The organism is Pseudomonas sp. MYb13 (assembly GCF_002980075.1).
GTDB classification, from domain to species: Bacteria; Pseudomonadota; Gammaproteobacteria; order Pseudomonadales; family Pseudomonadaceae; genus Aquipseudomonas; species Aquipseudomonas lurida.
Window position 1 is genome coordinate 57,672 of the sequence record NZ_PCQI01000011.1, and the last position, 113,237, is coordinate 170,908.

The 113,237-nt window shown below is 61.7% G+C and carries 98 protein-coding genes and 2 riboswitches (2 of these 100 cut by a window edge); of the genes, 44 read left to right on the top strand and 54 right to left on the bottom strand.

Annotation, left to right across the window (positions count from 1 at the left end):
• Positions 1–1,702 carry the end of an NEL-type E3 ubiquitin ligase domain-containing protein gene (locus CQ002_RS28620; RefSeq protein ID WP_234010426.1) on the top strand. 2,579 nt of this gene lie to the left of the window's left edge, so 1,702 of the gene's 4,281 nt are visible here — the last part of the coding sequence; the start codon falls outside the window, past its left edge; the stop codon is at positions 1,700–1,702.
• 4 nt (positions 1,703–1,706) lie between these two features.
• Here the strand turns inward: CQ002_RS28620 and metH are convergent, their stop codons facing one another.
• The gene (gene metH / locus CQ002_RS19255) at positions 1,707–5,417 is read right to left on the bottom strand and encodes a methionine synthase (RefSeq protein ID WP_105162068.1); all 3,711 of its coding nucleotides are present in this window, start codon (positions 5,415–5,417) and stop codon (positions 1,707–1,709) included.
• A 166-nt stretch (positions 5,418–5,583) separates the two neighbouring features.
• On the opposite strand from metH, the gene CQ002_RS19260 reads away from it, so the two are divergent.
• Both CQ002_RS19260 and nfuA read left to right on the top strand, forming a co-directional pair.
• Positions 5,584–7,875, top strand: a complete 2,292-nt coding sequence (locus CQ002_RS19260; protein WP_034104565.1) for a fatty acid cis/trans isomerase — start codon at positions 5,584–5,586, stop codon at positions 7,873–7,875.
• Positions 7,876–8,603: 728 nt separating this feature from the next.
• Positions 8,604–9,188: a Fe-S biogenesis protein NfuA gene (gene nfuA / locus CQ002_RS19270; RefSeq protein ID WP_003173594.1), complete on the top strand. Its 585-nt coding sequence runs from the start codon at positions 8,604–8,606 to the stop codon at positions 9,186–9,188.
• Positions 9,189–9,432: 244 nt separating this feature from the next.
• Here the strand turns inward: nfuA and cobM are convergent, their stop codons facing one another.
• The 4 genes from cobM to CQ002_RS19290 form a co-directional block, all read right to left on the bottom strand.
• Positions 9,433–10,182, bottom strand: coding sequence for a precorrin-4 C(11)-methyltransferase (gene cobM, locus CQ002_RS19275; RefSeq protein WP_034104569.1), 750 nt, complete (start codon positions 10,180–10,182; stop codon positions 9,433–9,435).
• Positions 10,183–10,251: 69 nt separating this feature from the next.
• Positions 10,252–10,644 (bottom strand): cobalamin biosynthesis protein, encoded by a 393-nt coding sequence (locus tag CQ002_RS19280; RefSeq protein ID WP_034104572.1) that lies wholly within the window; start codon positions 10,642–10,644, stop codon positions 10,252–10,254.
• Positions 10,641–11,345 (bottom strand): CbtA family protein, encoded by a 705-nt coding sequence (locus CQ002_RS19285; RefSeq protein ID WP_105162069.1) that lies wholly within the window; start codon positions 11,343–11,345, stop codon positions 10,641–10,643. The genes CQ002_RS19280 and CQ002_RS19285 overlap by 4 nt, the downstream gene beginning before the upstream one ends.
• An 11-nt stretch (positions 11,346–11,356) precedes the next feature.
• Positions 11,357–11,545, bottom strand: a complete 189-nt coding sequence (locus CQ002_RS19290; RefSeq protein WP_034104576.1) for a CbtB-domain containing protein — start codon at positions 11,543–11,545, stop codon at positions 11,357–11,359.
• Between the two features lie 95 nt (positions 11,546–11,640).
• A riboswitch (cobalamin riboswitch) is annotated at positions 11,641–11,848 on the bottom strand.
• Between the two features lie 126 nt (positions 11,849–11,974).
• A riboswitch (cobalamin riboswitch) is annotated at positions 11,975–12,174 on the top strand.
• A gap of 92 nt (positions 12,175–12,266) precedes the next feature.
• Between CQ002_RS19290 and cobW the strand changes: the two genes are divergently transcribed.
• Genes cobW through CQ002_RS19310 form a run of 4 tightly spaced genes read left to right on the top strand, consistent with a single transcriptional unit; the run spans position 12,267 to position 18,747 of the window.
• The gene (gene cobW, locus CQ002_RS19295; RefSeq protein WP_034104578.1) at positions 12,267–13,328 is read left to right on the top strand and encodes a cobalamin biosynthesis protein CobW; all 1,062 of its coding nucleotides are present in this window, start codon (positions 12,267–12,269) and stop codon (positions 13,326–13,328) included.
• A gap of 3 nt (positions 13,329–13,331) precedes the next feature.
• On the top strand, positions 13,332–17,093 hold the full coding sequence (gene cobN / locus CQ002_RS19300; protein ID WP_105162070.1) for a cobaltochelatase subunit CobN: 3,762 nt from the start codon (positions 13,332–13,334) through the stop codon (positions 17,091–17,093).
• A complete protein-coding gene (locus CQ002_RS19305; protein ID WP_105162071.1) occupies positions 17,093–18,091 on the top strand; it encodes an ATP-binding protein in 999 nt (332 codons plus the stop codon). Before cobN ends, CQ002_RS19305 begins: the two co-directional genes overlap by 1 nt.
• 53 nt (positions 18,092–18,144) lie before the next feature.
• Complete coding sequence (locus CQ002_RS19310; protein WP_105163120.1) at positions 18,145–18,747, top strand: VWA domain-containing protein; 603 nt, start codon at positions 18,145–18,147, stop codon at positions 18,745–18,747.
• A gap of 112 nt (positions 18,748–18,859) precedes the next feature.
• On the opposite strand, the gene CQ002_RS19315 is transcribed toward CQ002_RS19310, so the two are convergent.
• Positions 18,860–19,807 carry a DUF1853 family protein gene (locus CQ002_RS19315; RefSeq protein WP_105162072.1) on the bottom strand — a complete coding sequence of 316 codons (948 nt, stop codon included), beginning with the start codon at positions 19,805–19,807 and terminating at the stop codon, positions 18,860–18,862.
• Positions 19,808–19,952: 145 nt separating this feature from the next.
• Here CQ002_RS19315 and CQ002_RS19320 point away from each other — a divergent pair, with 145 nt between their 5' ends.
• The 8 genes from CQ002_RS19320 to pepN are packed head-to-tail and all read left to right on the top strand — an operon-like array spanning position 19,953 to position 28,420.
• Complete coding sequence (locus tag CQ002_RS19320; RefSeq protein ID WP_003217892.1) at positions 19,953–20,843, top strand: NAD(+) kinase; 891 nt, start codon at positions 19,953–19,955, stop codon at positions 20,841–20,843.
• Positions 20,840–21,814 carry a metallophosphoesterase gene (locus tag CQ002_RS19325; protein ID WP_177431175.1) on the top strand — a complete coding sequence of 325 codons (975 nt, stop codon included), beginning with the start codon at positions 20,840–20,842 and terminating at the stop codon, positions 21,812–21,814. The genes CQ002_RS19320 and CQ002_RS19325 overlap by 4 nt, the downstream gene beginning before the upstream one ends.
• Before the next feature lie 38 nt (positions 21,815–21,852).
• Positions 21,853–23,202: an ATP-binding protein gene (locus CQ002_RS19330; RefSeq protein ID WP_105162074.1), complete on the top strand. Its 1,350-nt coding sequence runs from the start codon at positions 21,853–21,855 to the stop codon at positions 23,200–23,202.
• Positions 23,202–23,687, top strand: a complete 486-nt coding sequence (locus tag CQ002_RS19335) for a hypothetical protein (RefSeq protein WP_098466368.1) — start codon at positions 23,202–23,204, stop codon at positions 23,685–23,687. The genes CQ002_RS19330 and CQ002_RS19335 overlap by 1 nt, the downstream gene beginning before the upstream one ends.
• Positions 23,687–24,610 (top strand): lipopolysaccharide assembly protein LapB, encoded by a 924-nt coding sequence (locus CQ002_RS19340; RefSeq protein ID WP_034104595.1) that lies wholly within the window; start codon positions 23,687–23,689, stop codon positions 24,608–24,610. The genes CQ002_RS19335 and CQ002_RS19340 overlap by 1 nt, the downstream gene beginning before the upstream one ends.
• A gap of 51 nt (positions 24,611–24,661) precedes the next feature.
• On the top strand, positions 24,662–24,922 hold the full coding sequence (locus tag CQ002_RS19345) for a YeaC family protein (protein ID WP_016972751.1): 261 nt from the start codon (positions 24,662–24,664) through the stop codon (positions 24,920–24,922).
• A complete protein-coding gene (locus CQ002_RS19350) occupies positions 24,919–25,749 on the top strand; it encodes a DUF2797 domain-containing protein (RefSeq protein WP_034104598.1) in 831 nt (276 codons plus the stop codon). Before CQ002_RS19345 ends, CQ002_RS19350 begins: the two co-directional genes overlap by 4 nt.
• Before the next feature lie 13 nt (positions 25,750–25,762).
• Positions 25,763–28,420: an aminopeptidase N gene (pepN, locus tag CQ002_RS19355; protein ID WP_105162075.1), complete on the top strand. Its 2,658-nt coding sequence runs from the start codon at positions 25,763–25,765 to the stop codon at positions 28,418–28,420.
• A gap of 54 nt (positions 28,421–28,474) precedes the next feature.
• Here pepN and CQ002_RS19360 read toward each other — a convergent pair whose 3' ends face one another.
• Complete coding sequence (locus tag CQ002_RS19360) at positions 28,475–29,521, bottom strand: aldo/keto reductase (RefSeq protein WP_105162076.1); 1,047 nt, start codon at positions 29,519–29,521, stop codon at positions 28,475–28,477.
• A 160-nt stretch (positions 29,522–29,681) separates the two neighbouring features.
• Here CQ002_RS19360 and CQ002_RS19365 point away from each other — a divergent pair, with 160 nt between their 5' ends.
• From CQ002_RS19365 to CQ002_RS19380, 4 genes are all read left to right on the top strand, one after another.
• Complete coding sequence (locus tag CQ002_RS19365; protein ID WP_105162077.1) at positions 29,682–30,398, top strand: YafY family protein; 717 nt, start codon at positions 29,682–29,684, stop codon at positions 30,396–30,398.
• A gap of 52 nt (positions 30,399–30,450) precedes the next feature.
• Positions 30,451–30,786 carry a nuclear transport factor 2 family protein gene (locus CQ002_RS19370; RefSeq protein ID WP_034104606.1) on the top strand — a complete coding sequence of 112 codons (336 nt, stop codon included), beginning with the start codon at positions 30,451–30,453 and terminating at the stop codon, positions 30,784–30,786.
• 15 nt (positions 30,787–30,801) lie between these two features.
• Positions 30,802–31,905, top strand: coding sequence for a cell division protein ZapE (gene zapE, locus CQ002_RS19375; protein WP_105162078.1), 1,104 nt, complete (start codon positions 30,802–30,804; stop codon positions 31,903–31,905).
• Between the two features lie 173 nt (positions 31,906–32,078).
• A complete protein-coding gene (locus tag CQ002_RS19380; protein ID WP_034104610.1) occupies positions 32,079–32,570 on the top strand; it encodes a GNAT family N-acetyltransferase in 492 nt (163 codons plus the stop codon).
• A gap of 110 nt (positions 32,571–32,680) precedes the next feature.
• Here the strand turns inward: CQ002_RS19380 and CQ002_RS19385 are convergent, their stop codons facing one another.
• The 4 genes from CQ002_RS19385 to CQ002_RS28250 all read right to left on the bottom strand — a co-directional run bounded on the left by CQ002_RS19385 (position 32,681) and on the right by CQ002_RS28250 (position 37,477).
• Positions 32,681–32,902, bottom strand: coding sequence for a hypothetical protein (locus tag CQ002_RS19385; protein WP_034104612.1), 222 nt, complete (start codon positions 32,900–32,902; stop codon positions 32,681–32,683).
• Between the two features lie 144 nt (positions 32,903–33,046).
• Entirely contained in the window at positions 33,047–35,275 is a 2,229-nt protein-coding gene (locus CQ002_RS19390) for a TonB-dependent siderophore receptor (RefSeq protein ID WP_069023374.1), read from the bottom strand.
• 112 nt (positions 35,276–35,387) lie between these two features.
• Positions 35,388–37,136, bottom strand: a complete 1,749-nt coding sequence (locus CQ002_RS19395; protein ID WP_105162079.1) for a phosphoethanolamine transferase CptA — start codon at positions 37,134–37,136, stop codon at positions 35,388–35,390.
• A gap of 161 nt (positions 37,137–37,297) precedes the next feature.
• Positions 37,298–37,477, bottom strand: a complete 180-nt coding sequence (locus CQ002_RS28250) for a DUF6026 family protein (protein ID WP_141537479.1) — start codon at positions 37,475–37,477, stop codon at positions 37,298–37,300.
• 270 nt (positions 37,478–37,747) lie between these two features.
• Here CQ002_RS28250 and gnd point away from each other — a divergent pair, with 270 nt between their 5' ends.
• Genes gnd through CQ002_RS19410 form a run of 3 tightly spaced genes read left to right on the top strand, consistent with a single transcriptional unit; the run spans position 37,748 to position 41,072 of the window.
• Positions 37,748–38,731 (top strand): phosphogluconate dehydrogenase (NAD(+)-dependent, decarboxylating), encoded by a 984-nt coding sequence (gene gnd / locus CQ002_RS19400; RefSeq protein ID WP_034104618.1) that lies wholly within the window; start codon positions 37,748–37,750, stop codon positions 38,729–38,731.
• Positions 38,728–40,251, top strand: a complete 1,524-nt coding sequence (zwf, locus tag CQ002_RS19405; RefSeq protein ID WP_034104620.1) for a glucose-6-phosphate dehydrogenase — start codon at positions 38,728–38,730, stop codon at positions 40,249–40,251. Before gnd ends, zwf begins: the two co-directional genes overlap by 4 nt.
• Positions 40,248–41,072 carry a Cof-type HAD-IIB family hydrolase gene (locus tag CQ002_RS19410; RefSeq protein ID WP_034104622.1) on the top strand — a complete coding sequence of 275 codons (825 nt, stop codon included), beginning with the start codon at positions 40,248–40,250 and terminating at the stop codon, positions 41,070–41,072. Before zwf ends, CQ002_RS19410 begins: the two co-directional genes overlap by 4 nt.
• 66 nt (positions 41,073–41,138) lie before the next feature.
• Here the strand turns inward: CQ002_RS19410 and CQ002_RS19415 are convergent, their stop codons facing one another.
• Positions 41,139–41,399, bottom strand: coding sequence for a hypothetical protein (locus tag CQ002_RS19415; RefSeq protein ID WP_034104624.1), 261 nt, complete (start codon positions 41,397–41,399; stop codon positions 41,139–41,141).
• Between the two features lie 342 nt (positions 41,400–41,741).
• Between CQ002_RS19415 and CQ002_RS19420 the strand changes: the two genes are divergently transcribed.
• Positions 41,742–43,067, top strand: a complete 1,326-nt coding sequence (locus CQ002_RS19420; RefSeq protein WP_069023369.1) for a sigma-54 dependent transcriptional regulator — start codon at positions 41,742–41,744, stop codon at positions 43,065–43,067.
• A gap of 107 nt (positions 43,068–43,174) precedes the next feature.
• Here the strand turns inward: CQ002_RS19420 and CQ002_RS19425 are convergent, their stop codons facing one another.
• From CQ002_RS19425 to CQ002_RS19455, 7 genes are all read right to left on the bottom strand, one after another.
• Positions 43,175–44,473, bottom strand: a complete 1,299-nt coding sequence (locus CQ002_RS19425; protein ID WP_034104628.1) for an autotransporter outer membrane beta-barrel domain-containing protein — start codon at positions 44,471–44,473, stop codon at positions 43,175–43,177.
• A gap of 49 nt (positions 44,474–44,522) precedes the next feature.
• A complete protein-coding gene (locus tag CQ002_RS19430) occupies positions 44,523–45,269 on the bottom strand; it encodes a hypothetical protein (protein ID WP_034104630.1) in 747 nt (248 codons plus the stop codon).
• Positions 45,270–45,311: 42 nt separating this feature from the next.
• Positions 45,312–45,992 (bottom strand): C39 family peptidase, encoded by a 681-nt coding sequence (locus tag CQ002_RS19435; RefSeq protein WP_034104632.1) that lies wholly within the window; start codon positions 45,990–45,992, stop codon positions 45,312–45,314.
• A gap of 61 nt (positions 45,993–46,053) precedes the next feature.
• The gene (locus CQ002_RS19440) at positions 46,054–46,797 is read right to left on the bottom strand and encodes a hypothetical protein (RefSeq protein WP_105162080.1); all 744 of its coding nucleotides are present in this window, start codon (positions 46,795–46,797) and stop codon (positions 46,054–46,056) included.
• 67 nt (positions 46,798–46,864) lie between these two features.
• Complete coding sequence (locus CQ002_RS19445) at positions 46,865–47,416, bottom strand: hypothetical protein (protein WP_034104636.1); 552 nt, start codon at positions 47,414–47,416, stop codon at positions 46,865–46,867.
• Positions 47,416–47,865: a hypothetical protein gene (locus CQ002_RS19450; protein ID WP_034104638.1), complete on the bottom strand. Its 450-nt coding sequence runs from the start codon at positions 47,863–47,865 to the stop codon at positions 47,416–47,418. The genes CQ002_RS19445 and CQ002_RS19450 overlap by 1 nt, the downstream gene beginning before the upstream one ends.
• Before the next feature lie 329 nt (positions 47,866–48,194).
• A complete protein-coding gene (locus CQ002_RS19455; protein WP_105162081.1) occupies positions 48,195–49,190 on the bottom strand; it encodes a FecR family protein in 996 nt (331 codons plus the stop codon).
• 153 nt (positions 49,191–49,343) lie between these two features.
• On the opposite strand from CQ002_RS19455, the gene CQ002_RS19460 reads away from it, so the two are divergent.
• Positions 49,344–49,613 (top strand): PepSY domain-containing protein, encoded by a 270-nt coding sequence (locus CQ002_RS19460; protein WP_034104642.1) that lies wholly within the window; start codon positions 49,344–49,346, stop codon positions 49,611–49,613.
• Positions 49,614–49,634: 21 nt separating this feature from the next.
• Here CQ002_RS19460 and CQ002_RS19465 read toward each other — a convergent pair whose 3' ends face one another.
• The gene (locus CQ002_RS19465) at positions 49,635–49,823 is read right to left on the bottom strand and encodes a hypothetical protein (RefSeq protein WP_105162082.1); all 189 of its coding nucleotides are present in this window, start codon (positions 49,821–49,823) and stop codon (positions 49,635–49,637) included.
• A 178-nt stretch (positions 49,824–50,001) separates the two neighbouring features.
• On the opposite strand from CQ002_RS19465, the gene CQ002_RS19470 reads away from it, so the two are divergent.
• Positions 50,002–51,039: an Ldh family oxidoreductase gene (locus tag CQ002_RS19470; RefSeq protein WP_034104646.1), complete on the top strand. Its 1,038-nt coding sequence runs from the start codon at positions 50,002–50,004 to the stop codon at positions 51,037–51,039.
• A gap of 37 nt (positions 51,040–51,076) precedes the next feature.
• Here the strand turns inward: CQ002_RS19470 and CQ002_RS19475 are convergent, their stop codons facing one another.
• Positions 51,077–51,406 carry a YqjD family protein gene (locus CQ002_RS19475; protein ID WP_034104648.1) on the bottom strand — a complete coding sequence of 110 codons (330 nt, stop codon included), beginning with the start codon at positions 51,404–51,406 and terminating at the stop codon, positions 51,077–51,079.
• Between the two features lie 163 nt (positions 51,407–51,569).
• Here CQ002_RS19475 and CQ002_RS19480 point away from each other — a divergent pair, with 163 nt between their 5' ends.
• Positions 51,570–51,824 (top strand): hypothetical protein, encoded by a 255-nt coding sequence (locus CQ002_RS19480; protein ID WP_003190904.1) that lies wholly within the window; start codon positions 51,570–51,572, stop codon positions 51,822–51,824.
• Here the strand turns inward: CQ002_RS19480 and CQ002_RS19485 are convergent.
• On the bottom strand, positions 51,817–52,710 hold the full coding sequence (locus tag CQ002_RS19485; RefSeq protein ID WP_105163121.1) for a LysR family transcriptional regulator: 894 nt from the start codon (positions 52,708–52,710) through the stop codon (positions 51,817–51,819). The genes CQ002_RS19480 and CQ002_RS19485 overlap by 8 nt on opposite strands.
• Before the next feature lie 153 nt (positions 52,711–52,863).
• Here CQ002_RS19485 and CQ002_RS19490 point away from each other — a divergent pair, with 153 nt between their 5' ends.
• The gene (locus CQ002_RS19490; protein ID WP_105162083.1) at positions 52,864–53,790 is read left to right on the top strand and encodes a carbon-nitrogen hydrolase family protein; all 927 of its coding nucleotides are present in this window, start codon (positions 52,864–52,866) and stop codon (positions 53,788–53,790) included.
• Between the two features lie 63 nt (positions 53,791–53,853).
• Here the strand turns inward: CQ002_RS19490 and CQ002_RS19495 are convergent, their stop codons facing one another.
• Positions 53,854–54,315 carry an LEA type 2 family protein gene (locus CQ002_RS19495; RefSeq protein ID WP_033900377.1) on the bottom strand — a complete coding sequence of 154 codons (462 nt, stop codon included), beginning with the start codon at positions 54,313–54,315 and terminating at the stop codon, positions 53,854–53,856.
• Positions 54,316–54,327: 12 nt separating this feature from the next.
• Complete coding sequence (locus CQ002_RS19500) at positions 54,328–55,755, bottom strand: nucleobase:cation symporter-2 family protein (RefSeq protein ID WP_034104654.1); 1,428 nt, start codon at positions 55,753–55,755, stop codon at positions 54,328–54,330.
• A gap of 233 nt (positions 55,756–55,988) precedes the next feature.
• Here CQ002_RS19500 and CQ002_RS19505 point away from each other — a divergent pair, with 233 nt between their 5' ends.
• Entirely contained in the window at positions 55,989–57,614 is a 1,626-nt protein-coding gene (locus CQ002_RS19505; protein WP_034104656.1) for a methyl-accepting chemotaxis protein, read from the top strand.
• A gap of 129 nt (positions 57,615–57,743) precedes the next feature.
• On the opposite strand, the gene CQ002_RS19510 is transcribed toward CQ002_RS19505, so the two are convergent.
• From CQ002_RS19510 to CQ002_RS19555, 10 genes are all read right to left on the bottom strand, one after another.
• Positions 57,744–58,721 (bottom strand): D-glycerate dehydrogenase, encoded by a 978-nt coding sequence (locus CQ002_RS19510; protein WP_105162084.1) that lies wholly within the window; start codon positions 58,719–58,721, stop codon positions 57,744–57,746.
• The gene (locus tag CQ002_RS19515) at positions 58,718–60,010 is read right to left on the bottom strand and encodes an MFS transporter (protein ID WP_034104660.1); all 1,293 of its coding nucleotides are present in this window, start codon (positions 60,008–60,010) and stop codon (positions 58,718–58,720) included. Before CQ002_RS19515 ends, CQ002_RS19510 begins: the two co-directional genes overlap by 4 nt.
• A 45-nt stretch (positions 60,011–60,055) precedes the next feature.
• Positions 60,056–60,997 carry a sugar kinase gene (locus CQ002_RS19520; protein ID WP_034104662.1) on the bottom strand — a complete coding sequence of 314 codons (942 nt, stop codon included), beginning with the start codon at positions 60,995–60,997 and terminating at the stop codon, positions 60,056–60,058.
• Positions 60,990–61,772, bottom strand: coding sequence for a sugar phosphate isomerase/epimerase (locus CQ002_RS19525; protein WP_034104664.1), 783 nt, complete (start codon positions 61,770–61,772; stop codon positions 60,990–60,992). Before CQ002_RS19525 ends, CQ002_RS19520 begins: the two co-directional genes overlap by 8 nt.
• 71 nt (positions 61,773–61,843) lie before the next feature.
• On the bottom strand, positions 61,844–62,857 hold the full coding sequence (locus CQ002_RS19530; protein ID WP_105163122.1) for a LacI family DNA-binding transcriptional regulator: 1,014 nt from the start codon (positions 62,855–62,857) through the stop codon (positions 61,844–61,846).
• 108 nt (positions 62,858–62,965) lie between these two features.
• Complete coding sequence (locus CQ002_RS19535) at positions 62,966–63,565, bottom strand: LysE family translocator (RefSeq protein WP_105162085.1); 600 nt, start codon at positions 63,563–63,565, stop codon at positions 62,966–62,968.
• A 54-nt stretch (positions 63,566–63,619) separates the two neighbouring features.
• Positions 63,620–64,459, bottom strand: a complete 840-nt coding sequence (locus tag CQ002_RS19540; RefSeq protein ID WP_105162086.1) for an AraC family transcriptional regulator — start codon at positions 64,457–64,459, stop codon at positions 63,620–63,622.
• A gap of 73 nt (positions 64,460–64,532) precedes the next feature.
• The gene (locus tag CQ002_RS19545; protein ID WP_034104673.1) at positions 64,533–65,174 is read right to left on the bottom strand and encodes a DUF1345 domain-containing protein; all 642 of its coding nucleotides are present in this window, start codon (positions 65,172–65,174) and stop codon (positions 64,533–64,535) included.
• Between the two features lie 142 nt (positions 65,175–65,316).
• Positions 65,317–68,415: an efflux RND transporter permease subunit gene (locus CQ002_RS19550; protein ID WP_105162087.1), complete on the bottom strand. Its 3,099-nt coding sequence runs from the start codon at positions 68,413–68,415 to the stop codon at positions 65,317–65,319.
• Between the two features lie 18 nt (positions 68,416–68,433).
• Positions 68,434–69,591 carry an efflux RND transporter periplasmic adaptor subunit gene (locus CQ002_RS19555; protein WP_105162088.1) on the bottom strand — a complete coding sequence of 386 codons (1,158 nt, stop codon included), beginning with the start codon at positions 69,589–69,591 and terminating at the stop codon, positions 68,434–68,436.
• 220 nt (positions 69,592–69,811) lie between these two features.
• Here CQ002_RS19555 and CQ002_RS19560 point away from each other — a divergent pair, with 220 nt between their 5' ends.
• Positions 69,812–70,513 carry a response regulator transcription factor gene (locus CQ002_RS19560; RefSeq protein ID WP_034104679.1) on the top strand — a complete coding sequence of 234 codons (702 nt, stop codon included), beginning with the start codon at positions 69,812–69,814 and terminating at the stop codon, positions 70,511–70,513.
• Between the two features lie 3 nt (positions 70,514–70,516).
• Positions 70,517–71,818, top strand: coding sequence for an ATP-binding protein (locus CQ002_RS19565; protein WP_105162089.1), 1,302 nt, complete (start codon positions 70,517–70,519; stop codon positions 71,816–71,818).
• Here CQ002_RS19565 and CQ002_RS19570 read toward each other — a convergent pair whose 3' ends face one another.
• From CQ002_RS19570 to CQ002_RS19580, 3 genes are all read right to left on the bottom strand, one after another.
• A complete protein-coding gene (locus tag CQ002_RS19570) occupies positions 71,819–72,487 on the bottom strand; it encodes an anti-sigma factor domain-containing protein (protein ID WP_034104683.1) in 669 nt (222 codons plus the stop codon).
• On the bottom strand, positions 72,484–72,999 hold the full coding sequence (locus CQ002_RS19575) for a sigma-70 family RNA polymerase sigma factor (RefSeq protein ID WP_034104685.1): 516 nt from the start codon (positions 72,997–72,999) through the stop codon (positions 72,484–72,486). The genes CQ002_RS19570 and CQ002_RS19575 overlap by 4 nt, the downstream gene beginning before the upstream one ends.
• A 66-nt stretch (positions 73,000–73,065) precedes the next feature.
• On the bottom strand, positions 73,066–73,587 hold the full coding sequence (locus CQ002_RS19580; RefSeq protein ID WP_034104687.1) for a DUF3455 domain-containing protein: 522 nt from the start codon (positions 73,585–73,587) through the stop codon (positions 73,066–73,068).
• Positions 73,588–73,726: 139 nt separating this feature from the next.
• Between CQ002_RS19580 and CQ002_RS19585 the strand changes: the two genes are divergently transcribed.
• Together CQ002_RS19585 and CQ002_RS19590 are read left to right on the top strand one after the other, a co-directional pair.
• Positions 73,727–74,497 carry a class I SAM-dependent methyltransferase gene (locus CQ002_RS19585; RefSeq protein ID WP_034104689.1) on the top strand — a complete coding sequence of 257 codons (771 nt, stop codon included), beginning with the start codon at positions 73,727–73,729 and terminating at the stop codon, positions 74,495–74,497.
• Between the two features lie 91 nt (positions 74,498–74,588).
• Positions 74,589–75,374 (top strand): sulfite exporter TauE/SafE family protein, encoded by a 786-nt coding sequence (locus CQ002_RS19590; protein WP_034104691.1) that lies wholly within the window; start codon positions 74,589–74,591, stop codon positions 75,372–75,374.
• Positions 75,375–75,828: 454 nt separating this feature from the next.
• Here CQ002_RS19590 and CQ002_RS19595 read toward each other — a convergent pair whose 3' ends face one another.
• Positions 75,829–77,070 carry an acyl-CoA dehydrogenase family protein gene (locus CQ002_RS19595; RefSeq protein WP_105162090.1) on the bottom strand — a complete coding sequence of 414 codons (1,242 nt, stop codon included), beginning with the start codon at positions 77,068–77,070 and terminating at the stop codon, positions 75,829–75,831.
• A 254-nt stretch (positions 77,071–77,324) separates the two neighbouring features.
• On the opposite strand from CQ002_RS19595, the gene sfnG reads away from it, so the two are divergent.
• Positions 77,325–78,410, top strand: coding sequence for a dimethylsulfone monooxygenase SfnG (gene sfnG, locus CQ002_RS19600; protein ID WP_069023315.1), 1,086 nt, complete (start codon positions 77,325–77,327; stop codon positions 78,408–78,410).
• Here the strand turns inward: sfnG and CQ002_RS19605 are convergent.
• Positions 78,394–79,494 carry a GNAT family N-acetyltransferase/peptidase C39 family protein gene (locus CQ002_RS19605; RefSeq protein WP_034104698.1) on the bottom strand — a complete coding sequence of 367 codons (1,101 nt, stop codon included), beginning with the start codon at positions 79,492–79,494 and terminating at the stop codon, positions 78,394–78,396. The genes sfnG and CQ002_RS19605 overlap by 17 nt on opposite strands.
• A 94-nt stretch (positions 79,495–79,588) precedes the next feature.
• Here CQ002_RS19605 and CQ002_RS19610 point away from each other — a divergent pair, with 94 nt between their 5' ends.
• Both CQ002_RS19610 and CQ002_RS19615 read left to right on the top strand, forming a co-directional pair.
• Positions 79,589–81,175 carry a RimK family protein gene (locus tag CQ002_RS19610; protein WP_105162091.1) on the top strand — a complete coding sequence of 529 codons (1,587 nt, stop codon included), beginning with the start codon at positions 79,589–79,591 and terminating at the stop codon, positions 81,173–81,175.
• Positions 81,176–81,182: 7 nt separating this feature from the next.
• Positions 81,183–82,109 (top strand): magnesium transporter CorA family protein, encoded by a 927-nt coding sequence (locus CQ002_RS19615; RefSeq protein WP_034104703.1) that lies wholly within the window; start codon positions 81,183–81,185, stop codon positions 82,107–82,109.
• 522 nt (positions 82,110–82,631) lie between these two features.
• Here CQ002_RS19615 and map read toward each other — a convergent pair.
• A complete protein-coding gene (map, locus tag CQ002_RS19620) occupies positions 82,632–83,381 on the bottom strand; it encodes a type I methionyl aminopeptidase (RefSeq protein ID WP_034104705.1) in 750 nt (249 codons plus the stop codon).
• Positions 83,381–83,581, bottom strand: a complete 201-nt coding sequence (locus CQ002_RS19625; RefSeq protein ID WP_003190946.1) for a ParD-like family protein — start codon at positions 83,579–83,581, stop codon at positions 83,381–83,383. The genes map and CQ002_RS19625 overlap by 1 nt, the downstream gene beginning before the upstream one ends.
• A gap of 273 nt (positions 83,582–83,854) precedes the next feature.
• Here CQ002_RS19625 and ilvA point away from each other — a divergent pair, with 273 nt between their 5' ends.
• A complete protein-coding gene (gene ilvA / locus CQ002_RS19630) occupies positions 83,855–84,889 on the top strand; it encodes a threonine ammonia-lyase, biosynthetic (RefSeq protein ID WP_080758270.1) in 1,035 nt (344 codons plus the stop codon).
• 222 nt (positions 84,890–85,111) lie between these two features.
• Entirely contained in the window at positions 85,112–85,381 is a 270-nt protein-coding gene (locus CQ002_RS19635) for a DUF1652 domain-containing protein (RefSeq protein WP_034104707.1), read from the top strand.
• Here the strand turns inward: CQ002_RS19635 and CQ002_RS19640 are convergent.
• The 11 genes from CQ002_RS19640 to CQ002_RS19695 all read right to left on the bottom strand — a co-directional run bounded on the left by CQ002_RS19640 (position 85,378) and on the right by CQ002_RS19695 (position 97,225).
• Positions 85,378–85,776, bottom strand: a complete 399-nt coding sequence (locus tag CQ002_RS19640; RefSeq protein ID WP_034104709.1) for a hypothetical protein — start codon at positions 85,774–85,776, stop codon at positions 85,378–85,380. The two genes, CQ002_RS19635 and CQ002_RS19640, sit on opposite strands and share 4 nt — an antisense overlap.
• A gap of 78 nt (positions 85,777–85,854) precedes the next feature.
• Positions 85,855–86,124 carry a DUF2790 domain-containing protein gene (locus CQ002_RS19645; protein ID WP_034104711.1) on the bottom strand — a complete coding sequence of 90 codons (270 nt, stop codon included), beginning with the start codon at positions 86,122–86,124 and terminating at the stop codon, positions 85,855–85,857.
• 87 nt (positions 86,125–86,211) lie between these two features.
• Positions 86,212–87,150 (bottom strand): carbohydrate kinase, encoded by a 939-nt coding sequence (locus CQ002_RS19650; RefSeq protein WP_034104713.1) that lies wholly within the window; start codon positions 87,148–87,150, stop codon positions 86,212–86,214.
• Positions 87,151–87,162: 12 nt separating this feature from the next.
• Entirely contained in the window at positions 87,163–88,644 is a 1,482-nt protein-coding gene (xylB, locus tag CQ002_RS19655) for a xylulokinase (RefSeq protein ID WP_069023296.1), read from the bottom strand.
• A 131-nt stretch (positions 88,645–88,775) separates the two neighbouring features.
• The gene (locus CQ002_RS19660) at positions 88,776–90,257 is read right to left on the bottom strand and encodes a mannitol dehydrogenase family protein (protein ID WP_105162092.1); all 1,482 of its coding nucleotides are present in this window, start codon (positions 90,255–90,257) and stop codon (positions 88,776–88,778) included.
• A 16-nt stretch (positions 90,258–90,273) separates the two neighbouring features.
• Positions 90,274–91,377, bottom strand: coding sequence for an ABC transporter ATP-binding protein (locus CQ002_RS19665; RefSeq protein WP_034104718.1), 1,104 nt, complete (start codon positions 91,375–91,377; stop codon positions 90,274–90,276).
• Positions 91,378–91,416: 39 nt separating this feature from the next.
• On the bottom strand, positions 91,417–92,247 hold the full coding sequence (locus CQ002_RS19670; RefSeq protein WP_012723930.1) for a carbohydrate ABC transporter permease: 831 nt from the start codon (positions 92,245–92,247) through the stop codon (positions 91,417–91,419).
• A gap of 10 nt (positions 92,248–92,257) precedes the next feature.
• Positions 92,258–93,148: a carbohydrate ABC transporter permease gene (locus CQ002_RS19675; protein WP_034104722.1), complete on the bottom strand. Its 891-nt coding sequence runs from the start codon at positions 93,146–93,148 to the stop codon at positions 92,258–92,260.
• 166 nt (positions 93,149–93,314) lie between these two features.
• Positions 93,315–94,598 (bottom strand): sugar ABC transporter substrate-binding protein, encoded by a 1,284-nt coding sequence (locus tag CQ002_RS19685; protein WP_371919465.1) that lies wholly within the window; start codon positions 94,596–94,598, stop codon positions 93,315–93,317.
• A 359-nt stretch (positions 94,599–94,957) separates the two neighbouring features.
• Positions 94,958–95,863 (bottom strand): AraC family transcriptional regulator, encoded by a 906-nt coding sequence (locus tag CQ002_RS19690; protein WP_034104726.1) that lies wholly within the window; start codon positions 95,861–95,863, stop codon positions 94,958–94,960.
• 72 nt (positions 95,864–95,935) lie between these two features.
• Entirely contained in the window at positions 95,936–97,225 is a 1,290-nt protein-coding gene (locus tag CQ002_RS19695) for a glycosyltransferase (RefSeq protein ID WP_105162093.1), read from the bottom strand.
• Positions 97,226–97,383: 158 nt separating this feature from the next.
• Here CQ002_RS19695 and tpx point away from each other — a divergent pair, with 158 nt between their 5' ends.
• From tpx to CQ002_RS19730, 7 genes are all read left to right on the top strand, one after another.
• Positions 97,384–97,884 (top strand): thiol peroxidase, encoded by a 501-nt coding sequence (tpx, locus tag CQ002_RS19700; protein WP_034104730.1) that lies wholly within the window; start codon positions 97,384–97,386, stop codon positions 97,882–97,884.
• A gap of 231 nt (positions 97,885–98,115) precedes the next feature.
• The gene (locus CQ002_RS19705) at positions 98,116–99,420 is read left to right on the top strand and encodes an MdtA/MuxA family multidrug efflux RND transporter periplasmic adaptor subunit (protein WP_034104732.1); all 1,305 of its coding nucleotides are present in this window, start codon (positions 98,116–98,118) and stop codon (positions 99,418–99,420) included.
• Positions 99,417–102,518: an MdtB/MuxB family multidrug efflux RND transporter permease subunit gene (locus CQ002_RS19710; RefSeq protein ID WP_105162094.1), complete on the top strand. Its 3,102-nt coding sequence runs from the start codon at positions 99,417–99,419 to the stop codon at positions 102,516–102,518. The genes CQ002_RS19705 and CQ002_RS19710 overlap by 4 nt, the downstream gene beginning before the upstream one ends.
• The gene (locus tag CQ002_RS19715) at positions 102,515–105,622 is read left to right on the top strand and encodes an efflux RND transporter permease subunit (protein WP_069023286.1); all 3,108 of its coding nucleotides are present in this window, start codon (positions 102,515–102,517) and stop codon (positions 105,620–105,622) included. Before CQ002_RS19710 ends, CQ002_RS19715 begins: the two co-directional genes overlap by 4 nt.
• Positions 105,619–107,088: an efflux transporter outer membrane subunit gene (locus CQ002_RS19720; RefSeq protein WP_034104738.1), complete on the top strand. Its 1,470-nt coding sequence runs from the start codon at positions 105,619–105,621 to the stop codon at positions 107,086–107,088. The genes CQ002_RS19715 and CQ002_RS19720 overlap by 4 nt, the downstream gene beginning before the upstream one ends.
• A gap of 280 nt (positions 107,089–107,368) precedes the next feature.
• Positions 107,369–109,465, top strand: a complete 2,097-nt coding sequence (locus tag CQ002_RS19725; protein WP_105162095.1) for a bifunctional diguanylate cyclase/phosphodiesterase — start codon at positions 107,369–107,371, stop codon at positions 109,463–109,465.
• Positions 109,466–109,519: 54 nt separating this feature from the next.
• Positions 109,520–110,266, top strand: coding sequence for an SDR family oxidoreductase (locus CQ002_RS19730; protein ID WP_105162096.1), 747 nt, complete (start codon positions 109,520–109,522; stop codon positions 110,264–110,266).
• Positions 110,267–110,296: 30 nt separating this feature from the next.
• Here CQ002_RS19730 and mapR read toward each other — a convergent pair whose 3' ends face one another.
• Together mapR and ccoG are read right to left on the bottom strand one after the other, a co-directional pair.
• On the bottom strand, positions 110,297–111,706 hold the full coding sequence (mapR, locus tag CQ002_RS19735; RefSeq protein WP_098467668.1) for a GntR family transcriptional regulator MpaR: 1,410 nt from the start codon (positions 111,704–111,706) through the stop codon (positions 110,297–110,299).
• Positions 111,707–111,866: 160 nt separating this feature from the next.
• A protein-coding gene (gene ccoG / locus CQ002_RS19740) for a cytochrome c oxidase accessory protein CcoG (RefSeq protein ID WP_105162097.1) crosses the window boundary here: on the bottom strand, positions 111,867–113,237 show its 3' portion. It continues 39 nt past the right edge of the window; only the last 1,371 of its 1,410 coding nucleotides appear in the window; its start codon lies off the right edge, out of view; the stop codon is at positions 111,867–111,869.

Here is a 113,237-nt window from a genome sequence, read left to right on the forward strand (position 1 = left end):
ACAGCACACCCAGATGATCGAGCGCTTGAATGCCTGGATCGATGTGCCCGCCGTGCGTCATCGTAACGAGTGGGTGAATGCGACCGATCGCCGACGCGCTTCTGACCGCCTGCTGAGCTGCTGGCGAGAGACGCTGCGTGATGTGCGAGGGGGCGACAGCGCGGCAAATGACTATGCCATTGATTTGAGCGGCCTGGTCCTCGGCGACCTGCCGGCGCTGCCGGTCACCTTCAACCATGTCCGGGCGCTGGACCTTGGCGGTGTTCGGCTCACGACCGCTTCGGAGGGGTTCCTGCGCGCCTTTCCCCGGCTCAACCGCCTGATACTCAACGGTAATCGCTTGGGCACATTACCCGAGGCCGTCACCCAAATGGCCGACCTGACTCAGCTGGGCCTCAATGGCAACGCGCTGACGGCCAACGAACCGTTGCAGCGCCAACTGCAGGCTTTGACGCGCCTGCAAGTGCTGGACCTGGGCGCGAATGAGCTGGAGACGTTTGACCTCGCCGGTCTTGACCACCTGCAAAGCCTGGACTTGAGCCATAACCAGTTGCTCTTATGGCCGGTCGGTGCCCTGGAGGCGCCCGCGCTGACAAGCCTCGACCTGAGGAGCAACTACCCGATCGCCGATATTCCGCCAACTGCCTTTGAGCCGCGGCATGCCGCGTTGATGGCGGGCACCAACCTGTCGGGGAACCTGCTGCGGGAGGATGAACTCATCCGGTTGCGCGAGTATCAGCGCGAAACCGGGCGTGGGCTGGGCTTTACCGCCGAAGAGATTGACAATGACCTCGCAGGCTACGGGACCGAGTCCGACGATGATCGTCCCGACGTTCACCCTGAACTGGAGCCGGCGCAGGTGCAAAAGGCCCGCTGGTTCGAAGGCGTACCCCTCGACTCGGAAAAACATGCGATATGGGACACGGTGATCGCCCGCGACAGCACCGGTGACTTCGCGAACATACTGGCGCAACTGCGCAACACCCGAGACTTCGAACTGGATCGCGCCGACCTGGCCGGGCGAGTCTGGGAGGTGCTGTCGGCGGCCTATGGCGATGAAGCCCTGAGCGAGCGGTTGATGGCTATCGCGCGTGCCTCGAGGCATTCGGTGACCTGTGGCGATGGCCGGAGCCTGTTGTTCAACGCGCTGGAGATCGAGGTCTATGAGTTCAACGCACTGCGCGCCATCGACCCTACCGACAAGGGCCGCGCCCTGCTGAACCTGTCCAGGGGATTGTTCCGCCTGGGCCAGTTGGAGGAGGTCGCCAGGGTACGTATCCGTGATAACCCCCGCACGGATCCGGCGGAAATCCGGCTGGCGTATCGCCTCGGCCTGGCCCGGCGCCTGGCATTGCCCAGGCAGCCCAGAAGCATGCTCTACGCCAGCGTTTCAGGGGTGGAGCCAGCGGATCTCGAGGCGGCCTATACGACGATCATGGCGCGCGAGCAGACGCCGCTATTCATTGAGCAACTGGTGGGGCGCGCTTACTGGGTGGATTATCTGCAAGAGCAATACCCGGACGCGTTCGCGAAGCTTCAGCAAGGGCTGGCGGACAAGGCCTCGGCGCTGGAGGATCAGTACCCCGACATGAGTTCGGAGTATCTCCAGCGCATGGAGGCGTTGCAGAAGGCCCACGCTACTGAGCCGCAAGCGTTGATCAGCCAGCTGTCAGCGCGGGAAATTGCCGCGCTGGCCAGCTAGTCGGTCAGTTGTCGTACCCCAGGTTCGGCGCCAGCCAGCGCTCGGTCACGCTCAGGTCCTGGCTTTTGCGCGCGGTGTAGCTAGTGACCTGGTCCTTGTCGACCTTGCCCACGGCAAAGTACTGCGCCTGCGGGTGGGCGAAGTACCAGCCACTGACGGCCGCTGCCGGGAACATCGCGTAATGTTCGGTGAGGAACACGCCGCTGCGGCCCGCATGCATTTCGCGGGCTTCAGGGTCGAGCAGTTGGAACAGCTGGGCTTTCTCGGTGTGATCCGGGCAGGCCGGGTAACCGGGGGCAGGGCGGATGCCGCTGTATTGCTCCTTGATCAGCGCTTCGTTATCCAGTTGCTCGTCCTTGGCATAACCCCAGTGTTCCTTGCGCACTTGTTGGTGCAGCCACTCGGCGCAGGCCTCGGCCAAGCGGTCGGCCAGGGCCTTGACCATGATCGAGTTGTAGTCGTCGCCCGCGTCCTGATAGGCCTTGGCGACTTCTTCGGCACCGATGCCGGCGGTGGTGATAAAGCCACCGATGTAGTCGGTCACGCCGCTGTCCTTGGGCGCGACGAAGTCGGCCAGGGAGAAGTTCGGCTTGCCGTCGGTCTTGATGATCTGCTGGCGCAGGTGGTGCAGCCGGGCAATCGGCTGGCCATCGTCGCCGTAGACTTCCAGGTCATCGTCCTGCACCTGGTTGGTCGGCCAGAAACCGAATACGGCACGGGCGCTGATGAGTTTTTCATCGATCAGCTTCTTGAGCATTTCCTGGGCATCGGCGTAGAGCGCGGTGGCGGCTTCACCGACCACTTCGTCTTCGAGGATGCGCGGGAACTTGCCGGCCAGGTCCCAGGAGATAAAGAACGGCGTCCAGTCGATGTACTCGGCCAGCACCTTGAGGTCGATATTGTCCAGCACCTTGGCACCGGTAAAGGTCGGGACCACCGGGGTGTAGGTGCTCCAGTCGAACTGCGGCTTCTTGGCGATGGCGGCCGGGTAGCTCAGGCGTTCGGTGCGGGCGCTGCGGTTGGAGGTGCGTTCACGCACGTCGATGTATTCCAGGCGGGTCTTCTCGACGAAGCCGGCCTTGAGCTCCTTGGACAGCAACTGCGTGGCCACGCCCACGGCGCGGGAGGCGTCGGTGACGTAGATCACCGCATCGTTGCTGTACTTGGGCTCGATCTTCACCGCCGTGTGCGCCTTGGACGTGGTGGCGCCACCGATCATCAGCGGCAGGTGAAAGTCCTGGCGTTGCATCTCGCGGGCGACGTGCACCATCTCGTCCAGGGACGGCGTGATCAGGCCGGACAGGCCGATGATGTCGCACTTTTGTTCCTTGGCCACCTGCAGGATCTTCTCGGCCGGCACCATCACGCCCAGGTCGACGATGTCATAGCCGTTGCAACCCAGTACCACGCCGACGATGTTCTTGCCGATGTCGTGCACGTCGCCCTTCACCGTGGCCATCAGGATCTTGCCCTTGGCTTCCGGCTTATCGCCCTTTTCCAGTTCGATGAATGGGATCAAATGGGCCACGGCCTGTTTCATCACGCGGGCGGACTTGACCACCTGGGGCAGGAACATTTTGCCGGCGCCGAACAGGTCTCCGACGATGTTCATGCCGGACATCAGCGGGCCCTCGATCACTTCGATCGGGCGCGCGAATGACAACCGCGATTCCTCGGTGTCTTCGACAATGTGGGTGGTGATGCCCTTGACCAGCGCGTGCTCCAGGCGCTTATTGACGTCCCAGCCGCGCCACTCCTCGGTCTCGGCTTCCTTGACGCTGCCGTCGCCCTTGTATTTGTCGGCAATGGCCAGCAGGGCGTCGGTGCCTTCGGGCGTGCGGTTGAGCACCACGTCTTCCACGGCATCGCGCAGCTCGGCCGGGATCTGGTCGTAGATCTCCAGTTGACCGGCGTTGACGATACCCATGCTCAGGCCGTTGCGAATCGCATACAGCAGGAACACCGAGTGGATCGCCTCGCGCACCGGGTTGTTGCCACGGAACGAGAACGACACGTTGGACACGCCGCCGGAGGTCAGCGCATACGGCAGTTCATCGCGGATATAGGCGCAGGCGTTGATGAAGTCGACCGCGTAGTTGTTGTGCTCCTCGATACCGGTGGCGACCGCGAAGATGTTCGGGTCGAAGATGATGTCTTCTGGAGGAAACCCGACTTCATTCACCAGGATGTCGTAGGAGCGTTTGCAGATTTCTTTCTTGCGCGCCTCAGTGTCGGCCTGGCCGGCTTCGTCGAACGCCATCACCACCACCGCGGCGCCATAGCGCTTGCACAGCTTGGCGTGGTGAATGAACTGCTCGACACCTTCCTTCATGCTGATGGAGTTGACGATGCCCTTGCCCTGGATGCACTTGAGGCCGGCCTCGATCACTTCCCACTTGGAGGAGTCGATCATGATCGGCACGCGGGAGATGTCCGGCTCGCCGGCAATCAGATTGAGGAAGGTCACCATGGCCTTCTTCGAATCGAGCATGCCCTCGTCCATGTTGATGTCGATCACCTGGGCGCCGGCTTCCACCTGCTGCAGGGCGACTTCGAGGGCTTCGGTGTAGTTGTCTTCACGGATCAGGCGGGCGAAACGCGCGGAACCGGTGATGTTGGTGCGTTCGCCGACGTTGACGAACAACGAGCTGCGATCAATGGTGAACGGCTCCAGGCCCGACAGGCGGCAAGCCTTGGGAATGTCCGGGATCTGGCGCGGCGCATAGCCGGCCACGGCCTTGGCGATGGCTTCAATGTGGCCCGGGGTGGTGCCGCAGCAGCCGCCGACGATGTTGAGGAAGCCGCTCTGGGCGAATTCTTCAATGACCTTGGCGGTTTCCGACGGCAGTTCGTCGTACTCGCCGAATTCGTTGGGCAGGCCGGCGTTGGGGTGCGCGGAAACGTGGGTGTTGGCCTTGTTCGACAACTCTTCCAGGTACGGACGCAGTTCGCTGGCGCCCAGGGCGCAGTTCAAACCTACCGAAATCGGCTTGGCGTGGGCCACGGAGTTCCAGAACGCTTCGGTGGTCTGGCCCGACAACGTGCGGCCGGAAGCGTCGGTGATGGTGCCGGAGATCATGATCGGCAGTTCGATATCCAGTTCTTCGAACACGCCTTGCACGGCGAAGATCGCGGCCTTGGCGTTGAGGGTGTCGAAGATGGTCTCGATCAGGATCAGGTCGGCGCCGCCCTCGATCAGGCCCTTGGTGGCCTCGGTGTAGTTTTCCACCAGCTCATCGAAGGTCACGTTGCGGTAGCCGGGGTTGTTCACGTCAGGCGACAGCGAGCAGGTCCGGCTGGTCGGGCCGAGCACGCCAGCGACGAAGCGTGGCTTGGCGGGGTTCTCCAGGGTCTTGGCGTCGGCGATCTTGCGCGCCAGGCGTGCGCCTTCTACGTTCAGCTCGTAGGCCAGTTCTTCCATGCCGTAGTCGGCCATGGAAATGCGCGTGGCGTTGAACGTGTTGGTTTCGAGGATATCGGCACCGGCATCCAGGTAGGCTTTTTCGATGCCGCCGATCACGTCCGGACGGGTGATCACCAGCAGGTCGTTGTTACCCTTGACGTCGCTTGGCCAGTCGGCGAAGCGTTTGCCACGGTAGTCGTGCTCTTCCAGTTTGTAGCTCTGGATCATCGTGCCCATACCGCCGTCGAGGATCAGGATACGTTCCTTGAGGGCTTGATGAAGGGCTTGCAGACGAACGCTACGATCGGACATGGGACTACTCTGGTCAGGCATTACGGAGGGCGTGAATCATAGCAAACCTGTGCCGATTTAGAGCATGTGCAGGTTTTGCATGAATATCGTTCATGTTGTAGAGGGGGGTGGCCCGGTAGAATCGCGGGAAATTTTCCAGCGCACGCATTGAATCGGGACCGGATACATGTCACTTCGCCTCATCACCAGCGCCGTCCTGGCACTGGTCGCCTGCATTGCACAGGCCGACGGACCCGCCCCGGCGATTTCGTATACCCGCGACATCCAACCCATTTTCACCGAGAAATGCGTGGCCTGCCACGCCTGCTACGACTCCGCTTGCCAGCTCAACCTGGGCAGTGCCGAAGGCGCGGCGCGCGGTGCGAGCAAAGTGCCTGTCTATGATGGCGAACGCAGCCAGGCCACGCCGACCACCCGCTTGTTCTATGACGCCTTTGGCAAGCAAGCCTGGCAGCAGAAGGGCTTCTACTCGGTGCTGGACGCCCAGGGCAGCCAGGCCGCCTTGATGGCGCGCATGCTGGAACTGGGCCATAACGCACCACTGCAACCCAACGCCAAGTTGCCGGATGACATCGTGCTGGGCCTGAACCGCGAAAATATGTGCGCCATGCCCGGCGAGTTCAATGCCTACGCGGGTGCCCATCCCAGGGAAGGCATGCCACTGGCTGTTACGGGCTTGACCGACCAGCAATACCAGACCCTGCAACGTTGGCTCGCCTCTGGCGCCCCGATTGATGAACAAGGCCTGGCGCCAAGTGCCAAGGAGGCCTTGCAAGTCCAACAGTGGGAGAACCTGTTCAATCAACCCGGCGCCCGCGAAAGCCTGGTGGCGCGCTGGTTGTTCGAGCATTTGTACCTTGCGCACATTTACTTCGAGAACGGCGAGCCAGGGCATTTCTTCCAGTGGGTGCGTTCGCGCACGCCGAGTGGGCAGCCGATCGATCTGATCGCCACGCGCCGCCCCAATGATGACCCCGGCACCCAGGTGTATTACCGCCTGTGGCCGGTGCAGGGCGTGATCGTGCATAAAACCCACATCACGTACCCGTTCAGTGCCGCAAAGATGGCGCGTATCAAGGCGCTGTTCTACGCCGGTAACTGGCAGGTCAATGCGTTGCCGGGCTACGGCCCTGGACGGCGCGCCAACCCCTTCGACACCTTCGAAGCCATCCCGGCCAAGGCGCGTTACCAGTTCATGCTGGATAACGCCGAATACTTCGTACGCACCTTTATTCGCGGGCCGGTCTGCCGTGGGCAGATCGCCACGGACGTGATCCGCGACAACTTCTGGGCCCTGTTCCAGGACCCTGACCACGACCTGTACATCACCGATGCGCGCTATCGCGGCCAGGCCACACCCTTGTTGGCCATGCCCGGGCAGAACGATGACGTCGGCAGTGTGCTCAGCCTGTGGCTGGCGTATCGCGACAAACGCAACGAATACGAGGCCCTGCGCCGCGACAGCTACGCCGACCTGCCTCCGCCGAGTTGGTCGAGCCTGTGGGCGGGCAATGACAATGCCTTGTTGAGCATCTTCCGCCATTTCGACAGCGCCTCGGTGACCAAAGGCTTGATCGGCGAAGTACCGCAGACGATGTGGCTGTTCGACTACCCGTTGCTGGAGCGCACGTATTACCAGTTGGCGGTGAATTTCGATGTGTTCGGCAATGTGTCGCACCAGGCCCAGACCCGGCTGTACTTCGACCTGATCCGCAACGGCGCCGAGCAGAACTTCCTGCGCCTGATGCCTGCCGATTCCCGCGATGGCTACATGGACGACTGGTACCAGAACAGCGGCAAGCTCAAGCTGTGGCTGGACTATGAGGCGATTGATGATGACAAGCCGACGGGCCTGCACCTGAGCGAGAACGATCCGAAGCGCGACTTTGCCAGCCAGTTGCTCAGTCGTTACGGCGATTTGAACGCCAGCCCGGATCCGATCAACCGCTGCAGCGGCGCCTATTGCTCTCGAGACGCAATAGACCCGGCCTTGCAGGAGGCGGAGCAGGCGCTCAGCCGTCTGACTTCACGCCCGGCGGCCGGGCTCAAGGTCATCGATCAACTGCCTGAAGCCACGATGTTGCGAATCGAAACGGCCGGCGGTCAGCGTGTGGTCTACAGCATGGTGCGTAACCGTGCCCACAGTAATGTGGCGTTTTTGCTGGGGGAGGCTTATCGCTACCAGCCGGGTTTGGATACGGTGACGATTTATCCCGGCGTGCTGAGCAGCTATCCGAACTTCATGTTCAATATTCCGGCGCTTGAAGTGCCTGAGTTTGTTGCGCAGATGGAGCAGGCTCACGATGCCAAACGCTTCGAGAAAATTGTTGATCGGTGGGGGGTGCGACGCAGTCATCCGCTGTTTTGGCAGTATTTCCATGACTTGTCGCAGTACATTCGTGAGACCACGCCGGTGGAAGAAGGGGTGTTGGACATGAATCGGTATGAGAATTTGTGAGGGGATGTGTGGGGGCCGGGGCATACCTGCTTTTCTGTAGGCGCTGGCTTGCCTGCGATGCAGGCGACTCGGTACAGCAGGCACAGCCAGTGGATGCCATCGCAGGCAAGCCAGCTCCCACATTTGACCGAGATCGCCGCTCAGTAACAGGTTGGTTTTGAGGCCGCCGCGCTTGGCTGGGAGATTAAGCCTATACCTGCTTTTCTGTGGGAGCTGGCTTGCCTGCGATGCAGGCGACTCGGTACATCAGGCACAGCCAGTGGATGCCATCGCAGGCAAGCCAGCTCCCACATTTGACCGAGATCGCCGCTAAGTAACAGGTTGGTTTTGAGGCCGCCGCGCTTGGCTGGGAGATTAAGCCTATGCCTGCTTTTCTGTAGGCGCTGGCTTGCCCGCGATGCAGGCGACTCGGTACATCAGGCACAGCCAGTGGATGCCATCGCAGGCAAGCCAGCTCCCACATTTGACCGAGTTCGGCAGTAAGAAACCGGTCGGTTTTACGGCCACCGCGCTCCTGCTTTTGATTTTGATCTTGGGCACACCGAGTCTAGGCGAGGTGCCGAGTGTTGGGGCAAGCGCCCTTTGGTGACTTTGGGAATACCCGCCATCACCCAAATAACGGATATGTACACCCCCTCCCAGAAATGCCTATCCCGACAAAAACACTAGGACTTTGTACCTGCGTAATATTTTGGCGTAAACTGCCGGCAAGCCTGTGAGGAGTTTCCATGACTGCCATAACCATTACCGACGCCGCCCACGATTACCTGGCTGACCTGCTGTCCAAGCAGAACACCCCAGGAATCGGCATCCGCGTCTTTATCACCCAGCCCGGCACTCAATACGCCGAGACGTGCATTGCCTACTGCAAGCCTGGGGAAGAGAAGCCTGAAGACACCGCCCTGGGGCTGAAAAGCTTCACCGCGTACATCGATGCCTTCAGCGAAGCCTTCCTCGACGACGCGGTGGTCGACTACGCCACCGACCGTATGGGCGGCCAGTTGACCATCAAGGCGCCGAACGCCAAGGTGCCCAACGTCAATGCCGACAGCCCGGTCAACGAGCGCATCAACTATTACCTGCAAACCGAGATCAACCCTGGGCTCGCCAGCCACGGTGGCCAGGTCAGCCTGATCGACGTGGTCGAGGACGGCATCGCGGTGCTCAAGTTCGGCGGTGGCTGCCAAGGCTGCGGCCAGGCGGACGTGACCCTGCGTGAAGGCATTGAGCGCACCCTGCTCGAGCGTATCCCGGAGCTCAAGGGCGTACGTGACGTGACCGACCACACGCAGAAAGAAAACGCCTACTACTGAGTAAGGCGTTCACTGCGATCAGAAAAAACGGCGCCCCGTGAGCGTCGTTTTTTTATGCTTATAATTCAGTGGCTTGCGCTATTTATCTGACGTTTAGCGTTAACTGTAGGCGTTGGCTGTTCAGCGATTGCAGTGTGCCGACTGCCGAACTGATCACACGATGCAAATATCACCGGAAAGTCAGTCCGTTTAGTGAGCTTTATCCAATATAAATCAGGATGTTATGCGTTCTTTGTGAGGTTGTTTATGACGGCCGATAAAGGTGTGCATGCCCGGCCCGGTACAGCGAAGACTCACTGAAACTGTCACTCGCCAATACCCGGCCCACCACGATCAGCGCGGTGCGCCGAAACCCTTTCGCGGTGACCTTGTCGGCAATATCACTGAGCGTGCCCACCACCCAGTCCTGATCCGGCCAGGTCGCCCGGTGCACCACGGCAATCGGGCAATCCGCGCCATAGTGCGGCAGCAATTCGGCGACGATCTTGTCCAGGTGGTTGACCCCCAGGTGAATCGCCATGGTCGTGCCATGCCGTGCCAGGCTGTCGAAGTCTTCACCGGCTGGCATGCTGGTTTTGTCGGCGTAGCGCGTCAGGATCACACTTTGGGCGATGTCGGGCAGGGTCAGTTCCGCTTCCAGCAGCGCAGCGCAAGCGGCGACTGCGGTGACGCCGGGGATGATCTGGAACGGGATGCCCAGCTCGCGCAAATGGCGGATCTGTTCGCCAATCGCGCCATACAGGCTTGGGTCACCGGAGTGTACGCGGGCCACATCCTGGCCATTTGCATGGGCAGCCTTGATCAGGTCGATGATTTGTTCCAAGTGCAGTTCGGCGCTGTTGACCACGTTCTCCGCTTGATGGCCTTCCAGCACCGCCGCAGGCACCAACGAGCCGGCATAGATGATCACCGGGCAACTGCGGATTAGCCGCTGGCCTTTGACGGTGATCAATTCCGGGTCGCCGGGGCCTGCGCCGATGAAGTAGACGGTCATGGAAAATCCTGGTGGAAAACGGGCGAGCATGAAGGATGCTCATGATCGGAAGAGGCGATTATCAGATTTTTACCCGGCGCATGCCAATGCAAAGGTGGCCTGGGCAGTCTTTTTACGGGTGATCAGCAAGCGGGCAGGGGCGTTGCCGAGCTGTTCCGCCAAGGCCAGGGCGGCGCTTTCGGCGATGCCATAACAGCCGGTATGGGCAAACACAACATCCGACTTGTGGCTCAGGCGGAGTTCAAAAACCGCCAACTGCTCGGCGCTGAAGCACTGCAACGGCAGTTCCAGCGCTTTGGCCAGTGCCAGGAGGCCTGGTTCATTCTGTTTGCGGTCGATAGTGGCCAGCGCGGTGATGCTGTCGCGCTCGATACCGCCCTCGGCGAGGGCGCTATCAAACAAGGCCAGCAGGGCGTGAAGATCACACCCTTGCTGGCACCCCAGGCCGACCACTCGTGTCATGCCGAGTATTGATCGTCGCGGTTGCGGCGGAACAACCAGGCGCTGATCAGGCCCAGGGCCAGCCAGAATGCGACGTTGGTCAGTTGCGAAGCGATTTTGAACTGCGCTTCCAGGGCTTGCGGTGCCAGCATCGAATGCACCTCTGGCTGCGGCGCGCCGATCACGTGCGGTACCGCGATAATCGCCACGCCGAGCACTTTGAGCAGCCAGTTGCGACCAAACACGATCAGTGCGATACCGGCGGCGGTAGACGCGGCGGTGCCGATCCACCAGGTCTGGCGCAGCGCCAGGTCGGCGGCGGCGGTGCCCGGCAACTCAGGCGGCAGGCCCAGGGTAGGTGCCAGCACGAACGTCGCATAACCGGCCAGGCCCCAGAGCAGGCCCTGGGCCGTGCGGGTCGGTGCGCGCAGGGTATAGAGGCCGGCCAGCATCAGCGCAAAACCGACGGCGACCACCAGGTTGCCACCTGTGGTGGACAGGACGCGCTGCCAGCCATTTTCCGGCTCCCAGTCTTCGGCATCGTGGGTGTGGGCGGCAGCACCTTCGGCATGTTGATGGGCCGCTTCAGTGGCGGCCGGGGCGTTTTCATAGGTTTCCGCCTGCAGTATCAGCGGGGCGACCCAGAAGCTTTGCAGCAAGGTCAGCAGCAGGGCGGCCAGCAGGCCGGTGAAACCGGCGGTTTGCGCAATACGCTTGATCATGTCGGCAGGTCTCAGTGGCACGGGAACGCGGCGCTGTGGCGGGTATCGTGGGCGGCGTTGTGCACCGCCTCGATGTGCGAGAAACCGGCGAAATACACCAGGCACGCACCCAGGATCGACGCGCCGATGGCGGCGGTCAGGCGTTGGCCCAGGGTAGCGGAGCTGCTGGTGGTGTGTGAGGTGCTGCTGATGATCGACATGGCGCGTCCCTTCTGGGTGTCAGGGTGAAACGAGCGCATGAAAACCCCGCGAGCCAGGCACGCAGGGTTCTGAACAGCGCCCGCCCACCGCGGGTTTGTTATCTGAATTTTCGGGCCGGTCTCCGGGCTTGCGAGGGGGCTCCTGGGGAGTCCTGAAAGCGTCGCCTTCCCATGCATTTGCACAGTGGCCGTGACACTTCGCTCGCTTACCGTTGCGGGGGCAGCACCGGACTGGTCATATCGCTATGACGCACCGGTTTCCCGTTTCACCCTGTGAAGGGCACCCGAAACAAGATGTGTAGGAGAGCATGGGCGCAGGATGGGAGTCAATTGAGTTGTTGGGTGCCTATCCGTTACCTGAATATCGGATAGGTACACGAGCGAGCCCAGCCAAGCCCAACCCATCATTGACCATCCCCCAAGCACTGCGTAGCCTTGCACCCTCGAGGTTCTTCAGCCCAGGCCGAAGCTAAGAAGGGAACGCGGTCCAAGCCGCGGCTGCCCCCGCAACTGTAAAGGGTTTATCTGACTGCCACGCCACTGCCATCCGGCGGGAAGGCGCAGCCAGCGCCGGTCGCAAGACCCGCATGCCCCAAGCCAGGAGACCTGCCTCGTAACCGATTTTCCAATTCAACCGGGCGGGGTGATCCGGTGACGAAATCCGCTGCTGCGCGCCGTCGCAGGGCCTATCGTCCCGTATGCCCGCCCCCAAGGGCATCCGATGAAAACACTGGCCAAACTTCCCGTCACCATCGTTACCGGCTTCCTCGGTTCGGGCAAAACCACCTTGTTGCGCCACATGCTCGACAACGCGCAGGGCCGCCGCATTGCGGTCATCGTCAATGAGTTCGGCGAGTTGGGCATCGACGGTGAGATCCTCAAGCAGTGCTCCATCGGTTGCACCGAAGAAGAGGCCAACGGCCGCGTGTACGAACTGGCCAACGGCTGCCTGTGCTGCACGGTGCAAGAAGAGTTTTTCCCGGTGATGCGCGAATTGGTCGCCCGTCGTGGTGACCTCGACCATATCCTCATCGAAACCTCCGGCCTGGCCCTGCCAAAACCGTTGGTACAAGCCTTTCAATGGCCAGAAATCCGCAGCGCCTGCACGGTTGACGCGGTGATCACCGTGGTCGACAGCCCGGCCGTGGCCGCTGGCACCTTCGCCGCATTCCCGGACCAGGTCGATGCCCAGCGCAAACTCGACCCGAACCTGGACCACGAATCGCCACTGCATGAGCTGTTCGCTGACCAGTTGGCCAGCGCCGACCTGGTGATCCTCAACAAGACCGACCTGATCAGCGCCGAAGACCTGGCCCGCGTGCGCCTGGAAGTCGCCGAAGAACTGCCACCCGCGGTGAAGATCGTCGAAGCCAGCAGCGGTCGCTTGCCGTTGGACGTGCTGATTGGCGTGGGTGCCGGCTCCGAAGAACATATCGACGGCCGCCACAGCCATCACGATCATCACCACGAGGGTGAAGACGACCACGACCACGATGCGTTTGACTCGATCTCCATCGACCTGCCACAAGCTGACGAAGCGCTGCTGCTCGAGGCCCTGACGCAACTGGTGGTGCAACACGGCATCCTGCGCGTCAAAGGTTTCGCTGCTATCCCGAACAAGCCGATGCGCCTGCTGATCCAGGGCGTGGGCACGCGTTTCGACAAGCATTTCGACCGTGCCTGGGGCGCCGACGAAGCGCGCGTCACGCGCTTGGTGCTGATCGGCCAGGAGCTCGATGCGGCGGGCCTTGAAGCGCAATTGCGCGCCGCGCTCAGCGTCTAACCCATGCACCTGCTCAGGACCCAGCCCGGTGGTTTCGTCTCGGACGACAACATTGCCGACCTCGGCCAGACCCCCGCTGAACTGGTGATCCTGTGCAGTGGTGATTCGAGCCTGGCGCTGCTGGCCGAAGCGGCCCAGCAGCTGCCCGACGACTACCCCAGTTTTCGCCTGGCCAACCCGATGCAGGTGCAGAACCATGCCTCCGTCGACCTGTACGTCGATGAAGTGCTGCGCCACGCCAAGGTCATCCTGATCTCGCTGCATGGCGGCATCGGTTACTGGCGCTACGGCATCGAGCGCCTGGTGGAACTGGCCGAGCGCGGCGTGCAGTTGATTCTGGTGCCGGGGGATGACCGACCGGACCCGGAGCTCAGTGGCCTGAGCACCGTTGGCGTACAAGCGCGTGATCGCCTCTGGCACTTCCTGCGCCAGGGCGGCCTGGCGAATGCGCTGAATTTCTATCGCTGCCTGGCCAGTGGTTACCTGGGCCGGGACTACGCCTGGGAAGCGCCACAAACCCTGCCGCGCACGGCGATTTATCACCCGCATCACGCCAGTGCATGCCTGCATGATTGGCAGGCCGACTGGAACGCGGACTGGCCGGTGGCGGCGGTGCTGTTCTATCGCTCCCATTTGCAGGCGGCCAATACCGGGTTTATCGATGTGTTCTGCCAGCGCTTGCAGGCTGCGGGCCTTAACCCGTTGCCCATGGCGGTGGCCAGTTTGAAAGAGCCCGGCTGCCTGGCGGTGGTCGAGGACTTGCTGGATGAGGTAGGCGCGGCGGTGATCCTCAACACCACAGGCTTTGCCCAATCCAGCCCCGAAGCGCCGCATTTACGCCCGTTTCGCCGCAATATCCCGGTGATCCAGGCCATTTGCGCCCAAGACAACCAGCCCGGCTGGGAGGCCAGTGAGCAGGGGCTCGGCCCGCGTGACCTGGCGATGCATATCGCCTTGCCCGAACTGGACGGGCGCATCATCAGCCGGCCGATCAGTTTCAAGGACCTGGCCTGGCGCAGTGAGCGCAGCCAGTCGGACGTGGTCTGCTACCGCGCCGCGCCCGAGCGCATGGATTTTGTCGCGCAGCTAGCGCGGCGTTGGGTCGAGTTGGCGCGAGTGCCCGCTGCGGACAAGCGCATTGCGCTGATCCTTGCCAACTACCCAACCCGCGACGGCCGTATCGGCAACGGCGTTGGCCTGGACACGCCCGCGGCGGCGCTGAATATCCTGCGGGCCTTGCAGGCCGAAGGCTATCCGCTGCCGGACAGCTTGCCCGAGAGCGGCACGGCGCTGATCCACGCTTTACTCGGCGGCGTCACCAACGACCTGGACGGTCTCGACCTGCGCCCGTGCCATCAAAGCCTGGCGCTGGAAAACTACGAGGCGATGTTCAAGCGCTTGCCCGAGGCCAACCGCCAGGCCGTGCTGGAACGCTGGGGCGCGCCGCACAACGACCCGATGTTCCGCGACGGTCGCCTGATGATCGCCGGCCTGCGCCTGGGCCTGACCTTTGTCGGCATCCAGCCGGCACGCGGTTATCAGGTGGATGCCAGCGCGGTGTACCACGACCCAGACCTGGTTCCGCCTCATGCTTACCTGGCGTTTTACTTCTGGTTGCGCCACACCTACGGTGCCCATGGCGTGATCCATGTGGGCAAGCACGGCAATCTGGAATGGTTGCCGGGCAAGGGCGTGGGGCTGTCGGAAAACTGCTGGCCCGACGCGCTGCTGGGGCCGCTGCCGAACATCTACCCGTTTATCGTCAACGACCCGGGCGAGGGCGCCCAAGCCAAGCGGCGCACCCAGGCAGTGATCATCGACCACCTGATGCCACCGCTGACCCGTGCCGAAACCTATGGCCCGCTGCGTGATCTGGAGCTGCTCGCGGACGAGTATTACGAAGCGCAGCTGCTGGATCCGCGCCGCGCCCTGGAGCTGCAGAAAGACATTCTCAAACTGGTGCGTGAAACCCGCATCGACCAGGAGCTCGAGCTGCAAAGCGATACAGAGGCGGCGGTGTGGCTGCCGCGCCTGGACACCTACCTGTGCGACTTGAAGGAGTCGCAGATTCGCGACGGCCTGCATATCTTCGGCGAGTCGCCGGAGGGGCGCTTGCGTATCGATACCTTGCTGGCCTTGCTGCGCATTCCGCGTGGCGACGGCCGTGGCCCGCAGTCGAGTTTACTGCGGGTGCTGGCCAAGGCGTTCGAGCTGGGCTTCGACCCGCTGGACTGCGCCCTGGCCGAACCCTGGACCGGGCGCCGGCCGCTGGTGTTGCAGACGATCGACGGCCAGTTGTGGCGCACCGCCGGCGATACCCGCGAGCGCCTCGAACTGTACGCGGCGCGCTTGATCGAGCAGGCGCTGGAAGGGCCGCTTGAACAGTTGGAAGCGCCTGGCTGGGAGGATGTGAAGGCGGTCATCGAAAGCCTGCGTATCGTGGTTGCGCCACGCCTGGACGCCTGCGGCCCGGCGGAAATGCGTGGGTTGCTGGACGCCTTGAACGGCCGTTTCGTGCCCGCGGGCCCCAGTGGTGCGCCGAGTCGCGGGCGCCTGGATGTGCTGCCGACCGGGCGCAACTTTTTCACCGTCGACGTACGCAACCTGCCCACCACCACCGCCTGGCGCATCGGCTTCCAGTCGGCCAACCTGATTCTCGAGCGGCACCTGCAGGACCATGGCGACCACCTGCGCCAGCTCGGTCTGTCGGTATGGGGCACTGCCACCATGCGCACCGGCGGTGATGATATCGCCCAGGCCATGGCACTGATGGGCGTGCGCCCGGTGTGGGCGACGGGCAGCCAGCGCGTGGATGACTTTGAAATCCTGCCGATCAGCCTGCTGGATCGTCCGCGCGTTGACGTGACGCTGCGGGTGTCCGGCTTTTTCCGTGATGCCTTCGCCAACCTGATCCGCCTGTTCGATGCGGCGGTGCAGGCTGTCGCCGCGCTGGACGAGCCGGACGATATGAACCCGCTGGCCGCCAAGGTGCGCAGCGAGCGCGAAGCGTTGCGCAACTCCGGCCTGGACGAAGAGGCCGCTGCGAAACAGGCCGGCTGGCGCATCTTTGGTGCCAAGCCCGGCGCCTATGGTGCGGGAGTGCAGGGTGCGGTCGACGGGCGCCTGTGGCAAAGCCGCGAAGACCTCGCCGAGGTCTACCTGAACTGGGGCGGCTATGCCTATGGCGGCTCCGACGAAGGCACTGCCGCCCGCGCGCAATTCGCCCAGCGCTTGAGCCAGGTGCAGGCAGTGTTGCAGAACCAGGACAACCGCGAGCACGACCTGCTCGATTCCAATGATTACTACCAGTTCCAGGGCGGCATGCTCGCCGCTGTGGAAACCCTGAGCGGCGACAAGGCTGCCAGCTATCATGGCGACCATAGCCAGCCGGACCTGCCGAAGATCCGTACCCTGAAGGAAGAGCTGAACCGGGTGATCCGTTCCCGCGCCGCCAACCCCAAGTGGATTGAGGGCGTGAAGCGCCATGGCTATAAAGGTGCGTTCGAGATGGCGGCGACCGTGGACAATCTGTTCGCCTTCGATGCCACCACCGCACTGATTGACGATCACCAATACGCGCTGTTGGCCGACGCCTATCTGCTCGACCCTGACACGCGGGCCTTCGTGCAACAACACAACCCCGATGCGCTGCGCGACATGACCGAACGCATGCTCGAAGCCCAGCAGCGTGGCATGTGGCAGGAGCCCGGAGCGTACCGCGAAGCGTTGGAAAACCTGTTGCTGGATATAGAAGAAGACAGCTGATGACTGATACCCCCCATTTCCCGCTGTCCGCCGTGGTCGGCGCCGACGACCTGAAACTGGCGCTGTGCCTGACCGCCATCGACCCAAAGATCGGCGGTGTGCTGATTGAAGGCCCGCGTGGCATGGCCAAGTCGACCTTGGCGCGTGGCTTGGCGGACCTGCTGGCCAGTGGTCAATTCGTGACCTTGCCGTTGGGTGCCACCGAAGAGCGCCTGGTCGGCACGCTGGACCTGGACGCCGCATTGGGTGAAGGTCGCGCGCAATTCTCGCCCGGCGTATTGGCCAAGGCTGACGGCGGCGTGCTGTACGTCGACGAAGTCAACCTGCTGCCCGATCACCTGGTGGACCTGCTGCTGGACGTGGCTGCCAGCGGCACCAACCTGATCGAGCGCGACGGCATTTCCCATCGGCATTCGGCGCGCTTTGTGCTGATCGGCACCATGAACCCGGAGGAGGGCGAGTTGCGTCCGCAACTGCTCGATCGCTTTGGTTTCAACGTGGCACTGAGCGGGCAGACCCTGCCGGCCGAGCGTGGGCAGATCATCCGTCGCCGCCTGGATTTCGACAGCGACCCCGTCGAGTTCTGCGCGCAATGGGCCGAGCAGCAGGCTGCATTGCGTGAACGCTGCACCCAGGCGCGGGCGCGGCTCGACGGTATCGAACTGGATGACCAGGCGCTCGCCCAGATCACCGAGCGCTGCTTTGGCGCCGGTGTCGATGGCCTGCGCGCGGACTTGGTTTGGCTGCGGGGCGCCAGGGCCCATGCCGCTTGGCGGGGGGGCAGCGCCATTGCCGAGGAAGATATCGAGGCGGTGGCCGAATTTGCCCTGCGTCATCGCCGTCAGGAGCAAGCACCGCCCGCCAGCCCGCCGAGCGAAGGGCAGTCGCCTAAACCCTCCGACACATCGCCCGGCCAGGGCCAGTGGGGCGATATGCCCGCTCCAGCCTTGCCCACGGGCGCACGCCGGGACGTGCCCACCTGGCCAAAAAAGCCCTAGGCATCCGCCCCCGGCCTGACACGGGGGCGGATGCCCGCCCCAGGCCGGGGCGACTGGACCACGGCAGGCACGGCAGGGCGCGCAGCGCGAAGCAGGGCACGGTCAACTGGACGGGCACCTTGCTGGGTGGCCGGCCACAGTCGCTCGAAGACTTGCGCTACCACCTGCGCAGTCGTACGGCCCATGAACTGTGGCTGGTGATTGTTGATGCATCGGCGTCCACTCGACGGCATCGAGCGCTCACCGACGCCAAGGGCCTGTTGGGCCAGGTGTTTGATGATGCCTATCGGCAACGGGCGCGCATGGCCTTGCTGACCGCCAGCGGACAATCGCCCAAGTGGCAGGTGCAGGGGCTCAAGGCCTCGAAAAGCCTGGCGAGCTGGCTGGAGCAGCTGGGCGCGGGCGGTGGCACGCCCTTGCTGGCGGCGCTGACCGAGGCCGGGCATTGGCTGGTGGCGCGGCGCAAGCGTTATCCGGCTGAGCAGCAGCGGCTGCTGGTGATTACCGACGGGCGACTCAAGGCTATTAGCGGTCTGCCGCTGCTGGCGTGTCCGGGGTTGCTGGTGGATATCGAGCGCGGGCCGATCCGGTTGGGGCGGGCTCGGGAATTGGCGGCGGGGTTGCAGCTGGATTATCGCCATATCGATAAGTTGTAGCGCCTGGGCGGTCGTTTTCGCAGGCAAGCCAGCTCCCACATTTGATAGGTGACGCAGGCAAAATGTGGGCGCTGGCTTGCCTGCGATGAGGCCTTCATACGCCGCCAGGCTCTCAGCCAGCGCCTGGTACATTCGGCCAGAGATCGGCCACCAGAAACAACCGCTCAGCTTCCTCCCAATCCTCGCCCACCGGCACCAACCGCACCAGCAACTGCGCTGGTGCCATCGGATCCAGCTCGGCCAGCCAGCCCTGCATCCGCGCTTCCTCCCACACTTCGTCTGCCGTGTAGTGCGCCGGTGCCAGCCACGCATGCCGGGGGAGGGGCTGCCAGCGACCGGGCGCGCTGGCGTTGACGAATCCGTGCCAATCACGCTGATGCAGCCAGCGCCCACGCAAATGCTGCGGATGGGCGCCAATGGGCGCCTGGGCTTGGCCGGGCCAGGGATACAGCAGATAGCCACCCAGCCACAAGTGCGCATCGAAGTGCTGGATATCCAGCGCCGCCAGCGCTTCACGGCTCTCAGCCCGCGCGGATATCGGCAGTTGATGCTGGGCCAGGTGGGCCAGCTTGCGGTCCAGCCGGTCATGGCAGCCCGGCCCCAGCCATTGCGCCGTGTCCTGGCCGTCACCGTCCTGCGGCCCTAGATAAAGTTTGATCGCCAACTCCAGGTGATGCACGCCATCGCGGTCGCGCAGGAGCATGTCGAGCTCGCCAAGGGTATGCCCTGCGCGGCGGATTGGCAGGTTGGCCGCCAGCAGTTCCACGCCCGGCGCGTGCTGCACCGCGAACTGCCACAAGCGTTCGTAATACAGGCCCAGGCGCCGGGTGCGGGACAGGCTCAGCCATTGCTGCAAGGGGCTGCTGTCCTGGTCGAGTTGGCGCAGCCAGCGTTCCAGCCGATGCGGCGCCTGCACCCACTCGCTGCCAGCCAGCGGGTGACGCTGTGGCCACGGCGTCTGCGCGAGCATCGGCGGGGCGAGCATCACCCACGCCAGGTCGCGCACTTCGGGGTGGCGCAGCTGGCGGGGCAGGTTGTGCAGATCCGGGAACACAGTCATGGTCCGAGCATAGCCTTTTCAGTGTCGCGCGGGTGGATGAGAACCCTTGTCATCAAGTCTTCACGGCGACAAAGGATTTTGCCTGGGACGGCCTTTCGCCCATAATCGTTCTTTTTTGCCACACCCCAAATCCCGCAGGAGCCCCATGGAGCAATTTCGCAATATCGGCATTATCGGTCGCCTGGGCAGTACCCAGGTGCTGGACACCGTCCGCCGGCTGAAAAAGTTCCTGCTGGAACGCCACCTGCATGTGATCCTCGAAGACACTATCGCTGAAATCCTGCCGGGCCACGGCCTGCAAACGTCGTCGCGCAAGATGCTCGGTGAAGTCTGCGACATGGTTATCGTGGTCGGCGGCGACGGCAGCCTGCTCGGCGCCGCGCGCGCACTGGCGCGGCATAACGTGCCGGTGCTGGGGATCAACCGGGGCAGCCTGGGTTTCCTCACCGATATCCGCCCGGATGAGCTCGAAGTCGAAGTGGCCAAGGTGCTCGACGGCCATTACCTGGTGGAAAACCGCTTCCTGCTGCAAGCCGAAGTGCGCCGCCATGGCGAAGCCATTGGCCAGGGCGACGCCCTCAATGACGTGGTGCTGCACCCTGGCAAGTCCACGCGGATGATCGAGTTCGAGCTGTATATAGACGGCCAGTTCGTGTGCAGCCAGAAGGCCGACGGCCTGATCGTCGCCACGCCCACCGGCTCCACGGCCTATGCGCTGTCGGCGGGAGGCCCGATCATGCATCCCAAGCTGGATGCCATTGTGATCGTGCCGATGTATCCCCATATGTTGTCGAGCAGGCCCATCGTGGTCGACGGCAACAGCGAGCTGAAAATCGTGGTGTCCAAAGACATGCAGATCTACCCACAGGTGTCCTGTGACGGTCAGAACCATTTCACCTGCGCCCCCGGTGACACCATCACCGTGAGCAAGAAGGCACAGAAGTTGCGGTTGATCCACCCGCTGGACCACAACTACTACGAAGTGTGCCGCACCAAGCTGGGCTGGGGCAGCCGCTTGGGGGGTGGAGGCGACTGATGCTCGATCCCGCGCGTAGCTACGACCTGATTGGTGACGTGCACGGTTGCGCCCATACCCTTGAGCACTTGCTCGACCTGTTGGGCTACCACAAGCAGGGCGGCACCTGGCGTCATCCGTCGCGCATGGCGGTGTTTCTCGGCGATATCATCGACCGTGGCCCGCGTATCCGCGAGGCGTTGCATATCGTCCACGACATGGCCGAGGCCGGCCAGGCGCTGTGCATCATGGGCAACCACGAGTTCAATGCCCTGGGCTGGACCACACCGGCACCGCCGGGCAGTGGCAAGCAGTTTGTGCGCGAGCACAACCCACGGCATGCGCGGTTGATCCACGAAACCCTGACCCAGTTCGAACACCACCCGGCCGATTGGCACGACTTCCTCGGCTGGTTCTATGACATGCCGCTGTTTGTCGATGCCGGGCGCTTCCGCGTGGTGCATGCGTGCTGGGACGACGGCTTTATCCAGCCGCTGCGCGCGACCTTCCCGGACGGCTGCATCGACCAGCACTTCCTGCAGGCTGCAGCCGTGCCGGGCAGTTTTGCCTGCAACGCGTTCGACCGCCTGCTGCGTGGCACCGACATGCGCCTGCCGGATGGTCTCACGCTGACCGGTGGCGATGGCCTGACGCGTTCGTTCTTTCGCACCAAGTTCTGGGAAGACGACCCGAAAACCTACGGCGACATCGTGTTCCAGCCCGATGCCTTGCCCGAGCCGGTGGCGTGCACGCCGTTGTCGTCCACCGAAAAGAATTCCCTGTTGCGCTACGGCGTCGACGAACCGTTGTTGTTCGTCGGGCACTACTGGCGCAGCGGCAAACCGGCGCCGATCCGCCCGAACCTGGCCTGCCTGGACTACAGCGCGGTGCTGTACGGCAAGCTGGTGGCGTACCGCCTGGACCAGGAAACCCGCCTCGACCCGCGCAAGTTCGTGTGGGTCGATGTCGAGCGGCCGGAGGTGCTGACATGAGCCCCTGCGCGCTGCACATGCACTGTTGAGGAACCTCCATGGATGATTCGACGTTCGACCAACTGGAGGCTGCGCTGGCCGCTGCCCCCGGTAACGTCGCACTGCTGACCGTATTGCTGGGCGCCAGCCTCGAGCGTGGCGAACACGCGCGCGGGCTGAAGCTGTTGCCCGCCGACCTAGAGCAATGGCCAGACGCCCCAGCGCTGAAGCGGGCGGCGGCGCAACTGCTGCTCGCCGATGGCCAGGCGCACAAGGCACTGCCTTTGATCGAGGGTGAAGACCCTGCCGCGCGCCTGCTCAAGGCCCGTGTCCTGGCGGCACTGGAGCGCCTCAAGGAAGCCCAGGTGGAATACCGCGCGGCGGTGGACGCCAACCCGGCGCTGGAAGACATGGTGTTGTGGCGCCGCCTGAATGTGTCGGTGGTGGACTTTCCTGGCGCCGAGGGCCGCCCGCGCCTGCGCGTGATCTCCAATGACGACACCGACCAGAGCGAAGTCGTGCGCCTGCTGGTGCCGGAAAACGAAACCCTGACCTTCGATGACATCGGCGGCCTGGATGAGCTGAAAAAGACCATCCACAAAAAGATCATCTTGCCGTACCAGAAGCCGGGCCTGTTCCAGCGCTTTCGCAAGAAGGTCGGCGGCGGCGTGCTGCTGTACGGCCCGCCGGGTTGCGGCAAGACCATGCTGGCCCGCGCGACGGCGGGGGAGTGCAAGGCGACGTTTTTCAATGTGGCGATCTCCGACGTACTGGATATGTACATCGGCGAGTCCGAGCGCAAGTTGCATGCGCTGTTCGAGCAGGCGCGGGCCCAGGCGCCGGCGGTGATGTTTTTTGACGAAGTCGAGGCACTGGGTGGCAAGCGCGCCAATACCCGCGAGTCGACGTCGTCCAAGCTGGTCAGCCAGTTCCTCTCCGAGATGGATGGTTTTACCAATGACAACCACGGCGTGCTGATCCTCGCCGCGACCAACGTACCCTGGTCGGTGGACTCGGCGTTCCGTCGTCCCGGCCGGTTTGACCGCGTGTTGTTTGTACCGCCACCGGATCGCCCGGCGCGCGAGGCGATGCTCAAGGCAATGATGAAAGGCCGCCCGATGGCCGACGACATCGACTTTGCCTTCCTGGCCAAGAACACCTCGGGCTTCTCCGGTGCCGATCTCAGCGAGTTGGTGGAAACTGCCGCCGATGAAGCCATTGAAGCCTCCATCGACACTGGCGCCGAGCAGTCGATTTGCGACCGGCATTTCAAGCAAGCCTTGAAAGAGGTGCGCGCCACCACCCTGGAATGGCTGACCACGGCGCGCAATTACGCGCGTTATGCCAACGAAGGCAACCAGTACGATGAAGTGCTGGCCTTCCTCGACAAACACGGGAAGGGTCGCTGATGGCGCAGTACGGTGGTTATCGCATCGAAGATGAGCCGCGCCCGGGCGCCTTGGCCAAATGGGCGGTATCGCCGTTCTGGCCGCTGCTGGGCCTGATGCTGGGCGGCGCTTGGCTGGGCTTGCCGTGGTTTGTGTTCAACGCCATCGCCGTCGGTAGCCCGACGCGGGTGCGCGAGTGGGTACTGGCCGGCGTTGCGCTGGTGGGCAGTATCGTGATCGGTTTTGTGCTGCTGCAACTGGTGGGCGCGGGGTATCTGCAGACCCAGGCACAAATCCAGTATGCCTTGCTGGTGCTGGTGGTGTGGAAACTCACCCTGGGCTACCTGCTGTATATGCAGCAAAACGCGACCATCGAGATTTACCAGTACTACGGCGGCGAGCTGAGCCGCTTTGGTCTTCCGTTGGCGTTGATTGGTGGCTTCGTGCTCAAAGGCATGGTCGTCAAATGGCTGCCGTACACCCTGTGGTATCTGGTGGTGAGCTGATGAATACCGACTATCTGCTGCAACTGGCCTACCAGCGCCTGCAGGCTGGCCATAATGACGGCGCCATCGACGCACTGCGCCAACTGCTGGCCAGCGATCCGCATTCGGCCGAAGCCCATGCCCTGCTGGCGATCTGCTTGATGAACATGCGCCGCGTGCATGCCGCCAAGCGCGAGGTGCAGTTGGCCCTGGCGGCCGATGCGCAACTGCCACTGTCCCACTATGCTGCCGCACAAGTGGCGATTGCCCTGCGCAAGTTCAAGTTGGCTCAGGAGCACGTGACCCAGTTGTTGGACATGGAACCGCTGAACCCGGCGTATTACCGTTGCCAGGCCGAGTTGTACGAGCTCACCGGTCGCCTCGCGCAGAGCCGCGAGCCGTTGGAAAAAGCCTTGCAACTGGGCCCCGACGACCCTGCCAACCTAGTGGCCATGGCGCAGTTTCACCGCGCCAGCAGCCACTGGGACCAGGCGTATCAGTTCGCGCGCCAGGCGTTGCAGGCGGACCCATCAAATGCAGCAGCGGTGGTGGTGCTCGGCCACCTGTTGCTGCGCGAAGGCGATATCAATGGCGCCCGCGACCACGCGATCTGGGCCTTGCAAGAGAACGCCACCAACGTTGCGGCCCTGCACTTGCTCACGGCCGTCAAGGCGCGCAGCAATGTATTCCTCGGCACATGGTGGCGCTTCAATAGCTGGATGAACGAGCGCGGCGCCACCCGCGCCATCATCCTGCTTCTGTGCATGTTTGTGGTCTACCGTGTAGTGGTTATTACGTTGACGGACCAGGGCTATCCGCAAGTGGCCGAGATGGTCAACTGGCTGTGGCTGGCATTTGCCGCCTACACCTTCGCGGCGCCGCAGATCTTCCGGCGGTTGCTGGACAAAGAGCTTGTACAGGTCAAGCTCTCCAAGGAATTCTGACGGGCCGGGCCCCGTCACCCACGTACTCGCTGAACCTCAGAGGTTGTTCACATGTCATCTTTTGCTGAAATGATCGAAAACATCACCCCGGACATCTACGAGAGCCTCAAGCTTGCCGTGGAAATCGGCAAGTGGTCCGATGGCCGCAAGCTCACTGCCGAACAGCGCGAGCTGTCGCTGCAAGCGGTGATCGCCTGGGAAATCCAGAACCTGCCGGAAGACCAGCGCACCGGCTACATGGGCCCGCAGGAGTGCGCGTCGAAATCGGCACCGGTACCGAACATCCTGTTCAAGTCGGATGCGATCCATTGATTGAAATTGGTCGCGGTGCAGTCAGCAAAATGTCGGCGCAACTCGGTGAGCCGACCGTTCAATACGCGTTTCGCTTAGGAGACGCCGAGGTGCCGGTCAATCCAATGATCGGCACTCACGTGCGCCTGGAGTACCTCGGTGCCATTCATTGCAGCCATTGCGGCCGCAAGACCAAGACCAGCTTCAGCCAGGGGTATTGCTACCCGTGCATGACCAAGCTGGCCCAGTGTGACCTGTGCATCATGAGCCCCGAGCGTTGCCATTACGACGCCGGCACCTGCCGCGATCCAGGCTGGGGCGAAACATTCTGCATGACCGACCACGTGGTGTACCTGGCGAATTCGTCCGGGATCAAGGTCGGCATCACCCGCGCTACCCAGTTGCCGACGCGCTGGCTGGACCAGGGCGCGAGCCAGGCGCTGCCGATCATGCGCGTGGCGACCCGCCAGCAATCTGGTTTCGTCGAAGACCTGTTTCGCAGCCAGGTGGCCGACAAGACCAATTGGCGCGCGTTGCTCAAGGGCGACGCCCAGTCCGTCGACCTCAAGCAGGTACGTGACGCGTTGTTCGCCTCTTGCGCCGAAGGCCTGGTAAGTCTGCAGGAACGCTTTGGCTTGCAGGCCATCCAAACGATTGCCGACATTGAACCGATCGAAATCCGCTATCCAGTCGAGCAGTACCCGACCAAGATCGTCAGCTTCAACCTGGACAAGAACCCGATTGCCGAAGGCACGCTGCTGGGGATCAAAGGCCAATACCTGATCTTCGACACCGGCGTTATCAATATTCGTAAGTACACGGCCTACCAGCTCGCCGTGCATCAGTAGAAGGATGCCACCCATGCGCACCGAACAACCGAAGATGATTTACCTGAAGGACTATCAGGCGCCGGACTACCTGATCGAAGAGACGCACCTGACCTTCGAGTTGTTCGAGGACCACAGCCTGGTCCACGCGCAACTGGTGATGCGCCGCAACCCTGAGCGCGGTGCCGGTTTGCCGCCGTTGGTGCTGGACGGCCAGCAATTGGAGCTGTTGAGTGTCAACCTGGCCGACCAGGAACTGACGGCCGATGATTATCAACTGACCGATAGTCACTTGACGGTGCATCCGCAGAGCGAGACTTTTACCCTTGATACCACGGTAAAAATCCACCCGGAAACCAACACGGCCCTCGAAGGCCTGTACAAGTCCGGCAGCATGTTCTGCACGCAATGCGAGGCCGAGGGCTTCCGCAAGATCACCTATTACCTCGACCGCCCGGACGTGATGAGCACCTTCACCACCACGGTGATCGCCGAGCAACACCGCTACCCGATCCTGCTGTCCAACGGCAACCCGATCGCCAGCGGCCCCGGCGAAGACGGCCGTCACTGGGCAACCTGGGAAGACCCGTTCAAGAAGCCGGCGTACCTGTTTGCCCTGGTAGCCGGTGACCTGTGGTGTGTCGAAGATACCTTCACCACCCTGACGGACCGCACCGTGGCGTTGCGCATCTACGTCGAACCGGAAAACATCGACAAGTGCCAGCACGCCATGACCAGCCTGAAGAAATCCATGCGCTGGGATGAAGAAACCTACGGCCGCGAGTACGACCTCGACATCTTCATGATCGTCGCGGTGAATGATTTCAACATGGGCGCCATGGAAAACAAGGGCCTTAACATCTTCAACTCCAGCGCCGTGCTGGCCCGCGCCGAAACCGCTACGGATGCTGCGCACCAGCGGGTCGAGGCGATTGTTGCCCACGAATATTTCCACAACTGGTCGGGCAACCGCGTGACCTGCCGCGACTGGTTCCAGCTGTCGCTCAAGGAAGGCTTCACAGTGTTCCGGGATTCGGGCTTCTCTGCCGACATGAACTCGGCCACGGTCAAGCGCATCCAGGACGTGGCGTACCTGCGTACCCACCAGTTCGCCGAAGACGCCGGCCCCATGGCCCACGCCGTGCGCCCGGACAGCTTTATCGAGATTTCCAACTTCTACACCCTGACCGTGTATGAAAAGGGTTCGGAAGTGGTCGGCATGATCCACACCTTGCTTGGTGCCGAAGGCTTTCGCAAAGGCAGCGACCTGTACTTCGAGCGCCATGACGGCCAGGCCGTGACCTGCGATGACTTCATCAAGGCCATGGAAGACGCCAACGGCGCCGACCTGACCCAGTTCAAGCGCTGGTACAGCCAGGCCGGTACACCGCGCCTGGCGGTGAGCGAGTCCTACGATGCCGCGGCCAAGACCTACAGCCTGACCTTCCGCCAGAGCTGCCCGGAAACCCCGGACAAGGTGGAAAAATTGCCGTTCGTGATCCCGGTGGAAATGGGCTTGCTGGACGGGAAGGGCGCCGGTATCGCCTTGCGCCTGGCCGGTGAAGCGGCTGCTGGCGCCACGTCGCGCGTGATCTCGGTGACCGAGGCCGAGCAGACCTTCACCTTCGTGGATATCCCGGAGCAGCCTTTGCCTTCGCTGCTGCGCGGTTTCTCGGCGCCGGTGAAGCTGAGCTTCCCCTACAGCCGCGATCAATTAATGTTCCTGATGCAGCATGACAGCGACGGCTTCAATCGTTGGGATGCCGGCCAGCAATTGTCGGTGCAGGTGTTGCAGGAACTGATCGCTCAGCACCAGCAGGGCCAGGCGTTGCACATGGATCAACGCTTGATCACCGCGCTGCGCAGTGTGTTGAGCGACGAAAGCCTGGACCAGGCAATGGTTGCCGAAATGCTGTCGTTGCCAGGTGAGGCCTACCTGACCGAAATCAGTGATGTGGCGGATGTCGAGGCTATCCATGCTGCCCGCGAGTTTGCGCGCAAGCAGTTGGCGGATAACTTGCACGAAGCACTGTGGCTGCGTTACCAGGCCAATCGCGAACTGTCCAAGCAAACGCCTTACGTGGCGGCCGCCGAGCACTTTGCCCGGCGCGCGTTGCAGAACATCGCGCTGTCGTACCTGATGCTCAGCGGCAAGCCGGAAGTACTGGCGGCGACGATCGAACAGTTCGACACCAGCGACAACATGACTGAGCGCCTCACCGCGCTGGCGGTGCTGGTGAACTCGCCATTCGAAGCGGAGAAGGCGCAGGCATTGGCGGTGTTCGCCGAGAACTTCAAAGACAACCCGTTGGTCATGGACCAGTGGTTCAGCGTGCAGGCCGGCAGCGTATTGCCGGGCGGACTGGAGCGGGTCAAGGCGTTGATGGAGCACCCGGCGTTCACCCTCAAGAACCCGAACAAGGTGCGTGCATTGATCGGCGCATTTGCCGGGCAGAACCTGATCAACTTCCATGCCGCCGATGGCTCTGGCTATCGCTTCCTGGCGGATCTGGTGCTCCAGTTGAATGGCTTCAACCCGCAGATTGCCTCGCGCCAACTGGCGCCGCTGACCCGCTGGCGTAAATACGACAGCGCGCGCCAAGCGCTGATGAAAGCGGAGCTGGAGCGCATTCTGGCGTCTGGCGAGCTGTCGAGCGATGTGTTCGAGGTGGTCAGCAAGAGCCTGGCTTAAGCTGTATCGTTGAATGCAAAAAACGGCCTGTTCACCAGGCCGTTTTTTTTCGCCTCAGATAACCGGCGGGCGAGGGGCGTGCGGTCCGTTATCGATGGGAAAACGCTCCGCGATGATCCCATGCGGCACGCCCAGCGGTATGGCACTGGCGGTGTCGAGGCGGGTGACTTGCTCGGCCGACAGTTGCACCTCCAGGGCACCGAAGGTGCTGTCCAGCTGCGCACGGGTGCGTGAGCCCAGGATCGGGATCAGTGCCGTGGTGGAGCGGCGCGCTTTTTCCCGCAGCCAGGCGATGGCGACGTGGGTGGGTGTGGCGCCGACTTCACCGGCCACGGCCAGCAGTGTATCGAGCACTGCGGTTTCGCGGGCGCTGTGTTCGGCGTGCACCAGGATCCCGAGTTTGTTGGCACGGTTATCGTCCTGGGTGTTGCGGTATTTGCCGGTCAGGAAGCCACCGCCCAGAGGCGACCACAGCGTGGCGGCAAGGCCCAGCGCTTCGGCCATCGGCAGCAGCTCGCGGTCGGCGGTGCGCTCGACCAGGCTGTATTCCACCTGGATACCGATGATGGGCGCAAAGCTGCGCACTTCAGCCAGCAGGTCGGCACGGGCAATGCGCCAGGCGGGGAAGTTGGAGAGGCCGGCGTAGTGGATCTTGCCGGCGCGCACCAGGTCGTCGAGGCCGCGCAGGATCTCTTCCATGGGCGTGACGTTGTCGCTCATGTGTGCCCAGAGCAGGTCGATGCGATCAGTGTTCAAGCGCTTGAGGCTTTCTTCCACCGAGCGGACCAGGTTCTTGCGGTTGTTGCCGAGCCTGATCGTACCTTCATCGGACGGTTGGGTGCGCAGGGTGTACTTGGTGGCCACCACCAGGTTGTCGCGCTCGGAGGCGATGAATTCACCCAGCAGCTTTTCGGCCTGGCCGAACTGGTAGCCGTTGGCGGTATCGAGGAAATTCCCGCCGGCCTCCAGGTAACCGTCGAAGATCTGCTTGGCTTCATCGCGCTCGGCGCCATGGCCCCAGCCCGTACCGAAGTTGCCGGTGCCCAAGGCCAATTCGGATACCAGCAAACCGCTGCGGCGGCCAAAGACTTTATTGCGCATACAAGGACTCCTGAGGCAGTGGGTTTATTAAATGTTTAGCAACATGTATTTAATATGATGCTGGCAATGTATTTGGTCAAGCGGCTTTTTTGCTGCTGACGTTTTCTGACAGGGGCCTCTGCTAAGCTGCGGCACGTTTCCTCTTTCGGCAGGCATTCCCGTGTCGCGTACCACCCGTCTACTGACTTTGCTCCAGACCCTGCGGGGCAAGAAACGTCCGGTGACCGCCGCCGTGCTGGCGGCGCAGTTGGAGGTGTCCGAGCGCACGCTGTACCGCGATATCGCCGAACTGACCGCTTTGGGCGCACCTATTTTTGGCGAGGCGGGCGTAGGGTATGTGCTGCGCAGTGGCCTGTTCCTGCCGCCATTGATGCTGAACGCCGAGGAAACCGAAGCGATCGTGCTCGGCTTGCGTTATGTGGACCAGCGCGGTGATGACGTGCTCAGCCGCGCCGCCGCCAATGCCCTGGCCAAGGTCGCCGACGTGCTCGACCCGGCCGCCCAGGAAGCCTTGCGCAACCCGACGGTATTGCCCGGACCGCCAGGGTTTGGCTACCCGGAAAACCGCGTCCCGCTCAAAGTGTTTCGCGAGGCCATTGGCAACCAGGCCAAGTTGCATATCGATTACGCAGACGCCAGCCAGACCCAGAGCCAGCGCTTGATCTGGCCACTGGCCCTGGGGTTTCTGAATGAGGTGCGGGTGATCGTGGCTTGGTGTGAGTTGCGTGGTGCCTATCGCACCTTCCGCACCGACCGCGTGGCGAGTGCCGAAGCGTCCGGTGGACGTTACCCAGGCCGCCGCAGTGACTGGCTGAGGGCCTGGCGCAAGCTGCTGGAGGCGAATGAATCTGGACCCTTTACTCCTGACAAAAACTGACACACCTGTGGCTTAGCATGGCGCTACAAATCACCAAGAAAGGAGCTGTGCCATGTCTATCCCCGAGTTGGCGCCGGCCATCGTGGCCTATATCACGGCCGCCAATACCCGTGACACCTCGGCTATCGCCCAGTGCTTTGCCGAAGATGCCAATGTGTTCGATGAGGGCCAGCACCAGATCGGCGCAGCGGCCATTGCGCGCTGGATGGAAGACACCGGGCGTCGCTACCAGCCGCGGGTCGAAGTGCTCAAGGTGCAACACCGTACCGGCAAGGTGCTGGTCAGCAACATCGTGTCCGGCAATTTCCCGGGCAGTCCCTTGGAGCTGCGCTACACCTTTCGCTTGAACGAGCAGGGCAAGATTTCACGCCTGGATATTTCCCTGTAGTTCATACTGACGGGCATGACTTTCGACTCGCCCCTCGCTGCTTACCAACACGCTATCGCTCAACAGGGTTTCGTTGCCGACGACGCCCAGCGCCGTGCGGTGGACGCCCTGCAAGCCTGCCATGAAGCCCTGCACCAGGGCCATGCGCTAATCACCGGCGTGTACCTGTGGGGGCCGGTGGGGCGTGGCAAGACCTGGCTGATGGATCAGTTCTACCAGAGCCTGCGGGTGCCTGCGCGACGCCAGCATTTTCATCACTTCATGGGGTGGGTGCATCAGCGCCTGTTCCAACTGACCGGCATCCACGACCCTTTGCAGGCCCTGGCCCGGGAACTCAGCCAGGAAGTGCGCGTTCTGTGCTTCGATGAGCTGTTCGTCAGTGACATCGGTGACGCGATCATCCTTGGGCGTTTGTTCCAAGTGATGTTCGAGGAAGGCGTGGTGATGGTCTGCACCTCCAACCAACCGCCTGACCAGTTGTACGTCGAGGGCTTCAACCGCGAGCGTTTTTTGCCGGGGATCGCGGCGATAAAGCAGCATATGCGCGTGGTTGCGGTGGATGGGGGTGAGGACCACCGGCTGCATCCGGGTGTGGGTATCCAGCGCTACTGGGTCAACCAGCCGGAGGCGCTGTCCGAGGTGTTCAAGCAATTGGCCGAAGGCCAGCCAACCAGCAGTGGGCCGATTGCCGTGGGGCATCGTTCCATTGTCGCCGTGCGGTCCAGTGCCACCGTGCTCTGGTGCCGTTACGCCGCGCTGTGCGAGCAACCCCTGGCGGCGATGGATTTCATGCTGCTGTGTGATCGCTTCAAGGCGATTTTGCTCGCAGAAGTACCCTGCCTCAGTGCGCAAAAACGCCCAGGCCGAATCGCCCGCGGCACTGAGGACGGCGCGCAGCGGGTAGTGGCCGGTGACCGCGAATTGCCGGCATTGTCGGTACACGATGACAGCGTGCGTCGTTTTATTGCCCTGGTCGACGAGTGCTACGACCGGAAGGTGCCGTTATTCATCGAGGCCCAAGTGCCGCTGGAACAACTTTATACCGAAGGCTATCTGGAATTTCCCTTCCGCAGGACCCTCAGCCGCCTGAAAGAAATGCAGTTGCAGCGTTTCGGCTAAGGCCTGTGCGAAAAAAATCCAGAATCGTCTGGTTGTGCTTTTTCGACGGCTCAGCCTTCGCGTTTTCATGCGCATTTTTGTAGTTAATCTCCTTCATCTGGCGCCTGCTCCACGCTTACAATCGTGCCCCTCTCAGGGAACCGATTCCCTTTTAGTCGTGATCGAGGATGGAAATGGACACCCCGGATATCCTGGTGCTGCAAGCCAGCTACACCAACCCCGTGCATGCCGAAGCAATTGGCCGCGTGCTCAACCATTACGCGGAAGACCCGATGGGGGGCGGTCACAGCCTGTCTGCCGATCTTCTGGAGCAACTGCCGGGCGAACTCGCCAAGCGCGCCCACGCGTTCAGTGTGCTGGCGTTCGTGGGAGGTGAGCCGGCAGGTCTGGTGAATTGCTTTGAAGGCTTCTCCACCTTTGCCTGCCGCCCGCTGGTCAATATCCATGACGTAGCGGTGATGGGGCCGTTCCGTGGTTTGGGGCTGAGCCAGAAAATGCTGCAGAAGGTCGAGGAAATCGCCCGTCAGCGCGGCTGCTGCAAGATCACCCTGGAGGTGCTGGAAGGCAATGCCGTGGCTCAAGCGGCGTATCGCAAGTTTGGTTTTGATGATTCGATGTTTGACCCCGCCCATGGGCGCATGTTGTTCTGGAGCAAACCGCTTTAACAACTAACAGGCAAAAAAAAGGCGCCGTTAGTTAAACGGCGCCAAGTACACCTTAGCCATAGGAGCAGTAGGGTAAGGGGGTGTGCGGTTAAATCAGATGTGCCGCTGAATCAAGTGTTCGGTTGTTGCTCGGCGGTGGAGAGGCCAGTGGCTTCTTTCTTTGCGTTCTTGCCATCGGCCTGGGCAGTTTGCTCAGCGGTGCCGTGAGTCTTCTGCTGCATGAACGTGAAGTTGTTGTAGAACTCCTTCGAGCGTTCGGAACCGCCTTCGGCAAAGGCGGCGGCTGAGGTCAGGGTCATTAGGCTGGCAAGCATCAGGGTCGAGAGTTTCATGGCAGTATTCCCATTAAGAGTGATCGGTATCCGCTCTGTCCTTGATCAGATTCATGGGGCGAGTTTGGCGTGAGTTTATTAAGTAGGAATTAACGCGAATAACCCCAGAAGTTAACAATTTCGTTAACTTCTGGTTAAAGCTACTTACAGCTTCCAGTCCAATGCCAACGTGATTGAGCGCGGGTCGCCCCAATACACGCCATTATAGAAACCGACACGTTCGTAATATTTTTTATCAAATAGGTTGTTGACGTTAATTGATGTCGAAACACGTTCATCGAACTGGTAGCGCGACATCAGGTTGACCACGGTGTAGGCCTGTTGGGTGATCTTGGTCGGTGTCGTGATGAGATCGCCGTCCTGATTCCTTGCTCCCGTCGGGCGCCCGGCAAAGGCGTAGAAGTCGCTCTGCCAATTGACAGCACCCCCCACTGTCAAGCCACGCCATTCACCGGGCAGGCGATAGGCTGTCGACATCTTCAGCAGGTTCATCGGTTGATCGGTGTTGTTGCGTTGCTGATCGCCGTTGAGCGAGTGGGTGTAGGTGTAACCGGCGGTGAGGTTCCAGTCGCGCATGACTTCGCCGGACACCTCGACTTCAAAACCCTGCACCTTGTTGCCCTTGCCTCCGGACTTGTAGAACTGCTCGCGGGTGATCGGGTCTGGTGGGGCCGCATTGTCGAGTTCGGCCACGTTATCCTGGGTGCTCCAGAAGTAAGCGGCGGCCAGGTTCAACCGCTCGTTCAGCAGGCTGCCCTTGAGGCCGATTTCGTAGTTGCTGCCCACCACCGGTTCCAGGTATTTCTTGCTGGCATCACGTTCGTCCTGCGGATTGAAGATATCGGTGTAGCTGGCATATACCGTGTATTGCGGCGTCAGGTCGTAGAGCAGCCCTGCGTAGGGCGTCCACATGTCGTTGTGGGTCTGGCGGGTCTTGGGTTCGGGGATGCGCTGGTTATTGGCGTCGTAGTCAACAGGGGTGCTTTCGATTTCCCAACTGCCGTACCGGCTGCCCAGTACCGCGTGCAGCCTGTCGGTCAGGCTCAGTCGAGTGGCCAGGTACCCGGCCTTCTGTTGTTTGCTGGAGTGTGGGCCCTTGAGTCCGGTAGTACGGTCGGGAAACTTGACGATACCGCCCATGTGTTGCCAATCAGGGATCGTTTCGTAGCCATCGGGTGTGCTGTAGCGCTGATAGGGCGAGGAGTCCCGCTGCTCCGACTCGCCATACCCAACCATCAATTCATGCTCGCGGCCCAGCAGTGTGTAGGCACCGGCGAGGTTGAAGTCCACGGCATCCATTTTCGAGGTGCCGACCATCTGGTTGGTCCAGGCGGTCATGCCGCTGCCATCCGGATTCGGGAATCCCGCGCCGCCGTAGTACACCTTGCCGTCGGTATCGCTTTGTCGGTGGGTGTAGGCGGCCTTCAGGCGCCAGTCCTCGGACAGTTTGTGGTCGAGGGAGGCAAAGGTGGTCTTGTCCTTCAGCGGCCAGGAACTCCAGTCGGTGGCCATGTTGGCGGAGCGTGACAAGCGGGCCTTGCTGCCATCGCTGTTCCAATAGGGCAGTGTGCCCCATGAAGTGCCCTGGACATGCTTGTTCTGATAATCGAAGCCGACGGCTATCACGGTATCGTCTGTCAGATCAGCCTCGAGAATGCCGTAGCCGACTTCCCTTTGCAGAGCATAGTTATCACGAAAGGATTGGCTGTCGCGGTACGCCATCACGGTACGCCCGCGCAGGCGGCCATCAAACGCCAGCGGGCCGCCCACATCCAGGTAGCTGTAGTAGTTGTCATGGCTGGCGCCGCTGACGCCGGCCTTGGCTTGCCACTGTGAAGTCGGGCGCTTGCGGATCATGTTGACCGTGGCCGACGGATCGCCTGCTCCCGTGGTCAGCCCGGTCGCACCGCGTACCACTTCGATACGGTCGTAGATGATGGTGTCGGAGTCCGACTTCATACGCCCAAATGTATTGAGCATGCCGTCCACCTGGAAATTGTTGATGGAGTAGCCGCGCGATGAATAGCCAGCGCGGTCCGAATCCAGGTGCTGGACCGTCACTCCAGTGGTTTGGCGCAGGGCGTCGGTCAACGTATTGAGATTGAAATCATCCATCTGCTGGCGAGTGATCACCGAGATCGATTGCGGGGTTTCCTTGACCGACAGGTTCAGGCGGGTGGCGGTGCTCATTGAGCCGGTGGTGTAGGCCCCAGTGTGTTCGGTGGTGGCACCCAGGCCTTCGGCGGTGATGCTGGTGGCGCCGAGTTCGAGGGCGTTGTTGTCGGGGTCGGTTTCGGCCAGCAGGTCCGGGCTTACTGCCACAGTGAGCAGGCCGAGGGTGAGGGTCATGGAACGGGTTAAGGGCGCGAACATCGGAAGACTCCTTGTCGTCTTTGAAGCCTTCTCGGTGAGAAAAGGCCTTGGCTCAAAGACGAAAGGAGGCGGGGAACTTTAGGATTAAACGAGAATGATTGTTATCTTTCTGTTACAAGGGCTCTTGGAGCACCACCTCGTTCGTGGTCTTTTTCGGCTTGATCAGGCTGAAGTCAATCAAGCCTTTCTGCTGGCGCTCGTAAGGGTTGCCGATCATCAAGGGGCGCGGCTTGAAGCTGTCGCTGACCAGGCTCTTGCTGCGGTCCCATTCATCGAAACTCAGCCCGGCCAGGTCGGCCCAGGTGTGAATCAATTGCGAGCTGCTGTAAGGGCGATGCAGGTCGCCGGCAAAACTCCAGTCGTGGGTTTCGCGCCATTTGGGTGAGGCATAGGCCATGAACGGGATGGTGTACATCGGCGCCGTCGGCTTGCCCTCGTTACGCCCCAGGGTGCCATGGCCTGCAGAGTCGAAGACATCTTCGCCATGGTCCGAGAGGTACAGCAGGAAGCCGTTGGGGTCGGTCTTGGCGTAGTCCTTGATCAGGCTCGACACCACGAAGTCGTTGTACAGCACGGCATTGTCATAGCTGTTGTAGGTCGGCAACTGTGCATCGCTGACGCCAGCCGGCACGCCCTGGCGATCGGTGAACTTGTCGAAGGTCGGCGGGTAGCGGTACTGGTAGCTCATGTGAGTACCCAGCAGGTGTACCACGATGAACTTGCGTTCGGCAGGGTCGGCCAGGGCCTTGGCGAACGGTGCCAGCACATCGCCGTCATACTGGCGGGCATTCTGGTTGCGATTGTTGTTCAGGTACACCTGTTCGTCGGCCTGTTCGGAAAAGGTCGTGAGCATGGTGTTGCGCTTGGTCATGGTCTGCTGGTTGGTGATCCAGTAGGTCTTGTAGCCCGCCTGTTTCATCACACTGACAATCGACGGGGTCTTGAGGTACAGGTCCGGGTTTTCTTCGTCGGCGAAGGTCAGCACCTGTTGCAGCGCTTCAATGGTATAGGGGCGCGGGGTGATGACGTTATTGAACACCGCCAATTGGTCGCGCAGCTTGTCCAGTTCTGGTGTGGTGTTACGCGGGTAACCGTACAGGCCCATGCGCTGGCGGTTGGTGGACTCGCCGATCACCAGCACCAGCGTGGACGGCTGGCCAGCCATGCTGTCCTTGAGGTTCTTCAAGGGCGGGATCTGGCTGGCGCTGGTAAGCATGCCTTGCATGTTATCCAGTTGCTCGGTGTAGCGACGGTAAGCCACGATCATCTGCCATGGCACGGCCGGCTCGATGCGGGTTTCAAAACGATCGATAGCCTGTTCCATGTTGTCGCTGGTAGCGATCTGCTTGACCAGCGGATAACCCACCACCGCCAGCACGATGGCTGCTGCTGCCAGCATCGACTGGCCGCGAGGCAGGTAGACCGGGCGCAGGCGGGTCCACAGGAACACGGCGAAGGCGGTATGGGCGATGAACGCCAGCACGATCCACCAGGCGAAATATTGGGTGGCGTATTCGCCGGCTTCAGAGATGTTCGACTCGAACATGATGAAGATGACGCTTTGGGAAAATTCCTGCTGGTAAATGAAGAAATAACCCAGGCTGGCCATGGAGCATGCCCACAGCACTACGCCGATCAAGGCGGCGAGCAGTCGCGTGCGGTGCGGGAACAACAGCATGGGCGCGAGCCACAGCGCGCTCATGAAGAAGGCTTGGCGGAAGCCGCTGAAACCCGAGGTGCCGGTCAGTTGGATCAGCAGCTGGGTAATGCCCGAGAAGTACCAGAAAAACAGGAACAGCCAACCAAGGCCGGCCCAGTCAAAGCCTTTCGCAGACGTGGTGCTGCGTTTGAACATCGCCATCCAGCGCTCCAACCCGATAATGTTTCAGTTGACGCGCAGGGGCGCGCGCAACAGAGGCCACCCATGCATGGGGTGGCCCTTGGGGGCGGGAGTATCGGGACGGGTATGTGAAAACTTTGTGAGATTTTTGTAGCGGTTATCTTACAAAGTGATGGCCGGGCTTAGCAGAGCGCAGGCTGGGCACCAGAAGGCTGGTCCAACTGGGCTTGGATGATGTGCGAACGCAGGCGCATGACTTCCTGCTGCAACTGTTCGCGTTCGTCTTTCAACTGGCGCAGCTCATCACGTCGAATGGTGACGTAGAGGGTCTGTGGCGGACGGTTCATCTGTGCTGTGCTCATTGCTTACCTCGCAAATAGCCGGTGTATCGCGGTGTGCCAGAACGCTTGAGTCGAGGTTCTCGGCAGCAGTCGGAGGTAATTCTGAATTCTTTTTGCGGACAAGGGAACTTTTTTATTTTTGATGGTCCTGTGACTTTTTGCGCCGTGATGGTGAAACGATGGCAACTTTTTTCCATGAAACTACAGGTATCCGCGCTGGACTAACCCTCATTAGCCTCATTGCGCTATAAACTATGTCACACATTTTTTAGTAGTTAGGAGCATCAGCACATGCAACTGGGGATTATCGGACTAGGCCGCATGGGCGGGAATATTGCACGGCGCCTGATGCTCAATGGGCATACCACCGTTGTTTACGACCGTAACGAAGCATTTGTAAAAGGCCTTAGCGAAGAGGGCGCCACCGGCGTTGCCGACCTCAAGGCCCTGGTTGCCGGGCTGCAAAAACCGCGCACCGTGTGGGTGATGTTGCCGGCGGGCGCGCCCACCGAAGACACTATCAACGAATTGAGCACGCTGCTCGAAGACGGTGATGCAATCATCGACGGCGGCAACACCAACTATAAGGACGACGTTCGCCGGGCCAAGGCCCTGGCTGAAAAGGGCCTGCACTATGTCGACGTCGGTACGTCCGGCGGCGTCTGGGGCCTGGAGCGTGGCTACTGCATGATGATCGGTGGCGACGCCGAGACCGTGCAGCGCCTTGATCCGATCTTCAAGAGCCTGGCCCCGGGCCTGGGCAGCATCCCGCGCACCAAGGACCGTTCCGCCAGCGCCGATCCGCGCGCCGAGCAGGGCTACATCCACGCCGGTCCTGCGGGCTCCGGTCACTTCGTCAAGATGATCCACAACGGCATCGAGTACGGGATGATGCAGGCGTTCGCCGAAGGGTTTGACATCCTCAAGACCAAGAACTCGGAAAACCTGCCGGAAGACCAGCGCTTCGACCTCAACGTGGCCGATATCGCCGAAGTCTGGCGCCGTGGCAGCGTGGTGTCTTCCTGGCTGCTGGACCTGACCGCCGACGCCCTGGCCACCGACCCGAAACTCGACGGCTATTCCGGCTCGGTTGCCGACAGTGGCGAAGGCCGCTGGACCATCGAAGCCGCCATGGAACAGGCCGTGCCGGTTCCGGTGCTGTCCACCTCGCTGTTTGCACGCTTCCGCTCGCGCCAGCAGAGCACCTACGGTGACAAAATGCTCTCTGCCATGCGCTTCGGCTTTGGTGGTCATGTGGAGACTTCCAAAAAATGACCGCCAACGGCAAGAAACCCAAGGCCGAACCCGCTCCGCCCACCACCCTGTTTCTGTTTGGTGCCCATGGTGACCTTGTAAAGCGCCTGCTCATGCCGGCGCTGTATAACCTCAGTCGTGATGGGTTGCTGGGCGATGGCCTGCGCATTGTCGGCGTTGATCACAACGCCATCAGCGACGCCGATTTCGCGAAGAAACTCGAGGACTTCATCCGCACCGAGGCCGCGAGCAAGGTCAAGGGCAGCGGGGACAACGCCCTCGACCCGCAGCTGTGGGCGCAATTGGCCAAGGGCATCAGCTACGTCGAGGGCGATTTCCTCGACGACAGCACCTATGCCGACATTGGCAAGAAGATCGCCGACAGCGGCACCGGCAACGCCGTGTTCTACCTGGCCACTGCACCGCGCTTCTTCAGCGATGTGGTGCAGCGCCTGGGCAGTGCCGGGCTGTTGAGCGAAACCGATGACAGCTTCCGTCGCGTGGTCATCGAGAAGCCCTTCGGCTCCGACCTTGCCACCGCCGAAGCGCTGAACGCCAGCCTGCTCAAGGTGATGAGCGAGAAGCAGATCTATCGCATCGACCATTACCTGGGCAAGGAAACGGTGCAGAACATCCTCATCAGCCGTTTCTCCAACGTGCTGTTCGAAGCGTTCTGGAACAACCATTACATTGACCACGTGCAGATCACCGCTGCCGAAACGGTCGGTGTTGAAACCCGTGGCAATTTCTTCGAAAAAACCGGCACGCTGCGCGATATGGTGCCCAACCACCTGTTCCAGTTGCTGGCGATGGTGGCCATGGAGCCACCGGCGGCCTTTGGCGCCGATGCCGTGCGTGGTGAAAAAGCCAAGGTAATTGGCGCGGTACGCCCGTGGTCCCTGGAAGATGCGCGAGCCAACTCGGTTCGTGGGCAGTACACCGCCGGCGAAATTGGCGGCAAGCAACTGCCGGGCTATCGCGAAGAAGCCAATGTGGCGCCTGACAGCAGCACCGAGACCTTCGTCGCCCTCAAGGTGATGATCGACAACTGGCGCTGGGTCGGCGTGCCGTTTTACCTGCGCACCGGCAAGCGCATGAGCGTGCGCGACACCGAAATCGTCATCTGCTTCAAGCCTGCGCCTTATGCGCAGTTCCGTGACACCGAGGTCGACGAGCTCAAGCCCACCTACCTGAAGATCCAGATCCAGCCCAACGAGGGCATGTGGTTCGACCTGCTGGCGAAAAAGCCCGGGCCGACCCTGGACATGGCCAATATCCAACTGGGCTTTGCCTACAAGGACTTCTTCGAAATGCAGCCATCGACCGGGTACGAAACCCTGATTTATGACTGCATGACCGGCGACCAGACCTTGTTCCAGCGCGCCGATAACATCGAGAACGGCTGGCGTGCGGTGCAGCCATTCCTCGATGCCTGGAAGGAAGACGACGGTATCCAGGCCTACAAGGCGGGTGAGGACGGTCCGGCCGCCGCCGATGCCTTGCTGGCCCGCGATGGTCGTGCCTGGCACAGCCTCGGATGAGTGACGCAGCGATTCATCCCATCCGTTTTATCCTCAGTGACGTGGACGGTACCTTGCTGCATCCCGATCACAGCCTCAGCCAACGCACCGCCGATGCGGTGCGTGCGCTGCGCGACAGCGGGGTGTTTTTCAGCCTGGCCAGCGGGCGGCCGCCCAAGGCCATGCTGCAACTGATCGAAACTTTCGGTATCGATGTGCCGGTGGCGGGCTTCAATGGCGGCACCTTGATCAATCCGGATGGCAGCATCCTGGTGGCCCATCACCTGCCGGCCGAAGCCGCGCTGGTGACCCTGGCGCTGTTTTCGGCCGAGCCGGACGTGGAAGTGTGGGTGTTTGCCGACGGCGACTGGCTGCGCCGTGATCCGCCGGGGCCCATGCTGCAACGCGAGGCCGACGGCTTGGGTTACGGGCCGGTGGTGGTGGAGAGTTTCGAGCCCTATCTGGACCGGGTCGACAAGATCGTCGCCGCCAGTCTCAATACGCAGTTGCTGGTCGAGCTGGAAGCCCAATTGCAGCCCAAGGTGCAGGGGCTGGCCCAGGTGTCGCGTTCACAGCCGGTGTACCTGGACGTGACCGCGATGCTGGCCAACAAGGGCGAGGCCTTGAAGACTTTGGCCGCGCACTTGGGGGTACCCATTGAGCAGACGGCGGCGATCGGCGATGGCGGCAATGACCCGGCGATGTTTCACGTAGCCGGGTTGTCGATTGCCATGGGGCAGGCGGAGGAAACCGTCAAGCGCCAGGCCAGCGTGGTGACCGGCAGCAACATCGAGGATGGCGCGGCCGAAGCGATCGAACGGTTTATTCTCGCCGCGCAATAAGCGACGTGCGCATTAACACTGAACTTGCGCGCCTTTAATCCACGGCGCGCAAGTTACAGTGTTGTCTTACTTGGGCATTGCCCAGGATTGCAACTGGTGGCCATCTTTATCGAGTTCAGCGCGGGCTTGCAACAGCAAGTTTTCCAACTGCGCGGGGTCGGTATAGGTGCTCGACGACAGTTGTTTACTGCCGATGCGGGTATTGGTGCGGTCGATGACACTCAGGCTGAGGGCGCCATTGCCATCGTGCCAGGCCACGCACTGAAAGGGCTGGAAAGCACGGTCTGCGATCAAAAGAGCTTCGTTGATGCGGAGCGGGGCGTTCATGTGGGTTCTCTCTCATTGCCCATTCAAGTGAGTGCCGGCGGTTGGGCTGACCGTGCGGCGGGTTACTTGTACTGATGCACGATGGCCGGGTTCGGGTCACATGCTAGAACAACTTTTTTCAACTTTTACTGATTAACGTCATGTAAGCGGCTGTTTTGAAAGCTGAATGAAAGTGTGCGAGCTGCCGAACTTTTTTGCCTGCCACGCGGCGAGGTGGCTTTTTGCCCCGACTTATAGCGAAACGGTACAAGGCTTGCGTCAGGACCTTGCTAGGGTTAGCAGCAGACGTCACAAACTGTTGTTTCTAAATAAATTTTACAATTTTGACGCCAAGGAACAGTCATGGGTGTACCCCCCGTCCAACGCCGATTGCTAGTGGTTGATCCCTGTGACGACTGCCACGGGTTGCTGCCCGGTTTGCGCATGGCCGGGTGGGAAGTTGACAGTTGCACACTGGAAGCCGTGGGTGACCGATCCTGTGATGTCGGCCTGCTGCGCCTGCAGCCTTATCACCTGGAACGTCCGGAGGCGGTCAAGGAGCTGATCGGCCGCAGCGGTACGGAGTGGATTGCAGTACTCAGCCAGGACGTGCTGCGCCTGCAGAACGTCGGTGACTTTGTCTGCGAGTGGTTTTTTGACTTCCATACCTTGCCCTTCGACGTATCCCGCGTCCAAGTCACCCTGGGCCGCGCCTTTGGCATGGCGCGCCTGCGGGGCAAGGGTCACACACCGGTGGATGAGCCCGAGCATGAACTGCTGGGGGACAGTCGACCGATCCGCGAATTGCGCAAACTGCTGTCGAAACTGGCGCCCACCGAATCCCCGGTGTTGATCCGCGGCGACAGCGGCACCGGTAAAGAGCTGGTGGCCAAGACCCTGCATCGCCAATCCCAGCGCCACGCCAAACCTTTTGTCGCGATCAACTGCGGGGCGATCCCGGAACACTTGATCCAATCCGAACTGTTCGGCCATGAAAAGGGCGCGTTTACCGGCGCCCATCAGCGCAAGGTCGGGCGCATCGAGGCCGCCAACGGCGGCACGCTGTTTCTGGATGAGATCGGCGACCTGCCCATGGAGCTGCAAGCCAACCTGCTGCGGTTTCTCCAGGAGAAGCAGATCGAACGCGTCGGTGGCAGCCAGCCGATTCCCGTGGATGTGCGGGTGTTGGCGGCCACTCACGTCGACCTTGAGGCCGCCGTGGAGAAGGGCGCCTTTCGCGAAGACTTGTACTACCGTCTCAATGTCCTGCAAGTGGTCACCGCGCCGTTGCGCGAACGGCATGGCGACATCGCGATGTTGGCCAACCACTTTTCCCGTTTCTACAGCCAGGAAACCGGCCGCCGCCCGCGCACCTTCAGCGATGACGCTCTGGTCGCCATGGGCGAACACGCTTGGCCGGGCAATGTGCGCGAGCTGGCCAACCGTGTGCGACGTGGCCTGGTACTGGCCGAAGGCCGCCAGATCGAAGCCGTTGATCTGGGATTACAGGGCCAACAGGCAATTTCGCCGCCCATGGCTACACTGGAAGACTACAAGCACCGCGCCGAACGCCAGGCACTGTGCGATGTGCTCAACCGGCACAGTGACAACCTGAGTGTCGCGGCCCGCGTGCTGGGAGTATCCCGGCCCACGTTCTACCGGTTGCTGCACAAACACCAGATCCGCTAGGGCGGGTAAACCGAAAAGCCCCGCAACGACCCTTATCGTTGCGGGGCTTTTCCTTTTGTATCAAGCGGGCTTGCCCCGCGTCGGGCTGCGTAGCAGCCCGCGATTGCCTAGAAGTAATACGGAAATTTCAAGCTGAACGTAAAGTCCGGCGCATCATCCGTCATGCCGATCGCCAGGTTAGGCACGATCGTCAGGTTGTCCGATGCAGCAATCGTCATCCCCACGTTGAAGTAGCCAGCGTTCGCGTCGCTGGACACCACCGATTGCCAGTCCCCGCCGTCAGGCTTGAGCTTGCTCTTGCGTTGCACCAGGTCGGAGACCGAGAACGACATGCTCATCTTCTCGTTCAGCGCGAACGCAACGCCGACGCCAAACTGGAAGCTGTCGCCCAGCCTGACTTTGCCGCCGACTTTCTGGTTGACGTCACTGCTGATGTCGTCGAACGAATCTTCGAAGTTGTGGGTGTACGAGAGCGAGCCAAACAGCACCGCCGGGTCGAACGTCTTGACCAGCGAGATGCCCGGGGTGATCGACCAGACGCCGTTACCGGTAGGCAGGCTTTCAGGTACATAGAGGTTGTCGTTGGTGGTTTGCCTGACCAGCTTGATGCCAAAGGGTTCTTTGCCGGTAGGTGCCTTGACGCGTACCGATACCACCGCGTCCGGCAAGGTGGGGGTTTCGTCGAGGAATTTGTACGCCACGCCGAAGTTCACGTCGCCGATGGTGGGATCGCGGGTTACGTCGGCTTCCGAGGTGGCCGTCGCATCGTTGCCGGCGCCGCTCGACTGGTACGTCGATTCGCGGTACACCACCGGTACGTTGACGTCGAACTGCCAGCGGTTGTCGAAGTTGTAGCGCCCGGTCAAGTCCAGCGTCCAGTTGTCAGCCTTGATGCGGTCCAGGTTGATATTGCCCAGAAAGATCGAATCCAGGGCCAGGAAACCATTGAGGGTCAACTGACGGGCGTCGTAACGCGCATAGGTGATGCCGGTTTCAAAGCTGAACTTGCCATTCCCGAAGAAGCCACTGGCTTCGTTGTACAGGTTGCTCACGCTTTGTGCTGGGGCCGAATCGTCCTTGAGCGACTGCCCATAAGAACTGCCGCCGCCCGCGCCGCCGGATGCGGCTGCGGCGCCCGTGCCAGCGACGGTCTTGCCGCCTTTCTGGAAGTCTGCGGGAGACTTGGCCAGGCGCTTGGGCGCTGCCGTGGCCGGTTGATCTTCCACCTGGCGCACCCGTTGCTCCAACACTGCCAGGGCTTTTTGCTGCACTTCGTACCGCTGCTTGAGTTCCAGAAGCTCCTGTTTGAGTGTATCGATATCGGCGTCTGGCGCGGCATACAACATGGATGCGGGCAAGAGCGTACTTAAACAGACCACCGCACGTAGCGATAACGATCGATGCATGAAATAAGCCGTCCTTTTCTAATGCGTAAGTGTCGAGGGTCAGCGTAGTTCAATAACCGAGAGTGCGTAGGCCTTTAAGTTGATCCAGATTGCAGTTCAAGGCCGGGCCGTTCAGGCCGTTATTGCCCATCACCACATTGAGTTGGGTCATGTTGTTGACGAAGTTGGTATTGCCGGTCAACACCGTGCCCTGCAGCACTTGGCCGCTGCCGATCTGCTGGAGGCTATTGCCTTGGTTATGGTTGGCCTGTATCGCCATCTGCAAGCCGCCGTTGTTGGCCGAGACGCTCACACGGCCTGCCGCGCTGTCGCCGGTCACTGTGCCACCGGCGACCAGTACTTGCCCGGATTGAACGATGTTGGACGGTGCAAAGCCGTTTTCAGTGACGTTGATACCGACGTTGTTGTAGGCGGTATTGCCATCGCCGGCGGTGCGCACGCTTTGGGTCACACCCGTACCGGTGCCCAAGCCTGCACCCCCGACCACATTACCGGTGCCGGTGTTCTGGTTGGTGCCGGTGCCGCTGGCGCCGGTGGTTTGTACGTAGAACTGCGGGGTAATGGTCGATGAGTCGACTTGCATACTGGCTTTGCCGGTGATGGTGTCGCCCACGGCATTGGTCCAGGTGCTGCTCATGACAATACCGAAGCTGATGATTCGCCCCGGCATCACATAACGGCCGCGAAGTTCGGCCATTTCCGAATCCTTGAGCTCGATCGGCTTGAACCCCGAAGAAGCGTAAGTGGGCATTGAGGCTGCCAGACACAAGACCGTCAGCCAACGGGAAGTGTTCATCTTCAGCTCCTGGAGCGTCCTGCCCCTTATTGCGCTTCTTGTTTAGAAGAAGTCGCTCTGGATGAAACCGAAATCCATCAGCTCGGCATCGCCTACCGGCCTGAACTCATTCAACTGGTTCTTGGCGGTCAACGGGGTAGGAGGGTCGAGCAAGGCGTTGGCCTTGTCGTAACCTTCACCCAATATGGCGAAGACGATGCCATTCCAGCCCTTGACGAAGTCGTCGTGTGAATAGCGCTTGTGGCCCAGCACCGGGTCGCCGATATAGACCCAATCCTTGTCCGCGCGCTGTAACACCACGAAGTGCTTGTAGCCACGAATCTCCAGCAGCACCACCACGGGGATCTTCACGGTCACCAGGGTCTCTGGCCCGATCTTGTAGCCCCGGGCACGCATGCCGATGCTTTCGAGGTAGCGCTTCATGTCCAGCATGGAAAAGCCTTGGGTACGTACCAGGTCCTGGTCTGCATTGACCAGCATGCCTTTGATGACGTGGTCTTCGTCTACGTCCAGCCAATAGCCCTGGCGCAGAATGGTGGCGAGTGCCGCAGCACCGCAGCTGAAATCGGTTTTCTGTTCCACCAGGTTGGCGAACCGGCGTTCACGGATACTCTCGACCTTCTTGTAGATGACTGCACCGCCGGGCATGGCGGAGATCGCCATGGTCCCTGCCCAGGTTGGGCCGGTGAGCAACATCAGGAGGGTGAGGGTTGCGAGGCGCATGATCGTGTGACCTGCTGGACACTGGAATAAAAAAGGGCCTTGTTGCCAAGGCCCGATTGGATCAGAAGCGCACGCCGCTGGCGCAGACGGTGCAACCTTGACCGATCGACAGGCTGTTGCTGCCTTGGTTGCCGGAACCCGATTGCAGGTTCACACCCACGTTGCCGGAGTTACGGTTAACCGCGTTGTCGAGGCTGGAGTTGTTCGACACGTACTGTGGTTTGCTGCCATAGCCATAACCGTGGCTGGTAGCCGCAGTGTTGAGGTAGTTGTTGGCGAGCGAGTTTTGCTCGGTGTTGGCGGCCGCTGCGATGTTTTTACCGTCAGCAGTGGTGATTGACAGGTTGTTCTTGCCTTGGTTGCCTTGACCGGCCTGGCCGTTGTAGCCCACGTTGCCGGAGTTGCCGTTGATGCCGTTATCCACCGAAGCGTTGTTCTGAATGCCTTTGCTGACGAAGTTGTTCAGCGCGCTGTTTTGATTCACATCGACCACGGCGAACACGGTTGCGAAGTCACCCTTGGCGCTGGAAATGGCGCCAGAGTTGTCGGCCTGGTTGCCACTGCCGGCTTGAACGTTAACCCCGGTGTTACCACTGTTGCCGTTTACCGAGTTATCGGCAGAGGCGTTATTTTCGGTCTTGGTGTCGTCGAACTTGTTGCCCACGCTGTTTTGTACATCCGTAACCACGGAGGCAACCACGCCGGTTGGTTGAGGCGCAGGGTGCCAGCCACCTGCTTGAGCAGCAGCAGCCATGAGAGCGGCGAGAGCGAAAACCAGTGGTTTCAGAGCCATTTGAGGTTTCATGGTGTTTCTCCTTGCTTCTAATTAGTTGGTTAAGTGTTGGTACGGTCTAACGTGTGCTACCAAGCTGTTACTTGATAGTGATGCCCAGGGTGTTAGCCACTCGGTTCCCCACCCCAGCACTCTGGTTCACCTGTATCACTCCTCGGCTGCCGGTGAAGGCCTGGTCGCTTGTCACGACCTGGCGGCTGCCAGTGGTGGGGGTGAGCCCTGAGTCGGTTGCCAGCGTCGTCGTGTTCTGTTGCAACAGGACGCTGTCGTCGATGCTTTGCGGGCCAGGGTTGATGCTGATCCGCACGGCATTGATTGATTGGTTATTGGCCCCGGCTGACTGGTTGATGCCCAGCATGCCGTTGCCATTGGTAAAAGAAGTGCCTTCGATCGTCGCCTTGGCGTTCAGCGAGGGGTCGACTTTGCCGTTCATGTTCTGGATCGTGCGGGTGGAGGCCTGGCCACCGAGTGCGACGGCGCGGTTATTGGCGGTTTGCTGCTGGTCGCCGGCTGCCTGGTTGATCATCAGGTTGCCGTTGTAGGCTTGGCCGCTGTTGGTGATCACGGCGGTGTTGTCGGCCATGGCACAGGTGCTGCCCAGCAGGGCCAGAATAAGCAGGGAGCGCTTCATTATTTGCCCCCCATCATGCTGCCGATGTTGTTCAACGGCGCCATGCCACGCTGGATCGAGTCACTGATCTGCCCGCCCATGGCGGCGCCGGCACCGTGCCCGACCGCTGCCCCGGAGCCGAGTGTCGATACGCTGCCTTGGGTGCTGTTGAGGCCAGGAATATTGCCGTTTGGCAGGACTGCGCGGGTAATGCTCGAGCCGCTGCTGATACCGCGAATGTCCATGTCGCTGAGTTCGCCCGTGGCGTTTATGATCTCGCGGCTTGGATTGGCGTTGGCGGTCGTGGGGTAGGGGTCTTTACCGAATGAAGGCCGACCGTACATGTGGCCTTGGACATCACGTCCTGTCACGATCACACCGTCACCTGCCAGGGTCGGAAGACTGATACTGGCGCTGAGTACACAGCTGACCAGCAGTACGTTCATCGAACCTTGAGTGAGTGTCATCACGGCGGCATTCCTTATTCTTCGCGCTGACCCTAAACAGCGCTGTAAGGGATAGAGCAGAAGCCGTGCCGCTTTTTATTAGTTTCGGTTATTCAAGGGGTTGCGATAAATACCAGGCAAAATGATGGCCGCCCTGTATCAGCCGTGAGACAGCGACCCTCGCAGGCTTGGCTATCCAGCCACTGCACAATCGCTTCACCTCTGTGTATCAGTGCTGTAACACCGCGCGTGGCAAAACGATGAATCCGCTCACCACGGGCGGTCCAGGGCAGGCAGCTGTAAAGAAAATGGACACTTCAGGCGTGCACACGCCTGCGCCTGCTGGCGAGGGCTCAGCCTTTGGGGGTTTTACGCGGGATGGAGTTGAGTACGGGGTTGCCGTCCTGGTTCTGGGTCAGGTAGACCGGCAGCACCTTGGGCAGGGAGGGGACGAGGTTGTTGACCTCGTTGATGTTGTAGATGCCGCCAATGCGAATCGCCCCGGTACTGGCGTCGGCCAGCATCACCGGTTTGTTCAGGTAGCGGTTGATCAGTGGCAACGCATCGGCCAGGGCCAGGTTGTCGAGGACCAGTTTGCCCTGGCGCCAGGCCAGTGCGGTGTCGTTCGGGTTGATCGCCCGCACGCGGGGGGGGGCGTCGCCCTGTTGATAGCTGGCCTGCATGCCAGGGGTGAGGGGCACGCTGCCGTGCACCGAGTCGCTGGCAATTTGTACCGAGCCTTCGAGTAGCATCACCCGTACTTGGTCTTCATATTTCCAGACGTTGAACTGGGTCCCCGTGACGCGTACCTGGCCTGCGCCTGCGTGCACGATGAACGGGTGGTTGCTGTCATGGCTGACCTTGAAGAACGCCTCGCCCTTTTTCAGCGTGACCCGGCGCTGGTCTTTGTAGTTGCTGTAGACCAGCTCGGTGCCAAGGTTGAGTTCCACTTGGCTGCCATCGCCCAGCGTAACCTGGCGTAACCCGTTGGTGGCGTCGAAGCGTTCATAGGAACTCGGCAGCCACCCGGCTTCCCAACCGGTAACGGCAGCCAGTGGCAGGGCTACCAGGCAAATCGCTGCTGCCACCGCATAGGTGCGTAGACGGCTGGGACGCTTGGATCGCACCACCACGGGGATCGATTCGCTGCGCGGCAGGTGATCGGCGACCTCCCAGATTTCGAGCATGGCCGCGTATTCAAAAGCGTGCAGCGGATGAGCATCGTGCCATTGCGTAAAAGCCTGACGCTCGCCGGGTGTGCAATCACGAGCGTGCAAGCGCATGCACCAATGCGCAGCGGCGTCGGTGATCGCGTCATATTCGGCTTCTGAAAAGGCTTTTTCGCTCATTAACTCATCCTGATTTCCCACATTCTAACCTCCCGAGGCGGATGCCGAGAACAGCCATCATGGCGATTGCACATCAATTGGAACTTATTCTCGTTTGGCGATGCCCAAAAAATTCAGGACATGAGTCTGTCATTCCCACAATGGAGTACGAATATGCTGAAGAAAACCTTAGTCGCCCTGTGTGCAACCACCGCGCTGCTCAGCGCTGGCGCGGCCATGGCCGACAAGCCGGGCGCGGGCTGGATCACCATCGAGAAAGCGATCGAAGTGGCCAAGACCAAGGCCGGCTACATCGAGGTGTACGCAGCCGAAGCCGACGACAATGGCTATTGGGAAGTCAAAGGGCGCAAGTCCGACGGCACGGTGTATGAAGCGCGCATCGATGGCGCTTCGGGCAATATCCTGCGTGACCAGAAAGACTGACGTTCCCCGCCGGGAGCCTGCCTAGGCTCCCGCATTCCGTTCCAGGCCCAACAGGCTGATCATGCCAGTGATCGAGTCGGTATTGGCCGCTAGAGTGTCCACCCCTCTTTCAAGATTACTCATGAACAACCCTTGGGCGCTTTCGAGCGTTCGGCCGCGCGTGGTGCCCAGGTACTCATCAAAAAAGCAGGCCTGGCCGACGCGTGCCATCGCAGATTCTTCCAACTTGGCGGCGCTAGGACGCGACGCAAGGTGCGGGTGCCGTGCAGGTGGCGGTCGATAACCGGGGCGGATCGCAAGCGCCCGTTGACAGCAGGCACGGGAGGCGTTGTTTAATCGGCGGTCTGGATTCTTGTTGTCTCTTCCAATTATAAAATCGGAGCTACAGATGTCTGCCCAGTCCCCGATAGTTGACAGTCCTTCGGCCTTCATCGGTTTCAATGACCTGGTGGGGTTGCTGCACGGCATATTTGTCAAACATGGCACCTCACCGGAGGTTGCGTCGATCCTGGCGCACAATTGCGCAAGCGCCGAGCGCGACGGCGCGCACAGTCATGGCATCTTCCGCATTCCCGGTTACCTCAGCACGCTGGCCAGTGGCTGGGTCAATGGCAAGGCCGTGCCTGTGGTCACGGATGTGGCGTCCGGCTTCGTGCGGGTGGATGCCGGTAACGGCTTCGCGCAACCGGCGCTGGAGGCGGCCCGCGCGCTGCTGGTGGACAAGGCCCGCAGCGCCGGCATCGCACTGCTGGCTATTCACAACTCCCATCACTTTGCCGCGCTGTGGCCGGATGTCGAGCCTTTCGCCGAAGAGGGGCTCGTGGCATTGAGCGTGGTCAACAGCATGACCTGCGTGGTGCCTCATGGCGCCGACCGGCCGCTGTTCGGCACCAACCCCATCGCCTTCGCCGCGCCGCGTGCCGACGGCTTGCCGATTGTGTTCGACCTCGCTACCAGCGCCATCGCCCACGGCGACGTACAGATCGCCGCACGCAAGGGCGAGCGCCTGCCGCCGGGCATGGGCGTTGACAGTCTCGGCCAGCCCACCCAAGACCCCAAGGCCGTACTCGAAGGCGGCGCGCTACTGCCTTTTGGCGGGCACAAAGGGTCGGCATTATCGATGATGGTCGAGTTGTTGGCGGCGGCCTTGACCGGCGGCAACTTCTCGTTCGAGTTCAACTGGGCCGACCATCCGGGTGCCCGCACGCCTTGGACAGGGCAATTGCTGATCGTTATCGACCCGAGCAAGACCGCCGGGCAAAGCTTTGCCGAGCGCAGCCAGGAACTGGTGCGGCAGATGCATGCGGCGGGGTTGCGGCGGTTACCGGGGGATCGACGTCATCGCACACGGATGAAGTCGCAACAGCAGGGGATTGAGCTGCAAGCGCAGGAGCTGGCGCAATTGCAGGCGTTGCTGGTCGATTGAACAGGCGGCGGCGCCATCGGCGCCGCCGCCTGGCACATCAGTTACGGCGGCCCAGCAACAGGCCGACCACCAGGCCGAAGCCGGCAGAGATGGCCACGGTCTGCCATGGGTGGCCACCGATGTAGGTTTCGGTCGCGTCGACCACTGGCTTGCTGCGCTCGCGCACGTTGGACACCGAGTCCAGCGCTTGCTTGAGTTTGATGGCGACCTGCTCACGCAGGGTTTCACCTTCTTCGCCTACCAAGGCGGCGCTGCTTTTGAGCAGTTTGTCAGATTCTTCAATCAGCGCCGTGAGTTCGCTGAAGGCTTGATCCTTGATTTGATCTTCGACAGCTTGGGCGGCTTGAGCGGCGGTTTTGCGGGCCATTGTGTGACTCCTTGCAGATGAATGTGACAGTGAACAATGGAGTGTCGGGCGAAGGCAAAAGTTGCAGTTTTTTTGCCGTGCACGGATGCGGGGCAAAATCCGGATCAGGAAAATCCGACCTACAGTGTAAGATGTCGCCTATTTGTGCAGCAGGTAATTCAACATGAGCTTCAATCTCGCCAACAAGACCCTCGCCGAACGCGCCGAGCTGGAAGATGAAAAGTCCCGTCTCTACGACCTGTGGCAAACCAACCTGGGCAAGGCCAAGGGCGAAGCGGCGCGATTGTTCGGCGAACGTGCCAAGCGCAAGGGCAAGTGGGCCGAATGGGTACGTGCCGAACTCGACGGCATGTCGCCCCCGGAGTTTTCCAACATGGTGCGCAGTGAAGTCAACAAGCTGATGGCCGCGGCTAAATAAAACTCGCCACAATCGCTTCACGGACTTTAAGCACTACCGGATCGAGCTGCGCCTGGGTACGCCAGCCCAGTTCGATCGGGTAGCGCGGCAGCGCCAGCGGGCAGGGCAGCACGCGCAGTCCGGTCATCTCGGCGATGGCCTGCGCGGCGTGTCCCGGAATGGTCGCCACTGCCTGGCTGCCCTTGAGCAAAAAGGGCAGCGCGGCAAAGTGGCTGGTAGATGCGCACACGTGGCGGCTCAACCCTTGCGCCGCCAGCCCCTCGTCGGTGATCCCGATAAACCCGCCTGAAGACACCAGCACATGTTCGCGCGCGACGAATGCCTCCAGGCTGATCTGGGGCTGATCCGAATCCACCAGGCAGCGGTAATCACCTTCCCCCAGCACCTGTCGGCTCAACCGGCTGTGGGCAAAACCGCCGGCGGTAATCGCCAGGTCCAAGGTGCGATCGAGTAACGCGCCGGCGACGATCTGGCTGTGGGTCTGACGGAAAATTACCCGGAGCTTGGGCGCACGCTCTGCGATTTCAGCGATTAGCCGACGACCATAGGCAATTTCGAAATCATCCGATAACCCCAGCACCACGGACCTGCCTTGATACTGCTGGTTATCCGGATTGACCATCGCCAGGCTCTGCCGGCAGCGGTCCAGTGCCTCACTGATGACCGGCTTCAGCTGATTGGCCCGCAACGTCGGCGCCAGGCCGCGGCCGGTCCGCACGAACAATTGATCGCCGTATACATCGCGCAAACGCCTCAGTGCGGCGCTGATCGCCGATTGCGTCACGCCCAGGCGCAGCGCTGCACGACTGGCGCTGGACTCGTCATGCAAGGCTTCAAAGGTTTTCAGCAGGTTGAGATCGACCTGGGCGATATTCATCTGGCGCATATCATTCAGCACTGAAGTGGTCTTTATTCATGATCGCCGCTCGCAGGAGAATGGGCAACCCGCCCCCTGGAGGAGCGAGATTGATAACGTATTCCGCGCTCAAGCTCGTTCGTGCAGAAGGGGCACTACCGTCTTTTATCCGGAGTGATCGTGATGCCTGTTTCTACTGTGGCCGCTTTGCAGATTGGCGCGTTGCCGGGCGGCAAGGCCGAGACCCTGGCGCAAATCCTCAGTTACGAGGACGCCATCCAGCGCAGCGGTGCGCAACTGGTGGTCATGCCAGAGGCGCTGCTCGGTGGCTATCCCAAAGGCGAAGGCTTCGGTACGCAACTGGGTTACCGCCTGCCTGAAGGTCGTGACGCCTACGCACGGTACTTCGCCAACGCCATCGATGTGCCCGGCGCAGAGACCGAGGCGCTGGCGGGGTTGTCCGCACGTACCGGTGCCAGCCTGGTACTCGGCGTGATCGAGCGCAGTGGCAGCACGCTGTACTGCACCATGTTGTACTTCGAGCCCGCCGGTGGCCTGGTGGCCAAGCACCGCAAGCTGATGCCTACCGGCACCGAACGACTGATCTGGGGCAAGGGTGATGGCTCGACATTGCCGGTGATCGACGCTGCGGTGGGCCGTATTGGCGGCGCCGTGTGCTGGGAAAACATGATGCCCCTGTTGCGCACGGCGATGTATGCCAAGGGGGTGCAGGTGTGGTGTGCGCCGACCGTGGACGAGCGCGAAATGTGGCAGGTGAGCATGCGCCATGTCGCCCATGAGGGCCGCTGTTTTGTCGTGAGTGCGTGCCAGGTGCAGGCCTCGCCGCAAGCCTTGGGCGTGGAGGTTGCCAATTGGCCTTCGGACCGTGCGTTGATTGCCGGTGGCAGCGTGATCATCGGCCCCATGGGCGACATTCTCGCCGGGCCACTGCACGGTGAAGCCGGACTGCTGACGGCCCGCATCGATACCGATGAGTTGGTGCGCGCGCGGTACGACTATGACGTGGTAGGGCACTACGCCCGGCCGGATATATTCGAGTTGGTGGTGGACGAGCGCGCCAAGCCCGGCGTGCGCTCTATCACCGACTGAAACACGATAAGCCTGTAGAAGCCGGTTTGCCGGCGCCTCCAGTAGGTGTCGGTTGCATGGCGCTTACCAGGTGGCGGTATTCGGCAGGTCCAGCGTGCCACGGTCCACGAAGCGCATTGTGCCGAACAGGCCACCCGCCAGTTTGCCGCGCAGCACATACGGCAGGTTGTTCAAGCTTTGGGTCTGGCTCAGGCCCAGGGTCTGACGTAACACCGAAAACGCCGAAACACTCACCGGCACCATCAGAACGGTCTCGGAAAAACGTGGGATCGATCCGCTTTGGTCACTCACGCCCGACGCCAACGGCCGGCCGTTAACTTCCAGGTCAAGGGCCACGCCGTTGTAGTCGATCGCCGTCTCATTGGGGTTCTGCACCCGTAGCTTCACGGCAAAGCGCACTTCCAGGTCCTGGCTTTGCAGGGGCTCGATGCCCACCACGTTGATGTTCACCGGGTCGCGATTGGGAAACAGGGCGCAGGCGCTCAGGGTTAGCAGCAACAGCGATAGAACCATGAGCTTGCGCATTAAAAGGTGCTCCTATTTCGTGACGTCCGGGTCCTGCATGACTTTGAGGGTAGAGGACTCCGGATCAAATTCATCTTCTTCCAGTTCTATGAACTCTTCCGGCAGGAAAATGTTCAGCAAGATTGCACAGAATGCGCCCACGGTGATCGGCGATTCAAAGATGTTATGCAGCGCCTTGGGCAGGTCGCGCAGCACTTCCGGTACGGCGGCGACGCCCAGGCCCATGCCGAGGGAAATTGCCACGATCAGCACATTGCGCCGGTGCAGCCCGGCTTCGGCGAGGATCTTGATGCCAGCCACCGCCACGGTGCCGAACATGATCAGGGTCGCGCCGCCCAGCACCGGCTTGGGCATCAGTTGCAGCACCGCGCCGATCATCGGGAACAGGCCCAGCAACACCAGCAGGCCGGCGATGAAGTACGCCACATAACGGCTGGCCACGCCGGTCAATTGGATCACGCCGTTGTTCTGGGCAAATGTCACCATCGGCAGGCTGTTGAAGGTGGCGGCCATCGCCGAGTTGAGTCCGTCTGCCAACAGGCCGGACTTGATGCGCTTGATATACAGCGGGCCCTTGACCGGCTGTTGGGAAATCATCGAGTTGGCGGTCAGGTCACCAGCTGCCTCCAGGGGCGAAATCAGGAAGATCACCGCCACCGGGATAAAGGCCACCCAGTCGAACGAGAAGCCGTACTTGAACGGCACCGGCACGCTGATCAGCGGCACCTGGGGCAGTGCCGCCATGTCCACGCGCCCCAGCCACCAGGCGACCACGAAACCCAGGGTCAGGCCGATCACGATCGAACCCAGGCGCAGGAACGGATTGTTGAAGCGGTTGAGCACCACGATGGTCAGCAGTACCAGCGCGGCCAATCCCATATTGCTCGCGGCGCCGAGGTCGCTGGCGCCAAAACCGCCGGCCATATCGGTGACCGCCACCTTGATCAGCGACAGGCCCATCAGGGTAATGATGGTGCCGGTGACCACCGGGGTGATCAGCTTGCGCAGCTTGCCGATGAATTGGCTGAGCACCACCTCGATAAAAGCCGCGAAAAAGCAGATGCCAAAGATCGTCGAGAGGATTTCATCGGTGCCGCCGCCCCGGGCCTTGACCATGAAGCCCGCGCTGAGAATCACGCTGATGAAGGAGAAGCTGGTGCCCTGCAGGCACAACAGCCCGGAGCCGATCGGGCCGAACTTGCGCGCTTGCACAAAGGTGCCGAGCCCCGACACAAACAGCGCCATGCTCACCAGGTAGGGCACTTCGCTTTCCAGGCCCAGCACACCACCAACGATCAGCGTGGGCGTGATGATCCCGACAAAACTCGCCAGCACGTGCTGCAAGGCGGCAAAAATGGCGGCCGTGAAGTGCGGGCGGTCTTCCAGGCCGTAGATCAGGTCGGATTTATAGCGGGGGCGGGAGGCTTGAGCGTCAGACAAAATGCGGGCTCGGGTCAGAAAATGGAGGCGCAGGATGCCAGAAACTGCCTTTTGTCAGAAGTGTAAAAAAATATTTATAGAGCCCCTACGCAAAACCCCTGGCCCTGCCGATACCGCGTATAGGCCCACATACTTATTACAACAGTGGTGACCAAGGTCTGAGCAGCGCGTTGACGCTGACGGATCGTTTCGCGGCAGGGACGCTTGCAGACACTCCTTCTGAGAGCACCCCTATGTCCCTTCGCCAGTTGAATATTGCTCCTCGAGCGTTTCTCGGTTTCGCCTTCATTGCGTTGTTAGTGGTTTTACTGGGGGTGTTTGCGGTCAACCGCATGACACAGATCCGCCAGTCTTCGGTTGGCATGAGCCTGAACCAGCTGCCCAGCGTGACTTCACTGGCTGTTATTACAGAGAACGTGCTGCGCCTGCGCATCCTGTCGTTCCGCGTGTTGGTCAACCGCGAGCCTGCCAGCCTGCAAGAAGCCGAAACCCGCATAGGTGTGCTCGCCGACAAGGTCAAGACGGCCCAGGCGACCTACGCTGCACTGCCTGCTGGCCCGGAGGAGGCGGCACTGTACAAGACGTTCATGACGACCCTGGACAACTACTTCAAGGCCCAGGCCGACATGTTGGCGCTGTCCAAGCAGGGCAAGGTCGATGAAATGCGCGCCCTGATCAACTCGCGGATCAAGGACGGCACCGACCAGATGGGCGAGCAACTGAACAAGCTCATTGCCATCAACGCGGCCGACGCCAAGCAAGCCGACGATGACGCCGGGCAAAGTTACCAGGGCGCGATTACCGGTGTGATCGCCGTGTCGGTCGTCGCCGCGCTGCTTACCGTATTGCTGGCCTGGCTCCTTACCCGCAGCATTGTCACGCCGCTGCGCAGGGCCGTGGAACTCGCCGAAACCATCGCCGGTGGCAACCTGAGCAAGACCATCGAAGACGATGGCAAGGATGAACCCGCACGTTTGCTCAGCGCGTTGTCGACCATGCAGGCCAATTTGCGCCAGACCATCCAGCATATCGCCGGTTCGGCCACGCAGCTGGCGTCCGCCGCTGAAGAGTTGAGCGCGGTGACCGAAGAAGCCTCCAAAGGCTTGCAGCAACAGAACAATGAAATCGACCAGGCGGCTACGGCCGTCAACGAGATGACGGCAGCGGTGGAAGAAGTGGCGCGCAATGCGGTGTCGACGTCCGAAGCGTCCGGGCAGTCCAACCAGGCCGCGCGCGAAGGCCGCGACCGGGTGATGGAAACCGTCGGCGCGATCCAGACCATGACCCAGGATGTGCAAAACACGGCGGCGATGATCGAAGGCCTGGCGACTCAAGGGCGTGATATCGGCAAGGTGCTGGACGTGATCCGTGCGATTGCCGAACAGACCAACCTGCTGGCGCTCAACGCGGCCATCGAAGCTGCCCGTGCCGGTGAAGCCGGGCGTGGTTTTGCGGTGGTGGCCGACGAGGTGAGGGCCCTGGCCCATCGCACGGCGCAGTCGACCCAGGAGATCGAAAAAATGGTCGCCGGTATCCAGAACGGCACCGGCGAAGCCGTACAGTCCATGCAGCAGAGCAACCAGCGCACCCAGACCACCCTGGAAATGGCCCGCGCCGCCGGCGTGGCCCTGGAGCAGATCACCCAATCCATCAGCCTGATCAACGAACGCAACCTGGTGATTGCCAGCGCGTCAGAAGAACAGGCCCAGGTGTCCCGTGAAGTGGACCGCAACCTGGTGAATATCCGCGACCTGGCGACCCAGTCGGCGGCGGGTGCCAACCAGACCAGCGCGGCCAGCCATGAGCTGTCGCGCCTGGCGGTGGATTTGAATGGGATGGTGGCGCGGTTCGTTATCTAACGAGCGACGCGGGTCTGGGGCGGGGGCTGGCTTGCCTGCGATGCGCTGGATCAGTCAATGATGTACTGGCTGTTAGCGTGCTAGCGCGGGCAAGCCCGCCCTCACATTCGTCTGGTGTTGGGTCAGGAATCAGTGCTTCCAGGCGAGCGGGTTCACCAGGTTTTTCGGGCGCTCACCCGCCAACGCCTGCAACAGATTATCCACGGCACACGTGGCCATCGCTTCCCGGGTCTCATGGGTCGCCGAGCCGATGTGCGGCGTGGCCACCACATTGTTCAGGCGCAACAACGGGGAATGGTGATCCAGCGGTTCTTTTTCGAACACGTCCAATCCCGCTGCGCGGATCGTGCGTTGGTGCAACGCGTCCACCAGCGCGGCCTCATCTACCACCTTGCCGCGCGAGATATTGATGAAGATCGTCTCTGGCCCCATCAGCGCGAATTGTTCGGCGCCAATCAGCTTCTCGGTTTCAGCGGTCAGCGGCAACGTCAGGCAGACAAAGTCGGCCTGTTGCAGCAAATCGTCCAAGCTACGGTACTGCGCGCCGAAACGCGCTTCCACCGCCGGCTTGGGCGAATGGCTGTGGTAGATCACCGGCATGCCGAAGCCAAAGTGCCCACGCTGGGCCAGGGCTTCGCCGATACGGCCCATGCCGATGATACCGAGGGTCTTGCCATGCACGTCGCTGCCAAAGTGCGCCGGGCCGATGTTCTTGCTCCACTGGCCGGCGCGCACCATATCGGCCAGTTCGACCACGCGGCGGGCGGTGGCCAGGATCAAGGCAAAGCCGGTGTCGGCGGTGGTTTCGGTGAGCACGTCCGGGGTATTGCTGAGCAGGATGCCGCGCCCCGTCAGGTAGTCGATATCGTAGTTGTCCACGCCCACCGACACGCTGGCCACCGCTTCCAGTGTCGGCGCCAGGTCCAGCAGCTTGGCGTCCAGGCGCAGGCTGGCACCCAACAGGCCGTGGGCGCTGGGCAGGGCATCGCGCAGCTTGGCCAGGCCGGTGTCATCCAGCGCTTCGATCAGCGTAACCTCGGCCTTTTCATGCAGGCGGGCCATCAGCGGCGCGGAGAGTTTCTTGTACAACACGACAGACTTTTTCATGAGGTCTTTACCTTCAACTCCAGAGTGGGCACGGGCGAGCGGTCGCTGGCGCCGGGCTTGAGGAAAATGGTCAGCACCACCGACAGCATCAACGCACCGCTCATCAACAGGTACGAGGCGCCAGGCGAGCCGGTGCTGCTATTGAGGTAGCCCACCAGGTACGAACCACCGAACGAACCAAGGGCTCCCATGCTGTTGATCAGCGCCATGGCGCCACCGGCGACATTGGCCGGGAGGATTTCCGGGACGATGGCGAAAAATGGGCCATAGGGCGCGTACATACAGGCGCCGGCAATCACCAGTAGGGTGTAGGACCACCAGAAGTGTTCGGCGCCCAGCACGTAGGACGCATAGAACGCGATGGAGGCAATCAGCAGCGGCGGCCACACAAAGCGCTTACGTTTTTGCAGTTTGTCCGAGCCCCAGGACACCACCAGCATGCCAATCACCGCTGCCAGATACGGCAGCGCCGACAGCCAGCCTGCCTCGACCATGTCCATCTGCAGGCCGGCCTTGAGGATCGACGGCAGCCACAGTACAAAGCCATACACACCAATGCTCCAGCAGAAGAACTGCAAAGCCAGGATGATCACCTTGGGCGAGCGAAAGGCTTCGGCGTAGTTCTTCACCGCCTTGATGCCCACCTGCTCGGCGGCCAGGGCCGTTTCCAGGTTGTGCTTTTCGCTGTCGCTGAGCCATTTGGCATCCTTTGGACGCTCATCGGCCAGCTTCCACCAGATAAATGCCCACAGTACCGCTGGCAGGCCTTCGATGATGAACATCCAGCGCCAGCTGAAATGCTGCACGAGGTAGCCTGACACCACCGACATCCACAGCATGGTTACCGGGTTGCCGAGGATCAGGAAGGTATTGGCGCGGGAGCGTTCGGCACGGGTGAACCAGTGGCACAGGTACACCAGCATCGCCGGCATCACCGCGGCTTCCACCACCCCCAGCATGAAGCGAATCACAATCAGCATGTAGGCGTTGGACACCACGCCGGTCAGGGTGGCCAGGCCGCCCCAGAGGATCAGGCTGACAAAAATCAGCTTCTTGACGCTGCGCTTTTGCGCATAGATCGCCCCCGGCACCTGGAAGAAAAAGTAACCGAGGAAAAACAGCGCACCCAGCAATGACGACATGCCGGGCGTGATCATCAGGTCTTCGGCCATCCCGGAGGCAGCGGCGAAGCCATAGTTGGCGCGGTCCAGGTACGCCAGGCTGTAGGTGATAAAAACGATGGGCATGATGTACCACCAACGGCGGGTGGCGAGTTTCACGGTGTCCATGGGGTTGCTCCTGAGCTTGTTGTAGTTGTGGCAACAGGTAATGGGTTAGGCAACGGATCGACTGGGTAACTCAGAACGGGTGGGCAAACCTTCCATGTCGCCGCGGCTCTGCACGGCACGGCTGCCGATCCAGTTGCCGCGCTCTACCGCCTCGCGAAAGCCGAGGTTTTCGAGCAGCGCGCTGATCATGCCCACGGCAAAGCCGTCACCGGCGCCGACTGTGTCCACCACGGTGTCCACGCGCACGGCGGCGACAAAGCCCTGGTCCATCTGGGTGCGGTAGTAGGCACCGTCGGGTCCAAGCTTGATCGCCACGGCTTCGGCGCCCTGGTCGAGGTAAAACGCGGCGATGTCGGCCGGGTCATCGAAGCCGGTGAGCAGGCGGCCTTCGCCCAGGCCCGGCAGGACCCAATCGGCCAGGCCGGCGAGGGCGTTGATTTCGCGGACCATTGTCTGTTGGTTCGCCCACAGCGACGGACGCAGGTTGGGATCGAACGACACGCTGCGCCCGGCCTTGCGCATTTGCGTCATCAGCTCGACGGACAACTCGTGTGTCGCGGCCGACAACGCCGGTGGAATACCCGTGGCATGCAGGTGTCGGGCTTGCAGCAGCGCGGGGCTGATCGCAGCGATGGACAAGTGACTGGCCGCCGAACCTTTGCGGAAATACTCCACCTGCGGATCATCCCCAGCTTCCTCGCGGGACTTGAGCTGAAAACCGGTGGGGTGCAACGGGTCGACCGCCACATGCCGGCAATCCAGGCCTTCCCTGGTCAGGGTGTCGACCACAAAGCGGCCGAGGGAATCATTGCCCACCCGGCTTAGCCAGGCCACGTTGAAGCCCAGGCGCGAGAGGCCAATGGCGACGTTGCTGTCGGCCCCGGCAATGCGCTTGTGAAACTGCGCGACCTGGGCGAGCTCGCCAGTCTGCTCGGCGACAAACATCGCCATGGTTTCACCAAACGAGAGGATATCGATGTCAGACATGCGCGTTCTCCGCACGGGGTTGGCCCAGCAGGGCGAGGGTGGCGACTTGCTGCGCGGTGACCGCGACCAGGTCATCGCCTTGCAGCGGAAATTCCACCGCCCGGGTAATACCTTGAGTCATGTGCTTGAGCAGTTGTTCCCACAGGTGCAGGTCGGTGGCGCCAGGCGGCAGGGCAACCAGCTTGCCGTCGGCGCGACGGGCCACGGCCTTGCAGTGCAGGTAATCCACATGCCTGCCGAGCAGGCGCGCGGCGGTAAGGGCAGACTGGTCCTGCCATTGCCAGTTGCCGATATCGAAGGTCATCTTCACCGGCAGGCCGAGCCGCTCCACTTCGCTGAAGAAGCGTTGCATTGGCTCGATCCGGCCGCCCTGCAGGGTCTGGTCATTTTCCACCAGCAACTGCACTGGGTGGCGGTTGAGCAGGGCGTGCAGGCTCTCCAGGTCATTGGTGTCGGTGAAGTAGCCGAGTGAGACCTTGAGCCAGCGCGCACCAAAGGCCTGGGCCCGATCCAGGGTCGCCGCCAGCTCGGCATTCGGTTGGGCGCGGCCGGCGACCCACAGTTCCAGGGGCGATGAGAACACCGATTCCAGACCCTGCCCGGCAGCGGCCCGGGCCAGTTCATCGGGTTGCTCGACCGTCAGCAATTCTTCACGCCATTCGATGCGTTGGGCGCCGGCGGCCGCCAGCAACTCGACAAAACTCAATTGGCCCTGCTGGCGGACAAGGTCGGCGCCGTAGCTGGAAAGGCTGATGGAGACGGGGTACTTATGCATTGTTGTTTACCTCTGAAACCGGTTTCATTTTTTTACGCACACCAAAACGGGAGTGACCGGGAAGCCGGCGCCTACGGGAGGGTTGTGGAGCCTCGGATGATCAGCTGGGGCAGGAAATCCAGGGTGCGTGTTGGCGTCGTGTCACCACGCAGGCGCTTGAGCAAACAGTCGAAGGCACTGGCGCCAATCGCCTCGGTCGGCTGGGCGAGGGCAGTGATGCCCGTGCCCACCAGCGGGTACCAGTCGAGGTCATCCAGGGCGATCAGGCCCACGTCCTCGAACAACGTGCAGCCCAAGTGTTTCAGCGCACGGGTACAGGCCAGCGCAGCGACGCCATTGGCGCAGAACACGGCCTTGGGACCTGGGGTCGCAAGAAAGGTTTGCAGGCGGTGCTCCAGCTCGCTGTCCAGTTCCAGCACCGTCCCGGCCAATGCCGGACGGCGGGCGATCTCGGCCTTGAAACTGTCCAGGCGCTCCAATCGCGAGCTGGTGCCATCGGTGGCTTCGCTCACCATCAGCACGTGGCGATACCCCTGTTGCTCCAAGTGGTCCACGGCTATGCGCACGGCCGCCGGGTTGTCCAGGCCGACCAGGTCGCTGTGCAGCGGCTCGACCTTGCGGTCCACCAGCACCAGCGGCATTTCGCGCTGCAGTTCAAGCAACTGGTCGAGGTGATGGCCGAGGGTGTTCACGATCAGGCCTTCGATGTTGTACGAACGCAGCGCGGCCAGGTGCTGGCGCTCCTGCTCGTCATCACGGTCGGTGTTGCACACCACCAGGCTGTAGCCGTGCTGGCGGCAGGCGGTCTCGACGCCGTGCATCACGGCAATGGAATAGGGGTTGCGGATATCGGCCACCAGCATGCCGATCAGCCGTGTACGCCCGCGTTTCAAACCGCGGGCCATCTGGTTGGGGCGGTAGCCGAGTTGTTCGATGGCCTGTTCGATGCGCAGGGCAATGGCATCGGAGAGCAAGGCGCGGTCGTCGCCGATAAAGCGCGACACGCTCGCCTTGGACACACCGGCGCGCTCGGCCACATCAAGCATGGTCACGCGGCTGCGCTGGGCGGCAGAAAAATTGTTCACGGTCATCGACCTTCTATTTTTATTGGAATGACTGAAACCGGTTTCAGGAAACCATCAAAACGGGAAAGTCGTCAAGCAGTTGTAGGACAAAGTCAGATAGCCGGTGCGTCAAACCACCACACCCAGCCAGGTCGCACCCAGCAGCAACACCGCCATGCTGCGGTTGAAGCGCTGCGTGGCCTTGGCCGACCGAAACACCTGTGCCGATCCGACGCCCAGCAGCGCCCACGTGCCCAGGCATGGCAGCGAAATCAGGAAAAATATCAGTGACAGGTACACCACCTGGCTCTGGCGCTCCTCACCATTGCCAGCAAAGACGCTCACAACCGCGAGCGCCATCATCCACGTTTTCGGGTTGATCAACTGCAGGCTGGCGGCGCCGATCAGGCCCAGGGGTTTTTGGCTCGCATCGACGTCGATGGTTTGCGCCGCGGCGCTGAATATCTGCCAGGCCAGGTAATTCAGCCAGGCGACGCCGATCCATTGCATGGCGGTTTGTACCTTGGGCACGTGCACCCATGACTCGCCAACGCCTGAACCCACCAGCAGCACGAGCCCCGCGGCACCGAGACAGGCGCCCAGGATGATAGGCAGCGCCGCCTTGAAACCGTAACGGGCACTGTGGCTCAGCACCAGGATATTGGTGGGGCCGGGCGTGATCGACGCGACAAAGGCAAACAGCGTAAAGGGCATAAACGTGGACAGCATGGTGGATGACTCCGATAAACCAAATGATGGAGTCGATCTTCACAAGCCCGCGTGCTACCTGTCTGGAAGATTTGAGCAGCGTTTGCGGTAGGCGGCGGGCGTAAGGCCGTAGGCGCGCACGAACCAGCGGCCGAGGTGGCTCTGGTCGGCAAAGCCCAATGCAATCGCTACATCCGCCGGTTGTTCGCCGTTGGCCAGCAAGTGCCGGGCCCGCGCCAGGCGCAGTTGCACCAGGTAAGCGTGAGGCGGCAGGCCAAACGCGCTCTTGAAGGCGCGGGTCAGGCGGAACCGGTCGACGCCGCAGGCCAGGGCCAGTTCGTCCATGCCCACATCCATGTGCAAGTGGGCATGCAGGTATTCCCGGGCCTTGTGGGCCACCTGCGGCAGGCGCGGGTCTTCACGGTAGCGGGTGCGCCAGTAGAGTTGCCCGGTGAGGCGTTCCAGCAATTGGTCCATGGCACGTTGGCGCACGATGCGCAGTTCGCCGCTGTGCAGGGTCTGGAAGGCTTGGCTGGTGGCCAGGGCCAGGCGTGGGTCACTGGCCAAGGTGCTGGCAAACGCCAACTGGCTGCCTGGCGGCGCCTCTTCGAACACCGCACTCACTTCGCGCGCCAACCAGTGTGGGTCGAGGTAGAGCATATGGTAAGTGAAGCCGTCGGCAGTGGGCGCATCGCCGTCATGCAACTCGCCGGGTTCCACCAGGAACACCTGGCCGGGCACGCTGTTGTGGCGGGTGCGGCGGCAGTTGAATTGCTGCACGCCTTGTTCGGTGACGCCGATCAGGTAGCTGTCGTGCCAATGCGGGTCGTACGCATGGCCTTCGAAGTGCGCGCGCAAGGTCTCGATACCGGTGTCGGCGTCCTGGGACAGGTCGATCCAATTGTGCGCGGCCATACATCACCGAAACGGAATACGTGAGGCTATTAGCGCCCAGCACTGGATGGGCGTCTAGAAGGTTTGTGCAGCCTCAACCGAACAAGCCAGCGGCGATATTGATCGAGAACCCCAGGATCGCCGTGTTGAACAGAAACCCGATCAACGATTGCCCCAGCACCACCTTGCGCATGCCGCGGGTGGCAACCCCGACATCGGAGGTCTGCACCGCCACGCCGATGGTGAAGGAGAAGTACAGGAAGTCCCAATAGTTGGGGGTCAGCAAGCCTTCGGCAAAGCGCAACGCCGGTTCCTTGCCATCCCAGGTGTAATAGAGGCGGGCGTAATGCACGCTAAAAATCACCCCGATCAGCAACCACGAACCGATCACCGTGAGCCCGGTAAACCCGTAGTGCAGCAGGCGTTCGGAGGCGGCCAGGTCCTTGCTGCCTACCAGTTCGAAGGTGATGGTCGCCAGGCTGGCGATGGCTGCGATACACACCGTGAACAGCACCAGCCCGGCGTTTTCATCCTCGATTTCGGCGATACGCTTCACATCCGCAGCCTTGGCGCGACGCGTCAGCCATAGCATCAGCACCAGGTAGGTCCACACGCCGGCGTTCCAGCCGATGAGGATTTTGCTGGCGAGCGTGTCAGCCGGCGCCAGGATGCCCACGGCAATGCCCAGCACGGCGGCGGCGGAGAGGCGAGGGTGGGTGCGGGCGAGGAAGGGCATGGCGGCTCACAGACAGTCATTTGTGAGCACCATAACCCCTGTAGGCGCTGGCGTGCCAGCGATGGCATCTACTCGGTGAGCCTGACAGGCCGAGGTGTCTGCATCGCGGGCAAGCCCGCTCCTACACGGGGTGGGGCGTTGATCAGTCGGGTGTGTGGCGCTTGCGCACCCGTTTCATCACCACCACAAAGAACACCGGCACGAACACCACCGCCAGCGTCGCGGTGATCATCCCGCCAATGACACCCGTGCCAATCGCCTGTTGGCTGGCCGAACTGGCCCCGGTGGCAATCGCCAGCGGCACCACGCCGAGGATGAACGCCAGGGACGTCATGACGATCGGCCGCAACCTGAGGCGCGCGGCCTTCAACGTGGCGGTGATCAAGTCTTCACCCTGGTCGTACAGGTCCTTGGCGAATTCGATGATCAGGATCGCGTTCTTCGCCGACAGGCCGATGATGGTGATCAAGCCGACCTTGAAGAACACATCATTGGGCATGCCGCGCAAGGACACCGCCAGTACCGCACCGAGTACGCCCAACGGTACCACCAGCAACACCGATGTCGGGATCGACCAGCTTTCATACAACGCCGCCAGGCACAGGAACACGATCAGCAGCGACAAGCCCAGCAACAAGGGCGCCTGGGCGCCGGACAGGCGTTCCTGCAAGGACAGGCCGGTCCACTCCTGGGCCAGGCCGGCTGGCAATTGGCTGACCAGGCGCTGGATTTCATCCATCGCCTCACCGGTACTGTGGCCAGGTGCCGCTTCGCCAGAAATCGCGATGGCCGGGTAGCCGTTGTAACGGGTCAATTGCGCCGGACCCTGGGTCCATTTGGCTTCGACAAATGCCGACAGCGGCACCATTTTGCCAGCGTTGTTGCGCACATTGATCTTCATCAAGTCCGCCACCTGGCTACGCTGGTCGCCTTCGGCCTGCACCACCACGCGCTGCATGCGGCCCTGGTTGGGGAAGTCGTTGATGTAGGCCGAACCGATGGCCGAGGACAGCACATTGCCGACGTCAGCAAACGATACACCCAACGCATTGGCCTGTTTGCGGTCCACCTCCAGCTGCACTTGCGGTGCCTCGGCCAGGGCGCTTTCGCGCACGTTGGCGAGGATCGGGCTTTTCTCGGCGGCCGCCAGCAACTCGGTGCGTGCCGCCATCAACGCGGCATGGCCGACGCCACCACGGTCCTGCAGGCGGAACTCAAAGCCGCTGGACGTGCCCAGGCCATCCACCGGCGGCGGCAGGATCGCATAGGCAATCGCGTCCTTGAGCTCGCTGAAGGCCATGTTGGCGCGGTCGGCAATCGACGCGGCGGAATCATCGCTGCCGCGCTCCGACCAATCCTTGAGCGTGGTAAACGCCAGCGCCGCGTTCTGCCCCGAGCCGGAGAAACTGAAGCCCATGATCATGGTGGTATCACCCACGCCTGGTTCCTCGGCGTTATGCGCTTCGATCTGCTCGGCCACCTGCACCGTGCGATTCTTGCTCGCGCCGGGCGGCAGTTGGATATCGGTGATGGTGTAGCCCTGGTCTTCCACCGGCAGGAACGAGGAGGGCAGGCGGCTGAACATCCACCCCAGGCCCACCAGCAGCACTAGGTAGATCAGCAGGTAGCGGCCGCTGCGCTTGAGGGCATAGGCCACCCAGCCTTCATAACGATCGGTGAGCCGCTCGAAGCGGTGGTTGAACCAGCCGAAGAAACCGCCCTTGGCATGGTGCTCGCCCTTGGCAATCGGCTTGAGCAAGCTCGCGCACAGGGCTGGGGTCAGGGTCAGGGCGAGGAACGCCGAGAACAGGATCGACGTGGCCATCGACAGCGAGAATTGCTGGTAAATCACCCCTACCGAGCCCGCCATGAACGCCATTGGCAGGAACACCGCGACCAGTACCAGGGTGATGCCGATGATGGCGCCGGTGATCTGGCCCATGGCTTTTTTCGTCGCCGCCTTGGGTGACAGGCCTTCGGTGGCCATGATCCGCTCGACGTTCTCCACCACCACGATCGCATCGTCCACCAGGATACCGATCGCCAGCACCATGCCGAACATGGTCAGCACGTTGATGGAAAAGCCCAGCAACAACATGGTGGCGAAGGTGCCCATCAGCGCAATCGGCACCACCAGGGTCGGGATCAGCGTGTAGCGCACGTTCTGCAGGAACAGGAACATCACCGCGAACACCAGGGCCATTGCCTCAAGCAGCGTGTAGACCACCTTGGTGATCGAGACTTTGACGAACGGCGAGGTGTCGTACGGGATCTTGTATTCCACATTGGCCGGGAAGTAGCGCGACAACTCGTCCATTTTCGCCCGCACCAGGGTGGCGGTGCTCAGCGCGTTGGCACCGGGCGACAGTTGCACGCTGACGGCGGTGGATGGCTTGCCATTCAGGCGCGTGGAAAACTGGTATTCCTGGCTGCCGATTTCCACTCGCGCCACGTCGCCGACGCGCACGGTGGAACCGTCCGGGTTGGCCTTGAGCACAATGTCTGCGAATTCGGCCGGGGTCGACAACTGGCCCTTGACCAGGATCGCCGCAGTGATTTCCTGGGTCTTGGTGCCGGGCAAATCACCGATGCTCCCCGCCGACACCTGGGCGTTCTGCGCGCTGATCGCGGCATTCACGTCGGCCGGGGTCAAGTTGAAACCGATCAGTTTCTGCGGGTCGATCCAGATGCGCATTGCACGTTCGGCACCGTACAGCTGCGCCTTGCCCACGCCATCGAGGCGCTTGAGTTCGTTCATCACGTTGCGCGCCAGGTAATCGCTGAGCGCCACGTCATCGAGCTTGCCGTCGCTGGAGGTCAGCGTCACCAGCAACAGGAAGCCGGCGGAGACTTTCTCAACCTGCAAGCCTTGCTGGGTCACCGCCTGGGGCAGGCGCGGCTCCACGGCCTTGAGCCGGTTCTGCACGTCGACCTGGGCCATCTCCGGGTCGGTGCCGGGCTGGAACGTCGCGGTGATGGTGGCCGAGCCCAAGCTGCTCTGGGATTCGAAGTACAGCAGGTGATCGGCGCCGTTCAGTTCCTGCTCGATCAGGCTGACCACGCTTTCGTCCAGAGTCTGGGCCGAGGCGCCGGGGTACACGGCATAGATTTCAACTTTCGGCGGCGCGACGTTGGGGTACTGGGCCACCGGCAACTGCGGGATGGCGAGCGCGCCGGCCAGCAGGATAAACAGGGCGACCACCCAGGCGAAGATCGGGCGGTCAATGAAGAACTGCGGCATGGTAAGTGATTCCTTTCCTTAGCGGACAGAGGCCTGGGCATTCGGCGCGGGGCTGTCGTCCACTTCGACTTTTTCGCCGGGGCGCGCGTGTTGCAGGCCCTCGACGACGATACGGTCGCCGGGTTTGAGGCCGCTGCTGACGATCCAGCGGTCCTCGATCACCGCGCCAAGCTCCACTGGCTGCTGGCTCACGGTCTGCTCGGCGTCCAGCAACAGCACCATCGGGATGCCCGCGCTGTCGCGGGTGATAGCGCGTTGCGGCACGCTGATGCCTTGCTTGTCGATCGCCTGTTCCAGGCGCACCCGCACAAAGCTGCCGGGCAGCAGGTCGAGGTCCGGGTTGGGGAACTCGCTGCGCAGGATGATTTGCCCGGTGCCGGGATCGACGCTGATCTCGGCGAAGAGCAATTTGCCTGGCAGCGGGTAAAGGCTGCCGTCGTCCTGGATCAGCGTGGCCTTGGCCTGGTCCTGGCCGACCTGCTTCAAGCTGCCGGCACGGAAGGCACGGCGCAGGTCATTCAACTCGCGGGTGGACTGGGTCAGGTCGGCGTGGATCGGGTCCAACTGCTGGATGATCGCCAGCGGCGTGGCCTCGTTCTGGCCGACGAGCGCCCCCTCGGTCACCAACGCGCGGCCGATGCGTCCGGAAATCGGCGCGGTCACGGTGGCGTAGCCCAGGTTCAGCCTGGCGCGTTCGACGGCGGCCTTGTTGGCGGCGACATCGGCGTTGGTCTGGCGCACGGCGGCGCGGGCGTTGTCGTAGTCCTGGCCGCTGATGGCGTTGCTTTCCACCAACTGGCTGTAGCGCTGTTCTTGCAAGTGCGCCTGGAAGGCATTGGCCTGGGCCTTGCTCAGGTTGGCCTGGGCACTGTCCAGGTCGGCCTTGAAGGGCGCGGGGTCGATGCGAAACAGCACGTCGCCTTGTTTCACGTCGTGGCCTTCCTTGAACACCCGCTGCATGACGACGCCCGCGACCCGTGCACGCACTTCGGCAATGCGCGGCGCGGCGATGCGCCCGCTCAGTTCGCTGGTGATCGAGAGCGGTTTGGCCTGCAGGGTTTCGATGCGCACTTTGGCCAGGGGCATTTCTGGCGCTTCGGCGGCGGAGTCGCCACACGCGCTCAGGGCCAGGGTGAGGGCCAGCAGGCAAAACGGCGCAAACAGATTCTTCGACATGCTCTTATCCCAATATTGACTGGCGCATCCTAAAGTCACCTGCGCCCTGGTGCTGTGAAGCTGTGTAGGCCGTGTGTGAAGAAATGTAAGGTGCGACCCATAGTCCGCAGAGGGCGTATATCCTTGCACAATCCTGCAAACAACCAAGATCGATGTGGGAGCAAGCCCGCTCCCACAAGGGTCTGTGCACAGCCGACGAACCGCATTATTTGGAAACACCATGCCCAACATCCTCCTGGTGGAAGACGACGCCGCACTCTCCGAGCTGATTGCCAGCTACCTGGAACGCAATGGCTATCACGTCAGCGTGCTCAGCCGTGGCGACCACGTTCGCGAACGCGCACGCCTGAACCCACCGGACTTGGTGATCCTCGACCTGATGCTGCCCGGTCTCGACGGCCTGCAAGTGTGCCGCCTGTTGCGCGCCGACTCGGCGGGCCTGCCCATCCTGATGCTCACCGCCCGTGATGACAGCCACGACCAAGTGCTGGGCCTGGAAATGGGCGCCGATGACTACGTGACCAAACCCTGCGAACCGCGTGTGTTGCTGGCCCGTGTGCGTACGTTGCTGCGCCGTAGCAGCTTGTCCGAGCCCCAGCTCGCCAATGACCAGATCATCGTGGGCAACCTGTGCATCGACCTGTCGGAGCGCACCGTGACCTGGCGCGAGCAGGCCGTGGAGTTGTCCAGCGGCGAATACAACCTGCTGGTGGTGCTGGCCCGGCATGCCGGCGAAGTGCTCAGCCGCGACCAGATCCTGCAACGCCTGCGTGGTATCGAGTTCAACGGCACCGACCGGTCGGTGGATGTGGCCATCTCCAAGCTGCGGCGCAAGTTCGATGACAACGCCGGCGAAGCGCGCAAGATCAAGACGGTATGGGGCAAGGGCTACCTGTTCAGCCGTTCCGAGTGGGAATGCTGACCCATGTTCCGTGTATTGCTGCGTCTCTACCTGATCACCATCGTCACCTACAGTGCGGCGATCTACCTGATCCCCTCGTTGGTGATCCAGCTGTTCGAACACCGCTACATGAACTACAACATCGAGCAGACTCGCGGCCAGCAAAAGCTGATCGTCAAGCAATACCTGCGCGCACCGGTGGAACGCTGGTCACAGGTGACCGACCAGCTGGGCCGTGACTTCGCACCCTTGAAAGTGCAATTGCTGCTGCGCCAGGACGCCAGCTACACCCCGACCGAAGAAAAACTGCTGGAGCAGGGCAAGCCAGTCGTGCGCCTGGGGGAGTGGGGGTGGATGGAGGAAATCAGTTCGCCGATCAACGAGCAATTCGTGGTCAAGCTGACAGTTCCGCCCGATCCGATGGACATGAACGTCCTGTACTGGGCGATCAACGTGCTGATCGTCGCTGCGCTGCTGGCCTGCCTGTTGGTGTGGCTGCGTCCGCACTGGCGCGACCTGGAACGCTTGAAAAGCACCGCGGGGCAATTGGGCCAGGGCAACCTGGCCGAGCGTACGCGCATTCCGGCCAGCTCCAGCATCGGCAGTCTGGCCTCGGTGTTCGACACCATGGCCGACGACATCGAACACCTGCTCAACCAGCAGCGCGACCTGCTCAACGCGGTCTCCCACGAACTGCGCACGCCGCTCACTCGCCTGGATTTCGGCCTGGCGCTGGCGCTCTCCGAAGACTTGCCCGAGGCCAGTCGCGAACGCCTGCAAAGCCTGGTGGCGCATATCCGCGAGCTGGATGAACTGGTGCTCGAGCTGTTGTCCTACAGCCGCCTGCAAAACCCGGCGCAACTGCCAGAGAGGGTCGAGGTGGTGCTCGATGAATTTATCGACAGCGTGCTTGGCAGCGTCGACGACGAGCTGGAAAACCCCGAGATCGTCATCGACGTCGTACTCGATTGCGCCGTGGAGCGCTTCAGCCTCGACCCGCGCCTCACCGCCCGTGCGTTGCAGAACCTGCTGCGCAATGCCACGCGTTACTGCGACAAGCGCATCCAGGTCGGCGTCAAGGTGTGCCCCAAGGGCTGTGAAATCTGGGTGGACGATGACGGCATCGGCATCCCGCTGGACCAGCGCGAGCGCATCTTCGAGCCGTTCTACCGCCTGGACCGCAGCCGTGACCGTGCCACCGGTGGTTTCGGCCTGGGCCTGGCCATCAGCCGGCGCGCCCTGGAAGCCCAGGGCGGCACCTTGACGGCATTGGCGTCGCCGCTGGGCGGCGCGCGATTCCGGGTGTGGTTGCCCAGCGTCGGCTGATCAGAGCACCTTAACCGCGCGGCCGATCGCCTGGATCGGCCCGGTGGGCTTACCGGTTGGCGAGCCCCGTGGATCCTCCAGGGTCAGCTCGAACAGTTGGTTCTGCGTCAGCGGCGGCAGCTTGTCGAGTGGCACCGACAGCGTCTGCCCCGGCTTGACCAGGCCCAGGGACACGGGCCCCTGCCAACCGTCGCCTTTGGTCCAGAACTGCAGGGCCTTGTCGGCCGGCACTTCCATCACACCCAGCGGGATCAACTGAATCTGCTGATCGTTACTGGCCTGGATCACCCAGCCCGGTGCCTGGTTTTGCGGTGCAACCAGCACCACCACGAAGCTTGGCTCGGCAGTGGGCGGGCGGGTCAGCAGCAACCCGGCCAGCACCAGCGTGGTCAGCAACCCGGCACCGGCCAGGCCACGCCACACTGCCAGCAAGTCCCACCAGGGCGTTCGGGCACTGGCGGTGTTGCGTTCGATGCGTCGCCATAATTCAGAGGAAGGTGGTACGGGCTCCGCCAGGGCCGTCAACGGCAACAGGCGCTGTTCCCAGGCATCAACCGCTGCGCGTAGCTCGGCGTCGTGGGCGAGGCGTTGTTCCACCTCGACGCGCTGTTCGCCAGGCAGGGTGCCCAGCACGTATTCGCTGGCCAGTTCGTCCAGTGGGTTGCTCATGCCATGCACTCCCGCAGCGCGGCGAGGCTACGTTTGATCCAGGCTTTGACGGTCCCCAGCGGGGTGTCCAGTTTCCGGGCGATTTCGCTGTGGGAATAACCGTCGACATAGGCATGCAGGATGCACGTGCGGCGGGCCGGATCGAGCTGCTCCAGGCAGGTGTGGACCTGCCCCGAGCGCGAAGCGAATTCAAAGGTGTCGGTTGTAGCGACGCGCTCGTGCTCGTCGCTCAACGGTATTTCACGGTAATGATTGCGCACGACATTGAGCGCCAGGTGCCGGGTCACACTGAACACCCAGCCACGGGCGGAGCCGCGATCGGGGTCGAAACTGCCGGCGCCGCGCCAGACCTTGATGAAGGCGTCATGCACGATGTCTTCGGCCAGGGACTTGTCCCTGACGATGCGCAGCGCCACGCCGAGCAAACGGCTGCTGTCCTGCTCATAGAGCTGGCGCAAGGCGCGTTGATCGCCACGGGCGCACGCCCGCAGACAGGCTTCGTAATCAAACACGTGATGCTACCCCCAAGCGCCAAACCGCATATTTATCCGCATTGGGGGCAGCGTAGCCGAGTTTGTTCAGTTGGCCGCCCAGAAAATGTAGTCGGCCTGGTACTTCACCACTTCCTGCTTGCCTTTGTTGGCAGCGGTGCACTCAGTGCTCGGCGCCACGCCACCCTTGAGCGCGACGCGCTGGATGTAGCTCACGCCACTCATCGCGCCCTTGCCTTCGGCCGGGTTGGCCTTGACCAGTTGATACGGCAGGTTGCCCGCACCGGACGGCGCCACGGCCAACTGGGTGCCGGTGACTTTCGAACCGTCCTTGGCCTGCCAGGTAGCGGGTGGGCCGAAATAGGTGCCCACTTGCTTGCCGCTGCGGTCATTCAGCACCGCCTTTGGCCCGACAAAGGTCCACTCGGTCTGGCCCGCAGCGTTGGCTTTGTCGCGGCACTCGTAGGTGATTTCGCCGACGCCGGTGGTTTCCAGCGCCACCTTGTGGCCATCCGGCACCTTGATGCTGTCGGGCAAGCCGGTCTGGGCGAAGGCAGCAGGTGCAGCGGCGAGCAGGGCAGTGAGGCAGAACAGTGCTTTAGCGTTCATGGGTACTTCTCCATTTCAGTAAAACAGCGGGGTGACTGAGAGGTACTACCCATGGCACGCACGATTGGATGCAGCGATTAGAAAATAAATGATAGAGGGCGCACACTGTGCCCCCGCTTTACCCGAGGAGAGATTGGCAATGACTGGTGTTCACACGTCTGCTCAACAAGGTTTCTCTACCCAGGCCGTCACCTACGCCCAGGGCCGGCCGGATTACCCAAGGCAACTGACGGGCTGGCTGGCCGAGACCCTGCGCATCGATGCCCAGTCGAACGTGATTGACCTGGGCGCCGGCACCGGCAAGTTCACCCGTTTGCTCAGCACCCTGGCACCGACATTGACCGCCGTCGAGCCGGTCGCGGCCATGGGCGCCCAGTTGACCAAACTGCTGCCGGCCGTACGCCTGGTCAATGGCACCGCTGAATCCATCCCACTGCCCGCCGCCAGCGCTGATGCGGTGGTGTGTGCCCAGGCATTCCACTGGTTCTCCACGGAGGCTGCCCTGGCAGAAATCCATCGCGTGCTCAAGCCCGACGGCCGCCTTGGCCTGGTGTGGAACGTGCGGGATGAATCGGTGGATTGGGTCGCCGCCATCACTGACATCATCACTCCCTACGAAGGCGACACCCCGCGCTTTCACACCGGGCGCTGGCGCGAGGCTTTCACCGGCGAGTACTTTTGCGCACCCGAAGTGACCTTTTTTCCCTACAGCCACGTCGGCAGCCCTCAAGAAGTGATCATGGACCGTTTCCTCTCCGTGAGTTTTATCGCGGCGCTTCCCGAGGCACCCAAAGCCATGGTTACCGCACAATTGCAGGCACTGATCGACACCCATCCGGCGTTGAAAGGGCGGGAGACGGTCGCCTTCCCCTACGAGACCCAGGCCTACGTCTGCCATCGACTGAGTTAAAAGGCATAAAGTCAGATCATATTGATATAAGTCGTTATAAGAAAAATCGCTATCCTGCGGCCAGAAATTTATAAGGCCGCAGGTAGCTTTAATGGATGTGGGTAATTTTGGTTTTGTGGTTGCTGGCCTGATCGTTGGTTTTATCGTAGGCATGACCGGTGTGGGCGGGGGTTCGTTGATGACCCCGATCCTGCTGTGGTTCGGCATCAACCCCGCCACCGCGGTGGGCACCGACCTGTTGTACGCGGCCATCACCAAGTCCGGTGGCGTGCTGGTGCACAGCAAGAACAAGAACATCGACTGGACCATCACCGGCTGGCTGACGCTGGGCAGTGTGCCTGCGGTGTTGCTGACCCTGTGGTTCCTGGCCAGCCTGCACACTGACCCCAGTGCCATGAATGCGGTGATCAAGCAGGCCCTCGGCGTGGTGCTGCTGCTGACGGCCTTGGCGATTCTGTTCAAGAAAAGCCTGTTGGCGTTTGCCCAGCGGCATGCCGGCGATGACTACCACATGAGTCCGCGCAACCTGAACGCGCTGACGGTGGTGACGGGGGCGATCCTCGGCACCATGGTTGCCCTGACGTCCATTGGCGCGGGTGCGCTGGGGACCGTGGCGTTGTTTATTCTGTATCCGTTCCTGGCTACGCGGCGGTTGGTGGGGACTGAGATCGCGCATGCCGTGCCGCTGACCTTGGTGGCGGGATTGGGCCATGCCAGCATGGGTAACATGGACTGGCATCTGCTGGGCTTTTTGTTGATGGGGTCGTTGCCGGGGATTTATATCGGTAGTCATATGACGGGCAAGCTTCCGGATGGGGTGTTGCGCCCGTGTTTGGCGGTGATGCTCATGGCTATCGGCTACAAACTGGCGTTTTGATTTGGGGGCATATCCGTTGTTTGGGTAACGGCGGCTTAGGTTCCGTCCTTACGGCGGGTCACTTTTGAAAAAAGAGCCCAAGAGTAACCATGGCACTTGACCCAACATTCGGCACCTCGCCTAGGCTCGGTTTACTTACGGACTCAAGCCTGAGTACGGCCAGCGTGTTGGGTGGGGCGCCTCAGATCAGAAGCAAGCCAAAATTAGCTTCGTCTGGGGGATAGAGCACCCACCTTTGACCGAGACCGACAGTAAAAAAACGGTCAGATCCCAGGTCGCCGTGCTGGGTCGATAGATCAATCACATACTAGCTTTTCTGTGGGAGCTGGCTTGCCTGCGATGCAGGCACCTCGGTACATCAGGCATACGGGCTGATTCCATCGCAGCCAAGCCAGCTCCCACCTTTGACCGAGGTCGACAATAAGAAACCTGTCGGGTTACGAGCACATCGAGCCTAAGCTGCTGTACCGGGCCCATTCCCAATCTGCCAGACAAACGGCGGCTCAACCCCATTAACCACCCAATCCCCCACAATCCGCGCCTTGTAGATCACCGGATTATGCGACGACACCGTCCGCGCATTACGCCAATGCCGATCCAGCGCCTTACCCTGGCGCACATCCGACGCCCCCAATGCATTGAACAACTCACTGGTCGCACGCTGGATCAACTCGGACACCACCACCTGTGCAGTGGCCGACTCAATCTCGGCCGCCACGTTGGCCTCACGCTCCACGGCTTCATCCCCCCCAAACCGCGCGACATAAGCCCGTTGCGCCGGCAGCGTCGCTTTCAACGCGCTGGCCTCGGCGGCGTACACCAGGGCAGCCACGTCGCCCACTACCTGTTGAATCTGCGGATCCTGGCTCACATGGGCCGCATTGCCATGGCTGTAGATGCGCTGGCGGCTGCGCACCTGATGCGCCACATCACGCAATGCCGCACGGCCGATACCCGCCAGGCTGGCGAGCAACACCAACTGGTAGAACGCGGTCTGGTATTTGAACCGGGTGGCAAAGTCGATGACGTTGCCTGCTTCCACCACGGCATCGGTAAAGCGTGACGTGCCGCTGCCCGTAGTGCGCTGGCCAAAACCGTCCCAGTCATCGCTGTGCACCACGCCAGGCTGGCGGGCACGGGTGGCGGCGATCACGTCGGCGCCGGTGTCGCTGCGCTGGGCGTAGACGTCGATCCAGTCGGCGAAAATGCTGCCGGTGCTGTAGAACTTTTCTCCATTGAGCTTCCAATGGTCACCGTCGGGGCTGACTTGGGTGACCACATCGCCGATGGCCACGTTGCCGATTTCGGTCCAGGCGCAACCGACGATATCGCCCTCCACGAAACGCTTGAACCACAGGTCGCGACCGGCACTGGGCGGTGCATTCAGGCGGTCTTCGGCAAAGGCAAAGTGCCCGCGTAGGGCCTGGGGCAGATTTGAGTCGGCTTCGGCCAGTTCGATCAGCAGTTCAAACAACTGCGGCAAGGAAGCACCGCCACCACCGTACTCCACGGGAACGCGCACCGCGCCAAAGCCGGCGGCTTTTAGCCACTGGATCGGCTCGTGGGGCAGGGTGCGGCTCTGTTCGCGCTGTACGGCGCCCTCGGCGATGCGTTGAAAAATCGGCCGGAAGCGCGCAGCCAGGGTCGGGTAGTCCGCGCCGGTCGACAGCGGGTTGATGACGTGTTGTTCGGTCATGGGCAAGGTTCCTGGGCAGTGATCGGTACAGGGGGGATTGCACAGTCCGTGCCGGGCGCCGCTGCCCGTATTTGCGGGGTAAAGCCCCAAGCCACTGTTGCCCTGGCAACAGCTGTTCGACAAACCAGCCCACTCTGCGACATCGTCGTCGGCACCTCCAATTGCGCCCAGAGCCCCTGGCATGGGCGTTTCACCGGCCTGGCATGCTTGCTGCTCAAGCCCTGGGTACATCCCTTTGTGCGAGGTACCGTTCGATGAGTCAGCAAGCCGTGAAATTTGCCTATTGGGTGCCCAACGTCAGCGGTGGGCTGGTGGTCAGCAAGATCGAGCAACGCACTCACTGGGGCATTGATTACAACCGCAAGCTGGCGCAGCTCGCCGAAGCCGCCGGTTTTGAGTACGGCCTCACCCAAATCCGCTTCACTGCCGGCTACGGCGCCGAAAACCAGCATGAATCCGTAGCGTTCAGCCACGCGCTGTTGGCTGCGACCACCACGCTCAAGGTGATCGCCGCTATCCTGCCCGGCCCGTGGCAACCAGCGCTGGCGGCCAAGCAACTGGCGACCATCGACCAGCTCACCAACGGCCGTATCGCGGTGAACATTGTCAGCGGCTGGTTCAAGGGCGAGTTCCAGGCCATTGGCGAACACTGGCTGGAGCACGACGAACGCTATCGCCGTTCCGAAGAATTCATCCGCGCCCTCAAAGGCATCTGGACCCAGGACGACTTCACCTTCAAAGGCGACTTCTACCGGTTCAACCATTACACCCTCAAGCCCAAGCCACTGGGCCAGCCGGAAGTGTTCCAGGGCGGTAGCTCGCGGGCGGCGCGGGATATGGCCGCACGGGTGTCGGACTGGTACTTCACCAACGGCAACACCCCGGAAGGCATCAAGGCTCAGGTCGACGACATCCGCGCCAAGGCGGCGGCGAATAACCATTCGGTCAAGGTCGGCGTCAATGCGTTCGTGATTGCCCGCGACACCGAAGAAGAAGCCCGTGCCGTGCTGGCGGAGATCATCGACAAGGCCGATCCGGAGGCCGTGAATGCCTTTGGTGATGCAGCCAGGCAGGCCGGCAAGGCTTCACCGGAAGGCGAGGGCAACTGGGCCAAGTCCAGTTTCGAGGACCTGGTGCAGTACAACGATGGCTTCAAGACCAACCTGATCGGCACGCCGCAGCAGATCGCCGAGCGCATCGTCGCGCTCAAGGCAGTGGGGGTGGACCTGGTGCTCGCCGGTTTCCTGCACTTCCAGGAAGAAGTCGAGTACTTCGGCAAGCGCGTGTTGCCGCTGGTGCGTGAGCTGGAGGCCAAGGCTGCGATCAAGAACGTGGCGTGAACACGACTACCGCCGCCCGCAATTTGTTATTGCCGAACCGGCACATGCGTTCGAACTCCCCATGGCTGACCGGCAAATGCTGGCAGTCCAGGGGTTGACGGTGCTGGCTGTGGTCAACGTCCGGGTCGTGCAGGTAGACGAAGTCATCGTCGCAGTCAGTGACCATTACCCAGTGCGGTGACTTGGAGCGCGTGAGGCGGTAGCTGCTGATCAACACCAGTGGCTGGCCGCCGTCACGTAATACCTGGGGCAAGTCCAGCGCGCCACCGAACACTTGCTCGACGTCACTGCTCGCCAATTCCTCTTCGAATGCCTCATGCACCAGGCGCATGACGTCCTTTTTATGCGCATCACGCACGCCATCCAGAAACAGCGGCCCGCGCACATTCACCTGCATGCGCACCGCAAAACCGCGACGCCAGGCGGCCAAGGCCAGCCCTTGCGGGCTGCAACCGCCATGGCCGGCGGTCATGAACACGGTGGTCGCTTCGCGCCAGATCTGCAGCTCTTCACGCCGTTGCGCCACGCGCTCCGGCACCAATGCGCCCATGGCCATCAGCAGGCACGCCGCGCCGCAGGTGAAGTCGGTGGTCTGCTGGTAATACGGCACGCTTTGCGGGCGCGCATCCTGATGCTGCACGATGCGTTTCTCCAGGCGCAGGGCGGCGGTGTGGTCTTCGTAGTAGTCGTTGATGAGGGCGAAACGCCGGTAGCCATTGCGCTCATACAGGGCCAGGGCAGCAGGATTGTCGGTGCGCACCTCCAGGCGCAGGTAGGCACAGTCGTGTTCCACCGCGATGGTTTCGATGCGTGTAAGCAACTGCTTGCCCAGCCCAAGGCCGCGTGCAGGCTCGGCGATGGCGATGGAATACAGGCGCGCCAACGAGGTGCCACGGTGGAACAGCACCAGCGCGTAGCCGAGCAACTGTCCCTCTTTTTCCGCCACCAGCAACTGGCCGTTGGCGCGGCTGACCATCCACTGGAAACTGCGCGATGACAACCGGTCGGTGGTGAAACAGTGCTGTTCCAGTGCCACCAATTCAGGCACATCGCAGGGGGTTGCAACGCGAAAGCAAAGAGCCATATGACCGCCGTAAAAGTTGCGTAACGAAACGGGACTTCTCTAAAAGATCGTGCTTAATAGAAAAGGTCGAGTTCTCTAAAGCGGATCAAATATTATGTCGGCGGTACAAGGTCATTGGCGTGAAGTATCCGAGCAAACGCTCGCGGCGACAATAACTAATAAAGGTTATTTTTCCGCACCTCTCAAAGGAACCCGTCAAGTAGTGATCATTGTCGAGCGCAAGGAAGATTGGGCCTCCTACTTCCCCAGCGAAGACATCGTCACGGCTCAGGAGTACTTGGAACAGACCCGGGAAAACGAGACCGGCAAGCGTGTGCAGGTAATCAACCTGTGCCGCAGCTACAAGTACCTGGGGCACGGTTATTACTGTTCGTTGCTCGCCGAGGCCCGCGGGCACAAGGTGATTCCCTCGGTGCGTACCATCAGCGAACTGACGAAGAAGTCGCTGTACGGCCTGGCCCTGGACGACCTGGATAAAACCCTCGATAAAGCCTTGAGTCATCACCTTTACAGCAATACCGAAGGCTTTACCCTGACACTTTACTTTGGCCGGACCAATATAGAGCCGTTGCAGGATCTGGCCCGCCAATTGTTTGAAACCTTCCCATGCCCGATTCTGTTAGTTGAATTCAAGCAGCACAACGGCTGGCACATCGAAGGGGTCAAGTCTGGCGTGTTGCACAAGTTGCGCGACGATCAGGAAGATCAATTCGCCCACGCCCTGGATAACTTCAGCCGCAAGATCTGGCGCCAGCCACGCTCACGTCGCCTGGCCCGTTACGACCTGGCCATCCTGCACGACCCCCAGGAACAATTACCGCCGTCGAACGCCAAGGCGCTGGATAATTTCATTCGCGTGGGCAAGGGCCTGGGCATCGATGTGGAGCTGATCGAGCGCAAGGACTACTCGCGCCTGGCCGAGTACGACGCCTTGCTGATCCGCGAGACCACCAGCGTCGACAATCACACCTACCGCTTTGCCAAGAAAGCCGAAAGCGAAGGCCTGGTGGTCATGGACGACCCGGCATCGATCCTGCGCTGTACCAACAAGGTCTACCTCACGGACCTGCTCAACAGCCATCAGCTGGGCATGCCCGCCACCGAGATTCTGTACAAGGAGCGACCGGAAGACTTCGAACGGGTCGGTGAGCGCCTGGGGTTCCCGCTGGTACTGAAGATCCCCGACGGCTGCTTCTCCCGCGGGGTGATCAAGGTCGAAAGCCAGGAAGCCTTGCTCAAGGCCACTGCGGAGCTGTTCGAGCATTCGGTACTGTTGTTGGCACAAGAGTTCTTTTACACCGAGTACGACTGGCGCATCGGTGTACTCAACCGCAAGCCGATCTTTGCCTGCCAATACTTCATGTCCAAGGGCCATTGGCAGATCTACAACCACAAGGCCATCGGCCAGGACATCAACGGCGAATGCCGCACCCTGGCGGTCCACGAGGCGCCCAAGGCGGTGGTGGAACTGGCCGTCAAGACCGCCAACCTGATCGGTGATGGCCTCTACGGCGTCGACCTCAAGCAGTCCGGCGACAAAGTGGTGGTGATCGAGGTTAACGACAACCCCAACCTGGATGCGGGTATCGAAGATGCCTACTTGCAGGACGACCTCTATGGCCTGGTGCTGGAAGAGTTCGTGCGGCGCCTGGAGTTGAAGCGTCAGGGCCAGGTCTGGTGAGCCGGCGATGATCCAGCGTTTTGAACTGACCGATGGCAAGCTGCGCAGCGGGGAGCATGATGATGCCCCGATCCTGTTGTTCAACAACCCTGATTTGGCCGAGCGTGAGTGGCTGCGTGACCACCACAAGCTGGACGAACACGCCCTGGCCTCGGCGCTCGACCCTGACGAAGTGTCACGTATCGAGTTTCACCCCGACAATCTGTTCCTGATCTGGAAACGCCCGGAGAATTACTCTGGCGGCGGCAACCTGGTGTTCGAGGTGTCGTCCTGCGGCCTGCTGTTTTCACCCAGTCGCCTGCTGGTGATCGCCACCGACGAAACCCCGCTCACCGGCCTGGGCCAGCGACGTCCGTTGCATACACCGCTGGATGTGTTGCTCGACCTGCTGCTCAACAACGTCCACCACTACCTGGGCCATCTCAAGGTGATCAAGCTGGTCGCCCGGGAGTTGCAGCAGCAGTTCAATGCGTCGATGAGCAACCACCACCTGATGCAGATGTTCAGCCTCAGCGAAAGCCTGATCTATTACATCAACGCGCTGCACAGCAACGGCGCGGTGCTGTCGCGGTTGCGCAACCATGCCGAAAAGGAGCATTTCAGCGCGGAAATCCTCGGGCTGATCGATGACCTGATCATCGAGAACCACCAGTGCTACAAACAGGCTGAGATCTATTCCAACGTCTTCTCCGGATTGATTGATGCGCGCGGCAACCTGATGAACAACAGCATGAACAACCTGTTGCGCAAGCTCACGTTGATCAACGTAGTGTTCCTGCCGCTGAACCTGATTGCGAGCATTGGCGGTATGTCGGAGTTCAGCATGATGACGGCGGGAACGCCGTGGTGGGTGTCGTATCCGTTGTTCCTGCTGGCGATGGGGCTGGGGGCCGGCTTGATGGTGTTGGGCCTCAAGCGGATAGCCGGCGGGTGAATGTCGTGTGAGCCTGTTGATCTTTTGTGTGGCTTGTCTTTTTGTGTACACATCCATTTGTGCGGTCATCGCGGCCAACCCGGCGTCCTGCCGGGTTACCCACGGATTCAAACCTGCGCTCGGCCAGCGTGGTTGACGGGGCGCCTAAGATCAAAAGCAGCTTCGTCTGGTGGATAGAGAACCCACTGTGGGAGCGGGCTTGCTCGCGAATGCGATGTGCCAGTCACAGATTTACTTGCTGACATACGGCTTTTCTGTGGGAGCTGGCTTGCCTGCGATGCAGACTCCTCGGTCCATCAGGTACACCGGGTTGATGCCATCGCAGGCAAGCCAGCTCCCACATTTGAACCGAGATCGACAGTAAGAAACCGGTCGGCTCCAAGGCCGCCACGCTGTTGATTTTGATCTTAGGCAGCCCCCAATCACTGTCGGATTACGGGCACACCGAGCTTAGGCGAGGTGCCGAGTGTTGGGGCACGAGCGTTTTGCTGGGCCTGTCCCCCAACAACAACCCCACACCGTCTAGGCCTGCAACGTAAACACCTCAAAGCCATCCGCGGTCACTGCCACCGTGTGCTCCCACTGCGCCGACAGGCTGTTGTCCTTGGTGACCACGGTCCACCCATCCTTGAGGCTGCGCACTTTCGAGCTGCCCTGGTTGAGCATTGGCTCCACGGTAAACACCATGCCTTCACGAAGTTCCAGCCCGGTGCCGGGACGGCCGAAGTGCAGGACCTGCGGTTCTTCGTGCATCTGCCGGCCGATGCCGTGGCCGCAATACTCGCGTACCACGCTGTAGCCGTTGGCTTGCGCATGGCGCTGGATCGCGTGGCCGATGTCGCCCAGGCGGGCGCCAGGCTTGACCTGGCGGATACCGGCCCACATCGCTTCGAAGGTCATTTCCACGAGGCGCCTGGCCTTGGGGGAAACGGTGCCGATCATGTACATCTTGCTGGAGTCGGCGATAAAGCCGCCTTTTTCCAGGGTGATGTCGATGTTGATGATGTCGCCGTCCTTGAGGATTTCCTTGGCGCTGGGCATGCCGTGGCACACCACTTCGTTGATTGAGGTGTTGATGGAGAAGGGGTAGTCGTACTGTCCCAGGCTGGCGGGGCGGGCGTTGAGGTCGTTGCGGATGAAGGCTTCGACGGCGGCGTCCAGCTCCAGGGTCGAGCGGCCGGCGGCGACGAAACCATCGAGCATAGTAAAGACCTGTGCCAGCAGGCGCCCGGCTTCACGCATCACGGCCAGTTGTGCGGCAGTCTTGATCATCAACTGCGCCCCCGGATCAGGTCTGGCTTGTCCAGCAACAGTTTGTTGATCAACTCGTTGTAGGGCAGGTGGGGGTTGAGTTCTGCGAGCAGCCCGATCTTGATCCAGAATTCAGCCTGGGCGTTGATGGAGCGGTCCATCGCGGCGCTGGCCAGGCGCAGTTGTTCGTGCAATTGGTCGGTGATCTTGACGATGCCCATGGTGTTCACTGTGCGGTAGGAATATACAAAGCGTATATGTTTCGTATATCAATCGTAAACCCCTCGCCGCTAAACGGCGGTTGGCCATTGACTTGGCCACGGGCCGCCGGTTAGTTTCGTCACATGACATTTCAAGCCTTTCGCAGCCAGCCAAGCATTATTACCGCCATTCCTCATTTGGCGGGATAGCGCACGGCTGTACCCAAACCCGCCCTAGAGGCGGGTTTTGTTTTTCCGTCTCCAGGGCCTTTGACAAAAAGCCAGGAGACACCCATGAGCACCTGCACCGCGCCTTACTCTGCCGACCCGGGACTGCTTGAACATTACGTGAAAAAGATTCTTGCTGCCCCGGTGTACGACCTGGCGGTGCGCACGCCCTTGCAGGCGGCCCCGGCCTTGTCGGCGCTGCTGGGTAACCAGGTATTGCTCAAGCGCGAAGACTTGCAACCGACCTTTTCCTTCAAGATTCGCGGCGCCTACAACAAGCTGGTGCAGCTCACGCCTGGGCAGAAAGCGCGTGGCGTCGTCACCGCGTCGGCCGGCAATCACGCCCAGGGCGTGGCCCTGGCGGCGCGGGAGCTGGGGATCGAGGCGCGCATTGTCATGCCCGCCAGCACCCCTGAGCTCAAGGTGCTGGGCGTGCGCTCACGCGGCGCGCAAGCGGTGCTGCACGGCGCGAGCTTCCCCTTTGCCCTGGCCCATGCGCTGCAGTTGGCCGAGTCGTCCGGCTGCACCTTCGTCTCGCCGTTCGATGACCCGGACGTAATTGCCGGCCAAGGCACCGTGGCCATGGAGATCCTGCGCCAACAGCAAGGGCCGTTGGACGCGATCTTCGTGCCGGTGGGCGGCGGTGGCCTGATCGCCGGCATTGCCGCGTACGTCAAATACCTGCGGCCCGAGGTGCGCATCATTGGCGTCGAACCCGAAGGGTCCAGTTGCCTGTTGGCGGCGCTGCGGGCCGGTGAACGGGTGGTGCTGCCCAGCGTCGACGGGTTTGCCGACGGCACGGCGGTGGCGCAGGTCGGCGCCTACGGGTTCGAGATCTGCCGGGACTGGGTGGATGAGGTCATCACCGTCAGTAATGACGAACTGTGCAGCGCCATCAAGCTGATCTACGACGACACACGTTCCATCACCGAGCCGTCCGGCGCGTTGGCAGTCGCCGGCATTCGTCAATACGTGGCCAGCCACAATCTGCATGGGCAGACCCTGGTGGCGATCAATTCTGGGGCGAATATCAACTTCGATAGTTTGCGACATGTTGCCGAAAGGGTCGCTGCGCAAGGCGCCGTTCAATCCCAAGCGTAGGGTTAAACGTTTAATCGACGCGGTTCGACGACGATTCAACGGATGCTGTTTAACATATATAACCCCGTACAGTGCTTATGAAGAAAGGTTACAACGAGGGCGGTTTTTGCCGAGTAGGCTTGGGTGTTACAAGCGTCTTCCAAGGTCGGTAAGACGTGGCGGGCGAGCGCCCGCCAGCTTCATGACAATCTGTTGGCAGTCTCAGGAAAGGAGAGGTTGACCATGCTTTCGGAATTAGAACTTCGCAGCATTATTGAAGGAAGTTTCCTGCCCAAACGGTGCGAATGCATCAAAGCCGAAGATGCCTCGTTGACGATCAAGGTCTATGACGACCGTGACCGTGATCGGGTGGATCTGGAAGTCAAAGGCATTAACGCGGACAAACTCGACAGCAGTCGAGCCATTTGCAACCTGATCACCGGGCTGCGCGAAGACCTCAAGCACACCCACGCACCCGTCCTGCAACGAGCGTCGGAGCGCGGCGTCTACTAGCTGGACGCTTGAGTGTGATGCACCGAAGCCCTATGGGCCTGGATGAACGCCAGGCCCAATACGGTTTCTGTAACCACCGCCAGCAAGATGCCGGGTCCCGCATTGCCATTGATCCACTCACTGAACCCTGATGCCGCCAACACAAAGCACCCGGTGATGAACCCGGTGGTCAGCGCGCGGCGTGTGTCTGAAGGGGGCGCGTGGCGCGCGCGGTAGAACATGACGCCAATGCCCAGGAACAACGCGGCGTTGCGGCGCGACACCAGCCCGGTGGCGCTGGAGTATTCGACGCTCCACAACCACAGCATCAGGTCGGGGCGCAGTCCCCAGACAAGTGCCAAGGCGAAGCAGAGCAGGGCGGTAAAGGTGGCGAGGGTGCGAAAACTCAACAGCATGGCGAATCCTTTCGGCCTTATGACAAGCCCGCAAGACTACGCCTATTTGTGCGGGCCTGGCACCGTTGTTTCAACGCTTCAGTTCTGGAAATCGCAGGCTTCGGACATTTTTCGATAGCTCACGTCTTCCACCTTGCCCGCCTTGTCCAGGAACTTGATATCCGCCTTGATGACCTTGCATTCGTCAGTCGGGGTTTCGTTCATGGCCAGGACCTTGTCGATGTTCATCGGCAGGCCGTAGTGATAAGGCACCGGTTTGACGGCGGCTGTTTGATCGTCGGCCTGGGCCAGGCCTGACACAGCCGCCAGTGCAAGGGCGGCACCGAGCATCAACGTGCGCAGTTTCATGGTGGTTCTCCGCAACAAGTGGGTACAACTTCACTCTCGGCTTGCGGGATTAACCATCGATTAATGTTTGCCTGGCTGACAAAACCTTCATCCAAGCTGGTGGCGGTACGGCAGGTCTGGTCCGGTCTTGCCACACGTCAGCGCGGCGGCGCGAATGGCAAAGCCCAGCATCGCGTCGATCTGGGCACGCGTGAGCTGTTGCAGGCCCTCGACTGAATCCCGTTGCTGCTCGGTCAGCCAGGCAATCAACGCGGCCTGGAAGGTATCACCGGCACCCACCGTATCGGCCATTACCACCTTGACTGCAGGTTGCGACCAGTTGCCGTGCTGGCGGCTGAACACACTGGCGCCGTCGCCGCCCCGGGTCAGGAAGACTAGCTGGCAACGGTGTTGCAACCAGCCCTGTAGCACGCTTTCCGGCGACTGGTCGGGGTAGAGCAGGTGCAGGTCCTCGTCGCTGACCTTGATCAGGTCGGCATGCTTGACCAGTTCCGCCACGCGGTCGCGCCACAACTGGATATCCGGTTGCGGGTTGAGACGCACGTTGGGGTCGAGGCTGATCAGGCGTTGGCCACTTTCGCGCCTGACCAGGTTCAGCAGCGTGTCGCCAACCGGTTGCACGACCAGCGAGAACGAGCCCACATGCAGGCCGCGAATCTCAGCCCCCAGCGCCGGCAGGTGGGCGACTTCCAGCAGCCGATCGGCACAGCCTTCGCCGCGAAAGTTGTATTGCGGTGAACCATTGGCGCCCACGGCGACCATCGACAAGGTGGTCGGTGCGGCGAATTCCACCAGGAACTGCTCGCTGACCCCTTCATCCTTGAGCACCTGCAGCAAGCGGCGGCCCAGGAAGTCGGTGGACAAGCCACCGAACAACCCGGCCTCGATGCCCAGCCGGCGCAGCCCCACGGCGACGTTGAACGGCGAGCCGCCGGCAATTGCCTTGTAGTTGACCTTGGAAGCCTGCCCACTGGCATCTTCCTCGCTGAAAAAATCAAACAGCGCTTCGCCACACACCAGATACATAGTCGTTCGCTCTTAAAGGGTTGCCACGTGCTGTTGATAGCGCTCGTAAGCCTGTTGATAGGCGCTGACGCTGGCTGCCACCGGCAGCGTACGGCTGGCGGGGTCGACGCTCACGCATTTGTCGCACAGGCTGGCCAGGGATTCGCCGGACTGGCTCCAGGCCGCCTGGATGGCCGCGCCCAAGGCTGCGGCTTCGCTTTGTTCGGTGCAGATCACTTCGGTGTTCATGATATCGGCAACCATCTGCCGCCACACCGGGCTTTTCGAACCCCCGCCGATCAAACGGATGCTCTGGCTTTGCAGGCCGGTCTGGCGCAGCAGGTCGAGGCCATAGCGCAGGCCGAAGGTGGTGCCTTCGACCACGGCGCGGCACAGGTTGGCGCGGGTCAGGTTGGTCATGGTCAGGCCGTGCAGGCTGCCGGTGGCGTGGGGCAGGGCGGGCACGCGCTCGCCGTTGAGGAACGGCAGCATGCTCACACCGTCGGCCCCGATGGGGGCGTGCTCGACCAGGGTATTGAACGCGGCCAGGTCGAGGTCGAACAGCTCGCGGATCACCCCGGTGGCGTTGGTCAGGTTCATGGTGCAAATCAATGGCAGCCAACCGCCGCTGGACGAACAGAAGGTGGCGACCGAGGCTTGCGGGCTGACGTTGGGCTGGTCGGCAAACGCATACACGGTGCCCGACGAGCCCAGGCTCATGGTGATCACGCCCGGAGCTATGTTCCCGGTGCCAATGGCGCCCATCATGTTGTCGCCGCCGCCACTGGAGACGATGGCGTTGGGGTTGATGCCCAGGCGTTCGGCGATGGCAGGCAGGACGGTGCCAACGGCTTGATCAGCCTCTATCAACTGCGGCAAGGCGTGTTCTAGGCGACCGCTCGGGTCGATGTGCCTGAGCAGTGCCACATCCCACTCACGGCTGCGCACGTTGAAATAGCCGGTGCCCGAAGCATCGCCGTACTCGGCGACGGCGCGACCGGTAAGCCAATAGTTGAGGTAGTCGTGGGGCAGCAGGATATGCGCGATACGCGCGAAGATGTCCGGGTGTTGTTCGCGGGTCCATAGCAGCTTGGACACGGTGTAGCCCGGCGCAATGGCGACGCCCAGGCGCTCCAGCGAGCCGTTCTCGCCGCCCAGGTACGCCAGCAGGCGGTCGTTCTCTGGCGCGGTTTCGGTGTCGCACCACAACTTGGCCGGGCGCAGTACGTGGCCTTGGTCATCGAGCAATACCAGGCCGTGCTGTTGCCCGGACACGCCGATACCGAGGATGTCCTGGCCATCCACGCCGGCCTGTTGCAGGGCGCGGTGGGTGGCTTCGGTAAAGGCGTCCAGCCATTCCTGGGTGTGCTGCTCGCGCCGTCCGTTGGCGCCGCTGATCAGTGTGTGGGCTGCGGCGCCGAGGCCGAGTACCTGGCCGCTGGACGCGTCGAGGACAATGGCCTTGGTGCCTTGGGTACCGCAGTCGATGCCGAGAAACAGGTTTTGCTGGGTCATGAGGATTTGCTCAGCATTATTGTTGGATTGAAATGCGGTCATGGTGGGCGCTGGCTTGCCTGCGATAGTGGATCAGTCAGCCATGAAGTGACTGACAGACCGTCATCGCAGGCAAGCCAGCGCCCACCGGGTCAAGCCGGTTTCTTCAAGAGATTTTGCAGGGTTTGTGTCACGCCCTTGTCGCGCAAACTCACGAAACACCGCTCGAACGCTGCCACAAACGCAGGGGAGTTGGGAATAGCCGTGCCAAAAATCTCCTCCACCCCCAGCAAGCGTTTACTGATCAACCCATCATCACTCACCAGCCCCTGGCAAAACGCTGCACGCGGATCGGGAATCTTGTAGCTCACCCCCTGCTCATCCACGCCCTTGAGGTACAACGCCCAGGCCGCCACCACCAGCGCTGCGCGCTCAGTCTCGCGTCCATCGGCAATCAGGCGATTGATGGTCGGCACGGTGAACTTGGGAAACTTCGACGAACCATCCGAGCACACCCGCTCCAGCTGATCGGCAATTGCCTGGTTGGAGAAGCGGTCCACCAGCGTCTGCTTGTACTCGGTCAAATCGATGCCCGGCACCGGCGCCAGGTTCGGCGTGACGTCCAGGTCCATGTAGGCGCGCATGTAGGCCACGAACACCGGGTCATTCATGGTCTCGTGCACAAACCGATAACCCTTGAGAAACCCCAGGTAGGTCAGCGCCAGGTGGCTGCCGTTGAGCAGGCCGATCTTCATTTCTTCATAAGGCGTGACGTCATCGGTGAACTGCACGCCGACCTTTTCCCAGGCCGGGCGACCGTTGACGAATTTGTCTTCCAGCACCCACTGCACGAAAGGTTCGCACACCACCGGCCAGGCATCGTCAACGCCGTGATCGTCGTGCAATTGCAGGCGGTGCGCGGTGCTGGTCATCGGTGTAATGCGGTCGACCATGGCATTCGGGAAGCTCACGTTGGCCTTGATCCAGTCGTGCAGTTCGGCATTGTGCAGGGCCGCGAACGCCAGCAGCGCCTTGCGCGTCACGGCGCCGTTGTGCGGCAGGTTATCGCAGGACATCACGGTGAACGCCGGGGTGCCGGCAGCGCGGCGTTTGGTCAGGGCGGCGCAGATGAAGCCGAACACGGTTCTGGGCGCCGTCGGGTGGGCCAGGTCGTGCTGAATCTGCGGCAGGTGCGCCATGAATTCGCCGTTGCTGTCGTCGATGCAGTAGCCGCCTTCGGTGATGGTCAACGAGACGATGCGAATCTGCGGGCTGGCGAGTTTATCGATCAATGCCTGGGCGCCGTCTTCGGCCAACAGCATGTCGCTGATCGAGCCGATCACGCGCACTTCGGTGTCGTCGGTGTCGCCCAGTTCATACAGGGTGAACAGGTAGTCCTGGCCGGCCAGGTCATCGCGGGCCTTGCGGTCCTCGGCACGCAGGCCGACGCCGCAGATGCTCCAGTCCAGGCCTTCCCCCGTGTTCATCAACGCATCGGTGTAATACGCCTGGTGCGCACGGTGAAAACCACCGACACCGATATGGGCGATGCCCTGGCGGGTATCGGCAATGGCATAGGCCGGGATTTTCACGTCCGGCGCCAATTGAGTGAGGTTCTGTTTATTCAGTTTCATCACGAGTCTCGCGAAATCAGGCGGCGGCGCGCAGTGGGCGGGCCACGGCTACACCGTCGGTGTCGAACAGATGGCAGTGCGCCGGGTCCAGGTGCAGGTGCAGCGTCTCGCCGTACTGGCTGGCCATGTCGCCGCGAATCCGCATGGTCAGCGGCTCGCCGTTGGCGGTGATGACGTGGCAGAACGTGTCGCTGCCCAGGCGTTCGCCGACATCGGCAGTGACGGTCAGGGTGGTTTGGCCGGGGGCGGCGATTTCAAGGTGTTCCGGGCGAATGCCGAGTGTGACGGCGCTGCCGACGCTCAGCGTGGCGCCGCTCAGGGGCAGGCTGATGGTGGTGCCGGCGTCCAGCTGCACCTCGCAACCCTGGCTCTCGACACGGGTGACCTTGCCCTTGAGGAAGCCCATTTTCGGCGTTCCCAGGAAGCCCGCCACAAACAGGTTGGCGGGTTGGTGATACAGCTCCAGTGGCGAGCCGACCTGCTCGATACGGCCGCTGTTCAGCACCACGACTTTGTCGGCCAGGGTCATGGCTTCAACCTGGTCGTGGGTCACGTAGATCATGGTCGCTTGCAACTCTTTATGCAGGCGTGCCAGCTCCAGGCGCATCTGCACGCGCAGGGCGGCGTCGAGGTTGGACAGCGGTTCGTCGAACAGGAAGATCTTCGGGTTACGCACAATCGCGCGGCCGATGGCTACACGCTGACGCTGGCCGCCGGACAATTGCTTGGGCTTGCGCTCCAGCAACGGCCCCAGCTCAAGGATGCGCGCCGCTTCGCTGACCTTGCTGTCCACCAGCTTCTTGTCGACGCCGGCCAGGTCCAGGGCAAACGACATGTTCTTGCGCACACTCATGTGCGGGTACAGCGCGTAGGTCTGGAACACCATCGCCAGGTCACGCTTGGCCGGGGTCACTTCGGTGATGTCACGGCCGTCCAGTTCGATGGTGCCTTCCGTCACTTCTTCCAAACCGGCGATCAGGCGCAGCAGGGTGGATTTACCGCACCCTGACGGGCCGACGAACACCACGAACTCCTTGTCGTTCACTTCCAGGTCGATGCCCTTGATGATGGAAAAGCCTTCGAAGCCTTTTTGCAGATTCTTGATTTTCAGGTTGGCCATGGGATGGGCCTCCGCGTTGAATTTTTTATTGAAAGGCCGTTATTTCACGGCGCCGAAGGACAAACCGCGCACCAGCTGCTTCTGGCTGATCCAGCCGAAGATCAGGATCGGCGCGCAGGCCAGCGTCGAGACGGCGGACAATTTGGCCCAGAACAACCCTTCGGGGCTGGAGTAGGAGGCGATCAATGCGGTCAACGGCGCAGCGGTCGATGAGGTCAGGTTCAGCGACCAGAACGCTTCGTTCCAGCACAGGATCAGCGACAGCAGCACGGTGGACGCCAGGCCGCCCTTGGCAATCGGCAGCAGCACGCGGACCATTTCCTGCCACAGGGTGGCGCCATCCAGGCGGGCGGCTTCGAGGATGTCCTTGGGAATGTCCTTGAAGTAGGTGTAAACCATCCAGACCACAATCGGCAGGTTGATCAGGGTGTAGATGATGATCAACGCAATGCGCGTATCCAGCAGGCCAAAGCTCTTGGCCAGCAGGTAGATCGGCATCAGCACGCCCACCGGTGGCAGCATCTTGGTGGACAGCATCCACAGCAGCGTGCCTTTGGTGCGCTGGGTTTCGTAGAACGCCATGGAGTAGGCGGCCGGTACCGAGATCAGCAGGCAAAGGGCGGTGGCGCTGAACGAGATCAACACCGAGTTCCACGCATAACTGAAGTAGTTGCTGCGCTCGTTGATGTGCAGGTAGTTCTCCAGCGTCGGGGTGAAGATGAACTGCGGTGGCGTGGCGAACGCGTCGATTTCGGTCTTGAAGCTGGTCAGCACCATCCAGAAAATCGGGAAGAAAATCAGGATCGCGATGGCCCAGGCCAGGGTGCCGAGCAACAGGCTTTGCAGGCGGCGGGATTGTTGGAGCGTCATGGCGCGGCCCTCAAGGCTTGTCAGTCAGGTTTTTGCCGATCATCCGCACCAGGATGATCGCCGCGATATTGGCGATGACCACGGCAATCAAGCCGCCCGCCGAGGCCATGCCCACGTCGAACTGCACCAGCGCCTGGTTGTAGATCAGGTAGGCGAGGTTGGTGGACGCATAGCCGGGGCCACCGTTGGTGGTGGTGAAGATTTCGGCGAACACCGAGAGCAGGAAGATGGTTTCGATCATCACCACCACCGCAATCGGGCGGGCCAGGTGGGGCAGGGTCAGGTGCCAGAAGATCGCGATGGCCCCGGCACCGTCCAGGCGCGCGGCTTCCTTTTGTTCCTGGTCGAGGGACTGCATGGCGGTCATCAGCAGCAGGATCGCGAACGGCAACCACTGCCACGACACAATGATGATGATCGACAGCAACGGATAGTGTGCGAGCCAGTCCACCGGCTCGGCGCCGAACAGCTTCCACACGGCGGCGAGAATCCCCGACACCGGGTGGAAAATCAGGTTCTTCCAGATCAGCGCGCCGACCGTGGGCATGATGAAGAACGGCGAGATCAACAACACCCGCACCAGGCCACGGCCGAAGAACTCACTGGCTTCGAGCAGGGCGCTGATCAACACGCCGAACACTACGCTGATCAACAGCACGCTGCCGACCAGCAACAGGGTATTGGTGGCGCCGGGCAGGAAGCCTGAGTCGGTGATGAAATAGGTGAAGTTCTCCAGGCCCACGAATTGGTTTTCGCCGGGGTAGAGCAGGTTGTAGCGGATCAGCGAAAAGTACAGGGTCATGCCCAGCGGCACGATCATCCACAGCAGCAGCAAGGCCACCGAGGGGCTGACGAGGAACCAGCCGGGGTTGGCCAGGCGGTTTTTGGGTGTTGTATTCATTAGGATCAAGACCAGTCGGGTGCATGCGGAACTAGAATCGGAGCGTGGTCAATGTGGGCGCTGGCGTGCCTGCGATAGCATCACAACGGTCTGGCTGACAGACCGAGTCGCCTGCATCGCAGGCGAGCCAGCTCCCACACAAAGCATTTACCGCGGTGTACCCCTTTTATTTGGGATAACCCGCCCGCTTCATTTCACGCTCGGTGGTGGTCTGGGCGGCGGTCAGTGCAGCATCCACCGTCTGCTGGCCGGTCAGTGCGCCCGAGAAGAACTTGCCGACCTGGGTACCAATCGCCTGAAATTCAGGAATGGTGACCAACTGGATACCGATATAAGGCACCGGCTTGAGGGTCGGTTTGGTCGGGTCCGCGACTTTCAGCGATTCGAGGGTCACTTTGGCGAACGGTGCCGCCTTCATGTATTCGTCGCTGTAGGTGGATTTGCGTGTGCCTGGCGGTACGTTGGCAATACCGTCGGTCTTGGCCACCAGCTCGCCATATTCCTTGGACGTTGCCCAACTGGTGAACACCTTGGCGGCATCCTTGGCCTTGGAACTGGTCGGAATGGCCAGGCTCCAGGAGTACAGCCACGAAGTGCCCTTGTCGGTCTTCTCGTGGGGGGCAAAAGTGAAGCCGACATGGTCAGCCACTTTGCTCTGGGTCTTGTCGGTCACGAACGAGCCGGCCACGCTGGCGTCCACCCAGATGGCGCACTTGCCGCTGTTGAACAGCGCCAGATTTTCGTTGAAGCCGTTGCTGGAAGCGCCCGGAGGGCCAGACTTCTTCATGTTGTCGACGTAGAAGGTCAGCGCGTCCTTCCATTCAGGCCCGTTGAATTCAGGTTGCCACTTTTCATCGAACCAGCGTGCACCGTAGCCGTTGGCCAGGGTGGTGATCAGTGCCATATTCTCACCCCAACCGGCTTTGCCGCGCAGGCACAGGCCGTACTGCTCTTTGGTCTTGTCAGTGAGTTTGGCCGCGAATTCGCCGATCTGGCTCCAGGTCGGGTGCTCGGGCATGGTCAGCCCGGCGTCCTTGAACAGGTCGGTGCGGTAATAGGTGATCGAGCTTTCGGCGTAGAACGGCAGGGCGTACAGCGAACCCTTGACGGACAGACCGTCACGCACTGAAGGGAATACATCGTCGAGGTCGTAGGACGCCGGCAGGTCCTTCATAGGCTCCAGCCAGCCCTTGGCGCCCCAGAGTGCAGCTTCGTACATGCCAATGGTCAACACATCGAACTGCCCGCCCTGAGTGGCGATGTCGGTGGTCAGGCGCTGGCGCAGCACGTTTTCTTCGAGTACCACCCAGTTGAGCTTGATGTCCGGATGCTCGGTCTCGAAGGTTTTCGAGAGCTTTTGCATGCGGATCATGTCGCTGTTGTTGACGGTGGCAATGGTCAGGGTCTGCGCGCCAAAGCTGACGGCGCTGAGGGTCATGCAGGTGGTCATGCAGGTAGAAACAAGCAGTGCTTTTGCTGTGAACTTCATCGCGCACTCCATTTCCGCGCCCAGGGGGCTACAGAAGGACAGTTATTGTTGTTGTGTCTTCCTACAGTCGTCAGGAAGAGTGTGCGTTGATTACAGCCTTCAAATGGGCTGATGACAAATCCTTGGGCGCACTTGGACTGATACTTTTTTGCACTGGAGTGAGGGGGGCTGAAACGATTTATTTGGGTGGGTTGGAATTAAGTGTGTGCCTGGCTTGCCGGCGATGCCATCGACACGGTGTATCAAGCGACCCGAGGTGCATGCCGGCAATGCGGCGCTCCGATGAGCCAGCGGCCACGAAAAACAACATTGCGCTCACATCAGGCCAGGTTCTGTTCGGTCAGCCGCTGCACCGCCAGGCGCCGGTAGTGGGAAGGGGTCATGCCCTTCAACTGCTGGAAACGCCGGTTGAAGTTGGAGATATTGTTGAACCCAGACTCGAAGCACACATCCGTCACGGCCTTGTCGCCATCGGCCAGCAGCTCGCAGGATTTGCTGATGCGCAGGCGATTGACGAACTCGATAAAAGTGCGCCCGGTGGCCTGCTTGAACACGCGGGAAAAATAGGTCGGCTTCATGCCCAGGTATTCCGCCACTTCTTCCAGGGACAGTTCCCGCGCGTAATGCGCAAAGATGTAGTCCACCGCGCGGTTGGTGCGGTCGATGCTGTGCTCATCGGCCAGTTGCGGCGTGGTCACGCCGGACAGCAGTTGGTAGTCCTCACAGGCGCTCAGCACTTCCAGCAGGATAAAGAAGTGCCCCAACCGTGCCATCCCCTGGGCGTCCTCGATGCGTTGCATCAAGGTCATGGCCTGGGCAATGGTCTTTTTGCAGCGGAACTCGATGCCGTATTGCGCACGCTCGAGCAACGGGGCCAGGGTCCTGAGTTCGGCGAAGATGTGGCTGCCATGCTCGAACAACTCATCGGTGAAGTTCACCAGCATGTCGCGCTTGGGCACTACCTCGTCTTCCTCCACCTGGCTGATCCAGTTGTGGGGCAGGTTGGGGCCGGTGAGGAACAGGCTTTCCGGGTAGAAGTTGCCGATATAGTCGCCAATGAAGACCTTGCCGGAGCTGGCGACGATCAGGTGCAACTCGTACTCCTTGTGGAAGTGCCAGCGCACCAGCGGGCAGGGGAAACCGTGCTGGCGATAGATGATGGACAGGCCGTTATGGTCGTCCATCAGTTCGTAGGATGGGTCGGTGACACGCGTTGCTCGGGTCATGCTGCCGTCGCTTTATTGTGGTTGCTGTTTAGGATAATGCCCCCTCACGCGCCACCTCGCCAGCGCCGCTGTTTAGACGTTGCGGTTTTTTGCCTCGATCCACTGGGACATGTACTGCGTACTCTTGTGGGCGTGGTGGCGCAGCATGCTGCCGGTGAAGTTGTCCCGGCGATGGGCCGTCAGGTGGCTGCGACACTGCTCCAGGCACGCCACCAGCGCCGGGCCGTGGACATGCTGGGCATAGCGGCGGGCAAGCAGTTGGCGTCCGTCTTCCTGGGCCTGGGTCCAGCGCTCGCGGTCCTGGTAGAGCGCCACGGCCGCCGCCGTCAGGGCCGGTGCGCTGCGTTCGATCATGCCCGGCCACGGCTGTTCATCACCCATGGCCTCGGCGCCGATGGGCGTGGTGATGTTCGGTGTGCCGCAGAGCATCGCATCCGCCAGCTTGCCCTTGATGCCCGCGCCGAATCGCAGGGGCGCCAGGCAGATACGCGCGGCGCTCATCACCTGCAAGGCATCTTCGGCCCAATTCATCACATGAAAACCCTGCGCCGGGTTATGCAAGGCCGTGGCTTTGGGCGGGGTGTAGGCGCCATAGAGGTGCAGCTGCGCGCCCGGCAATTGCTGGCGGATCAGCGGCCACAGGCTGTTTTTCATCCAGAGCACCGCATCCCAGTTGGGCGCGTGGCGGAAGTTACCGATGCTGAGAAAGTGCGCACGGGCTTCAAACGGTGTGAACGGCGCGGTCGGCGGTTCGAGCATCAGCGGGCACCAGTGGAGCAGGGCGGCCGGCACCTTGAAGTGCTCGGTGAGCAGGCGGATTTCCACGTCGGAGATCATCAGGCTGATATCGCAGCGGTAAATGGCCGCGATTTCGCGCTTGGCCAGGTCGGTTTCGGCCATCAGGCGGAATTCCTCCTGCAACGCCGGCGAAAACAACGCGCTGAAGTCGTCGCTGTCGGGGTGCGCCTTCAGGTGGTCCTTGAGGCGCTGGTGACGTGCGTCGCGCAGGCTTTGCAGGTCGGAGGTTTCCAGTACGCGCAGGGCGTCAGGGCAGCATTTTTCTACGCGCCAGCCGAACTGTTCTTCCATCATGAAACGGTCGAACAGCACGATATCCGGTGCCAACTCGCGGATAAAGTCATCGAAACTGCTGTTATTGAGTGCGATAGCGCATTCCGCGACGCCCAACGCAAGCAAGTCGGCCTTGTGCTCGCCGAGGGTCGCAGGGCTGCTGAAGGTGATGTCCCAACCTTGTGCAAGAAAACTGTCGAGGATTTGCATCATATGTCCGCCTGCAGCCGAGGAGCGGGGCTCCGGCCAGACATAACCAATGACCAGGACTTTGGTGGCAGGCTGATTCATCAACAACAGGTTCCTTGAAGGGCAGAGCGCAGGGCGCGCAATTAAACCATAACCGGCGACATGACAATTTATGCCTGGCGGTAGGTAGCCATCGCACTTTGTGGTTAACTTCCGCTTCTCGAATTCGTTTTATCAAACCCAGCATAAGGATTCTGTTCATGGCTCAAGTCACCCACCGTGGCAACCCGATCCAGGTTGAAGGCGATCTGCCGCAAGTCGGCACCCAGGCTCCTGAGTTCACCCTGACCGCCGGCGATCTGTCGGATGCAACCCTGGCGACCTTCGCCGGCAAGCGCAAAGTGCTGAATATCTTCCCAAGCGTCGACACCCCGACCTGCGCCACCTCGGTCCGCAAGTTCAACGCCCAGGCCAACGACCTGAACAACGCCGTTGTCCTGTGCATCTCCACCGACCTGCCATTTGCCCAGGCACGCTTCTGCGGCGCTGAAGGCCTGGAAAACGTGAAGAACCTGTCGGACTTCCGCAGCGCGGCGTTTGCCGTCGACTACGGCGTGGCCATCGCCGAAGGCCCGCTCAAAGGCCTGACCGCTCGTGCCGTTGTCGTCCTGGACGAAAACGACAACGTGCTGCACAGCGAACTGGTCAGCGAAATCGGCCAGGAGCCGAACTACGAAGCAGCCCTGGCTGTTTTGAAGTAACTGTTTCGGTACGTTACTGTCGTTTTGCAGTAACACGCTTGATGCATGATTGCGGCCTGGCCTAGTCCAGGCCGTTTTTATTTGTCGGTCAGCGGCTTAGCGAAATAGCCCATGAACTAAGGTCAGAAGTTAAAAGTTGTAAGCCCAAGGTAAATAGCCGGTAAAGGCGCTTTTCTTAATGCGCCCCAGTGCTTATCTTTCAGCCTCCCAAAGAAGAAGCTCTCGCGCCCAATGGTTGATCAATCCATGCAATCCTCCCCCCGTAAGTCCCGCCGCTGGCTGTTCGGCCTGCTGGTGCTACTGGTTATCGCCGGCCTGTGCTGGAAGTTCTGGCCCGGCAGCCACAAGGATGGCACCGAGCAGAAGCCCGCCGGGCATGCCGGCAAGTCGGGGATGATGCGCCCAGGCTTTGGTGGCTCCACCGGCCCGGTGCCGGTGCGCGTGGCCCCGGCGGTGCTCGGGGAATTCCCGGTGTATTACAAGGCGCTGGGCACGGTAACCGCACTCAACACCATCAATGTGCGCAGCCGGGTGGGCGGCGAGCTGGTGAAGATCGCCTTTGAAGAAGGCCAGATGGTCAAGGCCGGCGACCTGCTCGCCGAGATCGACCCGCGCAGTTACCAGAACGCCTTGCTCCAGGCCCAGGGCACGCTGATGCAGAACCAGGCCCAGCTGAAAAACGCGCAGGTCGACGTCCAGCGTTATCGCGACCTGTACGCCCAGGACAGTATCGCCAAGCAGACCCTGGACACCGCCGAAGCGCTGGTCCTGCAATACCAGGGCACGGTCAAGACCAACCAGGGGGCGGTGGACGACGCCAAGCTCAACCTCGAGTTCACCAAGATCCGCGCGCCGATCAGTGGCCGTGTCGGCCTGCGCCAGGTGGACGTGGGCAACCTGGTGGCGGCCAACGACACCACCTTCCTCGCGGTGATCACCCAGACCCAGCCGATCAGCGTGGCCTTCACCCTGCCGGAAAATACCCTGGAAACCGTGCTCGCCCGCTACCACGCCGGCAACAAGCTGCCCGTGGAAGCCTGGGACCGTGGCGACGTGAAGCAACAGGCCACCGGCGTGCTGCAGAGCCTGGACAACCAGATCGACGTCACCACCGGCACCCTGAAATTCAAGGCGCGTTTCGATAACAAGGACCAGGCGCTGTTCCCCAACCAGTTCGTCAATGTGCACTTGCTGGCCGACACCCTGCACAACGTGGTGCTGGCGCCATCGGCGGCGATCCAGTTCGGCAACACCGGCACCTTCGTCTACGTGCTCGACGGTGACAAGAAGGTCAAGGTGCAGCCCCTGGTGGTCGGTGATACCGATGGCGACAACACGGTGATCAAGGAAGGCCTCAAGGCCGGCGACCGCGTGGTGCTGGAAGGCACCGACCGTCTCAAGGATGGCAGCGAGATCGAAGTGGTCAACGACAGCAGCGAAGTGCCGACCACCCCGACCGAACACCTGCAAGGCAAGCCTGCGGCCAAAGGGGAGACCGGCACCACCGCTGGCAAGGCGCAAAAGGTCGGTTCATGAACCTGTCGCGGCTGTTTATCCTTCGCCCGGTCGCCACCACGCTGAGCATGCTGGCCATTGTCTTGGCCGGCATCATCGCGTACCGCTTGCTGCCGGTGTCGGCCTTGCCCCAGGTGGACTACCCGACGATCCGGGTGATGACCCTGTACCCTGGCGCCAGCCCGGATGTGATGACCAGTGCGGTCACCGCGCCGCTGGAGCGCCAGTTCGGGCAAATGCCGGGCCTTACGCAGATGGCGTCGACCAGTTCGGGTGGAGCGTCGGTGCTGACCCTGCGTTTCAACCTCGACATCAATATGGATGTCGCCGAGCAACAGGTGCAGGCCGCGATCAACGCCGCCACCAACCTGTTGCCCAAGGACCTGCCGGCGCCGCCGGTGTACAACAAGGTCAACCCGGCGGACACCCCGGTGCTGACCCTGGCGATCACCTCCAAGACCATGCTGCTGCCCAAACTCAACGACCTGGTCGATACGCGCATGGCGCAGAAGATCGCGCAGATCAGCGGCGTCGGCATGGTCAGCATCGCCGGTGGCCAGCGCCAGGCCGTGCGGATCAAGGTCAACCCCGAGGCCCTGGCGGCCAACGGCCTGAACCTGTCGGACGTGCGCACCCTGATCGCCGCCTCCAACGTCAACCAGCCCAAGGGTAACTTCGACGGCCCCACCCGCGTGTCGATGCTCGACGCTAACGACCAGTTGGTTTCACCCCAGCAATACGCCGAACTGATCCTGGCCTACAACAATGGCGCCCCCCTGCGCCTCAAGGACGTGGCGCAAATCGTCGACGGCGCCGAGAACGAACGCCTCGCCGCCTGGGCCAACGAAAACCAGGCCGTGCTGCTGAATATCCAGCGCCAGCCGGGTGCGAACGTGATCGAAGTGGTCGACCGCATCAAGGCGCTGCTGCCGAGCATCACCGACAACCTGCCGGCCGGCCTCGACGTGACGGTACTCACCGACCGTACACAGACCATCCGCGCGTCGGTCAAAGACGTGCAGCACGAATTGCTCATTGCTATTGCCCTGGTGGTGATGGTGACGTTCCTGTTCCTGCGGCGGGTCAGTGCCACCCTCATTCCCTCGATTGCCGTGCCGCTGTCGCTGGTGGGCACCTTTGGTGTGATGTACCTGGCGGGTTTTTCCATCAACAACCTGACGCTGATGGCCCTGACCATTGCCACCGGCTTCGTGGTGGACGACGCCATCGTGATGCTGGAGAACATCTCCCGCTATATCGAGGAAGGCGAGACCCCGCTGGCCGCCGCGCTCAAGGGCGCCAAGCAGATCGGCTTCACCCTGATTTCCCTGACGCTGTCGCTGATCGCGGTGTTGATCCCGCTGCTGTTCATGGCCGACGTGGTAGGGCGCCTGTTCCGCGAGTTCGCCATCACCCTGGCGGTGGCGATCCTGATTTCCCTGGTGGTGTCCCTGACCCTCACGCCGATGATGTGCGCGCGCTTGCTCAAGCGCGAGCCCAAGGAGCAAGAGCAGAGCCGCTTCTACAAGGCCAGCGGCGCCTGGATCGATTGGCTGATTGCGCGTTACGGGAGCCTGTTGCAGTGGGTGCTCAAGCACCAACCGCTGACGTTGCTGGTGGCCATCGCGACCCTGGGCCTGACCGTATTCCTCTACCTCGTGGTGCCCAAGGGTTTCTTCCCGGTGCAGGACACCGGCGTGATCCAGGGCATTTCCGAAGCGCCACAGTCGATCTCCTTTGCGGCCATGAGCCAGCGCCAGCAACAGTTGGCCAAGATCATCCTGGCCGATCCCGCCGTGGAAAGCCTGTCTTCCTATATTGGTGTGGACGGCGATAACGCGACCCTCAACAGTGGGCGCTTGCTGATCAACCTCAAGGCCCACGGCCAGCGTGACCTGAGCGCCGCCCAGGTGATCACCCGCCTGCAGCCGGAAATCGACAAGCTGGTGGGCATTCGCCTGTTCATGCAGCCGGTGCAGGACCTGACCATCGAAGACCGCGTGAGCCGTACCCAGTACCAGTTCAGCATGTCTTCGCCGGACGTCGACCTGTTGGCGCTGTGGAGCGAAAAACTGGTCCACGCGTTGAGCCAGTTGCCCGAACTCACCGACGTGGCCAGTGACTTGCAGGACAAGGGCCTGCAGGTGTACCTGGTGATCGACCGCGATGCCGCCTCGCGCCTGGGCGTCAGCGTGTCGACCATTACCGACGCGTTGTATGACGCCTTCGGCCAGCGGCAGATTTCCACGATCTACACCCAGGCCAGCCAGTACCGCGTGGTGCTGCAGGCCCAGTCCGGCGAAACCCTGGGGCCGGAGGCGCTGAACCAGATCCATGTGAAGACCACCGACGGCGGCCAGGTGCGCTTGTCCAGCCTGGCTCACGTGGAACAACGCCAGGCCCAGTTGGCGATTGCGCACATCGGCCAGTTCCCGGCGGTGATGATGTCGTTCAACCTGGCCCCCGGCGTTGCGCTGGGCAAAGGCGTGGAGCTGATCAACCAGACCCAGAAAGACATCGGCATGCCGGTGGGCGTACAGACCCAGTTCCAGGGCGCGGCGCAGGCGTTCGAAGCGTCGCTGTCGAGCACTCTGCTGCTGATCCTGGCGGCGGTGGTTACCATGTACATCGTGCTCGGTGTGCTCTACGAGAGCTATATCCACCCGATCACCATCCTCTCGACCTTGCCGTCGGCAGCGGTGGGGGCATTGCTCGCCTTGCTGCTCAGTGGCAACGACCTGGGCATGATCGCGATCATCGGTATCATTCTGCTGATCGGTATCGTCAAGAAAAACGCGATCATGATGATCGACTTCGCCCTCGACGCCGAGCGCAACCAGGGCCTCGACCCGCAGACCGCCATCTACCAGGCGGCGTTATTGCGTTTCCGGCCTATTCTGATGACCACCCTGGCCGCACTGTTCGGCGCGGTGCCGTTGATGCTGGCCACCGGTTCTGGCGCGGAATTGCGCCAACCGCTGGGCCTGGTGATGGTCGGCGGTTTGCTGGTGAGCCAGGTATTGACCCTGTTCACTACGCCGGTGATCTACCTCTACTTCGATCGCCTTGGTCGCCGCTGGCGCAAAGAGCCGCAAAGCCTGGAGCCGGTTGAGTCATGAACCTGTCCGGACCTTTCATCCGCCGGCCGGTCGCGACCATGCTGCTGAGCCTGGCGATCCTGTTGCTCGGCGGTGTCAGCTTCAATCTGCTGCCGGTGTCGCCGCTGCCGCAGATCGACTTCCCGGTGATCGTGGTGTCGGCCAGCTTGCCCGGCGCCAGCCCGGAGGTGATGGCATCTACCGTGGCCACGCCCCTGGAGCGCTCGTTCGGCGCGATTGCCGGCATTACCACCATGAGCAGTTCGTCGAGCCAGGGGTCTACCCGGGTGATCCTCGCGTTCGACTCCGACCGCGATATCAACGGCGCGGCGCGGGAGGTGCAGGCGGCGATCAACGCCTCGCGTAACCTGCTGCCCAGCGGTATGCGCAGCATGCCCACCTACAAGAAGATCAACCCGTCCCAGGCGCCGATCATGGTGCTGTCGTTGACCTCGGACGTGTTGCAGAAGGGCCAGCTGTACGACCTGGCCTCGACCATTCTGTCGCAAAGCCTCTCGCAAGTGCCCGGTGTGGGCGAAGTGCAAATCGGCGGCAGTTCCCTGCCAGCGGTGCGCATCGAGCTGGAGCCCAAGGCCCTCGACCAGTACGGTGTGGCCCTCGACGATGTGCGCAACACCATCGCCAACGCCAACCAGCGCCGGCCCAAAGGCTCCCTGGAAGACAGCCAGCGTAACTGGCAGATCCAGGCCAATGACCAGTTGGAGAAAGCCAAGGACTACGAGCCACTGCTGATTCGCTACCAGAATGGCGCCGCCCTGCGGTTGGGCGACGTCGCCCGGATCAGCGACGGCGTGGAAGACCGTTACAACAGCGGCTTCTTCAACAACGAACCGGCCGTGCTGCTGGTGATCAACCGCCAGTCCGGCGCGAACATCATCGAGACCGTCCGGCAGATCAAGGCCCAGTTGCCGGCGTTGCAGGCGGTGCTGCCGTCCAGCGTCAAGCTGAGCCTGGCCATGGACCGCTCGCCGGTGATCACCGCCACCTTGCACGAAGCCGAGATGACCTTGCTGATCGCGGTGGGGCTGGTGATCCTGGTGGTGTACCTGTTCCTGGGGAATTTCCGTGCTTCGCTGATCCCGACACTGGCGGTGCCGGTGTCGCTGGTGGGCACCTTCGCGGTGATGTACCTGTACGGGTTCTCGCTGAACAACTTTTCGCTGATGGCATTGATCCTGGCCACCGGCCTGGTGGTGGACGATGCCATCGTGGTGCTGGAGAACATTTCCCGGCACATCGACGAAGGTGTACCGCCGATGAAGGCGGCCTACCTGGGCGCCCAGGAGGTCGGCTTTACCTTGCTGTCGATGAACGTATCGCTGGTGGCGGTGTTCCTGTCCATCCTGTTCATGGGCGGGATTGTCACCAACCTGTTTCGCGAGTTCTCCATCACCTTGTCGGCCGCGATCATCGTGTCGCTGATTGTCTCGCTGACCCTGACCCCGATGCTTTGCGCGCGCTGGCTCAAGCCCCATGTCAAAGACCAGATGACCGGCTTGCAGCGCTGGAGCCAGAAGATCAACGACCGTATGGTCGCCGGCTATGCCACCAGCCTGGACTGGGTGTTGCGCCATCGTCGCCTGACCCTGCTCAGCCTCTTGCTGACCATCGGCATGAACGTGGCGCTGTACGTGGTGGTGCCGAAAACCTTCATGCCCCAGCAGGATACCGGCCAATTGATCGGCTTTGTGCGAGGCGATGACGGCCTGTCCTTCAGCGTGATGCAGCCGAAGATGGAAACCTTCCGCAAGGCGGTGCTCAAGGACCCGGCGGTGCTCAGCGTGGCCGGCTTCATCGGCGGCAACAACGGCACCAACAATGCGGTCATGCTGGTGCGCCTCAAGCCCATCAGCGAGCGCAAGGTTTCCGCCCAGGCGGTCATCGAGCGCCTGCGCAAGGACGTACCGCTGGTGCCGGGCGGGCGGTTGTTCCTGATGGCCGACCAGGACCTGCAGTTCGGCGGCAGCCGCGACCAGACCAGCGCACAGTATTCCTACATCCTGCAAAGCGGCGACCTGGCGGCACTGCGCCTGTGGTACCCGAAAGTGGTGGCTGCCTTGCGTGAGCTGCCGGAACTTACTGCTATCGACGCCCGCGAGGGACGGGGCGCGGCGCAGGTTACGCTGGTGGTCGACCGCGACCAGGCCAAGCGCCTGGGCATCGACATGGACATGGTCACGGCGGTGCTCAACAACGCCTACAGCCAGCGGCAGATTTCCACTATCTACGACAGCCTCAACCAGTACCAGGTGGTGATGGAGGTCAACCCCAAATACGCCCAGGACCCGATCACGCTCAACCAGATGCAGGTGATCACCGCCGAGGGTGCACGGGTGCCGTTGTCGACCATTGCCCATTACGAGAACAGCCTGGCAGACGATCGCGTCAGCCACGAAGGTCAGTTTGCCTCGGAAAACATCGCCTTCGACATGTCGCCGGGCGTGACGGTGGAGCAGGGCACGGCCGCCATCGAGCGGGCAATTGCCAAGGTCGGCTTGCCGGAGGACGTGATCGCCAAGATGGCCGGCACGGCCGACGCCTTTGCGGCCACGCAGAAAGGCCAGCCGTTCATGATCCTCGGCGCGCTGGTGGCGGTGTACCTGGTGCTGGGCATTCTCTATGAAAGCTACATCCACCCGCTGACGATCCTCTCGACCCTGCCGTCGGCGGGCGTTGGCGCCATGCTCGCCATCTACCTGACGGGAGGCGAGTTCAGCCTGATCTCCTTGCTGGGCCTGTTCCTGCTGATCGGGGTGGTGAAGAAGAACGCGATCCTGATGATCGACCTGGCCTTGCAACTGGAGCGTAACGACGGCCTGGGCCCGCAGGAGTCGATCCGCAGTGCTTGCCTGCTGCGCTTGCGGCCGATCCTGATGACCACGCTGGCGGCGATCCTCGGTGCGCTGCCCTTGCTGCTGGGCACGGGCGATGGCGCGGAAATGCGTCGTCCCCTGGGCCTGACCATTATCGGCGGCCTGGTGTTCAGCCAGATCCTGACCCTCTACACCACCCCGGTGGTTTACCTTTATCTCGACCGCGCGCGCCATCGCTTCAACGCCTGGCGCGGCGTGCGTACCGATGCTGCCCTGGACACTGCGCTATGACCGATTCAACCTTTGCCCGATTGGCCCTGTTCCGCGGTTCCCGCGTGGCGAGCCTGGTGCTCTGCGGCGCGCTGCTCAGCGCCTGCGCCGTCGGCCCCGACTACCAGCGCCCGGAAGTCGTGGAGCCGGCGCAGTTCAAGGAAGCCCAGGGTTGGCGCCAGGCAACGCCCAGCGATTCACTGGCCCGTGGCGCCTGGTGGGAGTTGTACGGCGACCGCCAGCTCAACGACCTGGTACTGCGCTTGAACTCATCCAACCAGACCGTGGCCCAGGCCGAAGCGCGTTTTCGCCAGGCCCAGGCGCTCGTGCGCAGTTCCCGCGGCGCGTTTTACCCCACCGTCGACCTGAGCGCCGGGAAAACCCGCGCCAGCCAGGGCACCGGCAGCAGCAGCGCCAGCCTCAGCAGTTCCAGCAGCGGCATCCGCGACACCCTCAATGCGCAGTTGGGCGTGAGTTGGGAAGCGGACATCTGGGGCAAGTTGCGCCGGGGCCTCGAAGCCAACGAGGCCAGCGCCGAAGCCAGCTCGGCGGACCTGGCGGCGATGCGCCTGAGCCAACAGTCGGAACTGGTGCAAAGCTACCTGCAACTGCGGGTCATGGATGAACAGACACGCCTGCTGCAAGCCACGCTGGAAACCTATCAGCGTTCCTTGCAAATGACCGAAAACCAGTACCGAGCCGGGGTGTCCGGCAAGGATGCGGTGGCCCAGGCGCAAACCCAACTGAAAACCACCCAGGCCAGCCTGATCGACCTGATCTGGCAGCGCGCCCAACTGGAAAACGCGATTGCCGTGTTGATCGGCGAAGCGCCAGCCAACTTCAACCTGGCGGTGAGCCGGGACATCCCGGCGCTGCCGCAGATTCCAGTGAGCCTGCCCTCGCAACTGCTGGAGCGTCGCCCGGACATCGCATCGGCTGAACGCTCGGTGATCGCCGCCAACGCCAATATTGGCGTGGCCAAGGCCGCCTACTACCCGGATCTGAGCCTGAGCCTGGCCGGTGGCTACTCCAGCAGCACCTACGCCAACTGGATCAGCTTGCCGAACCGCTTCTGGTCGGTGGGGCCGAAGCTGGCCATGACCCTGTTCGATGGTGGCCAGCGGTCGGCGGAAGTCGACCGCACCGTGGCCTCCTATGACGAGACCGTCGCCAAGTACCGCCAGACCGTGCTGGATGGTTTCCGCGAAGTGGAAAACTACATGGTGCAGCTCAAGGTGTTGGAAGACGAGGCAGTGGTCAGCAATGAAGCGCTGGAGGCGGCGCGTGAATCGCTGCGCCTGACCCAGAACCAGTACAAGGCCGGGCTGATTGCCTACTTGGACGTAGTCACCGTGCAAGCCACGGCCTTGAACAACGAGCGCACGGTGCTGACGTTGCTGCAGACGCGCCTGGTCGCCAGTGTGCAACTGATCGCCGCACTGGGCGGTGGCTGGGATGGGCAGACACCGATCGCCGACAAACGGTAAAGCCGAACGCGTTCCAATGTGGGCGCGGGCGTGCCCGCGAATGTGGAGTGTCAGCCACTGACGATGTGACGGACTCACCGCCTTCGCGAGCAAGCACGCTCCCACATTTGGCTGCAACCGACCCTCGGTTTCGAATCGTCCCTGAGCCAGACGATTGGCGTCAAAATGCCACTAATGGCCCTCTGATAATTAATCAACTGCTCAAGAATTATTCTCGCTACAATCGCCCGCTTTGCCATTTGGCACGGGCCTCTCGGGCCCGCTGCGCACGAGAAGTCCCATGCTCATCGGTAGTTATTCACCCTCACTGGTCGTGATCTCGCTGTTTGTCGCGATTCTGGCTTCCTACACCGCGCTGGACCTGTCCGGCCGCATTGCCACGGCCAAGGGCCGCGCTGTCTATGTATGGATAGCCGGTGGCGCCATGGCGATGGGGGTGGGGGTGTGGTCGATGCACTTCATTGGCATGCTGGCGTTGCGTTTGCCGTTTGCCCTGGGCTTCGACCTGGGGATCACGGCGCTGTCGCTGTTGATCGCGGTGCTGTCCAGCGGCTTTGCGTTGTGGCTGGTGAACCAGCCGCGCTTGCCTGCATGGCAGTTGGCGTTCGGCGCATTGATCATGGGCGCAGGCATCGCCAGCATGCATTACACCGGGATGGCCGCGATGCGCATGACGCCGGGTATCGACTACGACCCGACTTTGTTTGGCGCCTCACTGGTGATCGCGGTTGTGGCGTCCGGCGCGGCGCTGTGGATCGCGTTCAATTTGCGACGTAACACGCCTTACGTACGCCTGGCGCGCGGTGGTGCGGCGGTGGTAATGGGGTTTGCCATCGTCGGCATGCATTACACCGGCATGGCGGCGGCGCAGTTTGCCGATGAGAGTTTCTGTGGGGCGGCACTGACCGGCTTGAGCGGCAAGGGCCTGGACAACCTGGTGCTGGTGACCACCCTGGCGGTGTTGGCCATCGCTCTGCTGACGTCGCTGCTCGATGCGCGCCTGGAAGCCCGCACGGCGGTGCTGGCCAACTCCCTGACCCAAGCGAACCAGGAACTGACCCACCTGGCGCTGCACGACATGCTCACCGGGCTGCCCAACCGCACGTTGCTCGCCGACCGCATCCAGCAAGCCATCCAGGCAGTAAAAGAGCAGGGCGGATGCTTTGCGCTGATGTTTATCGACCTGGACGGCTTCAAGCCCGTCAACGACGCGTTTGGCCACCACATGGGGGACCAATTGCTGCGCGAAGTCGGCCTGCGGCTGCGCGAAGATTTGCGCAGCCATGACACCCTGGCACGCATCGGCGGGGATGAATTTGTTTTGCTGGTGCAATTGACCCAGCCGGATGACGCCCTTGGCCTCGCCGAGCGCCAGGTGTTGCTGATCAACCGGGCCTTCCAGGTGGCCGAGCATGAATTGAAGATCTCCGCCAGCGTCGGTATCGCCATGTTCCCGGGCAGCGGCAACACGCCCCAGGAACTGCTGATGAACGCCGACGCCGCGATGTACCACGCCAAGGGCATGGGCAAGAACGGCTACAGCTTCTTTGACGCGTCGATGAACACCAACGCGCGCAAGCAACTGCAGTTGTTGCAGGACCTGCGCAATGCGCTGGAACACGAGCAATTCCGTCTCTACTACCAGCCCAAGTTTGACGCTGTCAGCGGTATTCCGGTGGGGGCCGAAGCGCTGCTGCGCTGGGAGCATCCACAACAGGGCTTGTTGCTGCCGGCGACATTTATCGAGTTGGCGGAAAAGACCGGACTGATCATTCCCATCGGCGAATGGGTGCTCAATGAAGCCTGCCGTCAAATGAGCCTGTGGTACGCCCAGGGGTACGAAGACTGGCGCATTGCCGTGAACCTCTCCGCGTTGCAGTTCTGCCACGCCGGGCTGGTCAAGAGCGTGGCTGTGGCCTTGGAGCGGCATCAGTTGCCGGCCAACAGCCTGACCCTGGAAATCACCGAGACCACTGCCATGAGTGACGCCGATGCCAGCATGACGGTGTTGCAGCAGTTGTCGGACATGGGCGTCGACTTGTCCATCGACGACTTTGGTACCGGCTACTCCAGCCTGATGTACCTCAAGCGCCTGCCCGCCAACGAACTCAAGATTGACCGCGGCTTCGTGCGTGATCTCGAGCACGACAGCGACGATGCAGCGATTGTCTCGGCCATCGTCGCCCTCGGCCAGGCCCTGGGGCTGCGCATCGTCGCCGAAGGCGTGGAAACCGACGTGCAGCAAAATTTCCTCACGCGGTTGGGGTGTAATTCCCTGCAGGGCTACCTGCTCGGTCATCCATTGCCAGCGGAGGGGTTCATGGCAGACATCCAGCGCGCCGAAGACGCGGTAGCGCCTGACAAAAGCCGTGCGTGATGGGTATTCTTGGATCCATCCCTTAACATCAGGCTGAATCAGGAGACCGCACGCATGGACAAAGTCCTCATCATTACCGGGGGCAGTCGCGGAATTGGCGCCGAGACGGCATTGCTGGCCGCTCGCGAGGGCTATCGCATCTGCATCAACTACCAGTCCGACGAGGAGGCGGCCCACCGCGTGCTCGAACAGGTGCGTGCGCTGGGTGCCCAGGCCATTGCCGTGCGTGCGGATGTGAGCATCGAAGATGAGGTGATCGCCCTGTTCGTCCGGGCGGACGCCGAACTCGGCCGTGTCACCGCACTGGTCAATAATGCCGGCACGGTGGGGCATAAATCCCGCGTCGATGAGATGTCTGAGTTTCGCATCCTGAAAGTCATGAAGACCAACGTGCTCGGGCCCATCCTGTGCGCCAAGCACGCTGTGCTGCGCATGTCGCCCCGGCATGGCGGGCAGGGCGGCAGCATCGTCAACGTGTCGTCGGTGGCGGCGCGGTTGGGGTCGCCCGGTGAGTATGTTGACTATGCCGCCTCCAAAGGCGCGCTCGACACGTTCACCCTGGGTTTATCGAAGGAAGTGGCAGGCGAAGGCATTCGCGTCAACGCGGTTCGCCCTGGCTATATCTACACCGATTTCCATGCCCTGAGCGGCGACCCGGACCGCGTCAGCAAGCTCGAATCCGGTATCCCCATGGCCAGGGGCGGGCGCCCGGATGAAGTGGCGGAAGCGATTATCTGGTTGCTGTCGGATAAGGCCTCGTATGCCACCGGCACGTTCCTGGACCTGGGAGGCGGTCGTTGACCGACTGACGCCAGCGCAGGCGACCCTTGTTCAGAACGACCGCACTATCCGCCCCAACGTCTCCATGGCTTTTTCCGACGCTTCGGTCCATGGGCTGCCGTAGTTCAGGCGAATGCAGTTGCGAAAGCGCTGGGTCGCCGAGAAGATCGGCCCCGGCGCAATGCTGATGCCCTGCGCCAGCGCCATTTGGAACAGTTTCAACGAATCCGTTGGTTCCGGCAGTTCCAGCCACAGAAAGTACCCGCCAGCCGGTTGGCTGACGCGCGTCTGCGCCGGGAAATAGCGGGCGATGGCGGCCAGCATGGCGCTTTGCTGTTCCTCCAGGGCATAGCGCAGCTTGCGCAGGTGCCGGTCGTAGCCGCCGTGCTGCAGGTAATCGGCAATGGCTGCCTGGGCCGGCATCGACGGGCATAGCGAGGTCATCAGTTTCAAGCGCTCGACCTTCTGCGCAAAGCGCCCGGCCGCAACCCAGCCCACGCGATAGCCGGGGGCGAGGCTCTTGGCGAAGGAACCGCAATGCATCACCAGGCCTTCGGTGTCGAAGGCCTTGGCCGGTTTGGGGGCCTGTTGCCCGTAGTACAGCTCGGCGTACACATCGTCTTCGATCAGCGGCACCTGATGGCCACGCAGCAGTTCCACCAACGCCTGTTTCTTCGGTTCCGGCAGGGTCGCACCCATGGGGTTCTGGAAGCTGGTCATGGTCCAGCAGGCCTTGATCGGGTAGCGCTCCAGGGCTTGCGCCAGGGCGTTGAGGTCGATGCCATCGCGCGGGTGCACGGGAATTTCCACCGCCTTGAGCTTCAAGCGTTCCAGTACTTGCAGGCACGCATAGAACGCAGGGGCTTCGATGGCCACCAGGTCACCCGGTTCGGTGACCGCTTGCAGGCACAGGTTCAGTGCCTCCAGGGCGCCGTTGGTGATCAGCAGTTCCTCCATGGGCAACATCAGCCCGCCGACCATATAACGCAGGGCAATTTGCCGGCGCAGTTGCGGGTTGCCCGGCGACATGTCGGTGACCACCAGGCGCGGGTCCATTTCGCGGCTGGCGCTGGCCAGGGAGCGGGCCAGGCGCGGCAGCGGGAACAGCATGGGGCTGGGGAACGCCGAGCCGAAGGGCACGGTGTTGGGGTCCTTGATCGAGTCGAGTACCGAGAACACCAGCTCGCTCACATCCACCTCGGTGGACTCGTGCACCTGCTCACTCACCACCGGCTCGGGAAATGGACTGGGCGCATGGGCATTGACGAAGTAGCCGGAGCGCGGCCGCGCGCGGATCAATCCCCGGCGTTCCAGCAGGTAGTAGGCCTGGAACACGGTGGAGGGGCTGACGCCGTACGTTTGGCTGGCATAGCGTACCGACGGCACCCGCTGGCCGGGACCAAGCACACCCGTGCGAATCAGTTCTGCGATGTCGTCGGCAAATTTTTCGTAGCGTTTCATGGCGGCCTTGAACAAATGTTTCAGTGTGTGCAGGGAGTAAACGGTGGGAGCGGGCTTGCCCGCGAATACGGTGCATCAGTCGCCTCATTTATAAACTGACCCACCGTATTTGCGAGTAAGTCCGCTCCCACATGTGAATCTCTAAAGGTCTGGATAGATCTCAGCGATTCAGCGGCGCCACGAAGCGGCTGTCGGCTGCACTGTAGATCCAAGGTTCATCCACATCCGTCACCTTGAAACGCAGCGTCTGCGAACTGCTCGCCGGTTTATCCGCCAGCAGCGCCACCGATACCGGCACGTCGCTGATTTCCCCCGCGGCCAGGCTGATCTCTTTCTTGCCTTGCAACTGGAAACCCTCGGCGTCCACCAGGTCCAGGCGGTAGTCCTGGCGCTGCTGGGTCTTGTTGATCACCTTGAGGCTGTAGATGTTTTCGATCAGGCCCTGGGCGTTCTCGCGGAACATGCCACGGTCCTTGGTCACGTCCAGCGACACCATCGGCCGTTCTACCAGCGCCACCACCAGGGCTGCGATCATCACCAGTAGCACGGCACTGTAGCCGATCAGGCGTGGCCGTAGCAGGTGGGTCTTGCCACCTTGCAGTTGGTGTTCGCTGGTGTAGCTCACCAAACCACGCTCGTAGCCCATCTTGTCCATGATCGAATCGCAGGCGTCGATGCAGGCCGCACAGCCGATGCATTCCATTTGCAGGCCGTCGCGAATGTCGATGCCGGTGGGGCACACTTGCACGCACAGTTGGCAGTCGATGCAGTCGCCCAGGCCGACATCGGCGGGGTTGACGTCACGTTTGCGCGGGCCACGGTGTTCGCCGCGCGCCACGTCGTAGGAAATGGTCAGGGTGTCTTTGTCGAACATCACGCTCTGGAACCGCGCATACGGGCACATGTGCATGCACACCGCTTCGCGCAGCCAGCCGGCATTGATGTAGGTGGCTCCGGTGAAGAAAAGCACCCAGAACAGGCTGACACCGCCCATTTGCCAAGTCAGCAGTTCGACGGCAAGGGGGCGGATCGGCGTGAAGTAGCCAACAAAGGTCAGCCCGGTCAGCAAGCTGATACCCAGCCACAACGTGTGCTTGGCCGAGCGTCGCGCCAGTTTGTTCAGGCTCCAGGGTGCGGCGTGCAACTTGATGCGCTGGTTGCGTTCGCCTTCGGTGACTTTCTCGCACCACATGAACAGCCAGGTGAATGAGCTTTGTGGGCAGGTGTAGCCGCACCATACCCGGCCAGCAAACACGGTGATGGCAAACAGGCCGAAGGCGCAGATGATCAACAGCGCCGACAGCAGGATGAAATCCTGCGGCCAGAACGTCGCGCCAAAAATGTGGAATTTGCTTTCAGCCAGGTCCCAGAGCACGGCTTGGCGACCACCCCAGTTCAGCCACACGGTGCCGAAAAACGCCAGGAACAGGAAGCCGGCTCCGCCCACGCGCAAGGTGCGGAACAAGCCGGTGAAGCTGCGGGTATGGATCAGGTTGTCGCTGGAATTGGCCTTCACCTTCTTTGGGTGTAT

What these genes read in the sequence shown, in the direction of transcription:
- metH (WP_105162068.1), bottom strand. Translation starts at nt 5,417, where the DNA reads ATGTCCGATCGTAGCGTTCGTCTGCAAGCCCTTCATCAAGCCCTCAAG.
- CQ002_RS19260 (WP_034104565.1), top strand. Translation starts at nt 5,584, where the DNA reads ATGTCACTTCGCCTCATCACCAGCGCCGTCCTGGCACTGGTCGCCTGC.
- nfuA (WP_003173594.1), top strand. Translation starts at nt 8,604, where the DNA reads ATGACTGCCATAACCATTACCGACGCCGCCCACGATTACCTGGCTGAC.
- cobM (WP_034104569.1), bottom strand. Translation starts at nt 10,182, where the DNA reads ATGACCGTCTACTTCATCGGCGCAGGCCCCGGCGACCCGGAATTGATC.
- CQ002_RS19280 (WP_034104572.1), bottom strand. Translation starts at nt 10,644, where the DNA reads ATGACACGAGTGGTCGGCCTGGGGTGCCAGCAAGGGTGTGATCTTCAC.
- CQ002_RS19285 (WP_105162069.1), bottom strand. Translation starts at nt 11,345, where the DNA reads ATGATCAAGCGTATTGCGCAAACCGCCGGTTTCACCGGCCTGCTGGCC.
- CQ002_RS19290 (WP_034104576.1), bottom strand. Translation starts at nt 11,545, where the DNA reads ATGTCGATCATCAGCAGCACCTCACACACCACCAGCAGCTCCGCTACC.
- cobW (WP_034104578.1), top strand. Translation starts at nt 12,267, where the DNA reads ATGAAAACACTGGCCAAACTTCCCGTCACCATCGTTACCGGCTTCCTC.
- cobN (WP_105162070.1), top strand. Translation starts at nt 13,332, where the DNA reads ATGCACCTGCTCAGGACCCAGCCCGGTGGTTTCGTCTCGGACGACAAC.
- CQ002_RS19305 (WP_105162071.1), top strand. Translation starts at nt 17,093, where the DNA reads ATGACTGATACCCCCCATTTCCCGCTGTCCGCCGTGGTCGGCGCCGAC.
- CQ002_RS19315 (WP_105162072.1), bottom strand. Translation starts at nt 19,807, where the DNA reads ATGACTGTGTTCCCGGATCTGCACAACCTGCCCCGCCAGCTGCGCCAC.
- CQ002_RS19320 (WP_003217892.1), top strand. Translation starts at nt 19,953, where the DNA reads ATGGAGCAATTTCGCAATATCGGCATTATCGGTCGCCTGGGCAGTACC.
- CQ002_RS19330 (WP_105162074.1), top strand. Translation starts at nt 21,853, where the DNA reads ATGGATGATTCGACGTTCGACCAACTGGAGGCTGCGCTGGCCGCTGCC.
- CQ002_RS19335 (WP_098466368.1), top strand. Translation starts at nt 23,202, where the DNA reads ATGGCGCAGTACGGTGGTTATCGCATCGAAGATGAGCCGCGCCCGGGC.
- CQ002_RS19340 (WP_034104595.1), top strand. Translation starts at nt 23,687, where the DNA reads ATGAATACCGACTATCTGCTGCAACTGGCCTACCAGCGCCTGCAGGCT.
- CQ002_RS19345 (WP_016972751.1), top strand. Translation starts at nt 24,662, where the DNA reads ATGTCATCTTTTGCTGAAATGATCGAAAACATCACCCCGGACATCTAC.
- pepN (WP_105162075.1), top strand. Translation starts at nt 25,763, where the DNA reads ATGCGCACCGAACAACCGAAGATGATTTACCTGAAGGACTATCAGGCG.
- CQ002_RS19360 (WP_105162076.1), bottom strand. Translation starts at nt 29,521, where the DNA reads ATGCGCAATAAAGTCTTTGGCCGCCGCAGCGGTTTGCTGGTATCCGAA.
- CQ002_RS19370 (WP_034104606.1), top strand. Translation starts at nt 30,451, where the DNA reads ATGTCTATCCCCGAGTTGGCGCCGGCCATCGTGGCCTATATCACGGCC.
- zapE (WP_105162078.1), top strand. Translation starts at nt 30,802, where the DNA reads ATGACTTTCGACTCGCCCCTCGCTGCTTACCAACACGCTATCGCTCAA.
- CQ002_RS19380 (WP_034104610.1), top strand. Translation starts at nt 32,079, where the DNA reads ATGGACACCCCGGATATCCTGGTGCTGCAAGCCAGCTACACCAACCCC.
- CQ002_RS19385 (WP_034104612.1), bottom strand. Translation starts at nt 32,902, where the DNA reads ATGAAACTCTCGACCCTGATGCTTGCCAGCCTAATGACCCTGACCTCA.
- CQ002_RS19390 (WP_069023374.1), bottom strand. Translation starts at nt 35,275, where the DNA reads ATGTTCGCGCCCTTAACCCGTTCCATGACCCTCACCCTCGGCCTGCTC.
- CQ002_RS19395 (WP_105162079.1), bottom strand. Translation starts at nt 37,136, where the DNA reads ATGGCGATGTTCAAACGCAGCACCACGTCTGCGAAAGGCTTTGACTGG.
- CQ002_RS28250 (WP_141537479.1), bottom strand. Translation starts at nt 37,477, where the DNA reads ATGAGCACAGCACAGATGAACCGTCCGCCACAGACCCTCTACGTCACC.
- gnd (WP_034104618.1), top strand. Translation starts at nt 37,748, where the DNA reads ATGCAACTGGGGATTATCGGACTAGGCCGCATGGGCGGGAATATTGCA.
- zwf (WP_034104620.1), top strand. Translation starts at nt 38,728, where the DNA reads ATGACCGCCAACGGCAAGAAACCCAAGGCCGAACCCGCTCCGCCCACC.
- CQ002_RS19410 (WP_034104622.1), top strand. Translation starts at nt 40,248, where the DNA reads ATGAGTGACGCAGCGATTCATCCCATCCGTTTTATCCTCAGTGACGTG.
- CQ002_RS19415 (WP_034104624.1), bottom strand. Translation starts at nt 41,399, where the DNA reads ATGAACGCCCCGCTCCGCATCAACGAAGCTCTTTTGATCGCAGACCGT.
- CQ002_RS19420 (WP_069023369.1), top strand. Translation starts at nt 41,742, where the DNA reads ATGGGTGTACCCCCCGTCCAACGCCGATTGCTAGTGGTTGATCCCTGT.
- CQ002_RS19425 (WP_034104628.1), bottom strand. Translation starts at nt 44,473, where the DNA reads ATGCATCGATCGTTATCGCTACGTGCGGTGGTCTGTTTAAGTACGCTC.
- CQ002_RS19430 (WP_034104630.1), bottom strand. Translation starts at nt 45,269, where the DNA reads ATGAACACTTCCCGTTGGCTGACGGTCTTGTGTCTGGCAGCCTCAATG.
- CQ002_RS19435 (WP_034104632.1), bottom strand. Translation starts at nt 45,992, where the DNA reads ATGCGCCTCGCAACCCTCACCCTCCTGATGTTGCTCACCGGCCCAACC.
- CQ002_RS19440 (WP_105162080.1), bottom strand. Translation starts at nt 46,797, where the DNA reads ATGAAACCTCAAATGGCTCTGAAACCACTGGTTTTCGCTCTCGCCGCT.
- CQ002_RS19445 (WP_034104636.1), bottom strand. Translation starts at nt 47,416, where the DNA reads ATGAAGCGCTCCCTGCTTATTCTGGCCCTGCTGGGCAGCACCTGTGCC.
- CQ002_RS19455 (WP_105162081.1), bottom strand. Translation starts at nt 49,190, where the DNA reads ATGAGCGAAAAAGCCTTTTCAGAAGCCGAATATGACGCGATCACCGAC.
- CQ002_RS19460 (WP_034104642.1), top strand. Translation starts at nt 49,344, where the DNA reads ATGCTGAAGAAAACCTTAGTCGCCCTGTGTGCAACCACCGCGCTGCTC.
- CQ002_RS19465 (WP_105162082.1), bottom strand. Translation starts at nt 49,823, where the DNA reads ATGGCACGCGTCGGCCAGGCCTGCTTTTTTGATGAGTACCTGGGCACC.
- CQ002_RS19470 (WP_034104646.1), top strand. Translation starts at nt 50,002, where the DNA reads ATGTCTGCCCAGTCCCCGATAGTTGACAGTCCTTCGGCCTTCATCGGT.
- CQ002_RS19475 (WP_034104648.1), bottom strand. Translation starts at nt 51,406, where the DNA reads ATGGCCCGCAAAACCGCCGCTCAAGCCGCCCAAGCTGTCGAAGATCAA.
- CQ002_RS19480 (WP_003190904.1), top strand. Translation starts at nt 51,570, where the DNA reads ATGAGCTTCAATCTCGCCAACAAGACCCTCGCCGAACGCGCCGAGCTG.
- CQ002_RS19485 (WP_105163121.1), bottom strand. Translation starts at nt 52,710, where the DNA reads ATGCGCCAGATGAATATCGCCCAGGTCGATCTCAACCTGCTGAAAACC.
- CQ002_RS19490 (WP_105162083.1), top strand. Translation starts at nt 52,864, where the DNA reads ATGCCTGTTTCTACTGTGGCCGCTTTGCAGATTGGCGCGTTGCCGGGC.
- CQ002_RS19495 (WP_033900377.1), bottom strand. Translation starts at nt 54,315, where the DNA reads ATGCGCAAGCTCATGGTTCTATCGCTGTTGCTGCTAACCCTGAGCGCC.
- CQ002_RS19505 (WP_034104656.1), top strand. Translation starts at nt 55,989, where the DNA reads ATGTCCCTTCGCCAGTTGAATATTGCTCCTCGAGCGTTTCTCGGTTTC.
- CQ002_RS19510 (WP_105162084.1), bottom strand. Translation starts at nt 58,721, where the DNA reads ATGAAAAAGTCTGTCGTGTTGTACAAGAAACTCTCCGCGCCGCTGATG.
- CQ002_RS19515 (WP_034104660.1), bottom strand. Translation starts at nt 60,010, where the DNA reads ATGGACACCGTGAAACTCGCCACCCGCCGTTGGTGGTACATCATGCCC.
- CQ002_RS19520 (WP_034104662.1), bottom strand. Translation starts at nt 60,997, where the DNA reads ATGTCTGACATCGATATCCTCTCGTTTGGTGAAACCATGGCGATGTTT.
- CQ002_RS19525 (WP_034104664.1), bottom strand. Translation starts at nt 61,772, where the DNA reads ATGCATAAGTACCCCGTCTCCATCAGCCTTTCCAGCTACGGCGCCGAC.
- CQ002_RS19535 (WP_105162085.1), bottom strand. Translation starts at nt 63,565, where the DNA reads ATGCTGTCCACGTTTATGCCCTTTACGCTGTTTGCCTTTGTCGCGTCG.
- CQ002_RS19540 (WP_105162086.1), bottom strand. Translation starts at nt 64,459, where the DNA reads ATGGCCGCGCACAATTGGATCGACCTGTCCCAGGACGCCGACACCGGT.
- CQ002_RS19545 (WP_034104673.1), bottom strand. Translation starts at nt 65,174, where the DNA reads ATGCCCTTCCTCGCCCGCACCCACCCTCGCCTCTCCGCCGCCGCCGTG.
- CQ002_RS19550 (WP_105162087.1), bottom strand. Translation starts at nt 68,415, where the DNA reads ATGCCGCAGTTCTTCATTGACCGCCCGATCTTCGCCTGGGTGGTCGCC.
- CQ002_RS19555 (WP_105162088.1), bottom strand. Translation starts at nt 69,591, where the DNA reads ATGTCGAAGAATCTGTTTGCGCCGTTTTGCCTGCTGGCCCTCACCCTG.
- CQ002_RS19560 (WP_034104679.1), top strand. Translation starts at nt 69,812, where the DNA reads ATGCCCAACATCCTCCTGGTGGAAGACGACGCCGCACTCTCCGAGCTG.
- CQ002_RS19565 (WP_105162089.1), top strand. Translation starts at nt 70,517, where the DNA reads ATGTTCCGTGTATTGCTGCGTCTCTACCTGATCACCATCGTCACCTAC.
- CQ002_RS19570 (WP_034104683.1), bottom strand. Translation starts at nt 72,487, where the DNA reads ATGAGCAACCCACTGGACGAACTGGCCAGCGAATACGTGCTGGGCACC.
- CQ002_RS19580 (WP_034104687.1), bottom strand. Translation starts at nt 73,587, where the DNA reads ATGAACGCTAAAGCACTGTTCTGCCTCACTGCCCTGCTCGCCGCTGCA.
- CQ002_RS19585 (WP_034104689.1), top strand. Translation starts at nt 73,727, where the DNA reads ATGACTGGTGTTCACACGTCTGCTCAACAAGGTTTCTCTACCCAGGCC.
- CQ002_RS19590 (WP_034104691.1), top strand. Translation starts at nt 74,589, where the DNA reads ATGGATGTGGGTAATTTTGGTTTTGTGGTTGCTGGCCTGATCGTTGGT.
- CQ002_RS19595 (WP_105162090.1), bottom strand. Translation starts at nt 77,070, where the DNA reads ATGACCGAACAACACGTCATCAACCCGCTGTCGACCGGCGCGGACTAC.
- sfnG (WP_069023315.1), top strand. Translation starts at nt 77,325, where the DNA reads ATGAGTCAGCAAGCCGTGAAATTTGCCTATTGGGTGCCCAACGTCAGC.
- CQ002_RS19605 (WP_034104698.1), bottom strand. Translation starts at nt 79,494, where the DNA reads ATGGCTCTTTGCTTTCGCGTTGCAACCCCCTGCGATGTGCCTGAATTG.
- CQ002_RS19610 (WP_105162091.1), top strand. Translation starts at nt 79,589, where the DNA reads ATGTCGGCGGTACAAGGTCATTGGCGTGAAGTATCCGAGCAAACGCTC.
- CQ002_RS19615 (WP_034104703.1), top strand. Translation starts at nt 81,183, where the DNA reads ATGATCCAGCGTTTTGAACTGACCGATGGCAAGCTGCGCAGCGGGGAG.
- map (WP_034104705.1), bottom strand. Translation starts at nt 83,381, where the DNA reads ATGATCAAGACTGCCGCACAACTGGCCGTGATGCGTGAAGCCGGGCGC.
- CQ002_RS19625 (WP_003190946.1), bottom strand. Translation starts at nt 83,581, where the DNA reads ATGGGCATCGTCAAGATCACCGACCAATTGCACGAACAACTGCGCCTG.
- ilvA (WP_080758270.1), top strand. Translation starts at nt 83,855, where the DNA reads ATGAGCACCTGCACCGCGCCTTACTCTGCCGACCCGGGACTGCTTGAA.
- CQ002_RS19635 (WP_034104707.1), top strand. Translation starts at nt 85,112, where the DNA reads ATGCTTTCGGAATTAGAACTTCGCAGCATTATTGAAGGAAGTTTCCTG.
- CQ002_RS19640 (WP_034104709.1), bottom strand. Translation starts at nt 85,776, where the DNA reads ATGCTGTTGAGTTTTCGCACCCTCGCCACCTTTACCGCCCTGCTCTGC.
- CQ002_RS19645 (WP_034104711.1), bottom strand. Translation starts at nt 86,124, where the DNA reads ATGAAACTGCGCACGTTGATGCTCGGTGCCGCCCTTGCACTGGCGGCT.
- CQ002_RS19650 (WP_034104713.1), bottom strand. Translation starts at nt 87,150, where the DNA reads ATGTATCTGGTGTGTGGCGAAGCGCTGTTTGATTTTTTCAGCGAGGAA.
- xylB (WP_069023296.1), bottom strand. Translation starts at nt 88,644, where the DNA reads ATGACCCAGCAAAACCTGTTTCTCGGCATCGACTGCGGTACCCAAGGC.
- CQ002_RS19660 (WP_105162092.1), bottom strand. Translation starts at nt 90,257, where the DNA reads ATGAAACTGAATAAACAGAACCTCACTCAATTGGCGCCGGACGTGAAA.
- CQ002_RS19665 (WP_034104718.1), bottom strand. Translation starts at nt 91,377, where the DNA reads ATGGCCAACCTGAAAATCAAGAATCTGCAAAAAGGCTTCGAAGGCTTT.
- CQ002_RS19670 (WP_012723930.1), bottom strand. Translation starts at nt 92,247, where the DNA reads ATGACGCTCCAACAATCCCGCCGCCTGCAAAGCCTGTTGCTCGGCACC.
- CQ002_RS19675 (WP_034104722.1), bottom strand. Translation starts at nt 93,148, where the DNA reads ATGAATACAACACCCAAAAACCGCCTGGCCAACCCCGGCTGGTTCCTC.
- CQ002_RS19685 (WP_371919465.1), bottom strand. Translation starts at nt 94,598, where the DNA reads ATGACCACCTGCATGACCCTCAGCGCCGTCAGCTTTGGCGCGCAGACC.
- CQ002_RS19690 (WP_034104726.1), bottom strand. Translation starts at nt 95,863, where the DNA reads ATGACCCGAGCAACGCGTGTCACCGACCCATCCTACGAACTGATGGAC.
- CQ002_RS19695 (WP_105162093.1), bottom strand. Translation starts at nt 97,225, where the DNA reads ATGAATCAGCCTGCCACCAAAGTCCTGGTCATTGGTTATGTCTGGCCG.
- tpx (WP_034104730.1), top strand. Translation starts at nt 97,384, where the DNA reads ATGGCTCAAGTCACCCACCGTGGCAACCCGATCCAGGTTGAAGGCGAT.
- CQ002_RS19705 (WP_034104732.1), top strand. Translation starts at nt 98,116, where the DNA reads ATGGTTGATCAATCCATGCAATCCTCCCCCCGTAAGTCCCGCCGCTGG.
- CQ002_RS19710 (WP_105162094.1), top strand. Translation starts at nt 99,417, where the DNA reads ATGAACCTGTCGCGGCTGTTTATCCTTCGCCCGGTCGCCACCACGCTG.
- CQ002_RS19715 (WP_069023286.1), top strand. Translation starts at nt 102,515, where the DNA reads ATGAACCTGTCCGGACCTTTCATCCGCCGGCCGGTCGCGACCATGCTG.
- CQ002_RS19720 (WP_034104738.1), top strand. Translation starts at nt 105,619, where the DNA reads ATGACCGATTCAACCTTTGCCCGATTGGCCCTGTTCCGCGGTTCCCGC.
- CQ002_RS19725 (WP_105162095.1), top strand. Translation starts at nt 107,369, where the DNA reads ATGCTCATCGGTAGTTATTCACCCTCACTGGTCGTGATCTCGCTGTTT.
- CQ002_RS19730 (WP_105162096.1), top strand. Translation starts at nt 109,520, where the DNA reads ATGGACAAAGTCCTCATCATTACCGGGGGCAGTCGCGGAATTGGCGCC.
- mapR (WP_098467668.1), bottom strand. Translation starts at nt 111,706, where the DNA reads ATGAAACGCTACGAAAAATTTGCCGACGACATCGCAGAACTGATTCGC.